This is a genomic window from Paenibacillus sp. J31TS4 (assembly GCF_018403265.1).
Lineage (GTDB): Bacteria > Bacillota > Bacilli > Paenibacillales > NBRC-103111 > J31TS4.
The window spans coordinates 916,735-1,030,923 of the sequence record NZ_BOSI01000001.1; the positions used below are offsets into that span (position 1 = coordinate 916,735).

109 protein-coding genes, 1 tRNA gene and 1 pseudogene (2 of these 111 cut by a window edge) are annotated in these 114,189 nt (G+C 59.4%); 33 read left to right on the top strand and 78 right to left on the bottom strand.

All coding sequences use genetic code 11. From position 1 onward, the window contains the following. The 10 genes from KJS47_RS04185 to KJS47_RS04230 form a co-directional block, all read left to right on the top strand. Positions 1-407, top strand: partial view of an IclR family transcriptional regulator gene (locus KJS47_RS04185; protein WP_213523036.1) — the 3' portion only. It extends 364 nt beyond the left edge of the window; 407 of the gene's 771 nt are visible here — the last part of the coding sequence; its start codon lies off the left edge, out of view; the stop codon is at positions 405-407. A gap of 183 nt (positions 408-590) precedes the next feature. Next, the gene (locus tag KJS47_RS04190; protein ID WP_249716094.1) at positions 591-2,042 is read left to right on the top strand and encodes an ABC transporter substrate-binding protein; all 1,452 of its coding nucleotides are present in this window, start codon (positions 591-593) and stop codon (positions 2,040-2,042) included. A 47-nt stretch (positions 2,043-2,089) separates the two neighbouring features. Beyond that, the gene (locus KJS47_RS04195) at positions 2,090-3,037 is read left to right on the top strand and encodes a carbohydrate ABC transporter permease (RefSeq protein ID WP_213523037.1); all 948 of its coding nucleotides are present in this window, start codon (positions 2,090-2,092) and stop codon (positions 3,035-3,037) included. A 30-nt stretch (positions 3,038-3,067) separates the two neighbouring features. Then, on the top strand, positions 3,068-3,904 hold the full coding sequence (locus tag KJS47_RS04200) for a carbohydrate ABC transporter permease (RefSeq protein WP_213523038.1): 837 nt from the start codon (positions 3,068-3,070) through the stop codon (positions 3,902-3,904). 76 nt (positions 3,905-3,980) lie between these two features. After that, positions 3,981-4,727, top strand: coding sequence for an SDR family NAD(P)-dependent oxidoreductase (locus KJS47_RS04205; RefSeq protein ID WP_213523039.1), 747 nt, complete (start codon positions 3,981-3,983; stop codon positions 4,725-4,727). Beyond that, positions 4,724-5,503 carry a creatininase family protein gene (locus KJS47_RS04210; RefSeq protein WP_213523042.1) on the top strand — a complete coding sequence of 260 codons (780 nt, stop codon included), beginning with the start codon at positions 4,724-4,726 and terminating at the stop codon, positions 5,501-5,503. Before KJS47_RS04205 ends, KJS47_RS04210 begins: the two co-directional genes overlap by 4 nt. Beyond that, complete coding sequence (locus tag KJS47_RS04215) at positions 5,500-6,669, top strand: hypothetical protein (RefSeq protein ID WP_213523044.1); 1,170 nt, start codon at positions 5,500-5,502, stop codon at positions 6,667-6,669. The genes KJS47_RS04210 and KJS47_RS04215 overlap by 4 nt, the downstream gene beginning before the upstream one ends. Then, positions 6,666-7,088: a RidA family protein gene (locus KJS47_RS04220; RefSeq protein WP_213523046.1), complete on the top strand. Its 423-nt coding sequence runs from the start codon at positions 6,666-6,668 to the stop codon at positions 7,086-7,088. The genes KJS47_RS04215 and KJS47_RS04220 overlap by 4 nt, the downstream gene beginning before the upstream one ends. Further along, the gene (locus KJS47_RS04225; protein WP_213523049.1) at positions 7,085-7,705 is read left to right on the top strand and encodes a carbohydrate-binding family 9-like protein; all 621 of its coding nucleotides are present in this window, start codon (positions 7,085-7,087) and stop codon (positions 7,703-7,705) included. Before KJS47_RS04220 ends, KJS47_RS04225 begins: the two co-directional genes overlap by 4 nt. Before the next feature lie 140 nt (positions 7,706-7,845). Then, the gene (locus KJS47_RS04230) at positions 7,846-9,054 is read left to right on the top strand and encodes a glycoside hydrolase family protein (RefSeq protein WP_213523051.1); all 1,209 of its coding nucleotides are present in this window, start codon (positions 7,846-7,848) and stop codon (positions 9,052-9,054) included. A 392-nt stretch (positions 9,055-9,446) separates the two neighbouring features. Here the strand turns inward: KJS47_RS04230 and KJS47_RS04235 are convergent, their stop codons facing one another. The 3 genes from KJS47_RS04235 to KJS47_RS04245 form a co-directional block, all read right to left on the bottom strand. Continuing rightward, the gene (locus KJS47_RS04235; protein ID WP_213523053.1) at positions 9,447-11,825 is read right to left on the bottom strand and encodes a helix-turn-helix domain-containing protein; all 2,379 of its coding nucleotides are present in this window, start codon (positions 11,823-11,825) and stop codon (positions 9,447-9,449) included. Positions 11,826-11,965: 140 nt separating this feature from the next. Beyond that, positions 11,966-13,552 carry an extracellular solute-binding protein gene (locus tag KJS47_RS04240; RefSeq protein ID WP_213523055.1) on the bottom strand — a complete coding sequence of 529 codons (1,587 nt, stop codon included), beginning with the start codon at positions 13,550-13,552 and terminating at the stop codon, positions 11,966-11,968. 399 nt (positions 13,553-13,951) lie between these two features. Further along, positions 13,952-14,548 (bottom strand): NAD(P)H-dependent oxidoreductase, encoded by a 597-nt coding sequence (locus KJS47_RS04245; RefSeq protein ID WP_213523057.1) that lies wholly within the window; start codon positions 14,546-14,548, stop codon positions 13,952-13,954. A gap of 276 nt (positions 14,549-14,824) precedes the next feature. On the opposite strand from KJS47_RS04245, the gene KJS47_RS04250 reads away from it, so the two are divergent. Next, complete coding sequence (locus KJS47_RS04250) at positions 14,825-15,253, top strand: VOC family protein (RefSeq protein WP_213523059.1); 429 nt, start codon at positions 14,825-14,827, stop codon at positions 15,251-15,253. Positions 15,254-15,466: 213 nt separating this feature from the next. Here KJS47_RS04250 and spo0A read toward each other — a convergent pair whose 3' ends face one another. The 29 genes from spo0A to KJS47_RS04395 form a co-directional block, all read right to left on the bottom strand. Next, positions 15,467-16,267 (bottom strand): sporulation transcription factor Spo0A, encoded by an 801-nt coding sequence (spo0A, locus tag KJS47_RS04255; protein WP_213523061.1) that lies wholly within the window; start codon positions 16,265-16,267, stop codon positions 15,467-15,469. 224 nt (positions 16,268-16,491) lie between these two features. Continuing rightward, positions 16,492-17,820: a SpoIVB peptidase gene (gene spoIVB, locus KJS47_RS04260; protein WP_213524959.1), complete on the bottom strand. Its 1,329-nt coding sequence runs from the start codon at positions 17,818-17,820 to the stop codon at positions 16,492-16,494. A gap of 130 nt (positions 17,821-17,950) precedes the next feature. Next, positions 17,951-19,678 carry a DNA repair protein RecN gene (gene recN / locus KJS47_RS04265; RefSeq protein WP_213523063.1) on the bottom strand — a complete coding sequence of 576 codons (1,728 nt, stop codon included), beginning with the start codon at positions 19,676-19,678 and terminating at the stop codon, positions 17,951-17,953. A 27-nt stretch (positions 19,679-19,705) separates the two neighbouring features. Next, positions 19,706-20,155 carry a transcriptional regulator AhrC/ArgR gene (ahrC, locus tag KJS47_RS04270; protein WP_213523065.1) on the bottom strand — a complete coding sequence of 150 codons (450 nt, stop codon included), beginning with the start codon at positions 20,153-20,155 and terminating at the stop codon, positions 19,706-19,708. An 11-nt stretch (positions 20,156-20,166) separates the two neighbouring features. Beyond that, on the bottom strand, positions 20,167-20,619 hold the full coding sequence (locus KJS47_RS04275; RefSeq protein WP_213523067.1) for a hypothetical protein: 453 nt from the start codon (positions 20,617-20,619) through the stop codon (positions 20,167-20,169). A gap of 176 nt (positions 20,620-20,795) precedes the next feature. Beyond that, positions 20,796-21,629 carry a TlyA family RNA methyltransferase gene (locus tag KJS47_RS04280; RefSeq protein ID WP_213523069.1) on the bottom strand — a complete coding sequence of 278 codons (834 nt, stop codon included), beginning with the start codon at positions 21,627-21,629 and terminating at the stop codon, positions 20,796-20,798. A 12-nt stretch (positions 21,630-21,641) separates the two neighbouring features. Further along, complete coding sequence (dxs, locus tag KJS47_RS04285) at positions 21,642-23,525, bottom strand: 1-deoxy-D-xylulose-5-phosphate synthase (protein WP_213523071.1); 1,884 nt, start codon at positions 23,523-23,525, stop codon at positions 21,642-21,644. Positions 23,526-24,066: 541 nt separating this feature from the next. Then, a complete protein-coding gene (locus tag KJS47_RS04290) occupies positions 24,067-24,825 on the bottom strand; it encodes an iron ABC transporter ATP-binding protein (RefSeq protein ID WP_213523073.1) in 759 nt (252 codons plus the stop codon). Next, a complete protein-coding gene (locus tag KJS47_RS04295) occupies positions 24,822-25,763 on the bottom strand; it encodes an iron chelate uptake ABC transporter family permease subunit (RefSeq protein ID WP_213523075.1) in 942 nt (313 codons plus the stop codon). Before KJS47_RS04295 ends, KJS47_RS04290 begins: the two co-directional genes overlap by 4 nt. Next, positions 25,760-26,713: an ABC transporter permease gene (locus tag KJS47_RS04300; protein ID WP_213523077.1), complete on the bottom strand. Its 954-nt coding sequence runs from the start codon at positions 26,711-26,713 to the stop codon at positions 25,760-25,762. The genes KJS47_RS04295 and KJS47_RS04300 overlap by 4 nt, the downstream gene beginning before the upstream one ends. A gap of 263 nt (positions 26,714-26,976) precedes the next feature. Next, complete coding sequence (locus KJS47_RS04305; protein ID WP_213523079.1) at positions 26,977-27,882, bottom strand: polyprenyl synthetase family protein; 906 nt, start codon at positions 27,880-27,882, stop codon at positions 26,977-26,979. Further along, positions 27,879-28,133: an exodeoxyribonuclease VII small subunit gene (gene xseB, locus KJS47_RS04310; RefSeq protein ID WP_213523082.1), complete on the bottom strand. Its 255-nt coding sequence runs from the start codon at positions 28,131-28,133 to the stop codon at positions 27,879-27,881. Before xseB ends, KJS47_RS04305 begins: the two co-directional genes overlap by 4 nt. Further along, positions 28,120-29,481 (bottom strand): exodeoxyribonuclease VII large subunit, encoded by a 1,362-nt coding sequence (gene xseA, locus KJS47_RS04315; RefSeq protein WP_213523084.1) that lies wholly within the window; start codon positions 29,479-29,481, stop codon positions 28,120-28,122. Before xseA ends, xseB begins: the two co-directional genes overlap by 14 nt. A gap of 84 nt (positions 29,482-29,565) precedes the next feature. After that, entirely contained in the window at positions 29,566-30,435 is an 870-nt protein-coding gene (gene folD / locus KJS47_RS04320; protein ID WP_213523086.1) for a bifunctional methylenetetrahydrofolate dehydrogenase/methenyltetrahydrofolate cyclohydrolase FolD, read from the bottom strand. A 114-nt stretch (positions 30,436-30,549) separates the two neighbouring features. Next, a complete protein-coding gene (gene nusB, locus KJS47_RS04325) occupies positions 30,550-30,996 on the bottom strand; it encodes a transcription antitermination factor NusB (protein ID WP_213523089.1) in 447 nt (148 codons plus the stop codon). 113 nt (positions 30,997-31,109) lie between these two features. Next, entirely contained in the window at positions 31,110-31,337 is a 228-nt protein-coding gene (locus KJS47_RS04330; RefSeq protein WP_213523091.1) for a DUF2273 domain-containing protein, read from the bottom strand. A 15-nt stretch (positions 31,338-31,352) separates the two neighbouring features. Beyond that, complete coding sequence (gene amaP / locus KJS47_RS04335; RefSeq protein ID WP_213523093.1) at positions 31,353-31,913, bottom strand: alkaline shock response membrane anchor protein AmaP; 561 nt, start codon at positions 31,911-31,913, stop codon at positions 31,353-31,355. Between the two features lie 176 nt (positions 31,914-32,089). Further along, positions 32,090-32,500, bottom strand: coding sequence for an Asp23/Gls24 family envelope stress response protein (locus KJS47_RS04340; protein WP_213523095.1), 411 nt, complete (start codon positions 32,498-32,500; stop codon positions 32,090-32,092). Positions 32,501-32,596: 96 nt separating this feature from the next. After that, the gene (gene accC, locus KJS47_RS04345) at positions 32,597-33,955 is read right to left on the bottom strand and encodes an acetyl-CoA carboxylase biotin carboxylase subunit (RefSeq protein WP_213523097.1); all 1,359 of its coding nucleotides are present in this window, start codon (positions 33,953-33,955) and stop codon (positions 32,597-32,599) included. Positions 33,956-33,977: 22 nt separating this feature from the next. After that, positions 33,978-34,469, bottom strand: coding sequence for an acetyl-CoA carboxylase biotin carboxyl carrier protein (gene accB, locus KJS47_RS04350; protein WP_213523099.1), 492 nt, complete (start codon positions 34,467-34,469; stop codon positions 33,978-33,980). 217 nt (positions 34,470-34,686) lie between these two features. Further along, positions 34,687-35,472: a SpoIIIAH-like family protein gene (locus KJS47_RS04355; protein WP_213523101.1), complete on the bottom strand. Its 786-nt coding sequence runs from the start codon at positions 35,470-35,472 to the stop codon at positions 34,687-34,689. 124 nt (positions 35,473-35,596) lie between these two features. Then, a complete protein-coding gene (gene spoIIIAG / locus KJS47_RS04360) occupies positions 35,597-36,235 on the bottom strand; it encodes a stage III sporulation protein AG (protein ID WP_213523103.1) in 639 nt (212 codons plus the stop codon). A gap of 81 nt (positions 36,236-36,316) precedes the next feature. After that, complete coding sequence (gene spoIIIAF, locus KJS47_RS04365) at positions 36,317-37,081, bottom strand: stage III sporulation protein AF (RefSeq protein ID WP_213523105.1); 765 nt, start codon at positions 37,079-37,081, stop codon at positions 36,317-36,319. A gap of 63 nt (positions 37,082-37,144) precedes the next feature. Further along, positions 37,145-38,374: a stage III sporulation protein AE gene (gene spoIIIAE, locus KJS47_RS04370; protein WP_213523106.1), complete on the bottom strand. Its 1,230-nt coding sequence runs from the start codon at positions 38,372-38,374 to the stop codon at positions 37,145-37,147. 20 nt (positions 38,375-38,394) lie between these two features. After that, positions 38,395-38,784 carry a stage III sporulation protein AD gene (gene spoIIIAD, locus KJS47_RS04375; RefSeq protein WP_213523107.1) on the bottom strand — a complete coding sequence of 130 codons (390 nt, stop codon included), beginning with the start codon at positions 38,782-38,784 and terminating at the stop codon, positions 38,395-38,397. A gap of 11 nt (positions 38,785-38,795) precedes the next feature. Beyond that, complete coding sequence (gene spoIIIAC / locus KJS47_RS04380; protein WP_144935690.1) at positions 38,796-38,999, bottom strand: stage III sporulation protein AC; 204 nt, start codon at positions 38,997-38,999, stop codon at positions 38,796-38,798. 48 nt (positions 39,000-39,047) lie between these two features. Further along, positions 39,048-39,566, bottom strand: a complete 519-nt coding sequence (spoIIIAB, locus tag KJS47_RS04385) for a stage III sporulation protein SpoIIIAB (RefSeq protein WP_213523108.1) — start codon at positions 39,564-39,566, stop codon at positions 39,048-39,050. Further along, positions 39,560-40,588 (bottom strand): stage III sporulation protein AA, encoded by a 1,029-nt coding sequence (spoIIIAA, locus tag KJS47_RS04390; RefSeq protein ID WP_213523109.1) that lies wholly within the window; start codon positions 40,586-40,588, stop codon positions 39,560-39,562. The genes spoIIIAB and spoIIIAA overlap by 7 nt, the downstream gene beginning before the upstream one ends. Before the next feature lie 67 nt (positions 40,589-40,655). After that, on the bottom strand, positions 40,656-40,922 hold the full coding sequence (locus tag KJS47_RS04395) for a YqhV family protein (protein WP_213523110.1): 267 nt from the start codon (positions 40,920-40,922) through the stop codon (positions 40,656-40,658). A 165-nt stretch (positions 40,923-41,087) separates the two neighbouring features. On the opposite strand from KJS47_RS04395, the gene comA reads away from it, so the two are divergent. The 3 genes from comA to KJS47_RS04410 all read left to right on the top strand — a co-directional run bounded on the left by comA (position 41,088) and on the right by KJS47_RS04410 (position 43,472). Next, positions 41,088-41,963, top strand: coding sequence for a phosphosulfolactate synthase (comA, locus tag KJS47_RS04400; protein ID WP_213523112.1), 876 nt, complete (start codon positions 41,088-41,090; stop codon positions 41,961-41,963). Between the two features lie 102 nt (positions 41,964-42,065). Next, positions 42,066-42,779 (top strand): 2-phosphosulfolactate phosphatase, encoded by a 714-nt coding sequence (locus KJS47_RS04405; protein ID WP_213523115.1) that lies wholly within the window; start codon positions 42,066-42,068, stop codon positions 42,777-42,779. A gap of 228 nt (positions 42,780-43,007) precedes the next feature. Next, positions 43,008-43,472, top strand: coding sequence for a DUF441 domain-containing protein (locus KJS47_RS04410; protein ID WP_213523117.1), 465 nt, complete (start codon positions 43,008-43,010; stop codon positions 43,470-43,472). A gap of 4 nt (positions 43,473-43,476) precedes the next feature. On the opposite strand, the gene KJS47_RS04415 is transcribed toward KJS47_RS04410, so the two are convergent. The 4 genes from KJS47_RS04415 to aroQ all read right to left on the bottom strand — a co-directional run bounded on the left by KJS47_RS04415 (position 43,477) and on the right by aroQ (position 47,109). After that, positions 43,477-44,733, bottom strand: coding sequence for an aspartate kinase (locus tag KJS47_RS04415; RefSeq protein ID WP_213523119.1), 1,257 nt, complete (start codon positions 44,731-44,733; stop codon positions 43,477-43,479). Between the two features lie 241 nt (positions 44,734-44,974). Beyond that, the gene (efp, locus tag KJS47_RS04420) at positions 44,975-45,532 is read right to left on the bottom strand and encodes an elongation factor P (RefSeq protein WP_213523121.1); all 558 of its coding nucleotides are present in this window, start codon (positions 45,530-45,532) and stop codon (positions 44,975-44,977) included. 54 nt (positions 45,533-45,586) lie between these two features. Further along, positions 45,587-46,660 carry a M24 family metallopeptidase gene (locus KJS47_RS04425; protein WP_213523123.1) on the bottom strand — a complete coding sequence of 358 codons (1,074 nt, stop codon included), beginning with the start codon at positions 46,658-46,660 and terminating at the stop codon, positions 45,587-45,589. Continuing rightward, positions 46,657-47,109: a type II 3-dehydroquinate dehydratase gene (gene aroQ, locus KJS47_RS04430; protein ID WP_213523125.1), complete on the bottom strand. Its 453-nt coding sequence runs from the start codon at positions 47,107-47,109 to the stop codon at positions 46,657-46,659. Before aroQ ends, KJS47_RS04425 begins: the two co-directional genes overlap by 4 nt. A gap of 272 nt (positions 47,110-47,381) precedes the next feature. On the opposite strand from aroQ, the gene KJS47_RS04435 reads away from it, so the two are divergent. Beyond that, entirely contained in the window at positions 47,382-48,311 is a 930-nt protein-coding gene (locus KJS47_RS04435; protein ID WP_374707016.1) for a DUF1385 domain-containing protein, read from the top strand. A 17-nt stretch (positions 48,312-48,328) separates the two neighbouring features. Continuing rightward, positions 48,329-48,619 carry a hypothetical protein gene (locus KJS47_RS04440; protein WP_249716100.1) on the top strand — a complete coding sequence of 97 codons (291 nt, stop codon included), beginning with the start codon at positions 48,329-48,331 and terminating at the stop codon, positions 48,617-48,619. Positions 48,620-48,796: 177 nt separating this feature from the next. Here KJS47_RS04440 and mntR read toward each other — a convergent pair whose 3' ends face one another. Further along, on the bottom strand, positions 48,797-49,219 hold the full coding sequence (gene mntR / locus KJS47_RS04445; RefSeq protein ID WP_213523129.1) for a transcriptional regulator MntR: 423 nt from the start codon (positions 49,217-49,219) through the stop codon (positions 48,797-48,799). A 232-nt stretch (positions 49,220-49,451) separates the two neighbouring features. Between mntR and splB the strand changes: the two genes are divergently transcribed. Then, on the top strand, positions 49,452-50,513 hold the full coding sequence (gene splB / locus KJS47_RS04450; RefSeq protein WP_213523131.1) for a spore photoproduct lyase: 1,062 nt from the start codon (positions 49,452-49,454) through the stop codon (positions 50,511-50,513). Here splB and KJS47_RS04455 read toward each other — a convergent pair. From KJS47_RS04455 to KJS47_RS04470, 4 genes are read right to left on the bottom strand one after another with little or no spacing between them, the layout of a single operon-like run. Further along, positions 50,510-51,223, bottom strand: a complete 714-nt coding sequence (locus KJS47_RS04455; protein WP_213523133.1) for a cytochrome c biogenesis CcdA family protein — start codon at positions 51,221-51,223, stop codon at positions 50,510-50,512. The two genes, splB and KJS47_RS04455, sit on opposite strands and share 4 nt — an antisense overlap. Positions 51,224-51,236: 13 nt before the next feature. Continuing rightward, complete coding sequence (locus KJS47_RS04460) at positions 51,237-52,040, bottom strand: metal ABC transporter permease (RefSeq protein ID WP_213523135.1); 804 nt, start codon at positions 52,038-52,040, stop codon at positions 51,237-51,239. Between the two features lie 15 nt (positions 52,041-52,055). After that, positions 52,056-52,847 carry a metal ABC transporter ATP-binding protein gene (locus KJS47_RS04465; RefSeq protein WP_213523137.1) on the bottom strand — a complete coding sequence of 264 codons (792 nt, stop codon included), beginning with the start codon at positions 52,845-52,847 and terminating at the stop codon, positions 52,056-52,058. A gap of 52 nt (positions 52,848-52,899) precedes the next feature. Next, positions 52,900-53,874, bottom strand: a complete 975-nt coding sequence (locus tag KJS47_RS04470) for a metal ABC transporter substrate-binding protein (RefSeq protein WP_213523139.1) — start codon at positions 53,872-53,874, stop codon at positions 52,900-52,902. 274 nt (positions 53,875-54,148) lie between these two features. Here KJS47_RS04470 and KJS47_RS04475 point away from each other — a divergent pair, with 274 nt between their 5' ends. Further along, positions 54,149-54,277, top strand: a complete 129-nt coding sequence (locus tag KJS47_RS04475; RefSeq protein ID WP_213523141.1) for a YjcZ family sporulation protein — start codon at positions 54,149-54,151, stop codon at positions 54,275-54,277. Between the two features lie 479 nt (positions 54,278-54,756). Here the strand turns inward: KJS47_RS04475 and KJS47_RS04480 are convergent, their stop codons facing one another. Then, positions 54,757-54,855 (bottom strand): YjcZ family sporulation protein, encoded by a 99-nt coding sequence (locus tag KJS47_RS04480; RefSeq protein ID WP_213523143.1) that lies wholly within the window; start codon positions 54,853-54,855, stop codon positions 54,757-54,759. Positions 54,856-55,011: 156 nt separating this feature from the next. Between KJS47_RS04480 and KJS47_RS04485 the strand changes: the two genes are divergently transcribed. Then, a complete protein-coding gene (locus KJS47_RS04485; RefSeq protein WP_249716104.1) occupies positions 55,012-55,737 on the top strand; it encodes a class I SAM-dependent methyltransferase in 726 nt (241 codons plus the stop codon). Between the two features lie 210 nt (positions 55,738-55,947). Here the strand turns inward: KJS47_RS04485 and metG are convergent, their stop codons facing one another. The 5 genes and pseudogenes from metG to KJS47_RS04510 form a co-directional block, all read right to left on the bottom strand. Beyond that, positions 55,948-57,963, bottom strand: a complete 2,016-nt coding sequence (gene metG / locus KJS47_RS04490; RefSeq protein ID WP_213523145.1) for a methionine--tRNA ligase — start codon at positions 57,961-57,963, stop codon at positions 55,948-55,950. Positions 57,964-58,528: 565 nt separating this feature from the next. Continuing rightward, positions 58,529-58,795, bottom strand: a pseudogene (yidD, locus tag KJS47_RS04495) (membrane protein insertion efficiency factor YidD); the annotation flags it as partial. Continuing rightward, positions 58,788-59,207: a Fur family transcriptional regulator gene (locus KJS47_RS04500; RefSeq protein ID WP_213523149.1), complete on the bottom strand. Its 420-nt coding sequence runs from the start codon at positions 59,205-59,207 to the stop codon at positions 58,788-58,790. The pseudogene yidD and the gene KJS47_RS04500, both read right to left, overlap by 8 nt. 154 nt (positions 59,208-59,361) lie before the next feature. Beyond that, positions 59,362-62,673 carry a DEAD/DEAH box helicase gene (locus KJS47_RS04505; protein ID WP_213523151.1) on the bottom strand — a complete coding sequence of 1,104 codons (3,312 nt, stop codon included), beginning with the start codon at positions 62,671-62,673 and terminating at the stop codon, positions 59,362-59,364. A 143-nt stretch (positions 62,674-62,816) separates the two neighbouring features. Next, a complete protein-coding gene (locus KJS47_RS04510; RefSeq protein ID WP_213523153.1) occupies positions 62,817-63,818 on the bottom strand; it encodes an ABC transporter substrate-binding protein in 1,002 nt (333 codons plus the stop codon). A 406-nt stretch (positions 63,819-64,224) separates the two neighbouring features. Here KJS47_RS04510 and KJS47_RS04515 point away from each other — a divergent pair, with 406 nt between their 5' ends. The 5 genes from KJS47_RS04515 (at position 64,225) to KJS47_RS04535 (ending at position 68,440) form a co-directional block, all read left to right on the top strand. Then, on the top strand, positions 64,225-65,235 hold the full coding sequence (locus tag KJS47_RS04515) for a FecCD family ABC transporter permease (RefSeq protein WP_213523155.1): 1,011 nt from the start codon (positions 64,225-64,227) through the stop codon (positions 65,233-65,235). Continuing rightward, positions 65,232-66,269: a FecCD family ABC transporter permease gene (locus KJS47_RS04520; RefSeq protein ID WP_249716106.1), complete on the top strand. Its 1,038-nt coding sequence runs from the start codon at positions 65,232-65,234 to the stop codon at positions 66,267-66,269. Before KJS47_RS04515 ends, KJS47_RS04520 begins: the two co-directional genes overlap by 4 nt. Positions 66,270-66,338: 69 nt before the next feature. Further along, the gene (locus KJS47_RS04525; RefSeq protein WP_213523157.1) at positions 66,339-67,160 is read left to right on the top strand and encodes an ABC transporter ATP-binding protein; all 822 of its coding nucleotides are present in this window, start codon (positions 66,339-66,341) and stop codon (positions 67,158-67,160) included. Further along, a complete protein-coding gene (locus KJS47_RS04530; RefSeq protein ID WP_213523159.1) occupies positions 67,147-68,190 on the top strand; it encodes an IucA/IucC family C-terminal-domain containing protein in 1,044 nt (347 codons plus the stop codon). Before KJS47_RS04525 ends, KJS47_RS04530 begins: the two co-directional genes overlap by 14 nt. A 58-nt stretch (positions 68,191-68,248) precedes the next feature. Continuing rightward, positions 68,249-68,440: a hypothetical protein gene (locus KJS47_RS04535; RefSeq protein ID WP_213523161.1), complete on the top strand. Its 192-nt coding sequence runs from the start codon at positions 68,249-68,251 to the stop codon at positions 68,438-68,440. Between the two features lie 211 nt (positions 68,441-68,651). Here KJS47_RS04535 and KJS47_RS04540 read toward each other — a convergent pair whose 3' ends face one another. The 3 genes from KJS47_RS04540 to KJS47_RS04550 form a co-directional block, all read right to left on the bottom strand. Then, positions 68,652-69,665 carry a Gfo/Idh/MocA family protein gene (locus KJS47_RS04540; RefSeq protein WP_213523163.1) on the bottom strand — a complete coding sequence of 338 codons (1,014 nt, stop codon included), beginning with the start codon at positions 69,663-69,665 and terminating at the stop codon, positions 68,652-68,654. Positions 69,666-69,738: 73 nt separating this feature from the next. Beyond that, the gene (locus tag KJS47_RS04545) at positions 69,739-70,317 is read right to left on the bottom strand and encodes a GNAT family N-acetyltransferase (RefSeq protein ID WP_213523165.1); all 579 of its coding nucleotides are present in this window, start codon (positions 70,315-70,317) and stop codon (positions 69,739-69,741) included. Between the two features lie 82 nt (positions 70,318-70,399). After that, entirely contained in the window at positions 70,400-70,975 is a 576-nt protein-coding gene (locus KJS47_RS04550; protein ID WP_213523167.1) for a GNAT family N-acetyltransferase, read from the bottom strand. Positions 70,976-71,114: 139 nt separating this feature from the next. Between KJS47_RS04550 and KJS47_RS04555 the strand changes: the two genes are divergently transcribed. Then, positions 71,115-71,804, top strand: a complete 690-nt coding sequence (locus KJS47_RS04555; protein WP_213523169.1) for a phosphatase PAP2 family protein — start codon at positions 71,115-71,117, stop codon at positions 71,802-71,804. Between the two features lie 123 nt (positions 71,805-71,927). On the opposite strand, the gene KJS47_RS04560 is transcribed toward KJS47_RS04555, so the two are convergent. The 5 genes from KJS47_RS04560 to KJS47_RS04580 all read right to left on the bottom strand — a co-directional run bounded on the left by KJS47_RS04560 (position 71,928) and on the right by KJS47_RS04580 (position 75,965). Next, on the bottom strand, positions 71,928-72,548 hold the full coding sequence (locus KJS47_RS04560) for a rhomboid family intramembrane serine protease (RefSeq protein WP_213523171.1): 621 nt from the start codon (positions 72,546-72,548) through the stop codon (positions 71,928-71,930). Between the two features lie 66 nt (positions 72,549-72,614). Next, positions 72,615-73,508 (bottom strand): DNA polymerase domain-containing protein, encoded by an 894-nt coding sequence (locus KJS47_RS04565; RefSeq protein ID WP_213523173.1) that lies wholly within the window; start codon positions 73,506-73,508, stop codon positions 72,615-72,617. Further along, positions 73,505-74,416 (bottom strand): ATP-dependent DNA ligase, encoded by a 912-nt coding sequence (locus KJS47_RS04570; RefSeq protein ID WP_213523175.1) that lies wholly within the window; start codon positions 74,414-74,416, stop codon positions 73,505-73,507. Before KJS47_RS04570 ends, KJS47_RS04565 begins: the two co-directional genes overlap by 4 nt. A 3-nt stretch (positions 74,417-74,419) precedes the next feature. Beyond that, positions 74,420-75,322 (bottom strand): non-homologous end joining protein Ku, encoded by a 903-nt coding sequence (ku, locus tag KJS47_RS04575; protein ID WP_213523177.1) that lies wholly within the window; start codon positions 75,320-75,322, stop codon positions 74,420-74,422. Between the two features lie 43 nt (positions 75,323-75,365). Further along, positions 75,366-75,965, bottom strand: coding sequence for a D-glycero-alpha-D-manno-heptose-1,7-bisphosphate 7-phosphatase (locus KJS47_RS04580; RefSeq protein WP_213523180.1), 600 nt, complete (start codon positions 75,963-75,965; stop codon positions 75,366-75,368). A 159-nt stretch (positions 75,966-76,124) separates the two neighbouring features. On the opposite strand from KJS47_RS04580, the gene KJS47_RS04585 reads away from it, so the two are divergent. Then, positions 76,125-76,544 (top strand): universal stress protein, encoded by a 420-nt coding sequence (locus KJS47_RS04585; protein WP_213523182.1) that lies wholly within the window; start codon positions 76,125-76,127, stop codon positions 76,542-76,544. Positions 76,545-76,657: 113 nt separating this feature from the next. Here KJS47_RS04585 and KJS47_RS04590 read toward each other — a convergent pair whose 3' ends face one another. From KJS47_RS04590 to thrC, 7 genes are all read right to left on the bottom strand, one after another. Further along, positions 76,658-77,527 carry an ATP-binding cassette domain-containing protein gene (locus KJS47_RS04590; protein WP_213523184.1) on the bottom strand — a complete coding sequence of 290 codons (870 nt, stop codon included), beginning with the start codon at positions 77,525-77,527 and terminating at the stop codon, positions 76,658-76,660. A gap of 1 nt (position 77,528) precedes the next feature. Next, positions 77,529-80,405 (bottom strand): ABC transporter permease, encoded by a 2,877-nt coding sequence (locus KJS47_RS04595; RefSeq protein WP_213523186.1) that lies wholly within the window; start codon positions 80,403-80,405, stop codon positions 77,529-77,531. Between the two features lie 123 nt (positions 80,406-80,528). Further along, a complete protein-coding gene (locus tag KJS47_RS04600) occupies positions 80,529-81,548 on the bottom strand; it encodes an efflux RND transporter periplasmic adaptor subunit (RefSeq protein WP_213523188.1) in 1,020 nt (339 codons plus the stop codon). Next, positions 81,538-82,272, bottom strand: a complete 735-nt coding sequence (locus tag KJS47_RS04605; protein ID WP_213523190.1) for an ABC transporter ATP-binding protein — start codon at positions 82,270-82,272, stop codon at positions 81,538-81,540. Before KJS47_RS04605 ends, KJS47_RS04600 begins: the two co-directional genes overlap by 11 nt. 233 nt (positions 82,273-82,505) lie before the next feature. Beyond that, positions 82,506-83,333, bottom strand: coding sequence for an inositol monophosphatase family protein (locus KJS47_RS04610; protein WP_213523192.1), 828 nt, complete (start codon positions 83,331-83,333; stop codon positions 82,506-82,508). A gap of 176 nt (positions 83,334-83,509) precedes the next feature. Next, a complete protein-coding gene (locus KJS47_RS04615; RefSeq protein WP_213523194.1) occupies positions 83,510-83,989 on the bottom strand; it encodes an NUDIX hydrolase in 480 nt (159 codons plus the stop codon). A gap of 77 nt (positions 83,990-84,066) precedes the next feature. Then, the gene (gene thrC, locus KJS47_RS04620; RefSeq protein ID WP_249716108.1) at positions 84,067-85,347 is read right to left on the bottom strand and encodes a threonine synthase; all 1,281 of its coding nucleotides are present in this window, start codon (positions 85,345-85,347) and stop codon (positions 84,067-84,069) included. Positions 85,348-85,480: 133 nt separating this feature from the next. Here thrC and KJS47_RS04625 point away from each other — a divergent pair, with 133 nt between their 5' ends. Next, positions 85,481-86,386: a LysR family transcriptional regulator gene (locus KJS47_RS04625; RefSeq protein WP_213523196.1), complete on the top strand. Its 906-nt coding sequence runs from the start codon at positions 85,481-85,483 to the stop codon at positions 86,384-86,386. Positions 86,387-86,545: 159 nt separating this feature from the next. Here the strand turns inward: KJS47_RS04625 and KJS47_RS04630 are convergent, their stop codons facing one another. The 7 genes from KJS47_RS04630 to KJS47_RS04660 all read right to left on the bottom strand — a co-directional run bounded on the left by KJS47_RS04630 (position 86,546) and on the right by KJS47_RS04660 (position 90,329). Then, the gene (locus tag KJS47_RS04630; RefSeq protein WP_213523198.1) at positions 86,546-86,758 is read right to left on the bottom strand and encodes a hypothetical protein; all 213 of its coding nucleotides are present in this window, start codon (positions 86,756-86,758) and stop codon (positions 86,546-86,548) included. A gap of 110 nt (positions 86,759-86,868) precedes the next feature. Further along, the gene (locus KJS47_RS04635; RefSeq protein ID WP_213523200.1) at positions 86,869-87,567 is read right to left on the bottom strand and encodes an MOSC domain-containing protein; all 699 of its coding nucleotides are present in this window, start codon (positions 87,565-87,567) and stop codon (positions 86,869-86,871) included. 134 nt (positions 87,568-87,701) lie between these two features. Further along, positions 87,702-88,424: a nucleotidyltransferase domain-containing protein gene (locus tag KJS47_RS04640; protein ID WP_213523202.1), complete on the bottom strand. Its 723-nt coding sequence runs from the start codon at positions 88,422-88,424 to the stop codon at positions 87,702-87,704. Positions 88,425-88,611: 187 nt separating this feature from the next. Beyond that, positions 88,612-88,950, bottom strand: a complete 339-nt coding sequence (gene ymzB, locus KJS47_RS04645; protein WP_213523204.1) for a protein YmzB — start codon at positions 88,948-88,950, stop codon at positions 88,612-88,614. Positions 88,951-89,134: 184 nt separating this feature from the next. Further along, positions 89,135-89,207 (bottom strand) — tRNA-Thr (locus tag KJS47_RS04650). 87 nt (positions 89,208-89,294) lie between these two features. Further along, positions 89,295-89,666, bottom strand: coding sequence for a VOC family protein (locus KJS47_RS04655; RefSeq protein ID WP_213523206.1), 372 nt, complete (start codon positions 89,664-89,666; stop codon positions 89,295-89,297). Between the two features lie 297 nt (positions 89,667-89,963). Beyond that, positions 89,964-90,329 (bottom strand): cytochrome-c oxidase, encoded by a 366-nt coding sequence (locus KJS47_RS04660; RefSeq protein ID WP_213523208.1) that lies wholly within the window; start codon positions 90,327-90,329, stop codon positions 89,964-89,966. A gap of 238 nt (positions 90,330-90,567) precedes the next feature. Here KJS47_RS04660 and mgrA point away from each other — a divergent pair, with 238 nt between their 5' ends. From mgrA to KJS47_RS04685, 5 genes are all read left to right on the top strand, one after another. Beyond that, positions 90,568-91,560, top strand: coding sequence for an L-glyceraldehyde 3-phosphate reductase (gene mgrA, locus KJS47_RS04665; RefSeq protein ID WP_213523210.1), 993 nt, complete (start codon positions 90,568-90,570; stop codon positions 91,558-91,560). A gap of 139 nt (positions 91,561-91,699) precedes the next feature. Further along, positions 91,700-92,563 (top strand): endonuclease/exonuclease/phosphatase family protein, encoded by an 864-nt coding sequence (locus KJS47_RS04670; protein WP_249716110.1) that lies wholly within the window; start codon positions 91,700-91,702, stop codon positions 92,561-92,563. A 460-nt stretch (positions 92,564-93,023) separates the two neighbouring features. After that, complete coding sequence (locus KJS47_RS04675; protein WP_213523211.1) at positions 93,024-95,021, top strand: LTA synthase family protein; 1,998 nt, start codon at positions 93,024-93,026, stop codon at positions 95,019-95,021. A gap of 314 nt (positions 95,022-95,335) precedes the next feature. Beyond that, on the top strand, positions 95,336-95,965 hold the full coding sequence (locus KJS47_RS04680; protein WP_213523213.1) for a CAP domain-containing protein: 630 nt from the start codon (positions 95,336-95,338) through the stop codon (positions 95,963-95,965). A 436-nt stretch (positions 95,966-96,401) separates the two neighbouring features. After that, a complete protein-coding gene (locus tag KJS47_RS04685; protein WP_213523215.1) occupies positions 96,402-99,626 on the top strand; it encodes a family 10 glycosylhydrolase in 3,225 nt (1,074 codons plus the stop codon). A 425-nt stretch (positions 99,627-100,051) separates the two neighbouring features. On the opposite strand, the gene KJS47_RS04690 is transcribed toward KJS47_RS04685, so the two are convergent. The 6 genes from KJS47_RS04690 to KJS47_RS04715 all read right to left on the bottom strand — a co-directional run bounded on the left by KJS47_RS04690 (position 100,052) and on the right by KJS47_RS04715 (position 108,914). Next, positions 100,052-101,548 (bottom strand): extracellular solute-binding protein, encoded by a 1,497-nt coding sequence (locus KJS47_RS04690; RefSeq protein WP_213523216.1) that lies wholly within the window; start codon positions 101,546-101,548, stop codon positions 100,052-100,054. Positions 101,549-101,699: 151 nt separating this feature from the next. Then, positions 101,700-102,629, bottom strand: a complete 930-nt coding sequence (locus KJS47_RS04695; RefSeq protein WP_213523217.1) for a carbohydrate ABC transporter permease — start codon at positions 102,627-102,629, stop codon at positions 101,700-101,702. Positions 102,630-102,673: 44 nt separating this feature from the next. Further along, the gene (locus tag KJS47_RS04700) at positions 102,674-103,579 is read right to left on the bottom strand and encodes an ABC transporter permease (RefSeq protein WP_213524965.1); all 906 of its coding nucleotides are present in this window, start codon (positions 103,577-103,579) and stop codon (positions 102,674-102,676) included. 365 nt (positions 103,580-103,944) lie between these two features. Beyond that, positions 103,945-105,543 carry a response regulator transcription factor gene (locus KJS47_RS04705; RefSeq protein WP_213523218.1) on the bottom strand — a complete coding sequence of 533 codons (1,599 nt, stop codon included), beginning with the start codon at positions 105,541-105,543 and terminating at the stop codon, positions 103,945-103,947. After that, complete coding sequence (locus tag KJS47_RS04710; RefSeq protein ID WP_213523220.1) at positions 105,540-107,387, bottom strand: cache domain-containing sensor histidine kinase; 1,848 nt, start codon at positions 107,385-107,387, stop codon at positions 105,540-105,542. Before KJS47_RS04710 ends, KJS47_RS04705 begins: the two co-directional genes overlap by 4 nt. 12 nt (positions 107,388-107,399) lie before the next feature. Next, a complete protein-coding gene (locus tag KJS47_RS04715; RefSeq protein ID WP_213523222.1) occupies positions 107,400-108,914 on the bottom strand; it encodes an extracellular solute-binding protein in 1,515 nt (504 codons plus the stop codon). 287 nt (positions 108,915-109,201) lie between these two features. On the opposite strand from KJS47_RS04715, the gene KJS47_RS04720 reads away from it, so the two are divergent. Beyond that, on the top strand, positions 109,202-110,602 hold the full coding sequence (locus KJS47_RS04720) for a M23 family metallopeptidase (protein ID WP_213523224.1): 1,401 nt from the start codon (positions 109,202-109,204) through the stop codon (positions 110,600-110,602). Between the two features lie 76 nt (positions 110,603-110,678). Here KJS47_RS04720 and KJS47_RS04725 read toward each other — a convergent pair whose 3' ends face one another. The 3 genes from KJS47_RS04725 to KJS47_RS04735 all read right to left on the bottom strand — a co-directional run. Next, on the bottom strand, positions 110,679-111,812 hold the full coding sequence (locus KJS47_RS04725) for a PQQ-binding-like beta-propeller repeat protein (protein ID WP_213523226.1): 1,134 nt from the start codon (positions 111,810-111,812) through the stop codon (positions 110,679-110,681). 426 nt (positions 111,813-112,238) lie between these two features. Continuing rightward, positions 112,239-113,336, bottom strand: coding sequence for a YheC/YheD family endospore coat-associated protein (locus KJS47_RS04730; RefSeq protein WP_213523228.1), 1,098 nt, complete (start codon positions 113,334-113,336; stop codon positions 112,239-112,241). 199 nt (positions 113,337-113,535) lie between these two features. After that, positions 113,536-114,189, bottom strand: partial view of an NAD(P)/FAD-dependent oxidoreductase gene (locus KJS47_RS04735; protein ID WP_213523230.1) — the final stretch only. The gene runs 780 nt beyond the window's last position; 654 of the gene's 1,434 nt are visible here — the last part of the coding sequence; its start codon lies beyond the right edge, outside the window; the stop codon is at positions 113,536-113,538.

Sequence of the window (114,189 nt, forward strand, 5' to 3'; positions counted from 1 at the left end):
TCTCCCAGCCGCTTCGGTTCGGCAGCCATCTCGGCACCTCGCTCCCTCTCTACGCGACCGCCTCCGGCAAAATTTTGCTCTGCAACTACACCGACGAGGAGATCCGCGCCATGTACCCGAGCGGCATTCTCGAAACCTTCACGCCGAATACGCTTTCGTCCGTAGACCGGCTGCTTGAGCAGCTCCGGGAAGTTCGCGAAACCGGGCTCGGGTACAATTACGGCGAGACAGTCGACGGCGTGCAGTGCATCGGCGGACCGATCTACGATGCGGAAGGCCGGATCGTCGCTTCCATCAGCATCTCGATTCCGGTCATTCGGGTCACCCCTGCCATCTGGGAAAAGGCCGAGCATTGGGTCCAGACAACGTGCAGGGAGCTCAGCTACAAAGTATTCGTCCAGCAGTAATTTTCTGTATGTGAAATTTATTTTTGTTTATAAATTATTGTTGCATTCCTTCCCTGGAATGATGTACCATAAACTCAAAATCAGCACAGAGCCTTTCGACCGGTCTGCATAGCAGCACTTCCAGGTTGAAAGGCTCTGTGCTCGTTTGCTCTTATCCCATTCCAGTTTGAAAGGGAGATAGCCATGAAACCGTTTGTGAAACCGCTTGCATGTTTGACAATGGCCGGCTTGCTCGCTTCCTTCGCCGCCGGCTGTACCGGGACCGACTCGGATCCCCCCGCGCCGGCCGGAGCCGAAGGGTCCGCGAATGTGTATCCCGAGAATGGATTGCCGAAGGATCAGAAGGTGACGCTCACCTTCGCCTTTTGGGAGAACGGCTACGGCCGGGAGTGGATTGATTTTGCCATCGAGCAGTTCACCAAGAAATACCCCAACGTGAAGTTCGACGTCACGTATTCCCCCAAAATCAACAGCATCATCAGCACTAGGATTGCCGCAAACAATGACGCCGACATGTTCGACATCGTCTCCCCGTCGTTCTCCGGCGGAGATACCGAGAGAGTGACGCTGATCAACAGTGGCAAGTTCGAATCGCTGGAGGACTTGTGGGACCGGGAGGTGCCGGACACGCCGGGCAAGAAGCTGAAGGACCTTGTGCTCGACGGCCTCTACACAACTCATAAGCGGTTCGACGGACAGACCTACAACCTCCCGATGGGCGGCTATACATCCGGTCTATTCTTCGACAAGACGTTTTTCGAGAAGAACGGCTGGAACCAGAACCCGCAGACCTGGGACGAATTTCAGAAGCTGATGGAGGATATCAAGAGCAAAGGCATCGTCCCGATCACCTTTCCGGGCATCTACCCGACGTATATCAACTACGCCTTCTCCACCAAGCCGTTCGAGCTCGCGGAGATCAACGGCACACTTGACAAGTTCATGGCCGATTACCGGTCGTACACCATGCCGCAATATCTGGCGCCCGAGTCGGTCGAGTCCTGGAACCGGCTTTACGAGCTCGGCAAGAAAGGCTACTTCCCCGAAGGCGTCGCCGCCCTCACGCACACCCAGTCGCAGATGCAGATGCTCCAGCACAAGGCGGCCATGGTCTCGACCGGGGATTGGGTCCAGAACGAGATGAAGGACTCCATTCCGGACGGATTCAAATGGGGCTTCATGGTCATTCCGTTCGGCACGAAGCCCGAGCAGACCAAGTGGATCCTGAACGGCACAAGTTCCGGCTCCATGATGATCTGGAAGAACCGGCCCGAGCTGAACAAAAAATGGGCGAAGGAATTCAATCTCTGGCTGTTCACCAACGATGTCCAGACGTTCATCGCCGAGCACGCCGGCATCTTCCCGATCCGCAAAGATTTTGCGGATGATCCCGCCCGTCTGGCCAAGGTGCAGGAAGCACCCAAAGCGGTCATGGATTACGCCAAGGCGAACAAGACGCGTTATGAGTCGACCATCCGGGATGTGACGCTCACCCATCCGTCGCTTGCCCAGGCGACCAAGACGCTTAACGAAGCCATAACCGCCATCGCAACCGGCAAAAAGGATCCCAAGCCCATCCTGGAGCAGGTGGAGAAATTGACCAAGGAAGCCGTGGACGCTCAGGCGAAGAAGTGAAGCTTTCTTCACCAGCCCTCCCCCGCTTCCCGAAAGGAAGGATTCCCGTGGCCAAACCGGAAACGGCGCCAAGGCCCCTCCCCGCCATTCGAACGTCTTGGCTCCGCAAGGAAAAAACGCAAAAACGGCTGTTCGTTCTGCTCGCCGTCGGTCCCTGTCTGTTCGGATATTTGCTGTTCACGCTCTATCCCAACATCCTGTCCGTTTACTATGCCTTTCTGAACTGGGACGGTCTTACGGAACCGCAGTTCGTCGGGCTGGATAATTTTTTGCGGCTGTTTCAGGATCCTTTCGTCTGGCGGGCGCTGTCCCACAACCTGCTGCTCATGCTCACTATTCCCGCTCTGACGGTCGGTATCTCCCTGTTCCTTGCGTATGTGCTGATCAACAAAGGCTACCGGGAAGCCCCTTTCTACAAGGTGCTGTTCTTCTTCCCGAACGTGCTGGCGACGGTCGTCATCGCGCTCCTATGGGCGTTCGTCTACGACGGCAGCTACGGCATGCTGAACGGGCTCCTCAAGCTGGTCGGCATCGACAACGGTGAATTTTACTGGCTCGGCGATTCGCGTACCGCGCTATGGGCGCTCTTGCCGCCCGCCATCTGGGGAGGCGTCGGCTTCTACGTCATCATCTTCATGAACGCGATGAAGGCGATCCCCCCCTCGCTGTACGAATCCGCCATATTGGACGGAGCCAGCCACATGACCCGGTTCGTCCGCATCACCGTGCCGCTCATCCAGCCGATCGTCCGTGTAGGCATGCTGTTCCTGGTGCTCGGCTCGCTCAAGGGCTTTGAGATGATGCTCATTCTTACGAACGGCGGCCCGTCCGGCGCGACCGACGTCATCGGTCTGTACATGTTCAACCTGGCGTTCGGCGCGGAGATGCACAACTACGGCTACGCGTCCGCGATCGGCATGCTGCTCTTCGTCATTCTGGTCGGCGCCAAGCTGCTCGTCGACCGGCTGTCGCCGAACGAGCAGATCGAATATTGACACCGGCCCGCCCGGAAAGGAGGACGACCGATGGGAACCAAACGGACGACGGTCGACGTATTTTGGCGTCTGCTGCTTCTCTTGTGGGCCATCACCATCGTGTTTCCGATACTGTGGATTCTGTACGAATCGCTGAAAACGAACAAAGAGTTCTTCGCCGACATCTGGGCGCTGCCCCAGTCGCTTCACTGGGAGAACTACACGAAGGCATGGACGTCCTACAAGCTGGGCTCCGCCTTCCTGAACACGCTCTATTATGTCGGTGCAAGCTTGCTGCTCGGCACGTTCCTCGTCACGTTGAACGCGTACGCGCTCACCCGGCTGCAGTTCCGGGGACGCAAGCTCATCTGGTCGGTCATCATGCTGTCGCTGTTCCTGCCCGGCATCAACGCTCTCATTCCCCAATATGTCCTCATGCGGGAGCTACATTTGACGAATAGCCTGACGGGTCTCATTATTCTGGACAGCTTCGGAGAGAGTGTGTTTTTCCTTCTGCTGCTCGGCGGCTTCCTGCAGTCGCTTCCCAAGGAGCTGGAGGAGAGCGCCTTCATGGACGGTGCCTCGCTCTTCCAGGTGTTCTGGCGGATCATCGTTCCGCTCTCTACCCCGGGCATCGTTACGGTCGCCATCTTCAAATTTTTGAACCTGTACAACAACTTCCTGCAGCCGTTCATCTACCTGAGCGATCCCAAGAAGCATACGATCGGGGTCAATATGTATCACGCGAACCAGAAGATGCAGTACAGCACCGACTGGGTGACGTTGTTCGCAGGCGTGACGATCGCCATGATCCCTTCCATTCTGATTTACATTGTCTTTCAAAAACGGATAGCCGAAGGTGCGACGCTGGGCACGGTAAAGGGCTGACCGACTCGCCAGCGCTTGGTCATTCGCATGCTTCATCCTCGTTCATTCCAGTCAGGGAAGGAAAGGTGCAGCGGTCATGCTGGAGGAAAAAATCATTCTCATAACGGGGGCGCTCGGCCAGGCGGGACGCTCGGCCGCCCGGCTGTTTCTGGAGAAGGGCGCGCGGCTCGCCTTGTGCGATCGCCGCCCGCTCGCTGATGCGCCGGAGGTGGAGCGTCTGCGGGAACAGGTCGGAGACCGGCGCTTCCTGTTCATCGAAGCGGACGTCTGTACGGAGGAAGGCGCCGCCGCGTTGATAGCCCGAGTGGAGGAGCACTACGGGCGTTTGGACGGATTGTATCACAATGTGTACACGAACGTATGGAAACCGCTTCTCGACCTTTCACTGACGGAGTGGGAGGAGACGCTCAAGGGAACGATGACAAGCGCGTACCTCGTCTGCCGGGAGGCAGTGCCGCTCATGATCCGCTCCGGGGGAGGCTCGATCGTCAACACATCCTCCATCCTCGGCCAGGTCCCCAAAAAAGGGTGCCTCGCCTACGGCGCCGGCAAAGCCGGACTCAACCAGTTCACGCGCGTCCTCGCCGTCGATTATGCGGCATCCGGCATCCGGGCGAACGTCGTCGTGCCCGGCGATTTCAAGTCCGACGAGGTACTCGCGAGACAATCGGAGAAGAGCCGGCAGGCCATGCGGGAGGAGACACTTGCAGGCCGAAGCGGCCGGGCTGACGAAATTAATGAGGTCGCCGCCTTTTTGCTGTCGGACGCCGCCTCGTATGTGACGGCGTCCTTATATACGGTAGACGGAGGGTACCGCCTATGAAAGATCTTCGCTTCCACGCCCATACCCGGGAAGAATTGACGGCGCTGGCGTTGGCAGGCGCCATGGCGGTCGTTCCGCTCGCCGCGACGGAGCAGCATGGCCCGCACCTCCCGGTCTATACGGACACGCTGATCGCCGAGCACGTGATCATGCAGGCGGCAGAGCGAGCGTCTGCCGGCGCTTCCCTGCTTGTTTGTCCAGTGCTCCCGATCGGATGCTCGGATCATCATCTGGCGTACGGGGGGACGCTTTCCTTCTCCTCGTCCACTTACCTGAGCATGCTTCGGGAGATCGGAGAGAGCCTCGTGCAGGACGGTTTTCGCCGTATCGTCTTCTTGAACGCGCACGGCGGCAACGAGCCGATGATGACCCAGGCCGCGAGCGATCTGGCTGTCCGCCATCCGATCTGGACCGCCTCGGCCTCTTACTGGAGCATCGCGCGTGAGGCGCTCCACGGAGAGAATGCCGGCGAGATGGGGCTTGTGCCTGGCCATGCGGGAGGCTTCGAGACGTCGGCCGTACTGGCGCTGCGGCCGGACTGGGTGCGGACGGACCATATCCAGCCCGAGCATCCGCGCCGGGAATGGATCGGTGCCGGTCCGTCCGGCACCTTCCTCGGCCGGCATCTCGAATTGACCGGGTACGAAGGCTTTACCGATTCCGCGGCCCCCGCATCAGCTGTCCACGGAGAGCGGTATCTGGCAGCTATCTCCGGTGCCGTCGCTGCCTGGCTGTCGTCCGTCTACGCTGCTATGGAGAAGGGAGATCGCGTATGAATAAGCATCCATTGCCCACGGGCGATACGATCAAAATTGCTGCCATCGTCACCGAGTACCGATGGAATTCCCATGCCGACGTCATCGTCGGCCGGCTGCTCGGGGATTTCGACTACCAACCGCAGGTGGAGGTCGTCTCGCTGTACACCGATCAGGTGCCCGCTAACAATATGAGCCGGGCCGAGGCTGCGCGCTGCGGCATCCCCATCTACCCGACAATCCGGGAAGCGGTGCTGGCCCCTCACTCGCCCCGGCCGGTTGACGGCGTTGTCATTATCGGGGAGCATGGGGATTATCCGATGAACGACCGGAGGCAAAAGGAGTACCCTCGGCGCCGGCTGCTCGAGGAAACGCTGCTCGCTCTCGAAGAACGCGGGCTGACGGTTCCGATTTTCTGCGACAAGCACCTCGCTTACCGGATGGAGGATGCCACCTGGATGTACCGCCAGCTGAAGGAGCGCGGCATTCCCTTCATGGGCGGCTCCTCCATACCGTTCGCCGATCCCGTTCCGGCATTCGGTCCTTCTCTGCTCAAGTCGGCACGCGACTTCGTCGTTGTCAGCTTCTCCTCCGCACTCGAAGCGTACGGCTATCACGGCATGGAGGTGCTGCAGGCGTTGGCCGAACAGCGGGAAGGCGGAGAAACCGGAATCGCCACGGTACTCGGCATGGAGGGAGAGGACGTCTGGCGGTACGTCCGGGAGGCCGGCTGGATGGAGGAGCTCCTGCAGGCGGCACTGTCCCAATATCCGGCGTATGCCGGCGGGCATCCCTCCGTCCACGATCCCTCGCCTGCCCTGTTCGTGATCACGTATGAGGATGGAACGAGGGGTGCGGTCTTTCAGTTCGAAACTCTTGTGAACCAGTGGGGATGGGCGTTCCGAACGGATGGCGGCTCTATCGTCTCCGCCCGCATCCACAGCGATACTGCTAGGCCCTTCTCCCACTTCGAGCGGCTGACCCGCCAAATCGAGCGGTTCCTTCTCACCCGCCGCCCTCCCTTTCCGATGGAGCGGACCTACTTCACGACCGGCATGATCGCTTACGGGATGGAATCTCTGTACCAGGGAAGGCCTCTCGCAACGCCTGAGCTGCGGATGAGCTACTCGGCTTCGATTGCTCCGCCCGTCTTATCCTCCACCGAGCTCGAAGGAGGAAGCGAATGAACGCTGAGCAAGCGGCCAAGGCAGTCTCCCCCGCCTTGCCGTTCTCGATGGCGGTCCAGTCGGGTCCCTATGTCTTCGTCTCTGGACAGGGAGGGATTGATCCGGATACCGGTAAACCGGCGGGTGACTCCCTGGAGGAGCAAACCGCGCTCACGATGGAGAATGTGCGCCGCGTACTAGCGATGGCCCGGCTGGAGCTTAAGGACATCGTCAAGGTAACCGCCTATCTGTCCGACCCGGACGATTACCCGGCCTTCAATGCCCTCTATCGGACGTATTTTCCGGAAGGATACCCGGCGCGGACCTTGGTCTACTGCTCGTTAAACTACGACCTGCGGGTCGAGCTGGACGTCATAGCCGCCATCGGGCCGGACGCCGGCACCCGCATTTACTATCCGAAGGAGGAACCTCGACCATGAATCAGCTCCCTATTGAGACTGGCACCCGCTACCTCTGCCGCCGTGCAGACCAGGAGGACATCGACTGGAGCCGCTATCCCGAAGTCCTTCTGTCTGATACGGTTACCGGCTCCGCTCCCCGGCAGCGGACCGCCGTCCAGGCTTGCTGGGCACCCGGATGGCTGTTCGTCCGGTTTGTCTGCGAGGACGACCACATTGTGTCGACCATGACCCAGAGGGACGACCCCCTCTACTTGGAGGATGTGGTCGAAGTGTTCGTGGACCCGGAGGGGGCCGGCTTGCGTTATGCGGAATTTGAATTCAGTCCCCGTAACGTGCAGTTCGACGCCTGGATCACAAACGACGGAGAAGGACGCATCGACGTCGATGTCAGCTGGGATGCCGACGGTCTGCGTTCCTCGGTCATGCGGGATTCGGAGAACCGGCTCGTCTATGAGCTCGCTTTGCCGCTCGGCGGCTGGGCGCCTTCGATCCGCCCGGGAGAGGGGTGGCGAGTCAATCTGTACCGGATCGATTACAGTCCGGACGGCACCCGCGAGCTTCAAGCCTGGTCGCCGACAGGCAAGCCGAATTTCCACCTCCCCTGTGCGTTTGGTCAATTCGAATTCGCGGATTGAAACCGCCTGCTGCAGATGCGTAAAGCCCGCTTCCCACTGAGGCCCTCAACTTCCTCTAGAGACTCCTGCCGGCATTCCGGCTATAATGGACGGACAGAGTAAGCGCGTGCAGAAGCGCCTTAAGGGGGATAAGCGAAGCAATGGAAACGTGGAAGAGCGGCTCGAATGCCGTATGGCTATATCTTGGGAAGGAAGAATGGACAGAGGAGCGTATCGCCGGCCTGACAACCTGGTGCCGCGAGCAGCGGGTGAAGCGTGTCATCGTTTATATCACCATCGTTCCCTATCCGGACGAGGCGGCACTTCGCCGCCTGCAGACCGTCGCGGATGCCTGCCGGGAGGCGGGACTCGAGGCGCACGGGATGGTAAGCACGCTGCAGCAGCGGACCGAGCATCCGGGGAATCTTCCCTTTGCCGACCGCGACGCATACGGCGTCGATGCGCACGGCATCAGCACCTGGGACGAACCGCTCCAGGGCAAAGGCTATTTTCTGGATCCTACTTCTCCTGAGGTCGCCGATTGGCTGGCCGGCACGCTTGGGAGGCTGCTGCGGGACTTGCCTGCTTTATCCGGCATTCATCTCGATTTTATTCGGTATTACTATTACGAGAGCGAGCTTAGAATCGATACGAAAAATGCCGGACACTGGCTCTACCAGCCGCAGCCCGGCCAGACGCTCCGGATCGGTGTGCCCGACGGCAGCGAGACGACGTTCTTCGTTGCCTCCAAGACCAATGCTTACAACGACCCCCCTATCGGTCGAGAGCTTGTGCTGAGACGATCGTTTCGCTATTGCTACTGCAGCCGCTGCATCCGGTCGTTCGAGGAAGCGAGCGGCGTCCGGCTGCCGGCGGGGCTGGAAACGGCAGAGCGGGCCGCCTGGATAGACGAGCACGCCGCATCCGCCTGGTCGGCGTTCCGGGCCGAAGCAGTCACCTCCGTCGTTAGACAGATCCGCAGCGAGCTTCGCACCGGCCATCCCGGCAAGCAGCTGTCCGCGGCCGTCTGGTACAACGCGCCGTACGGCAACGAGCTGCGGGAGGAGCCGTTGACGCCGGACAGCGAGATCGACCGATTCGGCCAGGACTGGGCAGCTTGGGCGCGCGAAGGGCTGCTCGACTTCGTGTGCCCGATGGATTACTGGCTGACGCCCGCCAGCTTTGGCAGCATAGTAGCCAAGCAGACGGCCAAGGCAGGCGGAGCCATTCCGGTCTATGCGGGACTGCTGACGTCAGGCGATTATCCGTTCGATGCCGAGCGGCTTGAATCGTATCGGGCCGAGGCGCTCGCTTCGGGTGCCGAAGGGCTCTGCTTCTTCCACTACGGTGCCTGGAGCCAGATTCTGTAGCAGTGTCGGGAGGAGAGCGCCGGAACGGCGTCGCGCTTTGGCGAGGGTGCAGCTTGGCGGGGTGCAATTTAGCAGGCTCTTGCTAAGCCGACTCCTACTTGGCGGGATGCTCCATACAAGGCAGCAAAAGTGCGTAGCGTCGGCGCGCCCCTGTTCCCTCTCGGCCGAGACAACAGAGACAGCCAGCTTCCTCGGAAGCTGGCTGTCTCTGTTTGTCTATTCGCTGACCGGCGCACGGTCGCCTCTCATTGTCGTCACCAGTCTGAGATTCGACGGCTCTGCCCTGCCGAACGTCGGCAGCTCGGCGACAGGACCGCGGCTTGCTCCGTTCGGCTGGCTTCAAGCCGCCGTCTCCTGTACCTAACGATAGGAACAGGAACGCCCAACCGCAACTATTCCCCGGACACTTGGGAAGGGCCTTCCCTGCGGATATCGGTCGTCGTTCGCGTCAGATTGCGGTACTGAATCGGCGTGACGCCCTCGGCTTTTTTGAACTTGCGGATAAAGTTGGTCGAATCGGTCTCGCCGATCGCCTCCACTATGTCCCGCACGGTCAGCTCCGTCGTTCGAAGCAGCTCCTTGGCCTCCCCGACCCGCAGCAGATCGACATAACGCATGAGCGGTACGCCTGAATGATCCTTGAAGTAGCGGGTCAAATAAGAAGGCGACAGGCCGAACTCGTCGGCCATCCGCTTTAGACTAAGCGTCGGGTCCCGGTAATGCTCGTGCACGTAAGGCAATAGCTTGTCCGGTAGCGCTCCGCTCTTGCCGCTGTTCTGCTTGGCGGCATAAGCGCACACCTGCCGGCAAAAATCGGCCATCTGCTGCTCCAGCTCCTCAAGCGTCTCACAATGCGAAACGAAGATCCTCTCGAGCGTCCGATCCGCATACCCGCTCAGCCCGATGCCGAGCTCCGCCAGCATCTTCATCACCGTATTGATGAGATCGAATGAGACGCATTCGATCTCTTCAATCGTCCGCGGCTGCCGGACAATCGCCTCGAACGTTTCACGGAGCAGTCTTTGCGCCTCCTCCTCATCGCCCTGCTTGATCGCTTTGACCAGCTCGGCCTCCAGCTCGACCGGATACCAGATCGTTTCGGAGGCCGCCGTCTCCACCTCGGAGTGGTGGATCACATGTCCCGCCCCCTTTACGAACCGGTAGCGGATGGCCTGCTCCGCCTGCTGGTACGATACAGGGACAAGTCCGACCTCGCTGCAGAGGCCTCCGATCCCGGCCGTCAACGACAGCCCATACCTTCCGGCGCATGCCTGCTGGATCCCTCGGGCACAGGAAACCAGTGACTCCTCCTCGTACGTTTCCGGCAAGTTGAGCAGCAGCACCAGCCTGCTCTCGTCTGGGCATTCCGCCGCCCATCCCGCTCCTGTCTCACCGGCCCGGGACTCCATCTCGCGCAAGAGAGCACCCTTGATCCGTTCTCTCTCCTGCTCGTTGAAGCGAGCCCGAAAGCCGGCGTATTCGTCGATCGCGAATGCGAGCACGGCGAAGCAGGGCTTGTCCAGACGCCAGGCGGAGAAGCGCAGCATCTCGTCAAGCTGGGCCCGCGTGCGAATCTTCCCTTGAAGGAAGGCCAAAACGTATTTTTCCTTGAGCACGCCGGCCTGGCTGGTCAGCTCGCTGCGGAGCCCCTCGTTCTCTCGGGTAACCTGTCCGATCGCCTCTCCGATCAGCGTGACCTCGTCCCTTCGTGCCGGCCAGGAATCCCTCGTCTTCAGCGGCAAGCCCTCAGCCAGACTGCGAATCGGCCGGTAATTGCGCACAGACAGAACGACCGCCAGCGAAAGCCCCAGCAGGAAGACGACAGCCATGCCGAGCAAAAAGACCCGCTGGGTTTCCTTCACCTGAAGCAAAAACTGGGACGTCGGCATGAGCTTCAAATAAGACCAGCCGTTAAACTCCGACGTGACGCGGACGACCGCATAGCTTCCCGCCTCGCCCTTCCAGGTCTGCACCTGCTTCCCGGTCGTCATGGCTGGCAGGTCCTTCTGCAGAGAGGCTAGCTCGCTCTCGCTGAGAGAGCCCGAGGCCGCGATAGCGAGGGGGGTGCCGTATTCGTTGACCAGCACCTGCATCCCCTCGTTCTCCGTCAGCCCGGTCGACAGAATCGTCTTCCAAGCCGATGCCCGGATCAAGAACAGAACGGTTTTGTCCTGGGCTCCCGTCTGGGGGCGCACGAGGTACATCGACAGATCGATGGGGGCTTTCTCCCCCTGCCGTCCCTCGACGGGCCGGAGTACCGGATGCTTCATGAAGGCGACGGTTTCCCGAAAGACGGGGAGCTCAAAAGCAGGCGCATTGTAAACGGATTCAAAAAAAGTGTCCCATCGGTAGGTTCCCGAAGCGGCGAACAGCTGGTCGGTGTCCGCTCCGTCGTAAGCGAGCACGAGATCCTCCATGAATTCGTTCGAGGACCGGTATTTAGCCAGCTCGCCTACCGCCTTCCATTGATCGTAGCCGCTGCCGGACACGAGATACCGGGCCAAGAGGGGGTTCGCCGCTACCTGCTGGGCGACGCGGTTCATCTCCCGGACGCGCGTTTCGACCGTCTCCTGCACTTGGCCCAGCGACATGACGGCGGCATCCTCCGCCGCTCTCTGCAGGCTTCGCACGAAAGTCCCGTAGACTACCGCGCTTACGACCGCGAGCAGCAGGAGCACCAGCAGCAGATAGGAGAGTAAATACCGGTGCAGCCGGGTAAAGTGGAATCCGCCTGCCGGGCGACGGAACGATTTGGGCAGCCAAGCGGTCATAGTCCCCCTCCTTTCTACAAATTCGCGCTTTATACGTAACTTAGTGCATTCGACAGGACAGCTTCCTTATCCTGCCGAATCAGGAAAAAACCGTCCAGCGGGTCCTCATTGACCCGCCGGACGGTTCGGTTCTGCGGCGATCAGTTCGACTTGTAGCGCTCGTATGCCGCCTTGTAGACCTTCATATACTTGTCGAGACCCATCTTGTTAATTTGCTCGACGTACTTGTCCCACTCCGAGAACGACGTCTTTCCTGTAATGAACTTGGCCTGCGCTTCCAGCACATAGGTCTCGATATCCGACGAAACCTCCCGCATGGTCGCATTCTCCTCTTCCGTGAAGGTGAAGAGCGGCCAAGCGTCTTTGATAAAGTACGGCTTGATCTTCTTCACCGAATCGATCGAGATCGGCATGCTCTCGGCACCCTGGAAGAATTCTTGCTTCACAATGGACGGATACCCGCCGCCAGGCCAGGTGAGGTAAGTGTTTGTCTTCCCTTTAAACTCCTCCATATAGGCATAGGAGCCGTCCGGCTGTTTTTCGTAGGTGACGCCTTCCTTACCCATAAAGAACATTTTCACGCCTTCGTCGCCGTAGAAGTAGTCGATCCAGCGTACGGTTGCTTCGGGATATTTGTTCTTGCTCGTGATGGCGAACGAGCCGATCTGGTTGATCGACGAGCGGACGAGCGTATGCAGCTGATCCCCGTACGGTCCTTTCATCGGCGGCAGAATCTCGTACTCCTTCTGATCGTGGGAAACCTGCGGCAGAATTGTCACTACGGAACCGAACTGCCCCTTCTTCCCTTGCGCGGTAAATTCCGTTCCGTTGATCGTATAGATGTTCTTGTCGATGAGGCCTTCGGTATACAGCTTGTTCACATATTGCAGCATCTCTTTGTATTTCGGGTCGGTCGGGATGAAGCGAGGCGCGTTCGTCTTCGGATCCAGATCGACGTGCTGATGCAGCTCGCCCGCGTTGCCGAGTCCCCACGAACCCCGCAAGTACCAGATAATATCCGAGATTTTGGGCGCCGCGAACGGGATGACCGTGCTTCCGTCCCCGTTCAGGTCCTTGCCTTTCATCGACTTGAGCAATTCATAGAATTCGTCAGTCGTCTGCGGCATCTTGGCGTTCAAGGCGGTCATCCAGTCCTTCTTGATCCACGCTTTGTGGGCAAGCACCGAGTCGAAGTCAGGAGCATACAGCGTCGGGAAGCTGTAGATTTTGCCGTTCGGCATCGTGATGCCCTTCTTGATCGCCGGATACTTCTCGAAGAGAGCCTTCAGGTTCGGCGCATACTGATTGATCAGGTCGTTCAGCGGGATAAAGACGCCTTCCTCTCCATATTTTAGAAGATCGGCCGGCGGAATCTTGGCGGTATGGAACGCATCCGGATAATCGCCGCTTGTGATGGTGAGATTCCGCTTCTCGTCGAGAATGTCGTTGGAGACCATCTGCCATTTTACGTTGATGTTCGTCATGCTTTTGTAGTCCTGGTACAGCGGAACCTCGTTCCAATCCGGATGGGAGTCTGCGTGACGACCCGCAAAGAAATTCAACGTAATGGGTTCCTTCACGATCGGCATGCCTTGCTGGTTAACATTCTCATCTTTTTGTTTGTTCGCTTGCGCTTCCCCGTCATCCTTGCTGCAGGCAGGCAGGACCAGTACGCTTCCCATGGCGAGCGTGAGGCCCAGGGCGGCCCATCGTTTTGTTTGGTTCATCTTGGTGCGTTCCCCCTTCTAGTCGGAAATGGCAGGCTTGCTTCCGGATGTAGCCGCTTCCATTTATTCAGCTGGGTTCTTCGCGTTCGAAGGAGAGCAGAGCTTCGTCCCCTGCTGTTGCTTCCCCGCAAGCGATTCTCCCCCGCTTCTCTGTTGGCGGTTCGGCGATCCGGCAGACCATGCATGTCCCTAACTTTAAAAAATCGCAGCCTCCCTTGTCTATCGGCAGATTTTTTGGCATCGGCAAATCTTGTTGGACCGCACGAAAAACCCAGTTACAGCAAGGCTTTGACGGAACTCACTCCCAATTTGTTGACCGGCGGTTAGACACCAGCGTGCCAACAAAGCGATCACGCCGCTCAGTCTGCCACCTACTAAACATGGGCAGAAACAAACTCCTTAAGCTTGCTTCGGAAAGAATTGGCCGGTCGTTTCTCTCACTTCCTGCAGCCAGCCCCGCCTTTCTTCGAGCGTGCTGTTCACGATGGTGCTGAACATCCTTCGATGGAACGTTTTCACTCCGCAATAATCGAAGATGCAGTGCTTCCACAAGATCTGCAGAGGATCGCCGAACACTTCTTTTTCCCTCTGCTTGGGAGTATTCGATGTGTTGAAGATAAGGACACGCTTGTCCGAAAACAGTCCGATCGGAACGCCTCCTCCTTCATCCTCATCCGGAAACAGGTAGGCTACGCGCTCGCTTATGTACCGATCGACCCATCCTTTCACAATGGCAGGCGGCTGCCCCCACCAATTAGGATGGACGATAATCAACCCGTCCGACATCGTGAGCTCTTGGCGCATAGGATCGGAGCCAGGCGGGGCCACCGCTCCCTTTGCATCTGCTCCCCAGAGGATCGGATCGAACCCCTCCTCGTATAAATCATGATAAAAGACGCGATGGCCGTTTTCTTGCAGCGCGGCAACCGCCTCTCGCGCGATCGCATGATTGAAGCTTTGCAAGCTGGGGTGTCCCAAAATAACCGAGATATTCATAAAGCGATCTCTCTTCCTTTCCAATTCAATAGGTAAGCACCACAATGCACATCCTTAAGTTTACCATATATGCCCATATACGGAACAAAAACCTATATCGTTTGTTACAGCTTCCTGTTGGGAATCTCCGATCACCGGCATGTGTCGCGAGCGCCGCGCTGGAGCTTCATGCGGTGCAGAGGCTTTTGTTTGCGGGTAAGGAAGGGTTTTCCATTAGGTTCTCGAATTGCTCAATCATGCCAGTCAAAAATTCCTTCAGGAAAGGAAGCGTGGAAGATGAACAAGCTGGAGCTGAAAAAGGAGTTGGAAGGCAAATACGCTCATACGGAGGCTCGGTTGAAACGAATCGAATGCGTCTATCTTCCCGTGACCAATGCCTCCGTCACCAAGCAATTCTTCATGAAGTACGGGCTGGTCACGCTGACCCGACAGGGCAATGCGAGTCTTGCCTCGGGACAATGTCTGTTCTTCTTGGAGACCAAGGAAAAGCAGACCTCCAATTTCGTGACGCATGATTGGGACGAGACGGATCCCGAGTACTTGATGGAAGCGATCTGCTTTGAAGTATCGGGGCTTGACGAGCTTCATCGGGAGATGAAGGACGGAGGAGCGACGGTTTCCGAGATCAAGGACAACGGCGGCTGCGGAAGGACCTTCACATTCCTCGATCCGGACGGCAACAAATATGCCGCTTGGCAAGGTTAAGCGGATCGACACTGCAGTAGCCGCAAGAGCATACATAATAAAAACCGCCCTTATTGAGCAGCCGCTCCAAAGTTAGCGCGTGTTAGCGCGTGTCTAACATTGGGCGTGCTGCCCCCGTGGGGGCGGTTTTTCTTTGAATGATCAAATACGGGCATGGCAATGTCGGGAAAACTGGATTTCTCTTCTTGATCCGCTGCCCTAGTCCTTACCCTTTCACGAAACCTTATGCTCAATCCGCAGCTTATCCGCAACCATCGCGATAAACTCGCTGTTGGTCGGCTTCGCTTTACTGATGTTGATTGTGTAGCCGAACAGGTGGCTGATGGAGTCGATGTTGCCACGCGTCCAAGCGACCTCAATCGCGTGCCGGATGGCACGCTCGACTCGGGACGGTGTCGTCTTGTAACGCTCCGCAATCGCGGGATAGAGCGTTTTGGTGATCGCTCCGAGGATCTCGATGTTGTTGTAGACCATCGTAATCGCTTCGCGCAGATACTGATATCCTTTAATATGCGCAGGGACGCCGATTTCATGTATGATGCTCGTGATGTTCGCATCCAGATTCCGGCCTTTGGACATCGGCACGACATTGCTGCGGACGGCACTGCTCCCGCTCATGGTCGTGGCCGTTCCTCCAGTCGTCAGCTGGCGAATGCGGTTCGTCAGCACTTCCATGTCAAACGGTTTCAAAATGTAGTACGAAGCACCAAGCTGCACGGCCTTCTGCGTAATGGCTTCCTGGCCGAAGGCGGTCAACATAATGATTTTAGGTTGAGGGGACAGATTCATCTCGCGAAGTTTTTCCAGGACGCCGAGTCCGTCCAGATGGGGCATAATAATATCCAGGATGAGCACATCCGGTATCTTCTTCTGCTGCTCGATCAAGCGCAGCACTTCATTCCCATTGTACGCGACACCGGTTACTTCCATATCGTCCTGGCTATCGATAAATTCAGATAACAAGTTCGTAAATTCCCGGTTGTCGTCTGCTAACAGAATTTCAATCTTCTGCAAGTGCTTATCCTCCTTCAATGGTATGGATGCTTGTACTGTTCGTTTGTCTTAGTTTACTGTTTCGACAGGCCGCTAGAAATTCCTTCTGTCGAAAAATATTTTTTCTTTTCTTTTTTTTGCGAATGCTATATAATTTAAAATTTGCGCTAATTTCTTTTCTTTTTCAACAAAATTAGACAGGACACCCCCGTTCCGCCAGACAAACGGGGGTGTCCTGTCTTTAATCAACTTGCCAGGGTTTGCTGCTGGTCCGTCTCCTCCAAGGAGATTCCGGCATCCCGCAGCATCCATTCAATAAAGCAGCCGTAGCCGGAGCTTGGATCGTTGACGAACACATGCGTGACCGCTCCGACCATCTTGCCATCCTGGATTATAGGGCTTCCGCTCATACCTTGGACGATTCCCCCTGTCTTTTCGAGGAGCCGGGGATCAGTAATCTTAATGACGAGGCCTTTGGTGGCAGGCACATCCTGTTTGGCGACGTGGGTGATCTCGATATCGAATTTCTCGACCTTTTGCCCACTCAGGACCGTATAAATCTTGGCTGGCCCTTCCTTCACTTCTTCGGAGAAGGCAACCGGGATTGGTTCCGTCTCGATTCCATGATCCGGGGTATGAAACATCTTGCCGAAAATGCCGAAAGCGGTATTCCTCTCGATATTACCCAGCACCTTGTTGTCGAGGTGCGCCCGCTTCTCTCCAGGCTCTCCTGTCTGGCTCTTGGCGATGGAGGTCACGTTGGAGTGGGTGATCTCCCCCGCCCCCACCTCGATCGGTGTCTGGGTATCCATGTCGGTGATGACGTGGCCTAACGCTCCGTACACCCCTTGGTCAGGTGCGTAAAAGGTCAGGGTCCCGACGCCCGCTGCGGAGTCTCGAATGTACAGACCAAGCCGGTAGGCTTTGTCCATCACATCGTAAGCCGGATTCAGGGAGATCTTGATCTGCTCCTGCTGCCGCTTGACGATTAATTCGAGCGGCCGCTTCGCTTCGCCGGACTTCGCGACCAGATCGGATACTTTGGATACGTCGTTGATCGAGGCTCCGTTGATGCTGACGATGAGGTCGCCTACCCGCAGCTTGGCTTCTTCTCCAGGAGATACTTTGCGGTTCGGCGCCACGGAAACCAGATGATGGCCAACGACCAGGACGCCGGACGACTTCAGCTTGACGCCGATCGTCTGTCCTCCCGGGATCACCTTGAGATCCGGAACGACCCGGACTTTGACCGTTTTGAACGGGATCTTGCCAAACAGCTTCAGACGCATCTCCGTCTGCCCAGCCTGCTCGGATTGAAGAGTAATCGGATGCTTCAAATTGAGTTGAAAAGTAGGCCGGTTCGATCCATTGACCTTGAGGACGGCCGGATCGCTGACGCTTACCGAGGCGCTGACCGGAACGGAGAGGGCAATCTGCCGGTTTTGGCCCGGGAAGAGCCTGAGCTCCTGAGGAAAGGAGGCAAAGCTTTGGAAAGGGGTGGAGATACTGCCTAGCCATACAAGCAAAACAAGCAGGAATCCGATCCATCGTTTTCTGTTGCTGCTCGAGCCCAATCCTACCACACTCCCTTGCTTCTGCTGCCTGACGTGTTCGTCAAAAGCGTACCTATAAGGTAACCGCGGGCATTTCGTTTTATAACTGCAAATGATGCCACGGCAGGCAGCGAAGCGGCGGAGATTCCGGTTATCCGGCGGCTTTTTTGAGCTCTGCCAGCCGGATCATTTCTTGGGCGTGGTGCCGGGTCGTGGAGGTGACTTCCACCCCACCCAGCATGCGGGCCAGCTCCTGAATACGTCCTTCTTCGGTTAAATCCTCCACGCGGGTAAACGTACGCTCCCCCTCCACTTCCTTCTTAATGAGGAAATGAGCGTCGGCCATGCAGGCGACCTGGGGCAGATGGGTAATCGAGAAGACTTGGCAATCTTGGGACAATGCGGACAGCTTCTCGGCGATCGCCTGTGCGGCGCGCCCGCTGACTCCTGTATCCACTTCGTCGAAGACCAGCACCGGAATCCGGTCGACCTTGGCGAAGATGGCCTTCATCGCCAGCATAATTCTCGACATCTCGCCGCCCGATGCTATCTTGCTGAGCGGCCGGAGCGGCTCTCCCGGATTCGCGGAGATCAGAAACTCGACCTGGTCGATGCCTCCGGGGAGCAGGCGGACCGCTTGTCCCTCGATTTCCGGTCCCTCGGGATCCTTCGTTCGTTCGATCTGAACAGCAAAGCGTGTGCGCTCCATGTGCAGGTCCTTGAGCTCCCGTTCGATGGCTTCTCCCAGCCGGCCTGCGGCATCCCTGCGAAGCGCCGACAGCTTGAGCGCGTGTCCCTGCAGAACGGTCAGCTCCCGCTCCGCTTGCTCCTGGAGCTTGCGCAGCTCCTCGTCCTTGTTTTCGATGAGGGCCAGCTCCTTCTGGATCTTGTCCAGGTAAGCCAGAATTTCGGTTGTCGTAGCTCCGTATTTGCGGCGCAAACTCGAGATAAGATCCAGCCGGTTCTCGATCTCATCCAGCCGGGACGGATTGAACTCGATGCCTTCCCGGTAGTCCCTCAGCTGGAACGACACGTCCTCCAGCTGATAAAACGCCGTCTGCAGCTGCTCCAGCAGTGGCTCCAGCATCTTGCTGTCATAAGCCGCCACCTCCTGCAGACGCTGCGTCATCCGTCCGATCGCCTCCAGCCCCTGCCCGCCGCCGTAGAGCGTCTCATACGCTTCATTAATGTTGTCGAACAGCTTCTCCGCATTCCCTAGCTTGCGCTTTTCTTCCATTAACCATTCTTCTTCGCCGGCTTTTAGTCCGGCAGCCGCAATCTCTTCCGCCTGAAACCGATATAGATCCTGCATCTGCAGCGCTTGGCGGGCGGTCTCGAGCATTTCCTCCGCCTGTCTCTTGAGCTTGCGGTAAGCCGCGTATGATTCCGCATAGCGGGCTTTGGCCTCGGCGAGCGGCCGCCCGCCGAACAGGTCCAGCCATTCGATATGGCGTTCTGCCTTCATGAGGGACTGATGCTCATGCTGTCCGTGGATATTGACGAGCCATTCGCCGGTTTCCTTCAGCGTCGCCAGATTGACCAGCTGGCCGTTGATCCGGCTTACGCTCTTGCCCTGGGCAGAGATTTCCCGGCGGATGATGAGATGCTCGTCCGCCGACGCCGTTATACCGACTTTCTCCAACACCTGCCAAACGGGGTGGCCCGGCTCCATCTCGAACATCGCTTCGATCTCCGCCTTGTCGCAGCCATAGCGGACGAGCTCTGCCGAGCCTCTCCCTCCGGCGATCAGACTGAGGGCATCTATAATAATGGACTTGCCCGCCCCGGTCTCTCCCGTCAGCACATGAAACCCGTTGTGAAACGTGAGCCGTACCTGTTCCACGACAGCCAAATGGCGGATCGACAATTCCAGAAGCATGGATATTCCTCCTCAGATAAGCGATGGTCAGGAGATCATCGAAGTAATTTGCGCAACGAGCTTGCCGCTCTGGTCCTTGGAACGACAGATAATGAGAATCGTATCATCTCCGCAGATCGTACCCATTACCTGGGCCCATTCCAAATTGTCGATCATCGCTCCGATGGCGTTCGCGGTTCCCGGCATGCACTTCATCACCACGAGATTATCCGTATAGTCAATGGATATGAAGTGATCACTAAGAGCCCGCTTGAGCCGGGATACCGGATTATACGTCTTCTCCGGCGGCAGCGAGTACTTGTAGCGGCCGTCCTCGACGGGCGTCTTAATAAGGTGCAGCTCCTTGATGTCCCGGGACACGGTCGCCTGGGTGACCTGAAATCCCGCCTCCCGCAGCGCGTCCACGAGCTCATCCTGCGTTTCGATGATCTGACTGCCCAGTATTTCTCGAATTTTGATATGCCGTTGCGCCTTCATTGCATCACCTTTTATCCTTCTATATGAAATTGGATTTTTTGAATACTTCGTCTGGAGGGATCGACATACAGCACGCCCTCTGCTTCGCGGAAGAGAAGTGCGTAGACAAGCAGATGGTCCCGAATGCCGCTTCCCGTTCTGTCCATCGGCTTGCGCTCGCGTGCCAGCTTGACCACGAACAGCTTGCCGTCCTGCCTGGCGAAATGGTCGATGAACAGCCGGCTCTGCAGCTCCTCATCCTCGTTTACCGTAATGCCGACGTCGACCTTCCGCTTCATGGTCATGACCTCGTAACCGGCCTCCTCCAGCAGGCCGACCGCCTCGGTGACGGGAATCTCCTCATTGACCTCGATCTCCCACTCGTCGGCCGGCTTGTCCGCCATCCAGCTTCGAAAACTGCGCCAAGCCCAGTAGAGCAGCATGCCGATCAGAAGATACAACACTAGCCGATCGCCGTTATGCAATGCCCGATCCTCTCCTTATTTTGTCCTAACCCGTCCCGCGACAGACTGGAACGCCCTTCAGGGCCAGCTCTTCGCCGATTCACTAGAACATATATTCTCCCCTTTTTTGCAAAATCCTCTTTTCAAACGGGAGAAAAAAAGAAAAACTCATCCCGGAGGATGAGTTGATAGAGGGCTTAGGAGGAGCGGAAGGTGCCGGCTGCCTCCTCGACAACGGCACGAATCCGATCGGCTTCGGGCAGCACCGGTCCCCCGGGAGCCCGGTCCGCTCCCACCAGCCAGCAGGCGAGGAATTCGATGTTCCCTTCGCCTCCCGTGATGGGAGAGAAGGTCAGACCATCCAGCGACCAGCCAAGCTCCGCTGCAAACCCGAGAATCTTCGTCAGCACCGATTCGTGAACCGCCGGATCCCGGACGATGCCGGACTTGCCGACGGATTCGCGGCCCGCTTCGAATTGGGGCTTGATCAGTGCCACAACGGTTCCGCCCTCGGCCAGCAGTGCAGCGAGCGGCGGCAGAATCAGCTGGAGAGAGATGAACGAGACGTCGATCGAGGCGAAGGTCGGGACAGGCCCGTTCAGATCCTCGGGCTTGGTGTAACGGAAGTTCGTCCGCTCCATGACATGAACGCGCTCGTCCGAGCGGATCGCCCAATCCAGCTGGTTGTAGCCCACGTCGATCGCGTATACATACGAGGCTCCATGCTGGAGCGCGCAGTCCGTGAAGCCTCCCGTTGAAGCGCCGATATCCAGCATGACCGCTCCGTCCAGATCCAGGCCGAACGTGCGGATCGCCTTCTCAAGCTTCAGCCCTCCCCGGCTGACGTAAGGATGGACGGCTCCCTTCACGGACAGCTTGGACGTGCGGGGCAGCTTGGTCCCCGCTTTCTCCACCCGTTCCTCGGCACAGAACACAAGGCCAGCCATGATGGCCGCCTTTGCTTTTTCTCTTGTTGCAAAATATCCCTGCTCGACGAGCAGGACGTCGATGCGTTCTTTATCGGCGGACATGGTCAACTCCAATCAAGCTCTTGCTTTTTTGCGCTGCAGCATCGCCTGGATCTGCATCGCTACGTTTTCCGGCGTCAGGCCGACCTCGGCGCGCTGCTCCTGAATGCTGCCGTGCTCGACGAAATAATCGGGCACGCCCATCAGCTTTACCTGCATGCCGTAGATGCCCTGCAGGGAGTAGAACTCCAGCACAGCGCTGCCGAGCCCTCCCATAACCGCTCCCTCCTCGAGGGTAACCATCGAGCGGCCTTCCTGTGCCAGCTGCAGCAGCATTTCTTCATCAAGCGGCTTCAGGAAGCGGGTATTGACGATCCTGATCTGAATGCCCTGCGTCTTGAGCAGATCGGCCGCTTGCTCGGCCACCTGTACCATCGGTCCGGCGGCGAGCACGACCGTCCCGCTGCCCTCACGCACCACTTCCCACTTTCCGATAGGAAGAGGCGTCATCTCGGCATCGAACTCGACGCCTACGCCGTTGATCCGCGGATAGCGGACGGCAATCGGTCCCTTGTTGTAGTCAAGAGCCGTCTTCATCATGTTCCGCAGCTCGTTCTCGTCCTTCGGCATCATGATCGTCAGATTCGGAATGCTCCGCAGGAAGGCAATGTCGTATACACCTTGATGCGTCTCCCCATCGGGACCGACGAAGCCTGCCCGGTCAATGGCGAAGACGACGTTCAGATTCTGCCGGCAAATATCATGGACGACCTGGTCGTACGCGCGCTGAAGGAAAGTCGAGTAGACGGCAAACACCGGCTTCATGCCTTCATCTGCAAGAGCCCCGCACAGGGTGGCGGCATGCTGCTCGGCAATCCCGACGTCGATCATCCGCTTCGGGAAGCGGGCGGCGAACTTGAGCAGCCCCGAGCCGGCCGGCATCGCCGGCGTAACGGCCACGATGCGCGGATCCTTCTCCGCCAGCTCGATCAGCGCGTTGCCGAATACCTCGGTATACATCGGGTGCCCCGAGGACTTGATGATCGTGCCGGATTCAATCTTGTACGGACCAGCTCCGTGCCAAGTAACCGAGTCCGTCTCGGCCGGCTCGAAGCCCTTGCCCTTACGCGTCACGACATGGACGAGCACTGGACCTTCGATCTTGTCCGCCTGCCGGAACGTCTCGAGCAGCTGCGCCAGATTATGCCCATCCACCGGCCCGAAATATTTGAAGCCGAGCTCTTCGAACCAAAGCCCGTTCATCATCAGATACTTAAGCGAATCCTTGAACTTCTCGGCTGTCTTGGCAAGTCCTCCGCCGATGGCCGGAATCTTCTTAAGGAGGCCCTCCATCTCTTCCTTGGCCTTCTTATAGGTCTTGTCAGAACGAATGCGGCTCAGGTAGTTGTGAAGTGCTCCGACATTCGGCGCGATCGACATCTCGTTGTCGTTCAAGATCACCATCAGATTCTTCTTCTCGTGGCCGATATGGTTGAGCGCTTCGAGCGCCATCCCGCCCGTCATCGCTCCGTCGCCGATAATAGCGACGACCTTGTTCGTCTCGCCCTTCAAATCCCTGGCGGTCGCCATTCCCATCGCGGCCGACAGCGATGTGCTGCTGTGGCCCGCTTCCCAGACGTCGTGCTTGCTCTCCGCCTTCTTGATGAAGCCGCACAAGCCTTTGTACTTGCGAAGCGTATGGAACTGGTTCTTGCGTCCCGTCAAAATCTTGTGGACGTACGACTGGTGCCCAACGTCGAAGATGAATTTGTCCCGCGGGCTGTCGTACAGATAATGGAGCGCAATCGTCAGCTCCACCACGCCCAGATTCGGGGACAGGTGGCCCCCCGTCACCGACAGTTTATCAATAAGAAATTTGCGAATATCACCGGCCAGCACTTCCAGCTCCGCCAGCGAGAGCCGCTTCAGGTCACTTGGCTGATTGACTTGTTCGAGCACGTAAATTCCCCCGTTTTCCCTGAAGAGGCTTCGCTAAGCTTGCCGGCCTCCGCCTTGGCGGACGCACGAACGCTTCTTCAAGTAATTGAACGCTTATCTCTTCTATTCTTAGCTCGATCCGGACGGAGGCGCTTGCGGCACCGGTCCGCGGAATCGAGCAGCCTTCCTTAAGGTTCGCCAAACCTGCCTTCGGCATGCCGTTCTTCCGTTCCTTATCCCTCTCTCTTGGCAGGACACGGGTGAATGCCTTAACAAGGCTTGCAGGCGGCCGGAGCGGAGTCCGCTCCTTCGGGCTCGGACTGTCTCAGGCCGTGCTATCGCCTATCCGCCCAAAACGTAAACGCCTCTATTATACCACAGTTGCCAAATTCGCTACAATGTTACGCTTTTTTTGCTGGGCTCTTTCTCCCAGTCCTTACCCCGATCGCCCCTAGCTGCCGCGCCTCCGTCATGCAAAAAAAGCGAATCTCCATTCGGCCGACGCACCAAAAAAACCGGCGGCCTCTCTCGCCGCCGGTTCACGCGGGAACGACTGCTGCGGCTATCGAAAATAGACGCATATCTTGCTCCCGCCGATCTCTTGGATCGGTATGTTCATCTCGTACACTTCATGCAGCAGCTGTTCGTCGATGATCTCATCGACGCTGCCTTCCTTGACAACGCGGCCATCCTTGAGAGCGACGATCGTATCGGAGTAGCAGGAGGCGAAATTGATGTCGTGAATGACGATCACGATCGTCTTGCCGAGTTCGTCCACAAGTCTTCTCAGCACCTTCATGATCTGAACGGAATGCTTCATGTCCAGGTTGTTCAGCGGCTCGTCGAGGAGAATGTACTCGGTGTCCTGCGCGAGCACCATGGCGATGAAGGCGCGCTGCCGCTGGCCGCCGCTCAGCTGGTCGATATATTTGTTCTCGATCTCTCCAAGCTCCATATACCGGATCGCTTCGTCGACATACCCCCAATCTTCTTTATTCAGCTTGCCCTGCGAATACGGGAACCGGCCGAAGCTGACGAGGTCGCGGACGGTTAGACGGATATTGATATGGTTCGTCTGCTTTAGGATGGAAATTTTCTTGGCGAGTTCCGGGCTCTTCCACTGCTTGAGCTCCCTGCCCTCGATATGCACCTCGCCCGCGTCTCTCGGTACGAGACGGCTGATCATGGAGAGCAAGGTGCTCTTGCCCGCGCCGTTCGGCCCGATGAACGAGGTGATTTTGCCTTTTTCGATCTGCAGCGACACGTTGTCCACGACCGGCCTGCCGCCGTACTGTTTGGAGACCTGCTTGACTTCGATCACGATTTATTCTCCTTTAACAGAAGGTAGATAAAGTAGACGCCCCCGACGAAGTTGATGATGACGCTGATCGTGGTGGAGAAAGTAAACACTCTCTCGACCAGCAGCTGCCCACCGACCAGCGCGATAATGCTGATCAGGACGGACCCCGCGATAAGCGGCGGATGCCGGTGCGTCCTCAGAAACTGGTAGGTGACGTTGGCGACCAGCAGGCCGAGGAACGTGATCGGACCGACCAAAGCGGTCGAGACCGAGATGAGAACAGCGACGATAATAAGAAGCCGGCGAACGACATACTCGTAGTCCACGCCCAGGTTGATTGCTTCCTCCCGGCCGAGCGACAGCACATCGAGATACTTGACGAACCGGAGAAAATAAACCGTCACTGCGCCGACGGCGATCGTCGACATAACGAGGATGTCGGTGTTGATGTTGTTGAAGCTGGCGAACATTTTCTTCTGCAGCACCAGAAACTCGGACGGATCGATTAGAATCTCCATGAAAGAAGACAGGCTGGAGAACAGGGTGCCGCAGATAATTCCGACCAGCAGCAGGAAGTATATATTCCGTCCTTCCCGCTGAAAGAGAAACCGGTACAGCAGTCCGGCGAACACGATCATCAGCCCGACGGAAATCAGGAAGTTCTTGTTTGGCCCCATGGCAAGCAGAGTGGTGGAGCCGAAAGCGAACACGACAACGGTCTGCAGAAGGAGGTAAAGAGAATCCAGCCCCAGCATGCTCGGCGTTAGAATCCGGTTGTTCGTAATCGTCTGGAAGACGATTGTCGAGAAGGCGATCGAGCCGCCGGTAAGGAGGATGGCCCATATTTTCCTGCCCCTTCGTTCCAGGACATAATCCCAATTGCCGCCGGCGTCGATGGTCATAAACAAAGCGAAAAGTACGATGGCGAACAGCGCGAGAACAATCAGCTTACCCTTCATGATTCATATGCCTTTCTTCTCAGGAGGAGATAGAGGAAAATGATGCTGCCGAGAATACCCACCATGAGTCCGATCGAAATCTCGTAAGGGAAAATGATGACCCGGCCCAGAATGTCGCAGAACAGAACAAATACGGCTCCGAGCACGGCGGTATGCGGCAGATTCTTCTTCAGATTGTCCCCCTGGTAGATGGTGACGATATTCGGGATGATAAGCCCGAGGAACGGAATCGACCCGACCGTCAGCAGCACGACGGAGGTGACGAGCGCCACGATCACAAGACCGAGATTGACGACCTGCTTGTACTTCAACCCCAAATTGACGGCGAAGTCCTCTCCCATGCCCGCGAGCGTAAACTTGTTAGCGAACAAGTACGATACGATGACGAGCGGGATGGAGAGATAGATCAGCTCGTACTGCCCCTTGATGACTGTCGAGAAGTCTCCCTGCAGCCAGGAGGAGATGCTCTGGATCAGGTCGTTCTTGTAAGCGAAAAACGTCGTGATCGAGCCGACGATGTTGCCGAACATGAGCCCGACCAGCGGAATGAAGATGGCGTCCTTGAACTTGACCCGGTCGAGAATCTTCATGAAGATCATCGTACCGAGCAGGGCGAAGACGAACGCAACCAGCATCTTCACTAGCGGCGACGCATTCGCGAACAGCATCATCGCGACCAGGATGCCGAACCGTGCGGAATCCATTGTCCCGGCCGTCGTCGGCGAGACGAATTTGTTGCGGGACAGCTGCTGCATGATAAGCCCCACGATGCTCATGCTCATACCCGCCACGATAATGCTGACGAGCCGTGGAAGCCGGCTTATGTACAGGACCTGTGTCTTGTCCTCCGACAGGTTGAACAGGTCGAGCGGAGAGATATTCTTCACTCCGATAAAGAGAGAAACAAACGATAGAACGATCAGCAAGCCTACCAGGTATCTTAGTTTCATGGCGATCCTTATTCTATAGGTATAGTAGTGAGACAACCGTTCGCTCCCGATCGGTCCCGGGCGCGCCGGAGTTTATGGGAGACGAGAAGCCGAACCAATAATGAGAATCATTCTCAATACGTTGATTATATCGAATCCCTTCCCATTGAGCAAGAGGTTCCGCGTATTTCTTTATCAATGATTCTCATTCTCACTCGCCAGATAAAAAAAGGAGAGCCGTGTTTGAACCGGCCTCTCCTTGTTCGCCGCCCGCTGGCAGCGGCTCAAAACTCCCGATGCACCAAATAATCCGCAATAGCAAGCAGCTTGTCCGGATGCGGCAGCCCCGCGTCCCGAATCGCTTGCTTCCCGGCCTCGGTTAGGTGCTCCACACGACGGATGGACTCCTCCAGACCGATCAGATACGGATAGGTTACCTTCTGCTGCTTGGCGTCACTGCCCTTGGGCTTGCCGGTCTTGGCCTCGTCTCCCGTCACATCCAGGATATCATCCTGGATCTGGAAGGCGAGACCGATCGAATAGCCAAACTCTTCGAGCGCTCTCAGCTGGACTTCAGTGGCACCCGCCGCGCGTCCCCCCGCCTTGAGCGAGAAGACGATCAAGTCCGCCGTCTTGTGGCGGTGTATGTACTCGAGCTCTTCCAGACTGGTCAGGCCCTGCTCTCCGAGAATATCCGCCACCTGCCCGCCGACCATTCCCTTCGCTCCCGCGTAGGTCGCCAGATCGGCGGTAATGGCGAGCACCTGCTCGGCGGGCACCCCATGCTTCAGTCCCGCCTGCGCCACCGCATGGAACGCATGCGTCAGCAGCGCGTCGCCTGCGAGAATCGCCATCGCCTCGCCGAATACTTTGTGATTCGTCGGCTTGCCTCGGCGAAAATCGTCGTTGTCCATAGCGGGCAGATCGTCATGGATCAGCGAGTAGGTATGCACCATCTCAATTGCGCAGGCGATCGGCATCGCAGCATCCTGGCTGCCCCCAAGCGATTCCGCCGCAGCCAGAACGAGAATGGGACGCAGCCGCTTTCCGCCGGCAAGAAGCGAATACATCATCGCCTCTCTGAGCTGCGGAGGCAGCGCCCAGTCTCCCGGCACCGCCTCGGTCAGCCGGTTCTCGACCAGTGCCGCTTGCGTTCTGAGATAATCCTTCATGTCGATCCCGGATGTCATCCCTGTTCCCCTTCCTCCAGCTGCTGCAGGAACGGCTTCCTGCTCAGGCTGCCGTTCTCATCGATGAGCATCTCGATTCTGCGCTCCACTTGGTCGAGCTTGAGCGTGCACAGCTGAGACAGCTCCATCCCTTGCTGAAACAGCTCGATCGCCTGTTCGAGCGGCACGTCTCCCGTCTCAAGCCGGCCGACGATCTCTTCCAGTTTATCCATCGCTTCCTCAAAGCTGAGTTCCGGTTTATCCGTTGTCATGCTTAGCCTCCTCCATCGACCAGACATGGCAGTCCAGCTGCCCGTCCGTCAGCCGGACCTTGACGATGTCGCCCGGCTGTACCTGGGATATCGATTTGATCAGCGCGTTCTGCTTCTCGTCATAGACGAGGCTGTACCCGCGCTGCATGATCTTGAGCGGACTGAGCGCGTCCAGCTGCCGCACCTGTCCGGCGAACTCCTGCCTCGCGCCTTGGAGCAGCCGGCGCATCGCCATGGCAAGCTGCTTGCCCGACGACTCGGCCCGGCGCCGGGCGTAGACCGCTTGCTGCCGGGGATCCTTGGCCGCCAGCCGGTGCGCCAGCTGAAGCCCGCGCTGCTTCTCCCCCGCGAGCCGGACGCGCATCCGGTAAGCGAGCTGCTCCTTGAGCCGGTCCAGCCGCTCGGCCGGCTGCTGCAGCTGGCGCCGCGGATTGGTGAGATACGGCGAGCGGGCGAGGCGGGACAGCCGCTCGCGCTGCTCCCGGTGCTGCTTGATCAGTCCGCGCTGCAGCCGGCTCGTGAAATAGCCCAGCTGCTGGCGCAGCTCCAGCTGGTGAGGGACAGCCAGCTCTGCAGCGGCCGTCGGAGTAGCCGCCCGCAAATCCGCCACGAAATCGGCTATAGTGAAGTCCGTTTCGTGGCCGACCGCGGAGATGATCGGAATGGCCGATGCGGAGATGCTGCGGGCCACGATTTCTTCGTTGAATGCCCAAAGCTCCTCGAGAGAGCCTCCGCCGCGGCCTACGATCAGCACATCGACCTCCTGCAGCCTGTTGAAGGCCTCGATCGCCCGTACAATCGACGGCGCGGCCTGACGTCCCTGAACGAGTGCGGGGTAGAGGAGCACCGGGACGGACGGGAATCTCCGCTGCAGCGTGATCATAATATCGCGCACAGCGGCTCCTGTCGGAGACGTCACAACCCCGATCGCCCGCGGAAACCGCGGCAGCGGGCGTTTGCGCTCCTGCGCGAACAGCCCTTCCGCCTCGAGCTTCCTCTTGAGCTCTTCGAACGCTTGGTACAGGTTCCCGATTCCGTCCGGCTGCATCTGATTCACATAGAACTGATACTGCCCGTCCCGCTCGTAGACCGAGATGCTGCCGCGTGCCATGACGCGCGTCCCTTCCTTGGGCAGGAACGACAGCCTCTGGTTGTAGGAAGCGAACATAATGCTCTTGAGCCGGCTTTGGGCGTCCTTCAGTGTAAAATACATGTGGCCGCTCGAGTGGTGGGTGAAGTTCGAGATTTCTCCTCTCACCCAGATATTTTGAAGCTGGCGGTCTCCCTCCAGCTTCAGCTTGATGAATTTGTTCAGTTCCTTTATGGAAAAAACGGATTCCTGCGTCATTAGTCATCCGCCTTTCTTGCGTGAAAGTAAAATCCGGCTGCCTCAGGGGAGTGCCCTGCGAGGCGCCGGACGAGCGAAACGCTTCTAGGCGCGGCTCTCTCCTGCCAGCTGCCCGGCCGCCATCAGCGTATTCGCCAGAAGCATCGTGATGGTCATCGGACCTACGCAGCCCGGCACGGGAGTCAGATAGCCGGCCACCTCGGCAACGTCGTCGTAATCGACGTCGCCAACCAGCTTGCCGGTCGATTCAAGCCGGTTCATGCCGACATCCACTACGACAGCTCCCGGCTTAACATGCTTGCGCGTAATCAAATGGGCCCGTCCAACGGCCACGACTAGAATGTCGGCTTGCTTGGTGATCTCTTCCATATTCGGAGTCCGGGAGTGACAGACGGTGACGGTCGCGTTCTCCTGAAGCAGCAGCATCGCCATCGGCTTGCCGACGATGTTGCTGCGTCCGACGACGACGGCATGCTTGCCCGCGATCTCGATGCCCGTACGCTTCAGAATCTGGATGACGCCGGCCGGCGTGCAAGGCAGGAAGCTCGGCTTGCCGATCATCAGGTTGCCGACATTGACAGGATGGAAGCAGTCGACGTCCTTGGCCGGGTCGACGGCGTCGATGACGGCGTTCTCGTCGATATGGGCTGGAGGCGGCGACTGTACTAGAATACCGTGTATGGTCGGCTTCGCATTCAGCTCGGCGATAAGTGCCAGCACGTCCTCCTGCGTCGTCTCCGCAGGAAGCTTGTGCACCTCGGAATAAAAGCCCACTTCCTCGCAAGCTTTGGCCTTGTTGCGGACATAGACGGCCGACGCCGGATCGTCGCCTACGAGGACGACGGCCAGTCCCGGTTTCACGCCTGTCCGTTCCTCAAGTTGTCTCGCCTCCTGGGCAATCTCTTCCCGAATGGAGCCGACTATCGCTTTCCCGTTGATTCTTACCGCTGTCATATCCGTTTCCTCCTCGGTCTCTTACAGTCTCGACTTTCAGTTTACCTGTTTGCGCAAAACATGTAAAGCCGAAATAAACCGAGGAGACACTCGATGAATGTTCGGATTTTGACTCTATTTTTGCTTCAACTTTTCGATGTCCTGGATCATTTTCCCCAAAACGCCATTGACGAATTTGCCCGACTCTTCCGTGCCGAAGTGCTTGGACAGCTCGATCGCTTCGTTCACGACAACTTTGGGCGGGACATCCTCGCGATAGACCATCTCGTACGCGGCGAGGCGCAATATTTCGCGGTCCACGCGGGACAGCCTGTCCAGCTTGTAGCCTTTGATATACCCCTCAAGCAAGCTGTCGATCGCCGAAACGTTCGTCCGTGTGCCGGTCACCAGCTCCTCGATATAGGAAGCGCTGATCTTGCCGTCCTTCACATCCAGTCCGGCTTCGTTCTCGCTTTCCGCCTCTTCTATGGCGATGGCGATCGCCTCCTTCGGCGTCACCTCGTTCATCTGCATCTGATATAAGCTTTGCAGCGCAATTTCTCTGGCCAATCGGCGTTTCATCCATTTTCCTCCTAGATTCTCAGGCATGCGGGCGTTTCTTTGGCTGATTTTCCCCAATAAAAAACCTGCGCAGGCAAGTCCCTCGACCGGAACCGTTGCCCTAGCAGGAGGATTTAGCGGAACATTCTCCATCTTTCCGTCAACCAACGCCATATTTGCTCGACATTCAGGCCGGGGTCCTGCAAATCGATCTTTTTTCCAACATAATACCCGATAAACGCGATAAAAGCAAAAATTAGCATGTCCCAGAACCCGAAGAACAAGTAAATAACTCCGAGTCCCAGGCCCATGGCCGTGCCGACCGTCTTACCCGGATGCCGTTCCCATAATTGTCGCCACATTCCGGAGCCTCCCCTCTACTCGACCCGGCTTTTGAACGTGGGAGAGGTTTGGACGATATTCGCTACGAAGACCGAAACGACAGCGACCGGAATGCCGGTAATCTCCTCCACGTGCGTCTTCACGGCCGTTTGGACCTCCTCCGTCAAATCGGGAATGGAGGTTTCCCCATCTATGATCGTCCGGATCTCGATCTCGATTCCGGCATTGCTGACACGGACGCGCGCCTTCAGGTCCCGCACGCCGCGCGACCGGCTGGCGGCCTTGAGGGCCAGGTTCTCCACCGTCTCCAGAGAAATGCGGATATCGCCGAATTCGGTCCGCTGGTCTATGGAGGCATGGTTCGTGCGCGTCGGACGCACAGCAATGACGAACAGGCGGATCGCAATCAGCAGCACAACCACCATCGTGACGATGAACGCCGCGGCAGGTACATTCTCGTGGTACACTCTAGCGACGAAGGCATTCGTCTCCTTCTCAGGGATCCAGTTGAAGGCGGCCACGAGCAGGACGGCCGAGGCGCCTATTGCGAACAAGCTAAAAAGAAATATGAGAAATCGGTCGATGATTTTGGCCACGGGGCTTGTCCCTCCTCGGATCTAGTTCGTCCCCAAGACGTCCGCTTCTGTCTCCGCCGCGCTGTCTGCCTGGAACATTCTTGGGACTTCTTCCCGACGGAAGAAGCGTCTCTTTCTATAGGAAACCCCCTGTGCGTGCCAGGGGGTTTGCCTCTTGCATGAACCTATAGGGCAGACTACTTGACCCGGAGAGCCGCCGTCTCGTCTTCCGGCGCCTTCTCGGCGGTCTTGAAATGAACGTCATGAATATGGACGTTCACTTCCACGACGTCGAGGCCGGTCATCGACTCGATAGCCTGCTTCACGTTGCGTTGAATTTCACTGGCAAGGTCGGGAATCTTGGTACCGTACACGACAATGATCGAGACGTCGATCGCTGCTTCCCGTTGCCCAACTTCCACCTTCACGCCCTTGGACAGATTCTTGCGTCCGAGAAGCTCCGCGATACCTCCGGCGAAGCCGCCGCTCATGCCGGCCACCCCTTCCACCTCGATCGTCGCGAGACCCGCGATAACCTCGATGACTTCGGGGGCGATTTGAATATGACCCAGATCGGTTTGCTCGTAATCCGGTGCAATTGTGTTCATCCCAACCTACCTCCTGATCGCATGCAGACCGGGCTGCGCCGGGTCTGTCTTATAGTAAATACTATACCACCCTGTCATTCTTATGACAAATAACGATCAGGACAGCGGGTCGTTCACATCGTGCTCCTCGAGAAACTTGATATCGAAGCTTCCGTCGAGGAAACGCCGGTGCTCGAGCAGCTTCAGATGGAAAGGAATGGTCGTCTTGATTCCGTCCACTGCGAATTCCGCTAGCGCACGCTTCATCCGGGCGATGGCCTCGTCCCGGGTCGGCGCCCAGACGATCAGCTTGGCGATCATCGAGTCGTAGTGGGGCGTAATCGTATAGCCGGGGTAAGCCGAGCTGTCCACACGGACGCCGAGGCCTCCGGGTGGCAAATAGAAGTCGATTCGGCCCGGCGACGGCATGAACCCGCGGTTCGGGTCCTCCGCGTTGATGCGGCACTCGATAGCCCATCCGTCGATCTCGACATCCTCCTGCCGGAACGACAGCGGCTCGCCCTCGGCGACCCGGATCATCTCCTTAATAAGATCGACGCCGGTGATCATCTCGGTCACCGGATGCTCGACCTGAATGCGCGTGTTCATCTCCATGAAGTAGAACTGGCCGTCAGGCCCGAGCAGGAATTCGAGCGTTCCCGCTCCCGAGTACTGAACCGCCTGGGCGGCGCGCACGGCGGCCGCGCCCATCCGCTCGCGGATCTCCGGCGTCAGAATCGGGCAGGGCGCCTCCTCCACTAGCTTCTGGCGGCGGCGCTGGACCGAGCAGTCGCGCTCGCCCAGATGGACGACGTTGCCATGCTTGTCCGCAATGATCTGGATTTCGACATGCTTCATGCCGGTCAAATATTTTTCGAGATAGACGCCGGCGTTGCCGAATGCCTTTTGGGCTTCCTGCTGGGCTGTCGTGATCTGGGACACGAGCGACTCCTCGTCCTCGGCGATCCGAATTCCCTTGCCGCCGCCGCCGGCCGTCGCCTTGATGATGATCGGATAGCCGATCTCTCGGGCAATGCGCACCGCGTCGTCGAGGTCCTCGACGAGGCCGTCCGAGCCCGGAATGACCGGGACGTCCGCGTCCTTCATCGTCTGCTTGGCGACGGACTTGTCGCCCATCTTGCTGATCGCTTCCGGCGAAGGGCCGATGAACGTAATATTGCAGCTCTCGCAGATCTCCGCAAAATCGGCGTTCTCGGCAAGAAAGCCGTAGCCCGGGTGGATGGCGTCAGCCTCGGTCAGCGTGGCGACGCTCATCAGATTCGTTAAGTTTAAGTAGCTGTCCTTGGACAGCGTCGGTCCAATGCAGTACGCCTCATCGGCGAGCTTGACATGCAGCGACTCGCGGTCCGCCTCGGAATATACGGCAACCGAATAGATGCCGAGCTCCCGGCAGGCGCGGATAATCCGCACCGCGATTTCGCCGCGGTTGGCAATAAGTACCTTCTGAAACTTCATGGTTTCCCTCCTGAAAGCTAGCTTATTCCGGCTTGACCAGGAACAGGGGTTGTCCGTACTCGACGAGCTGCCCGTTCTCTACCAGCACCTCGACGATCTCTCCGTTCACTTCCGCTTCGATCTCGTTCATCAGCTTCATCGCTTCCACGATGCAGACGACGGTTTTCTCTTTAACCCGGGAGCCTGCGCTGACATAAGGGGGCGCGTCCGGCGACGGAGCGTGGTAGAACGTTCCGACCATCGGCGAAGCGATTGTATGTAAATGGGATTTGTCGGCAGCCGGCGATTCCACGTTGACTTCGGAATGCACGGACACCTGCGGAGCCGCGGGCTGGGCCTGGGGAGCCGCATATGCAGCCGCAGGTACCGCCGGCTGGGCCGCCACGACGATCTGCTCCGGCTTGCCGGGCTTCCGGATCAGCAGCTTGCTGCCTTCGTTTTGAATTTCCAACTCTTCAAGAGAGGACTGATCGACGAGTTTAATCAGTTCCTTGATCTCGCTCAATTTGAACATTCGGTGTTCACTCCTTTAGTGTTTGTGAAGCAGGAGGAACAGGTCCCGGCCTGCCGTCACCGCAACGTTGCTATTATATCACAAACCCGTCAAATGGAAAGAGTCCAGCCTGGACCGGACTCTTTCGCGCTTTTGGCGAGCTTTGACGGGGATTGGCGGCGGGACAGGGACGCTGTCGAACGTTCCGAGAGACCGCGCCCCGAATGCTGTCGCCGGTTTACGGGATGTACTGCACCGTCACCTTCTCGGGCCCTACGTTCATCTCCTGCATGACGAGATCGACGATGCTCGTAGCCTGGCTCTTCTCCAGCTTGGCGGCCTGCACGGTCACCTTCCACTTGCTCGATTCCTCGGTCACGAGAACGTTTTGGAAGTCCTTGCCGAGCTTGGTCTCGATGTTGTCAACTTTGGCTTCGTTCTGCTCCATCAGCTGCAGCTGCTCCGTCGCCTTGCTGATCTCCTCGAGCGTCCGCTTGCTGTCGGTGTTGGAGACGATGGCGAGCAGGTCGCTCGCTTTTTTGGTGAGCTCTTCATGACGCTTCATTTCAAGGCTGGAGAAATAATCCTGGCCGGACTTCGCGCTCGTCTCAAGCGATTTGATCACCTCGGCGTCCGACTTTTTGCCGTCCTTTGCCGCGGTGGCCGACGACTTGGAGGCATCGGCAGATTTGGCTGCATCTGCCGATTTGGCTGCATCCGCCGATTTGGCCGCATCCGCCGACTTGGCTGCATCCGCTGATTTGGCGGCATCGCCCGTTTTTGCGGCGTCAGCCGACTTGGAGGCGTCTGCCTGCACATTGCCGGAGACGGCTTTGTCCGCCTGCTTGGAGGTATCGGCCGGCGCTCCGGCCTGCGTCGAATCCACCTTGATCTGCTCGAGCATCGATCCTTCCGCGTTCAGCTCCAGCTTGCTGACGTCCTCGGTGAAGAGGTAGTAGGCCGACAGGACGACCATCAGACTGAGCATGGAGACCAGCCAAATCGTTTGACGCTTCGTATTCATGCTTGTTTCCTCCCTTTTTTTGCTATGAGATCTATGAGCTTCCGCGGTCCGGACTCCCGTCTATCGGCGGAAGATCCAGCCTGGATCAGCTTCTTCCTTCAGACAGGCGCCATGGCGCCTCGGGTTACTGCTTTCGTGGAACGACCGAGATTTTCGTGACGGGAACGTCCAGTCCCCGCTCAACGGCCTCGGCAATCAGTTTTTTTACGGTAGCATTCTCGGCCCCCCGGGCTACGACAACGACGCCTCGGATTTTGGGCTTCGTCGTCTTCAGGATGAGAGGCCCCTCGCCCCCGCTTCCCTGCCCGCTCGCGACCGTACCGCTGCGGGAGACATTCGAGCTGACCCGGTTGCCGCCGTTCTGGTCCCGCTCGGTGATCGTCTGCTGATTCTCCGTCGTATTCTTCTCAACGGTCACCTCCTCCGTCGAATCTACGGTCACCATAACCTCGACCTCTCCGACTCCCACGATCTTCTGCAAAATGTCGCGCAGCTGGTTTTCGTAAGCTTCCTCGTACTGGCGAAAGCCCGTCTGCTCCTTGCCCGCCGCGCTCTGCGACGCCGCGGGCTGGCTTCCTCCGGGAGGAGAAGCGCGCCCCGTGCCGATCGGATCGACATCCTTGACCGTCAGGAACGAATTGAGAATCATGAGCGCCGCTCCCAGGAGACCGACCAAGAGCAGCCACCGGAAGGTGCGGATCCGCTTCGGACCGCCTTCTCCGCCGCCCAGCCGGCTCTCCAGCACCTTGAGCCAGTTCGCCATTTCGCTCCTCCCCTTTCGTTATCGAATCCCGACCGGCGGCGTTCAGACGCCTGCTGCCTGCCGATTTGCCGGGGCTGTGGCTTATCCGGCTTCAAAGATGACCGCCACCCGGTCAGCCGGGACAGCCCACTCGCGCTGCAGCAGACCGCGAATCCGCTCCCGCCGCTGCGCCTGCTCCTCCCGGTCGGCCGCTCCCGGCGTTGCCGATGCGGAGCTTGCGACCGTACCGGTGGCGCCCATCGAGCCGGTGGCGCCGCCGCCCAGCGTCACGTTCACCGGCGCCACCGGCTCGACCGTACGCCGGCCCGGGGGGACTCCCGACGGGGCGGGCGTTCCGACGGTCCCGCCAGCGGCGCCGGACGCCGGGGAGGCCGGCAGGCGGACCGCGACGCTCGCTACCTCCGCCCGCTGGCGGTCGTCGAATCGAAGCGCTACGGTCACGTCCCGCGCCGCCTCGCCCTCCGCCCGCAGCTGCTCGGCGATGCGCTCCGCCAGCTGCCGCTCGGCCAGCTCAGCCGCCTGCTTGCGGACCGATGCGCTGCGCTGCTCCGCCTCTCGAACAATCGTCTCGAGCGCGGGGATGGCGCGCGCTTCCTGCGCCGGACTGCCTGAGGCTGACCCTCTCCCTGCGTCGTTCTCGAGCGCCGCCCGGGTCAGCCGCTCCGCGTCCCATTTGCTCCCCACCAGCCGGAACACGGGCGTCAGCAGGACGACGAGCAGGAAGAGACTGATCACGGTCTTGACGTAGCGCTGCAGCGACTGGTTCGGCAGCAGCAGGTCGACGAAGGAGGCGAGGAGCAGCAGGACGATCAGCTCCTTCAGCCAGCTGGCGATCCACTGCATCATGCCGCTCCCCTCCTTTCTCCGCCTTGCCGGCCTCTGAATCTATCCCTGGCTCCTCGGTCCGGTTCAGCGCATCATAACCGATACGTTGCCCGCGGCGATCATGATCGTAATGGCCAGGAAAAACATGAGTCCGACTGCGGCCAAGGCCGCGAACACATAGATCATGCTTTTGCCGATCGTCTGCAGGCAGCCGATGATCGGGCTGTTCCCAAGCGGCTGCAGCACGGCCGCGCAGCCGTTGTAGATGAGCGACAGCGTCAAAATCTTGATCGCCGGGAAGGCGCACAGGATGATGATGATGACGACGCCCGCCAGGCCGACGGCGTTTTTGACAAGCAGCGACGCTCCGATCACCGTGTCCGAGGCATCCGAGAACATCCGCCCGACGACGGGGACGAAGTTGCCGGCGATGAACTTGGCCGTCCGCAGCGTCACGCCGTCCCGGATCCCGCCCGACATTCCCTGGACGGAGACGACGCCTAGGAAGACGGTGACGAACAGCCCGAGCAGGCCGATCGCGCCCGACCGCATCAGGTTGGCGAGCTGGGTGACCTTGTACCGCTCTGAGATCGAGCTGACGATGTGCAGGATGACCGAGAAGAACAGAAGTGGGAAAACGACGGTGTAGATGGCGGTCCCGAGCGTGTAGATCATGAAGATGATGAGCGGGTGGAGCACCGCTACTGTCGTGACGTTGCCCATGGAGGCCAGCAGCGTCAGGAGCAGCGGCACGACGGCGACCATGAACTGGATCATCTCGGTGATCGCTTCCTTCGCATAGCCGATGCCGATGGAGAAGCTGTTGACCGCGATGACGATCAGGACCAGATACGAGATGGCGAAGGCAACCTTGCTGACCGCCTGCTTCTCGAAGGCGCTTTGCAACGTTTCCAGAATCATGCTGAAGACGGTCAAGACGACAATAGTGCCGAGCAGCTTGCTGTTCACGATGATTTCGTGAAACAGATACTTGAGCAGTCCTTTGAGCAGCGCGCCGAGCGACAGGCTTCCGTTTCCGAGCAGAAGCTCGGCAAAGGACGGTGTCTTGGATTCCGGCAAGTAGCCCCCGTATTCCTTCATGAGCCGGTCCCAGTACTGCTCGACCTCGTCGGTGGGCAGACGTTCCGCCTGCTCTTGAACAAGCGTGTCGGCGGGTCCCGCCGTCCGGGATGCCGCTTCCGCCGCGAGGACGGCGGGCCCTGACGCCCCAAGTACAGAGGCGGTCAGCAGGAGCAGGAGCAGCAGAAAGGTTCGGCATATAGTCGGTTTCACAGGTCGATCGCTCCTTCGCATCCGGTGCCTTGCGGCCGGCATCAAGCGGGCATCAGCTTCACCACCGTTTCGATTATGACGCTGATGATCGGTATCGCCATGGCCAGGATGAGAATTTTGCCCGTCAGCTCGATCTTGGAGGCGATGGATTCTTGTCCGGCATCGCGCACGATTTGTGCGCCGAATTCCGCGATGTAGGCAACCCCGATGACTTTCAGAATCGTCTTCAGGAAGACGGGGCTCACCTCAGATTTCGTCGCCAGGTCCTGGAGCACGTGGATGACCGACGAGATTTTGCCGAGCAGGAAGAGGAAGATCGCAAGCCCCGTAAAGGCAGCGAGCAGAAACGCGAACAGCGGCGATTGTCCCTTCAGCACGAGGATAAGAATGGTGGCAATGAGCCCGATCCCGACCACCTGGATGATTTCCATAGCCGTTCCTCCTATTGAAAGAGGAAGATCGTTTTGATTTCGCGGAACAAGTCGTTCAGCATGCTCACCACCATGAACAGCACGACGACAAACCCGATCACGGTCACCCAATGCGCCATGTCCTCTTTGCCCATCTGCTTCAGCACCGTGTGGATCATGGCGATGATGATGCCGATGCCCGCTATTTGAAAGATGGCGTTAACGTCGACATTCATAGGCGGCACCTCATTTGTGTTTCCCACATCCTTTGCTCCGGCGGGCTTCTAGTACATCAGGACGACGAGCAGCGCGCCGGCCAGCACCCCCAGGCTTTTCCACATGCTGCCGAAGCGGCGGTTCTGCTCCGCCGCTTCGGTCTCCTCCGCCTGCAGCTGCGCCACGGCCAGCTTGAGATGCTGGCGCTGGTCCTCGCGGTCGGAGACGCCGAGCGAGTAGGCGAGCTGCCGGAGCACCTCCCGCTCCGCCTCGCGCAGCGCGGTCCCCGCCCAGCTCTCCTCGACCGCCTGCTGCCAGCAAGCCTCGGCCGTCAGCTGGCCCGGCCCGAGGAGCCGGTCCGCCGCGCCGCGGAAGATGCGGGCGACCGGCTCCGAGAGCGGGCGGCCGGCGGAGGCGAGCGCCTCGGCGAGCGGCGTCATGCCGTAGGCGATCTCCGTTTCGAGCCGCTGAAGCGCCTGGATCAGCTCGCGGATCTGCCGCGGGCGGCGGGCCAGAGCGAGCGACTGGGCGAAGCCCGCCATCGTGCCGGCAAAGAGGAGAAGCGCCGCACCGATGAGCTTCAGCACCTCGCCCCACCTCCTCCCGCTGCGCCGGACATGCCGGCGGGACTTGCCGCGCCCGCCGGGTCGAGCCGGCGCCCGTCGCGGCCGTAAATGGCGGCGGCGGTCGGAGCACCGCGGGTCCGGCGAAGCAGAAGCGTCCGGGCGAACGCGCCGTCCTCGAGCAGCCGGCGGAGCACCGGACGGCGCTTCGCATCCTCAAGCGAGCCCGCGTGCGCCGTCAGCACGACGCGGATGCCGGCATGCGCGGCCTCCAGCACCGCTTCGGCGTCCTCCGGCCGTCCGATCTCGTCGGCGATCAGCACGTGGGGCGAGAGAGAGCGGATCATCATCATCATCCCCTCCGCCTTCGGACAGCCGTCCAGCACGTCCGTCCTCGGGCCGACGTCGAAGGTCGGCACGCCTCGGACGCAGGCGGCGATCTCGGACCGCTCGTCGACGACTGCGACCTTAAGAGGCGCAAGCCGTCTGGACACTCCTGCCGGTCCCCCGCCGCTGCTGAGCAGCCGAGCGAGGTCCCGGATCACGGTGGTCTTGCCCTGCTGCGGCGGCGAGAGCAGGAGCGTGGAATGGACACCGGCTCCGCCTTCCTCGAGCAGATAAGGCAGGATTGCCTCCGCGGCCCCTTTCCATTCGCGTGCGATTCGCAAATTGAAGCCTGCGATGTCGCGCAGCAGCTTGACCTTGCCCTGTTCCACGACGGCTCGGCCGGCGAGGCCGACCCGGTGCCCACCGGCCATCGCCAAATACCCTTTCTTCAATTCCTCTTCTCTCGTGTACACCGAATGCTCGGTCAGCAGGTCGAGCAGTATCCGGCAGTCATCTCTCGTCGGCCGGTAGGCAGCCTCGGCCGAGGACGTCAAGACGCCCGTCGGCGTAACGAAAGACGAATCTTCCGCCAGATAGATCTCGAGAGGCCGGCCTTCGCGGATTCTCACTTCCTCCACCAGTGCCGCCGTCTGCGCGGGCAGCCGGGTCAGGGCGGAGCGCAGAGGCGGCGGCAGGACGGCGGTGATGGATTCTAGCATATGGCTCCCCCCAAGTTGTCCGGTTCTCTACAACATTCATATGAGTCCGGACAGGCGGATAGACCGTCTACTTTTTGAGAATGCCGACAAAGATGCAGCAGACGCCTGCAAAAATCCAGACCAGCTTGCCTATCGACAGCTTCTCGGCTATCCCTATCAATCCGATACTCGTGGTAGTTAATAGAACCAGCGGGCCGACGACCGCGAGAGACGAGTTGACCAGGAGCGCCTTGTCCACCTGGTTCAGCCTCAGCATGAGGAGCGCTGCCGCAATTTCCAGAGAGCCCGACAACAGCCGCAGCGAGGCCATGCTCATAACGATTTTATTCAGCAACGCAACGTACCTCCCGATTCCGTTCTCAGCTAGGCGGAGGGTGTCTCCGCGAGCTTGTTCTACTATATGCGGGCTCGTCAGCAATTAGGATGGTGGGCACACCCCTATTTGGAGACGCATATGATGCGGCATAGCTATTGAATCCTTGAAGCGAGGAGTATGGATATGGACGCAACCTCTCATGCCGTCTGGCCGGACGCCCTGCTCGATCCGACGGGTCGGCGTTCCCGGAAGCCCCGCACCAGCGGACGCACGATGGTAATCGACAAAGGACTCGGCCTGTTCGCCCTGCGCGATCTGCTCGATACGGCTGCCGCCTACATGGATATGATCAAATTCGGCTTCGGTACGCCCTCCCTGTACACCCCCGCCCTTCTTCGCGACAAAATCCGGCTGTGCAAGGAACGCGGCCTGATCGTGTTTCCCGGCGGCACCTTCCTGGAGGTGGCCGTGGCAAACGGTTTGGAAGCCGACTATTTCCGCACGATTCGGAAGCTCGGCTTTACGGCGGTTGAGGTGTCCGACGGCACGATCGATCTGGACCGCCGGACGCGCACCGAGCTGATCGAGCGCGGCCTCAATGCCGGACTGACCGTCTATACGGAATACGGCAAAAAATGCTGGGGCTCGACGATTGAGGTCGATGCGCTCATCGAGACGGTTAAGGAGGACATTCGCATCGGCGCCGAGCTGGTGACCATCGAAGGAAGAGAATCGGGCACCGGCGTCGGCATCTTCGATGAAAATGGGGCCTGCAAGGACGACGAAATCCGCAGCGTGCTCGCACGGATCCCGAGTCCGGGCCTCCTCCTGTGGGAAGCTCCCCAAAAGAGCCAGCAGGTGCATCTGCTCAACATGCTCGGTCCCGATCTCAATCTGGGCAACGTGGCCCCGCAGGAGGTGCTCGCGCTAGAAGCGCTGCGCCGCGGCCTGCGGTCCGATACGTTCCATTACGGCGTCGACCGGAGGGAGCGCAAGCCCGAAGCGGAAGAGCACAAGGCTTACATCGCCGGAATGAAGGAACCGCCGATCAGCTTATAGCCAACCTTTCCTCTCTCTTTTGCACACAATGCAAGAGGACGTCTGCACACAAAAACCCCCTTTGGCGGCTATCACCAAAGGGGGCTTGGAGGGAAATCAGACATGCGTCTCACTGTTCTGGGCACGCTGCAGGAAGCGTTGCCCGCCGTCTGCCAGGAGCGCACCGTCATCGTGCTCGATGTGTTGCGCGCCACGACGAATATGGTGACGGCGCTTGAAGCCGGCGCCCTGTCGGTGCTGCCGGTCCGCCATCCGGCGGAAGCAATCGGCCGGCGCCGGGAAGGCTGCCTGCTCGCCGGGGAACGGGAATGCGTGCGGATTGAAGGCTTCGACCTCGGGAATTCGCCCCTCGAATTCCGCGAGGAAACCGTGGCCGGCAAGCACATCATTATGACGACGACGAATGGTACGGAAGCTGTCCGGCTCACCGGGCCCGAAGCCGCCGCCGTCCTCGTCGGCTGCCTGCGCAACGCGACCGCCTGCGCGGAAACCGCTGCGGGGTTTGGCCGGGACATCGTCCTTGTCTGTGCCGGCACCAAAGGGCACTACTCCTTCGAGGACGGCATAGGCGCCGGACTGATCGCAGACCGGCTTGTCCGGCTGCTCGGCGGGGAGGCGGAGCCCGACGACCTGGCCGTCACGCTGATGGAGGCATGGCGGCAGACGGCGCCTCGTCTTACGGAGCGGCTGCTCGCCTGCGAGAACGGCCGCCGGCTGACCCGGCTCGGTTTCGCGGAAGACGTTCGCTTCTGTGCAACGACCGATGCGACGCGCGTCGTTCCGCTGCTCGCCGGCAGCGAGCTGATTGCCTGGTAGTCCCGCCGCGATTGTCCGGCATCATTTCCCTTTTGCCCGTTCTCGACGGGATGTCAGGAGACGGGCATTGGGCTGCGAGCCGGACTCCGGCCGATTCCAACCCGCATCGCTGTAGTGCACCTCTTTTGCGAGGCGCGTTCCGGGAGCCGGACAGGCGGATGGTCTAATCGGGGGCATTTCCTTCATAAGATGAGTAGAGAATCCATCGGACAAGGGGAAATGCCCATCATGAACGGTACGATCGTACTCGTCGCTCTCATCCTCATCGGCCTGCTCGGCCGCTCGCCGATTATTGCGACCGCCTCCTGCATCCTGCTCGTCGTCAAGCTGGTCAGTCTCGACCGCTACTTGCCCGGCATCGAACGGCGGGGCCTGGAATTCGGTCTCCTGTTCCTGACTATGGGCGTGCTCGTCCCGTTCGCGAACGAACGGATTCAGATGAAGGAAGTCGCCGCGGTGTTCACCTCGTGGCCCGGCATCCTCGCCCTTATAGGAGGCGCCGTCGCCACGTACATGAACGGAAAAGGGCTCGCGCTATTAAAAATAGACCCACAGCTCATTGTGGGTCTCGTCATCGGTTCGATCTTCGGGATTGTGTTCCTGCGGGGCATCCCGGTCGGCCCTCTCATGGCCGCCGGGATCACCGCACTACTGATGAAGGTATTCCAGTTCCTGTTCGACCGGTTCTCCTGAACGGTTAGCGTCGTTCGGACGGGCCTCCGACGAACGCCTGCTCCTGCGTATCCAGGCCGTACGCAGTATGGAGCGCCTGCACCACATCGTTCAGACGGGAGCCTTCGATGACGCACGATACCTTGATCTCGGACGTGCTGACCATGTTGATGCTGACGCCGAGCGACGAGATGGAGTCGAACATCTTAGCGGCCACACCCGGATTGCTGACCATGCCCGCTCCGACAACGGAAACCTTGACGAGGTTGCCCTCCGGGATCGCTTCGCGGTAGCCCATCTCCGGCTTCAGCCGGTCGATGACCGTCATCGCCTTGTCGCAGTCGTTCGAGGAGACGCTGAACGAGAAGTCGGCCAGTCCGCTCGTTACCCCGCTCTGGACGATAATATCCACGTCGATTTGCTCGGCTGCCAGGGCGTTGAACACCTTAGCCAGCTGCCCCACCTTCTCCGGAACTCCGAGAATGCTGATTCGGGACACATTTTTGTCAAAGGCAATGCCCCGTACGACAACCCCTTGTTCCATGACCGCTTCCTCCTTCACATATGTACCTTCATGATTGGTAAAGCTCGACCGCACGACGAGCGGCACCTGGTTATGCTTGGCGTATTCGACCGCGCGCGGGTGCAGCACCGCCGCCCCGAGGTGGGCCAGCTCGAGCATCTCGTCGTAAGAAATTTCCTTTAGCTTGCGCGCGACCTTGACGACGCGGGGATCGGTCGAATAAACGCCGTCCACGTCCGTATAGATCTCGCATAAATCGGCGTTGATCGCCGCCGCCAGCGCTACCGCCGTCGTATCGGAGCCGCCGCGTCCAAGCGTGGTGATCTGGCCGTCCTCCGTCATGCCCTGGAAGCCCGCCACGATGACGATCTTGCCTTCCTCGACCGCCTGCAGCACGCGAGACGGCTGGATGTCGGTAATGCGTGCCTTGCCGTGCACCGCTTCGGTCATCATGCCTGCCTGCCAGCCCGTGAAGGAGACCGCCTGCTTGCCGAGATTCTGAATGGCCATGGACAGCAGCGCAATGGATACCTGCTCGCCCGTCGACAGCAGCATGTCCATCTCGCGTGCCGGCGGCTGGCCGTCATAAAGTTGTTTGGACAGATCGATCAGATCGTCCGTCGTATCTCCCATCGCCGAGACGACAACCACGCAGCTATGTCCTTCTTCTTGTCTCGCTGCGATCCGTCCCGCGACGCGCTTCATGCGTTCGGCGTCGCCGACGGAGCTTCCCCCAAATTTCATAACGATAAGTGCCAAGCTGCTTCACTCCCACCCATGCTTTTAACAGTTCCTAATTATAGCACATGTTCCGGGAATTGTGGACGACAGACTTTGACATTGTACAGCGTTGCCGCCTCTCTCCGGTCTACTGCCTATCCTTCTGGAATCCCTGCTCCCGGATGCGGCTGACCAGGTCCGTCTCTCGCCCGGTCGCATACCAAACAGCCCTCCCGCCTGCAGCGGAAGGGCTGTCGTTTCGTGAAGCATCTGCGTCAAGTTATGCGCGGGAGATGTACTTGCCTTCGCGGGTGTCGATGAGCAGCACGTCGCCTTCGTTGATGAAGAGCGGCACCTGCACGGTCAGGCCGGTTTCCAGCGTGGCGTTCTTGGTAGCGCCAGTCGCCGTGTTGCCTTTGATGCCCGGTTCGGTTTCGGTTACCTTGAGCTCGACGCTGTTCGGCAGGTTGATGCCGAGAATCTCGCCCTGGTAGCTGATGATATGCACGTTCATGTTTTCCTTGAGGAACTTGAGCTCCCACTCCAGCTGCGACGACGGCAGCGTGAACTGGTCGTAGGTTTCCGTATCCATGAACGTATGCTCGGTGCCCGCGGAATACAGGTACTGCGTCTCGCGGTTCTCGATATGCGCTCTTACGACCGTCTCGCCGGCGCGGAACGTCTTTTCATTGATGTTGCCGTTGCGCATGTTCTTCAGCTTGGAGCGGACGAAGGCTGCGCCCTTGCCCGGCTTCACGTGCTGGAACTCGATGACGGAGAACAGGTCTCCATCCACTTCAATGGTCAAACCTGTACGAAAATCGTTAACTGAAATCACTTGTGATTCCTCCTTGGGTGTGGAAAGCTGTCTTGGTTTGCGGAGCCGGCCGGATCAGCCGAGCACCAAAAATTCCTTGGTGGCGAAGGTGAGGCGTTCGTTGCCCGACTCGGTCAGTACAACGTCGTCCTCGATCCGGACGCCTCCGAAGCCCGGCAGATAAATCCCGGGTTCGACCGTCATCGTCATCCCCGGCTCGAGCACGGTGTCGCACGAAGGAGACAGCCGAGGCGCTTCATGCACCTGCATCCCCAAGCTGTGTCCCGTTCCATGCCCGAAATGGTCTCCGTAGCCGTACTTGCGGATAATGTCCCGCGCCAGAGCGTCGCCTTCGCGGCCCGTCATTCCCGGCTTCAGGTTCTCAAGCACGTTCATCTGGGCTTCCAGCACGATCTTATAGATGTCCTTATGCTTGTCCGTGGGCTCTCCCAGACAGACCGTTCTCGTCAAATCCGAGCAATAGCCCTGGTAATAGGCTCCAAAGTCGAGCTTAACATATTCGTTGCTTCCCAGCAAACGGTCGCTGGCGACGCCGTGCGGCAGCGCCGATCTCTCGCCGGAGGCGACGATCGTATCGAAGGAGGACGACGTCGCCCCGTGGCTGCGCATATACATCTCCATCTCGAGGGCGATCGCCCGCTCCGAGACGCCTGGCTTCAGCTTCGTCAAGATGTAGGCGAACGTATCGTCCGCGAGCTTGGCCGCCTCCCGCATGATGCGCAGCTCCTCCGCGTCCTTGTACATTCTCAGACGCTCGACCACCTGCTCGGTAGGCACCAGCTCGATGCTTCCGAGGTCCGATTTGTACGCGACGTAGGTGCCGAAGGTCACATCGTTCTGCTCGAAGCCGACTCGGGAGATGCCGAGATCGGACAATAGCTCACGTACGGTCAGCATGACCTTCGCGTTATGCTCTACAATCTCGAAGCCGGCCGCCTGCTCGGCCGCCTGGGTCATATACCGGAAGTCGGTAAGCAGGAACGCGCGGTCCGCGGTTACCAATACATAGCCGGAGGACCCGGTAAAGCCGGTTATGTAACGCCGATTATGCGAGTTGGTCAGCACGATTGCTTCCAGTCCAAGCTCTGCGAGCGACTGCCGCAGCTTCGCTACTCTTGCCTGAGTCATGAATGGTCACCTGCTTTCCTGAAATGGCGGTGCAGGGCAAGGAGTCCCAGCTCATAGCCGTAGGCTCCGAAGCCAGCGATCTGCCCGATCACGACCGGAGCCGTCACCGAACGATGGCGGAACTCTTCCCTCTTGTGAATATTGGACAAATGGACTTCCACGGCCGGGAGCTGAACGGCGGCAAGAGCGTCCCGAATCGCATAGCTGTAATGAGTGAAGGCGCCGGGATTGATCAAAATACCGTCCTTCGTTCCGTAAGCCTCGTGAATCTTGTCGATCAGCGCGCCCTCGTGATTGGACTGAAACGATTCAAGCCCAATCGACAACCCGACGGCTGTCTTCTCCAGGTTCGTCGTAATGGCGGTGAGCGATTCGTTTCCGTATACGCCCGGCTCCCGGATTCCCAGCATGTTCAGGTTCGGACCGTGCAGCACCAATACATTGTACATCCGCTTCTCACCGGCCCTTTCTCGTCCTCATTTTTGACTAAGCTATTTTACCACAGGTGCCGGTTGTTTGAGAATCCTTTTTCTCCTGCAGAGGCCCCACTGCCGGGCTTTCGCGCCCGTTCCGCGGCGGTCGCGCCTTCCGTTCTTTCCGGTGGCAATCCCTGGCGGAATTCGTTACAATAGGTGAGAAGAAATCACGTTCGAGAAGGTGAATGAATTTGTCTCAACCCAATTTGAATATTTACGGCGGTCAGGCGGTCATCGAGGGCGTCATGTTCGCGGGGCGCAAGGTGCATGTCACCGCCGTCCGCCGCAAGGACAACGAGATAGCTTTCCTCGAGGTGCCCAAGGAGGAGAAGGCATGGGTTCAGAAGCTGAAGAAGATCCCCTTCCTGCGCGGCCTCGTCGGCATACTAGAATCGAGCGCCTACGGCACGCGCCACCTCAACTTCTCCGCCGAGATGTTCGCGGAGGATGAGGAGGAGGAAACCGGGAGCAAGCCTTCCGAAGGGCAGGCGAAGCCGGTCAAGGAAAAGGAAGAGCCGGGCCTCCTCGGCAAGATGTCCATGATGCTGGGCGTTGCGGTCATCGGCATCCTATCTTTCATTTTCGGCAAGCTCATCTTTACGCTTGTCCCCGCCTTTCTCGAGCAGGTGCTGCTCGGCGGCATCTTCGAGAACCGGGTGCTGCACAATTTAATAGAAGGAATCATCAAGATCGTTCTGCTCGTCGCATATATTTACTTTATCTCGCTGACCCCCATGATGAAGCGCCTGTTCCAATATCACGGCGCCGAGCACAAGGTGATCAGCGCCTACGAAGCGGGCCTCGAGCTGACGGTCCGCAACGTGCAGAAGTTCAGCACGCTGCATTACCGGTGCGGCAGCAGCTTCATTATTTTTACTGTGATCGTCGGCGTCATCGTCTACTCGTTCGTTCCCTATGACAATTTGTGGGAACGGCTCTATCAGCGGATTCTGCTTCTCCCTGTCGTCATCGGCATCTCCTACGAGGTGCTGCGCTGGACGAACTCGCTCCGCGACGTGCCGGTGCTCCGGTACCTCGGCTATCCGGGGCTGTGGCTCCAGCTGCTGACCACGAAGCAGCCCACGGACGATCAGGTCGAGGTTTCCATCGCCTCCTTCAATCGCATGAGGGAGCTCGATGCGGAGCTGCTCGCGCCGGTCCCCAAAGCATCCTGAGAAGGAGGAGCAATTTAATGAAGCGACGCTGGCCGCCCATGGCGCTCGTGATCGGTGGATTGTTCCTGATCGGCGTACTGCGCAATCTGTATTTAAATACGATGGATATGATTATACCGGTTCTGATCTTCGGCCTTGTGTTCCTGCTGTACAAATTCCCGCCCGACCGTTGGAGACGAGGCGGGGCCGCCCGTCCTCCGGCCGGAGGACGCAAACAGGCCGGCCGCAAGCATCCTCCGTTTCGCGTCATCCAGGGCAACAAACGGGACCAGGACGATCAGGACGAGAATCGGCCCCGGTATCATTAAAAGCAAGAAGAGGACCCATAGGGCCCTCTTCTTTTTTGTAGAAGTTCGCCGTCTGTCGGTCTCCTCATCTCCCTTTGTTTCGCAGCTTTGACCATCTATCGGGATCCGCACTCTTTGGGTTCCATGCAAAAAGCCGCCCATTGGCGGCTTTTTGTGTGTTCCATTCTCTCTTTTGTCCTAATCCCGTTCCAGTTCGCTTCGGATCGCTTTGAGCTTCTCGGAAGCTTCCGGATACCGGTGAAAATATTCGACGAGCGTCTCCAGGCAAGTGATCGAATCCCAGCTCAGGTGATGCTCGATCCCCTCCACGTCCGTATATATATTCTCCTCCTGGACTCCGATGACGGTCAGAAACTCCTCGAGAAGAGCGTGCCGGTCCACGAGCCGCTTGCCCATCTTCTTGCCCTTCGGCGTCAGGATGAGACCTCTGTATTTTTCATAGACAAGGTAATTGTCCTTGTCCAGCTTCTGGATCATCTTCGTCACAGATGAAGGATGTACCGCCAACCCTTCGGCGATATCGGATACCCGCGCATAGCCTTTTTCATCGATGAGCTTGTAAATCCGTTCCAAATAATCTTCCATACTAGGCGTAGCCATCCGAAAAACCCCTCCTAATCCAAACCAACCGACATGCCACCCGTTCTTGGATACTCTATGTATGATAAACCATTATCGTCAGCAAGTGCAAGCTCGCCGCCCCTCGGACAGGCTCCTCTCCTGCGTCGCCGGCCCACTCCCCACCGACCATTATTCCCATGTGTGGCCCGCCCTAACTCGGCGAACACTACCTTTATTCCACATTCCCGTCCATAAGGAGGAGCGCTCCCGCATGACTACTTCCACCATGGCCCGGCCGCCCCGCCAGACCGCTCTCTTCGTGCCCGAGCTCGTCTATTTTGAACCGGGCGCCTTGGAATATCCGAAGGGACAACGCATTCTCGAATGGGCCAAAGGCCAGGGCCTGCCGATTCATATGACGACCTCGCATAACCGAATCACGAACCTGCCCGGCGATTCGGATCTGGAGAAGTACCGGATCGCCAAGCGAACGCTTGTCGTCGGTGTTCGCAAGACGCTTAAATTCGATCAATCCAAGCCGTCGGCCGAATATGCGATTCCGATCGCGACCGGCTGCATGGCCCACTGCCATTACTGTTATTTGCAGACGACGCTTGGCGCCAAGCCGTACCTGCGCGTCTACGTGAACATGGACGAGATTCTAAAGCAGGCGAAGACGTATATCGACGAACGCGCCCCGGAGCTGACGCGCTTTGAGGCGGCGTGCACCTCGGACCCGCTGGGCCTTGAGCACATTAGCGGTTCTCTCGCCGAGCTCATAACGTTCATGGCGGACGAGGAATACGGCAGGCTGCGCTTTGTCAGCAAGTTTCACCATGTCGAGCCGCTTCTCGGCCTGAGGCACAACGGCCATACGCGCGTGCGATTCAGCGTCAATGCCGCCTACGTGATCAAGCATTTCGAGCCGGGCACTTCCTCGTTCGCCGAACGGATCGAAGCGGCAGGCAAGATCGCGCGGGCGGGATACCCGCTTGGCTTCCTCATCGCTCCGATCGTCTGGCACGAAGGCTGGGAGGACGGCTACCGCGAGCTGCTCGTGAAACTGAAAGAAGCGCTTCCGGACGAAGCGCTTCCCGAGCTGACGTTTGAACTGATCCAGCACCGATTCACCAAGACGGCCAAAAACGTCATTCTCCAGCGCTATCCGAAGACGAAACTGGAGATGGACGAAGCTAAACGCAAATACAAATGGGGACGCTGGGGCCAGGGCAAATACGTCTATCCGGACGAGCAGGCCCAGGCGCTGCGCGAGTTTATAACCGAACGCATCTTCGAGCAGTTTCCCCAGGCGACCATCGACTATTTTACCTAGAACTTCAGCCAGTCCGGCGTCTGCTGGTTGAACCAGATGGTGATAGCGGTCATCCGGTCGGTGTACAGCAGTACCGCGAGCACAACCATGAGGGCACCGCCGACCTTCATGAAGGCGTTCGAATAGCGCAGAATCCATTTGGTGGAGCCCAGGAAGAACGCCAGCAGCAGGAACGGAAGGGCGAATCCGAGCGAGTAGGCCGTCGTCATCGAGAACCACGTTCCCGGCTGGGACGCCGACAGGGCGAAGATGGCGGACAGGATCGGCCCGATGCAGGGCGACCAGCCGGCCGCGAAGCCCATGCCGATGAACAGCGAGCCGAGATAGCCGGCGGGCCGCCATTTGACCTGCAGCTTCCGCTCTCTCATGAGCCATTGCGGCTGGAAGACCCCCAGCATAAACAAGCCCATCACAAAAATAAGCAGCGCCGCCAGCTGGCGGATCAGTCCCTGATAGTCGCGGAACAGATCGGAGACGAGACCCGCGCTCAGCCCGAGCGCATAGAAAATGACGGAAAACCCGAGTACGAAAAAGAGAGAATGAAGGAGTGTCCGGAGCCGGATCTCCTTTTCTTCGTCTCCCCCGCTTTTGAGCTGGTTAACCGAAATTCCCGTCAGATAGGACAGGTAGGAAGGGTAGAGCGGGAGGCAGCAGGGCGAGATGAAGGAAGCGATGCCCGCGGCGAAGGCGATACCCAAGTTCAAATTCATAGCGACCCCTCCGTTATACTTTGAAGCGGCGCTTCCCGAGAAGCGTCCCCGCCAATAGGACGATCAGCAGCAGAACGACAGTCGATCCCGGCGGCATATCCCACAGTCCCGCTGTAATCAGACCCGCGATGACAGCAATCTCCGAGAACAGAACCGCAAGAATAACCGAATGCTTGAAGCTGCGGGCCAGCGCCAGGCTGGCGGCTACCGGAATGGTCAGCAGAGAAGAGACAAGCAAAGCCCCTACAATCTTGATCGAAACGCAAATAACAAGCGACGTCAGAATCGTCATGGCGATATTGTAGTACTTGATGGGGAGCCCGCTGATGCCCGCCGCCTCTTCATCGAAGACCATGAGGAACATTTCTTTGAAATGAAGGATGACGAATAAGAGCACGAGAACGGTCACGCCGAAAATAAGCCAGAGATCGGTCGTATCGAGCGTATAGATGCTACCGAACAGGTAGCTGGTGACGTTGACGCTGAAGCCCTGGCCCATCGAGAACAAAAAGGTCGCCAGGGCGATCCCGCCCGCCATTATGATAGCGATCGAGAGCTCGGCGTAGGTCTTGTACGTCTTGCGGAGCTTCTCGATCGCGAAAGAGGCGGCGATAGCGAAGAGGAGACCGATCGCCAGCGGATAGACATCAATTAGAAACCCGAGCGCGACACCGGCGATCGTCACATGGGAGAGCGTATCCCCGATCATGGACAACCGGCGCAAAACAAGGAAAATTCCCATCAGAGGAGCCGTGATGCCGATGAGCACTCCACCGATGAGAGAACGTTGGAAGAAATATTCTAGAAATATATCCACGAGGCAGTCCTCTCCCTACTGTATCTGTATCGCTTCCCTCAGATCGGACAGCGCATGGGTCAGTCCCGTCTCGCCGCAATCTTCCGGCACATGAGAATGCTTGACGTAAAAGCGGATCTTGCCCGCCTCCTGAACCGGTTCCGGTCCAAGATACGCCATCATCATATCGAGATCGTGCGATACCATCAGGAAGGTAATCGGGTGGTGGTGATGCATATGCCGAATGAGGTGAAAGAAGCTCTCCTGCGTCTCGGCATCTATGCCCACCGTCGGCTCGTCGAGGATGAGCAGCTCCGGGTTGTTCACGAGTGCACGAGCGAGAAACGCTCTCTGCTGCTGACCACCCGACAGCTGGCCGATTCTCCGGTCAGCCAGGTCGGCAATGTTGAGCACGTCAAGTGCGTCGAAGCACTTCTGCTGATCCGTCCGGCTCATCCGCTTGAACATGCTCTTGCGCCCATACAAGCCCGACAGGACAACCTCCTTCACGGTCGCCGGAAAGAGAGGGTTGAACGACTGCTTCTGCGGCACGTACCCGATCTTGTGCCAGTCGCGGAACTGGTCCATCGGCTCGCCGAACAAGCGGACCTTGCCGGCGGTTGGCTTGATCAGCCCCACGATGATCCGCATGAGTGTCGTCTTGCCGGCTCCGTTCGAGCCGACGATGCCGACGAAGTCGCGCTGACGGATGCAAAACGTCAGCCTGTCGATGACCGACTTGTTCTCATAGGCAAAGCTGACGTCCGACAGCTCGACGACGGGACGGTGGCAGGTTGGTTGGCTGTTGGCTGGCTGCGTCTGCGCCATAGAGCATGCTCCTTCTTGTCGGCAATTCCGATTCGTTCGTTAAAGAATACCCTTATTGTAATGCTTTCAATAGATTTTGCAAATTCTTGTTCATGACCGACAGGTAGTCGTCTCCATTGTTGACTTCTTGCTTGGTCAGTCCTTCGAGAGGATTGAGAACCAGCGTCTCGATTCCGGCGTCCTTGGCCAGCGTCTTGGCGAGCTTGTCGGAGACCAGCTCCTCGAAGAAGATATACTTGACCTGGTTCGCTTTGACGAACTGGTTGATTTCCTTCATGTCCTTGGCCGTCGGCTCGGCGTCAGGAGCGATCCCCATAATCGCCTTCTGCGTCAGACCGTAATCCCGGCACAGGTAACCGAAGGCGGCATGAGAGACGACGATCTCCTTCTTCTGCGTCTTGGCGAGAGCCTCCCTGTACGTGCGGTCGAGGTCGTCCAGCTGCCCCGAGAAGATAGCGAAGTTCTTCTCGTAGTCCGCCTTGTGGGCCGGATCCGCTTCCGCCAGGCCGTCCCTGATGTTGGCAGCCAGCTGCTTCGCTCCGGCGGGACTGAGCCAAATATGGGGATCGTACGCCGATTCCTTCCCGTGATCGTGCCCCGCATGATCCCCGTCCTCGTGCTCCTCGTGATTCTCCATCAGTGTCACGCCTTTGCTTGCTTCCACAAGCCGGGATTTGGCATTGCTCTTACGGCTCTTGGCGTAGTCGTCGACCCACGTTTCAAAACCTGAGCCTTGATAGACGAGGAGATCGGCTTCGTTCATCTGCCGGATATCCTTGCTCTTGGGCGACCAGTCATGAGGCTCGACGCCAGCTGGGACCAGGTTGATGACATGGACATGCTCCCCCCCGATTTTGGTAGCAAAGTCGTACAGCGGATAAAAGCTGGTCATGACATTGACCTTCCCTTCGACCAGCTCCCCCTTCGAGCTGCCGCAGCCCGACAGCGCGGCGACCAGGGCAGCCGCCAGCAAGAGCGTCAGCAGCTTCCCCCTTCTTCGCTTTCCATAATTCCTATTACGTTCCATTTGGTTCTGCTCCTTTTCCCCTTGTACCTATGTCTCGGATAATTGGTTACGAGGGCCAGTTCTTCCGGTTTCCTGTAAATCGTAATCCTGTCTATTTACAAATTAGATTATAGGGCGCGATCCTTTCCTTTGTCAATTGTTTATTCGAAATAATTACGATTTACTTTCGGATAAAAAGCCCCTATTTCTTCCCCTATCTGTGCAGATGTCCAATCGCCGGCGACCACAGCCTCATAGTATGGTATCAGATCTGGCAAGAAAGGAGGGACTGCTCATGGGTTTCGGTGGTTATGGTGGTTACGGTGGTTTCGGCGGTTGCGGTGGTTTCGGTTTCACCTCCACGGGAGCTATTCTTGTCCTGTTCATCCTGCTGGTTATCATCACCCGCTCATTCTTTATCTAACGAAAGCAGTATCCTAACTTAACTGTCAGCAAGCTTACCCGGTCCGTTGACCGGCTCCGGCGTTGTCCGTTTGCCGGCACGGCTTTCCACTGACAAAGCCTGCTGCTGTCCGCGTTCCCAATATGCGGCGGAGGCAGCCTTTTTCGCCGGGCATTCTTTCAATAAAGGCGGTGATCACATGAGCGCAGGGTTCGGCGGCCTCGGAACTTCTACGGGCGTTATTCTGGTCCTCTTCATCCTCCTGGTTATCATTTCCTGTACCTTCTGCATCTAAGGAGAACCTGGCTGAGACCATGACCTCCCGGACGCCAAGCGGCGCTTGCGTCCGGGAGGTTTCGATTGGCCCGGCTGCTTGCTGCGAAACAAGGCCTATTGGATGCACGTCACCGCGAATGGGACAAGCCTGGCTGCCGGAGTATCCGGCCAGCCGACAAAAAAACGGGACGGCGAACCGTCCCGGGATCGTCCCGTCGTATTGGTTAGATCCAGAAGGTTCTCAGGACGATGACCAGCAGGATGAACAGAACCAGGATCACCCCGGTCGAAGTGGCTAAGCCGAATCCTCCGCATGCGCTCATTTGAAGTCCTCCTTTCCAATAACCTGTTACTAGAATACGCAGGGCTCACCCCACTTGATTGGTCTATTGCCCCGATTCCCTTCTTCGCCATCCGCCCAATCCTTTCAGCTCCGGCGTTCATAGGTTAGAGAACAGACAGCAAGCCATTCGAAAGGGATGATTTCCATCAAATACATCGATATGCTGGCCAAGTTCGGGACGGGCAGCGCCCATCCCGGCGGCTTCCCTGCGACCATCCGGCAGCTCGAAGCCTATCCGCTCCCTCTCGGTTCCCGTATTCTCGAGGTCGGATGCGGCACGGGAAGGACCGCCTGTCACCTGGCCGCCCGCGGCCATTCCGTCACGGCCGTCGACCTCCACGCCGGCATGCTGGACAAAGCGAGGAAACGGTCGGAGGCGATGGGAACCTCCGTCTTGTTCTTGCAGGCGGACGCCTGCCGGCTGCCGTTCGAGGACCGAAGTTTTGACGTCCTACTGGTGGAATCGGTCACCAACTTTGCCGATATCCAGCAGGCGCTTGCGGAATACTGCCGCGTGCTCAAGCCGGGCGGAATGCTGTATGAACGGGAGCTGGTCGCGGCGAAGCCGACTCCGGACGAGAATCTGAAAGAGCTCACCAACTTTTTCGGCATGGCCCGGTTGTACCAGCGCGAAGAATGGCTGGACGCCATGACGACCGCCGGCTTCCCGCATGCGGAGATTCTCGAGTTCGACCGGCATTCGGATTGGATCGAAGGGGAAGCCCCGCCAGACGAACACGAGCTTGTGGACAGCGGCATCTTCCTCGATCCCGAGGTGATGGGCACCGCCATTCGCAATCTCGAGCTGATGGCTGCTAATAAGGACTACCTCGGGTTCGCGCTGATCCGGGCGTTCAAGTAGCCTTGCTGCAGCCCTCACTGGCACGGCGACCATTTTCGCGCGGCGACAACGCCAAAAAAGCTGCCCGATCCGGTTTTCCGGAAGGGCAGCTTTTTTATCGTTTTGGATTACGAACGGGTGGGCTTGGAAAACTCCGGCAATTCCGTTGGCTCAGAACAACCTAGGCCCGCTCCCAGGTAAAGAGCTCGCCGGCGAACGTTCCGGCGTGACTTACTTCACAATGGCGCCGTTCGGCATGTCGGCCGGCACCGTGGCCAGCGTCAGCTGGTCGCCTTTGGATGCCGCAAGGATCATCCCCTGCGACAGCTCGCCGCGCAGCTTGACCGGTTTGAGGTTTGTCACGCAGATGACCTTGCGTCCGACCAGCTCCTCAGGCGAGTAATACTTGGCAATGCCGGAGACGACCTGCCGGCGCTCGGTCCCTAGATCCAGCTGCAGCTTAAGCAGCTTGTCGGCCTTCTTGACCGGCTCGGCAGAGAGCACTTCGGCGACGCGAAGCTCCACCTTGGCGAAATCATCGATACTGATTTCGGGAAGGGCGGCTTCCTCGTCCGGAGCCGCCTCCGTGCCCGGCTGGCTGCCGCCGGCTGCAGAGCCATCGGCCGGTGCGGGCGCAGAAGCCTCCTCCGGCTCAGCCGGAGTTCCCCCGCTCATCTGGCTCGCGATATAAGCCGTCTCCGCCTCGACGTCGAGGCGGGGGAACAGCGGCTCGCCCTTGACGAGCTCCGTACCCTCCGGCAGAAGACCGAAGCGCGAGGCGCTGTCCCATGCCGTGAGCTCGCCCTGCTCAATGCCGAGCTGCCGCCAGATGCGGGCCGGCGTCTCGGTGAGGAACGGCTGGATGAGCACGGAGATGATGCGCAGCGACTCGGCCAGGTGGTACATCGCCGAAGCGAGTTCGCCCTTGCGGTTCTCATCCTTGGCGAGCACCCACGGCTGGGTCTCGTCAATGTATTTGTTCGTCCGGCTGACGAGCTGCCAGATGGAGGCGAGCGCAATGGAGAATTCCATCTTCTCCATCGCCTGCTCCGTTCTGGCTACCGCGTTCGCAGCGGCTTCCCGAAGCCCGGCGTCGAAGGCTGTCCCCCCATCCTCGGTAAAGGCCGGGACCTTGCCTCCGAAATACTTGTCGATCATCGCGACCGTCCGATTCAGCAGGTTGCCCAGATCGTTCGCCAGGTCGGAGTTGACCCGCTGGGTAAAGCTCTCCGGCGTGAAGGTACCGTCTGCGCCAAACGGTACCTCGCGCAGCAGGTAGTAGCGGAGCGCGTCGAGGCCGTAGCGGTCGATCAGCGTAAGCGGGTCGACGACGTTGCCCTTGGATTTGGACATTTTGCCGTCCTTCATAAGCAGCCAGCCGTGGCTGAAGATCTTCTTGGGCAGCGGCTCCCCGAGCGCCATCAGCATGATCGGCCAGTAGATCGTATGGAAGCGGACGATCTCCTTGCTCATGAGATGCACGTCCGCCGGCCAATATTTGCGGTACTTACTGTCGTCCTCCGAGCCGTAGCCGAGCGCCGTAATGTAGTTGGACAGCGCGTCGATCCAGACGTAGATGACGTGCTTCGGATCGCCGGGCACCGGAATGCCCCATTCGAACGTGCTTCGGGAGACGGCCAGGTCCTCAAGCCCCGGCTTGATGAAGTTGTTGATCATTTCGTTGCGGCGGGATTCCGGCTGGATGAAATCGGGATGCTCCTCGTAATACTTGAGCAGCCGGTCCGCGTATTTGTTCATCCGGAAGAAGTAGCTCTTCTCCTTGACTTTGTGCACCGGCCGTCCGCAGTCCGGACAATTCCCGTCGACGAGCTGCCGCTCCAGAATATACGATTCGCAGGGCGTACAGTACCAGCCTTCGTACTCCCCGAGGTAAATGTCGCCTTGATCGAGCAGCTGCTGAAAGATACGGCTCACCGCTTCCTTATGTCGCGGCTCGGTTGTGCGGATGTAATCGTCATACGAGATATCAAGCCGCTTCCAGAGCGCTTGGATGCCCTCTACGATCGTGTCGACGAATTGCTGCGGCGGAACGCCTTTGGCTTCGGCTTTCTCTTGAATTTTCTGGCCGTGCTCGTCCGTTCCGGTCAAGAACATGACGTCGTAGCCGCGCAGCCGCTTATAACGGGCCATCGCATCCGCGGTCACTGTCGAATAGGCATGGCCGATGTGGAGCTTGTCGCTCGGATAATAGATCGGGGTTGTGATGTAGAATGTTTTTTTGTCCATAGCTGTCTCCTCCTATGGGCACGGCGGACGGCTGAAGCACGTCTCACGCCGGACCGGGATTAAATCTAACCAAATACAAAAAGCCCCCGTCCATCTTGGGACGAGAGCATGGCTCACGCGGTACCACCCAGGTTCCCCCGGCACTTTGCGGGCACGGGGCTCAGCAGTCTGATCGACTATCCGTTAACGCCGGACGAACGTCATCCCCTTGCCGCATCGGCTCGAGGACAAGCTCTCCAGGACCATCTTCCGCGCCTTCTCCATACCGGTTCTCAGCTTCCCCCGGCTCTCTGCGATGGGTTGTCCGCGTACTCATCCCTTCATAGAACATGTTGGTATACGATCAACATATACCGGAACCGAACGTCTGTCAAGTCTGCGCCTGCATCCGCCCGATCCGTCTGTGAACCAGCATGCCCCGGATTCAGCTCCGCTAAACGTGACCGCCTCCCGGGAAGGAGCCCGGGTCTCCGGTTTCCTCCCGCTCCGGTTCGCTTTCCCTGCCCTCCGCACCGTTTAGATCATGCCCGTGACCGCATCCGCACGCGGGATCACCGGTGACGCGCTTGTCCCGGCGCGGCGGAACATAGTCGATGCCTCCCGGATGAAACGGATGGCATTTGACAATCCGCCGGACCGCCAAATACAAGCCTTTGAGCACGCCGTGCACTTCAATGCTCTCCAGCGCATATTGCGAGCAGGTCGGGTAGAAGCGGCACGTAGGAGGCTTCAGCGGAGAGAGGAACCGGCGGTAGAAGCGGATCGGGGCTTGGGCCGCGCGCTTCCTCAGACTGGAGCGACCGGCCGCTGACCCGGCGCGCCGGCTATCCATCCTGCTTGCAGTCCTTGCAATAGCCAAAGATCTCGAATTTATGCTTAACCGCCTGGAACCCCTCCGGCATGCCCGGAATCTCCTGCATCGGGCAGTAGACCACCGGATAGGTGCGCTCGCAGTTGAGGCAGATGACATGATGGTGATGGTGATTCTCCTGGCAGTGCAGCCGGAATTTGATCCCGTCTTCGAACACGAACTGCTCAAGCACGCCCATCTCGTGCATCAGACGCAGATTCCGGTAGACCGTATCGAAGCTCAGTCCCGGATAGGTCTTGTTCATGGAATCGTAAACATCCTTGGGAGTCAAATAGCCTGCAGCGCCTGCGAACAGCTCGGCCAGCGTGCGGCGCTGGTCGGTAATCCGCATTCCCTGCTTCCCCATCATCCGGACAATCTCATCGGCTGTCATCGGCTTCCCCCCATTTCCTACTCTGTTCCTATCATAATGCTACAAACGAATCAGCCCGTCAAATGGGGTGCAGCCGGCGTCCTGCCTTCATCTGACATGCCGAACGTCCGACCCTCTGCTGCCATGGCGCCGTACCGCTTTTCTACCGCACGGCTCAATCCGCCAGAAGCTGCCGGATGTCCGCCTCCGTAATGCCCGCGCCTTCCCCGTCCGCCTGCACCACTTCCTCGAACAGCGTCTGCTTATGCCGCTGGAGCTCGACCATCTTCTCCTCCACCGTCCCTTGGGCGACGAGGCGGACGACCTGGACGACCTTCTTCTGTCCCAGCCGGTGCGCGCGGTCCTGCGCCTGCTGCTCGACCGCTGGATTCCACCACAGGTCATACAGAATGACCGTGTCCGCTCCCGTCAGGTTGAGCCCCGTTCCCCCGGCCTTGAGCGAGAGGAGGAACAGGTCCTTCTCTCCTTCATTGAACCGCGAGCACAGGTTCACTCTCTCCGCCGCAGGAGTCGACCCGTCCAAATAGAAGAACGGAATGCCGCGTGCTGCTAGCTCCCGCGAAATGATCCCGAGCATCGAGGTAAACTGGGAAAAGACGAGAATCCGTCTCCCTGACGCCCGGCAATCGTCCACGAGCTCCAGCAGCTGCTCGAGCTTGGCCGAGCTTCCGGCATAGCCGTCCACGAACAAGGCCGGATGGCAGCACAGCTGGCGCAGCCGCGTCAGACCAGCCAGAATCCGGATCTTGCTCTTTTCAAAGCCTTTTTCGCTAAGATGCTTGAACGTCTCCTCCTTGAAATGCGCCAGATAGGCCGCATACAGCGTCTTCTGCTCCGGGAACAGCTCGGAGGCCTGCTCCGATTCGATCTTGCCCGGCAGCTCCTTGAGCACGTCGGCCTTGAGGCGTCTGAGCAGAAACGGCTTCACCTTTCCGGCTACCGATTCGCGGGTCATCTCCCGGAACGTCAGCCGGTCCGGCAGCAGGCCGGGAAACACGGCGTCAAACAGCGTCCGCAGCTCCTCCAGCGAATTCTCGATCGGCGTGCCAGTGAGGGCAAAGCGGTGGCGGGCCGCAAGCCGCATAACCGCCCGGGCCGTCTGGGTCGTGCGGTTCTTGAACGCCTGCGCCTCGTCGAGCAGCAGGGTATGGAATGGCTGCGCCGCATACAGCTCCTCATCCATGCGCAGCAGCGGATACGAGGTAATGACGACATCCGCGCCGCTGCCGGCAGCGAGGAGCCGATGCCGGTCCGGCCGGTCTCCGTCTGCAATCACGGTCCGAATCTCCGGCGCGAAACGCCTCAGCTCGTTGCGCCAGTTGTACAAAAGAGACGAGGGGCAGACGATCAGAGCCGGCTCCCCCGTGCGGCGAATATCCGGAAGAACAGACTGAAGGAACGCGATGGCCTGCACCGTCTTGCCGAGCCCCATCTCGTCGGCCAGGATGCCGCCGAAGCCGTAATGGGCGAGCGTCTTCATCCATTGGTAGCCTTCCTTCTGATAGTCCCGCAGAACCGCCTCGATCCCGGCCGGCACCGGGAATGCCAGCCGCTCCGGGTCGCGGAGATCGTCCAGCAGACGGCGCAGCGACTTCCCGAGCCGCACTGCGCCGCCCGGATCCGGATCGGCGGCGAGCGAAAGCCCCCGAATGAGGGGCACCTGAGCCTCGGCCCCGTACACATCCGAGGCACGGACTCCCGTTTCGTTCATATAGCGCAAAATCTGCTGAAACGCCTCCCCTTCGAGCGGCTGCAGCGACCCGTCCGAGAGACGGTGATACCGGCGCTTCTCCTCCAGCGACCTCAGCACCTCCCGGATCTCGGAATCCCGGATGCCGTCCAGCTCGAAGCGGAAGGCGAGCCAATCGGTCCTCTCCCCCCGCTCAATCTCAAGCTTGGGCGCGGCCGTGCCGGTCACGAGACGCTCCTTGACCGCAGTCGTCGCATAGACGGTGACGAGCCGCTGCAGCCGAGGCACGATATGATACAAAAACTCGTACTCCGCCTCCTCTCCCTCCAGGAAAAACCCGCTGTCCGTATGGGCGAATGCGCCCTGCTCCATCAGCTCGAGAATCCGGCGCTCCCGCTCTCCGTCCCTGAGCAGCACCACCCGGGAATCCGGCGCTTCTCCCGCTTCCTCCAGCGGATTGATCACAAGGTCCCCGTAATGGAATTCGAGCGCGGCCAGGAGCCGGTCTCTCACCCGGTCGAGGAACAGCTTGGCCTTGAGCGGATGCTGCACGAGCTTGTCGGACACCTCGCGGGTCATCTCGACGGTTCCGAGCTGCCTGAGGCCTGGCAGCGCCTGCTCGAGGAACCGCTCCATCCGGCCGCCGGGAATCGGGACCGCCGCTTCGTCCCCGACAGGGAGCAGCTTCTTGAGCTCCGCAAGACGCCTCAGCGGCTCCGTCTTCACCCTCGTGAGCCTGCCGTCCGCGAGGGCGAGTCCATAGGGCGCGAGGACGACCACGTCATCCAGCCCTTGCACGACGAGCCGCACGTCCTCCTTCACCCTCTCGAACCGGAACCGGACCGGCAGCGGATCCTCCGTCAGTACGATGCCCATGGCCGTCACGCTCCCGTGCTCGACCTGGACCGAAGGCACCTGCTGAAGCAGGGGGAGCAGCTCGTCCCACGCATCGGGAGGAAGCGGGAGCACGCGCTCCGTCTTTCCCTTCCCGGAGGCTGCCGCTGCCGGCAAATCCCGGAGCAGCTCGTCGCTGCGCGCGATCCAGATCAGCTGCCGGATCACCGTGTCCGCTTCCGGAGGAAAGCAGTGCAGGTCCGGGTCATAGACGAACTGCCTCGTGAACGAACAGCCTTCCCCCCGGTCCACCCGGTCCAGGAAATCGCGGATCCGGGGCACGACGTAAAGCCGCTTCGGCCCCAGCTTGAGCTCAATGCCCAGTAGCGACCTGCCGCCCCCCGCCGGGACGGGCCGGAGAAGGAACTGCACCTCGAGTCGGTCTCGCGTATCGAACAGCGGCCGGGCTCCGCTCGCCCGTCTCGGACGCTCGCGAAACAGCTCCAGCATGCCGTCGAACAGCTGCTCGTCCGGCAGCGTCTCCTTTCTCGCTCTCCGCCCGCTCGTTCCGATTGGCCTGACGTCCTCTCTCCACTCGCCCTCCATCTCTTGAGGATCAAGCAGATGGGCGTACGAGACGCCTCTCACCGGCTCCCCTCCTTCTCCTCGCCCCGCCGCGAGCAGCGCTGCTGCAGCGTGAGCGCAGCGCGAGGATGAGATCGTCTCACCACTGCATGGGCAAATCGCCTCCGCGGCTTCCCCGTCCCACGTGACGACGACCCGCCAGCCGCCGGCTCCGCCGACCCGAGCTTCGCCTCTTCCAGTTTCGTCGTTCCACGCGAGCACCTCCACTTCGCCCGCTCCCACCATTGCCTTTCCCTGCTCATAAGCGTCCCGTCCACACAGCTGCATGGCGATGCGCTCGTTCCATCTCATTCCCATCTTTCCGTCCTCCCGTTTCCCTCAGCCGGGCCCTATCTGCTCCCCTCATCCTACCAGAATCCGCGCACAAAAAAAACGCATCCCTCGCGGCCGCCTCGGCTCCGAATACGGAACCGCAGCCTGCTAAGATGCGTTCGTTCTGCTTATTTTTTGATATCGAGATACTGATAGAGCTCCTGGATGACCTGGTTCGCCGACAGAACGCCTCCCGAGGTGTTCCAGATCGTGTCGTCCACCTTGAACGCCTTGTTGTTCTTGACGACCGGCAGGTTCTTCCAGAGCGGATCGTTCAGAAGTTCCTGTTCGACCTGCTTGCCCTTGCCGTCGCCCAGATCATAGGTGAAGTAGAACAGGACGTCGCCGTCCATCTCCGGTACGCGCTCCTTGGATACCTCCGCTGCGAACTCCTCTTTGTCCTGCGAAGCCGGACGCTTAAGTCCCAGTTCCTTGAACAGAACTCCCGTGAACGTATCCTTGTAATAGATCCGGATTTTGCCCGGCATGAACCGTACGACGGATACCTTCGTGTTCAGCTTGTCGCCTGCTTTTTCTTTGAAGGCATTGACGTTCGCCGTGAAGTCGGCCATCACCTTATCCCCTTCGGCCTTGCGGTTGAGCGCTTCGGCATACAGCTTGAAGTTCTCCTTCCAATCTCCGCGCAGCGTCTCTGAGAACACGGTCGGCGCGATCGCCGACAGCTGTTCGTAAACCTTTTCTTGGCGCATCTTGTTGCCGATGATAAGATCGGGCTGAAGCGCCGCAATAGCCTCCAGATTCGGCTGGTCCTCCTTGCCGAGCGGAGTGACATCCTTCATCTTATCCTTGATGTGCGGATACCAAGGATCGCCCACGTACGAATTGACCGCACCGACCGGCTTAATTCCCATGGCCAGGAGCGCCTCGGTTCCTTCGTTCGTCAGGATGACGACCTTCTTGGGCGTCGCCGGAATCTTCGTTGTCCCCATCGCATGCTTCACCGTGTAAGGACCGCTGGACTCGCTGCCGCCGGTCGTTCCCGACGCGCCTGGTGCCGCCTCTTCCTTGGCTCCGCAGCCGACCGCCGTCAGCGCGAGCACCAATACCATCAGGACGGCCATCAGCCGGATCCCGCCTTTTCCTATTCCATTTCCTTGTCCTTGCCTCATGAATCCTTCTCTCCCCTTGTCTGCAAGTTGGCCGCAGGAACGGCATATCCTCTGAGAAAAGAGTGCCGCTTGCTTATATGGTTTCGTTGGCCTTTATTAATGAGAATCATTCTCAGTCCCTCCCTTAATGTACCCGCTCGGCCGCCCTCTGTCAATGGTTAATTGAAAATGATTCTCATAATCATTGACAGAGACTTTCGGTTCCCCTAAACTGAACACCGTACAGGGTCCTTTTTCGGAAACCGACAGTTCTCTATGCTAAGGAACCTTCTCCGTAGGAGAAGTAGCTGTTTTCTCATAAGCTGAGCTGCTTCCTACTTATAGGTATAAACACGTGTTAACCCCAGGGCGCCGCCAATCCGCCGCGCGTCCGGTTAGTCCAGAACGAGTAAGGATGATCCCGCCCATGAGTCCCTTGTTATCCGGCCGCCCGAGCCGCCTGATCGGCGTCGCCGTTGGCCTTGCGCTCATTGCGCTCGCCGTCTATGCCAGCATTACGCTCGGGATGGTCACCATCAGCTGGCAGTCGCTGACGGATGCCTACAGCCGCTTCGACGGCTCGAACCAGCAGCTCGTCATCCGCGACGTCCGCGTCCCTCGTGCGCTGATTGCAGCAGCCGTGGGTACGAGCCTTGGGATGAGCGGCGCCCTTATTCAGGCGCTCACCCGCAATCCGCTCGCCGACGTCGGCATTCTCGGCATCAACAACGGCGCCTCGCTGTTCGTGGTGGCGGCCGTGTCTCTCCTGTCCGTGTCCTCCCTGAGCCAGTACGTCTGGTTCGCGTTCGCGGGAGCGGCGGTCAGCGGGATCTTCGTCTATTGGCTCGGCTCCATCGGCCGCAACGGCCTCACACCGGTCAAGATCACACTGGCCGGGGCGGCGATCGGCGCTTTGGCGTCGTCGTTCACCCACACGCTGCTTCTGCTGAACGAACGCACGATGCAGGAGGTGCTGTTTTGGCTCGCGGGATCGGTGGAAGGCCGCAAGCTTGAGCTGCTTGTTCAGGTGCTTCCCTATCTCGCGATCGGCTGGGTCGTCGCTCTGATCGTGGCGGGGCCGCTTCACACGTTGACGCTCGGCGAGGATGTCGCCACCGGACTCGGCCAGCGGACCGTGCTGGTCAAGCTGGTCACCGGGCTCGTGATCGTCGTGCTGGCGGGCAGCTCCGTCTCGGTTGCGGGACCGATCCTGTTCGTCGGGCTGGTTACGCCTCATATTGCCCGCCATCTCGTCGGCTCGAATACGCGGTGGGTCGTCCTCTACAGCGCGATGCTCGGAGCGATTCTGCTTCTCGCCGCCGATCTGGCCGCCCGTTTCGTGGCGATGCCCAAAGAGGTTCCGATCGGCGTCATGACTGCGCTGATCGGAACGCCGTTCTTTCTGTATACCGCACGAAAGGGGAATTTCCGCAAGTGAAGAAGTACATTCCTTTCCGAATGACCCGCTTCCCCCTCTCGTTTCTGTTAGATAGGCGCACGGCGGTCGTCACCGGCATTTTGCTTCTCCTGACGTTTGCCGCCATGGTCATCAGTCTCGGCAGCGGGACCAAGGTGATCTCTCCATGGAACGTGATCAAGGTGCTGTTCGGCTTCGGCTCCGGCGCCGACGAGCTGATCGTGAACAAGCTGCGCATGCCGCGGATTCTGGTCGGCGTAATGGTAGGCTCCTCGCTCGCCGTCGCCGGTGCGATTCTGCAGGGCATGATCCGCAATCCGCTCGCTTCCCCGGACATTATCGGGATCACGGGAGGCGCCTCCGTGACCGCCGTCGTGTTCCTCTCGACCTTTACGGGCGCCAGCATCCATCTGCTGCCGCTTGCAGCGTTCTGCGGCGCGTTCGTCGTCACTCTCGGCATTTATCTGCTCGCTTGGAAGAGCGGCGTCTCCCCGGTCCGGCTCGTGCTGATCGGGGTCGGGATCGGAACGACGATGAGCGCCCTGACGACGCTGTCGATCACGACCATGTCCGAGTTCGTGACGAACAAAGCGTTGATCTGGATGACCGGCAGCATTTACGGAGCGAGCTGGAAGAATGTGCTGGCGCTGCTGCCGTGGACCGTGCTGTTCCTGCCGCTCTCCCTTATCTTCGCTCGGAACATCAATTTGCAGATGCTTGGGGACGACGTGGCTGCGGGAGCCGGGAGCCGCGTTCAGCGGGACCGTCTCTTGCTGCTCTTCATCTGTGTCGCGCTCGCCGGCTCGGCCGTTGCATTCGGCGGGGCGATCGGCTTCGTCGGCCTTATCGCGCCTCACATGGCGCGCAAGCTCGTCGGTCCCTCCTTTGGCGGCCTGCTGCCTGTGACGGCGCTGCTCGGCTCGTTTATCGTTGTCGTTGCCGACTGGCTGGGCCGGACGGCCTTCCCGCCACTCGATTTGCCCGTCGGCTTGTTCACCTCGCTCATCGGAGCGCCGTTTTTCATCTATCTGCTCGTCAAGGAACGCAACCAATAATGCCGGCTTCGCAGCCGACTGGCCGTCTGCTTCTCAGACAGAGCCGATCACCAGCAAGGAGGATCTTCCATGAAAGCGCTCGAAACCCGCAATTTGACGCTGGCCTACGGGGATACCGTCATCATCGACCAATTGAACCTCGCCATTCCCAAGGGCAAAATTACCGTCTTCGTCGGCAGCAACGGCTCCGGCAAGTCGACGCTGCTTCGCTCACTCGCCCGGCTGCTGAAGCCGCAGCACGGCTCCATCCTGCTCGACGGGCAGGAAATGAGCAAGCTGTCTTCGCGTGAGATCGCCAAGCGGCTCGCCATCCTGCCGCAGGGCCCTGCCGCACCCGAGGGATTGACTGTGCTTCAGCTCGTCAAGCAAGGCCGCTACCCGTATCAAAGCTGGCTGCAGCAGTGGTCCCGGGAGGACGAGGACATGGTCCGTAAAGCGCTGCGGCAGACGCACATGGAAGACTTCGCGGAGCGGCCGGTCGACTCTCTCTCTGGAGGCCAGAGACAGCGGGCCTGGATCGCCATGACGCTCGCACAGGGAACGCCTACCATTCTCCTCGACGAGCCGACAACCTACCTCGACCTGACACATCAGATCGAGGTGCTGGATCTGCTGTTCGATCTGAACCGCATGGAAAGGCGGACGATCGTCATGGTGCTACACGACATCAACCTGTCGTGTAGGTACGCCGATCATATTGTCGCGGTGAAGGACCGTACAGTTTACGATCAGGGCGCGCCGGAGGACGTCGTGCATCCCGGCATGATCCGGGACGTCTTCAACCTCGCGTGCCAGATCGTGCCCGACCCGCTGTTCGGCACCCCGTCCTGCATTCCGGTCAGCAAAGGACGGTATATCAAGTCGCAGGTGGATGTCCATGGCGTCAGCTAATTCGGTTAGGGAGTACCTCGCCTCTTCCCTTCTGCTCGTTCTGGAGGAGCCTGCTTCCCCGGCCGGGGGAACAGAGAGCGTTGGGGAGGGAGCGGATGACCAAGCGGCCGCCGGCCGTTCGGATCGCCGCACAGCCGATTTTGTCCGATTCGAAGGGGCTTCCCTCCTGGACCGCCAAGTGGTGAACCGGCTGCTAGATACAGTCGGCCGTTCGCTCGGGACTGACAAGCGTGCCGTCGCGGCCTCGCTGTTTTTCAAGCATTACTGCCGCGCGCTGAGCGGAGCGTTCTATGCCTGGATCCAGGCGGGTGTTGCCCTGGATCTGTCGCTAGCCGGCCTCGAGCTCCGCTGGCACGAAGCGTGCCGGCTCGAGGTTGTCGTGCGGCAGCCGCAAGGCTGGCTGCTGAGCGGGACGGCGGCGGCCGGCTGCTCTTTGCCGGAGGAGTCTGCCGATGCGGCGGACTCCTCGCCGGCGGCTCACCCCGGCATCGAGAGCACGGGCCCCCGCGTCGGAGACGCAGGCCGCGCCCTGCTGCCGGACCGGTCGCTGCTGCCCATCCCGTCCCCCGGCGGCTCCGAAGCCTCTGAGCCGTCTTCGCTTGATGTACGAGAGACGTTTGCCCGCCGCTTGTACGCTGAGCATCTGGGACCGCTGATCGGCCTGCTGTCCGAGGTGACCCGTCTGAAGAAAGCGATTCTGTGGGAAAACGCGCTTATCTATCTGCTCGCGGCCTTCAACACGCTGGAGACTCAAGCGTCCACAGCCGAGGAGTGTGCCTGTGTGCGAGAGGAGCGCCGCTTCTGGACGGAGCAAGCGCCCGCTTCCTGGTTTGGAACCGAGGAGACCGTCAACCCGCTCTGCAGGCCGGGCTGCCTCGTGCCGCACCCGCTCGGGGAGGAAGACCCGATACGCGTCCGGGAGAGATGCTGCCTCAAGGTGCTGCTGCCCGGAGGAACCAACTGCACCTCCTGCTGCCGCATCGACGAAGACGAGAGACGTCGCTTGTTTGAGAAGAAGAAGGGCGTTTAAACCCGCCGGCGACGGGCCATGCTAGAATCCATCCTTTGTCGATGGAGGAGAGATGCTCATGGACCCGATTCGCCGGCGCCGGCATATCGCCGCCTTACGGGACGAACTGCCGCGCGTCAGCTTTTACCGGATGGTGAGAAGCCCCGAGTTCGAGGAGCTGTGCCGGCTGTACGAGCAAGGCATCGGCATTCGCTCTGCGGATCAGTTCGCAGAGCGGGCACAGCGGCTCGAGCGCCTCTTCCAGCCGTGAAGCCGCATCCGCGGCTGGTCTCGCCGTGCAGCGGAACGCCCGCCGGCCCGAGCGCCATCGCGCTGCCGCCCATGACCCGGACTCCCAGGTCCTTCTCGCCGCCCGCAAGCTGAATGCCTGTACCGCCTCAAGGCGGTGCCCAGACGAAAGCCCCTGTGTATATCCGCTAGTGGATATGCGCAGGGGCTTTCGTTTTGATATTGGATCGCCTTCACTCGCTTCGGGGCCGCTGGATGCGGCTCACATTGCGATCGCAAGCGAGTACAAGCTCGGACGCCCGGAGAATGTCCTCATGTCCCAGAACGGACGGTTTCCCTGCCAGCCGGTTCACAAAATCCTCCGAGATGCCGACCGGCGGCTCCTCCGGCTGAATGCGCCGAAGCGGCTCCCGGTCGGTCACGACCAGCAGCAGGTCCTCGTCCGCCACCAGCGGGTCTCCCTCCAGCCGCAGCTCGGCGCTGCCCTTCGTCCCGGCGACGAAGATCCGGCAGTCTCCCCAAGTCCAGCTCTTCTCCGGCGTATACCAGTCCGCATAGAGCTGCGCCGTAACTCCACTGCCCGTCACGGTTTGAACCGAGGCGGAATCGTAGAAATCGGGATACTCGGGATACCCCGTCTTGGTCGCGAACCCGTCCATCGAAGCGAGCTCCTCTCCCGTCAGCCAGCGGACGAGATCCACATCGTGGATGAGCAGATCGATGACGATGCCGCCGTTCTCTTCCTTGGGAAAATGCCACTTCGGGCGCTTGCCGGGATTCAGCCGATGCGGCTTGCGCATCGCCACATGGACGAGATCGCCGAGCTCGCCGCGGTCGATGCATGCCTTGAGCGCCTGCACGGACGGGCGGAACCGCTCGGTCAGCAGCATGCCGACCTGAATGCGGCCCCGCTCCACAACGGCCTTCAGCCGCTCGAGAGCCCCTGTCGTCGTGACGGCCGGCTTGTCGACCATCACGTGCTTGCCGGCCTCCTCGCACCGTTCGATGACCTCGATCTTCTCCAGGTTGATCGCAGCGCAGCCGACGATCTCGACATCCGGCCCGAGCAGTTCCTCCATCGTATCGGCCAGCCGAATGCCGTGCTGGGCCGCCATCGCCTCCGCCAGCTCCTTGTTGTCCGGCTCGTACAGGCCGGCACAGCGGTACCCGAGTGCCAGCATTTCCCCTATGAAGATGCCGATGTGTGCATGCTGGCATCCGATAATGGCAAAGCTTCCTCTGTTCATTCCTGAATCCTCCTCGCCTGGGACGGTTCCCCGCCGCATATGTGGTCGGTCCTAACCGGTTCGGATGCCTGCCCTACAAGCATTTGCTCATGACGCAATTCGGCAGCTCCACGCCATGCCGGACGACAAGCTGCCTCTGCACGACCATATAGCCCCGCCGGCGAAAAAAAGCCTCCGCCGTCAAGCTCGCCTCCGTCGTGACGACGGCTGCGCCTCCTTGCCTCGCTTCCTGCTCCAAGACGGCGAGCAGCGCGGTCGCGATCCCCTCGCCCTGCCGCAGGCGGTGAACGTAGAGCCGGTCCAGATACGCTGTTGGCCCGCCGCGCTGCTCCCGCCTGCTTATGGACAGCAGGCGTCGGTCCGAGGCCGAAGCCACGCCGTTCGCAGCCGATGCGCCCGGTCGTTTCCTGCCCGGCAGCTCGAGATCGCCGAAGCCCGCCAGTCGGCCATTCACCTCGGCGACATAGGCGATTCTGCCCGGCAGCTGACGGCCCCACGCTTCCATCCGAGCCTCCATTTGCTCCTGAGGCGCCCAGGCCTGCAGCTGCTCCAGCGAGTAGTCACGCGCGTTCACGGTATGCACCGTCTCCTGAAACAGCAGAACGAGCTCAGCCAAGTCTCTCTCATTATAACGCCGGATGCGAATGCTCATGCCGTCTTCCTCCCCGGCACCCCGACCTCCATGGGAGCGGGAGGCACGGCTAGATTCCGGCTGCCCGGCTCGGTGAGTGCCATCATGCCGGTTCGTCCGCCGACGGCGGCAGGTCGAGCGTCATCGTCCGGTTCAGCGTCCGCAGCCCCACCGCCTCGTAGAAGGATCTGGCGCCTTCGTTGAATTCCCATACCTTCAGCTCTAACTGCTGCGCACCATGGCCGGCGGCCCATTCGCGGCACGCTTCGAATAGCGCCGTGCCGATGCCCTGGCGATGCCTCTCTTCGTCAACGGCGAACTCGCTGATGTGTGCGTATCTCCTTTTGGTCAACGCGGGAAAATGGGCCGCATCGTGCCACTCCAGCATGGCAAAGCCGACAACGGCTTCCGCCTGCTCGGCCACCAATATGCATCGCGTCGCCCGCCCGAAAAAACTGAGATACCAGGCCTGCGGCAGCACATGATCCGTGGCGGCGAACCGGTCCGGCAGCGCCTCGGCGTGATCGCGCTGCGCCTGGCGCATCAGCCCGGCGACGGCATCGTAATCGTCCTGCCGGGCTTCGCGAATGGCGACGCCTGGAATGCCGCCGGTGCTTGGCGTTCCCGCCTCCTTCGAACCGGCGCTTTGCTTCTCTTGCTGTCGGGCTATCCCCTCCATCTGTCTGTCCTCCTCCGATGCCCGGAAGCGACCGGCGTCACATAACGGCCGGAAGCGAAAAGCCGGACAACTTGGTATAATAAGGGGCGCATGGCCTGCCCAAGCAAGACCAATCCCAAACGATAAAGGAGCTGCCCCTATGCCCCGTTCCCCATATGCCCGTCGAGAGGCGGCGGCGCGTTCCCGCCTTTACGCCATAGCCGCCATCGCCCTTACCGTCCTTTCCCTCCTGGTGTTCATCAAGTTCGCCAACGAGCTGGAGAAGAAAGAGCTGGACGCCTTCGACGAGACGGTCGGCGGCTGGATCCTTCCTTTGGTCCATCCCGCCCTGACCTTGATCATGAAGGCACTCACGTTTTGGGGCTCCTCCCTCGGACTCAGCCTTGTAACGGCGGTCGCCGGGCTGCTGCTGCTCTTCCGCCGCCATCGTTGGGAAGCCTTGTTTTTCGTCCTGAGCGCAGGGGGAGCGGGGCTGTTCAACCTGCTGCTCAAAAATATATTCAAGCGGGAGCGCCCGACGCTGCATCGCCTGATCGAGCAAGCCGGCTACAGCTTCCCGAGCGGACATTCGATGGGCTCAATGGCAACCTACGGCATGCTGGCGGTCATTCTCTGTCTCTTCTTCCCGAACAAGCTTGCCCGGGTACTGCTGCTGACGGCTGCCGCTCTAGTTATTGTCCTGATCGGCGTGAGCCGAATCTACCTCGGCGTGCATTATCCGAGCGACGTCGCGGCCGGGTTTGCGGCGGGTGCCGCCTGGCTGCTTATCTGCCTGCTGGCGCTCCAAGCCGTCCGGCAGGCCCGCCGCTCCCGTCGCTCCCGCCGTTAAGCCCTCCACTAGCCTGCAAGGCAGGTGATTGGCTGAGCAAAGGCTTCCCGCTTGGCTACCGCGCGAGACCTGCTTAGCGGAATGCCGCTTGGCTGAAACTCTGCCGGCCTGGCTGGCCGCCTGCTATGCGCCCCCCTCGCCCCCCCGGTGCTGCCGCCGGGGCGTCAGCATGGCGAACGCGAAGCCGGCCAGGAAGCCGCCTAGATGCGCGTACAGATTGATTTGAGGCGTCACGAGAGAATAGATAAGTCCGACCACGAGAATCGTCACCACCGTCTGCTTCGACTGCCGGTCGAACAGCTCTTTGCGGAACAGGCCAAGGAACAGATAGGCGCCAAAGACCCCATAGATCGCTCCCGACGCGCCGGCCGAGAGGGAGTCGTCGCTCGTCAGCCAGTAGCTGAGCGCGTTGCCCAGCACACCGGTGATCAGGAAGAAGAATAGATACCCGATATGACCGAGCAGCCGCTCGAGCGGCGGTGCGAATACGTAGAGCGAGAACAGGTTGAACAATAGGTGGCTCCACCCGATATGTAAGAAGACGGCCGTAATATATCGCCACCATTCCGGCTCCAGCCCCTGCACCTTGAACATGGCCCCGAACCGAAGCAGCGTCTCCTGATCGGTCGTCGAGCCCACGGCCTCCATGACGAGGAAGACGATAAGCATGCCGATCACGAGCAGCGCGTTGACCGGGTACCACCTCAAGTATTGTTTGATCGTTTCATTGCGCAAAAAAACCATGAAGCCTCCCCTTTCCCATCCGCCTGCCTCTAGTATACCAAGCGGAGGAACGAAAGGAAAAAACATTCATGGCAATCGTGCGGCTGTCTCGAGCACCGCGTCCAGTGACTGGGGAGGCACCTGCTGCAGCAGGTCCCCCTTGTCCCGCAGCCTTTCCTCAATCGACAGCAGGTGAAACTCGCGCGGGTCGACGCCTGCGCGCACCTCCTCCCACGTAAGCGGAGTGGACACAGTCGCTTCCTTCCGCCCCCGCGGCGTATAGGGGGCCGAGAGGCTTTTGCCGGCCCAATGCTGAACATAGTCGATATAGATTCTCTTCCCCCGCTCCTGGAGCGGACGGGCGATTGTGAACAGCCTGGGATGCTTCTCCGACAGATAGGTACCGACCAGCTTGCCGACCGAGCGCAGCTGGGTGAACGTATAGCCCCGTTCGATCGGGACGACGATCTGGACGCCTGTAGCGCCCGACGTCTTGGGAACGGAGGCGATGCCGAGCCCCTCCAGCACCTCCCCGATCCGTGCCACCGCTTCCATGAGACGCGGATCTCCTTCGACGCTCGGATCGATGTCGAGCACCCATTCGGCAGGCTCCTCGCCGCCGATGTACTGAAAAGACGGATGGAATTCGAGGCTGCCGAGATTGCCCAGCCAGAGAAGTGTCGGCAGCGAATCCAGATTGACGTATGTCACGCCGTCCAGCTCGGCCGTGCGGACAAAGTCCGGCGTAGGCTTCGGCGCGTTCTTCTGATAGAACGACTTCCCGCCCACCCCGCCCGGATACCGGATCGTCGTCAAGTACCGATTCCGGCAGTACCGGAGCAAGTAGGGAGAGAGAGCGATCAGCTTTTGCAGATAGACCGCCTTGGTGATGCCCGGATCGGGCCACAGCATCTTGTCCGGATGCGTGATCGCAAGCTCGTGTCCCTCTACCTTCAGGACGCCGCTCGTTGCCTCGCTCATGGCGCTTCGCCTCCTATCGTCAGCAGCTTGGGGTGACGCAGCAGATGCCGTTCGGTCGTCTCCTGCCCAGTCACCAGGCAGGGAATGGGCTCCTTCAGCCAGCGTACGGTCACAGGTCGCAGCTCGACCGGCAGCTCGGCAAAGTAGGGCGACTTCGCGCCGGGAGCAGAGAGAGGAAGCGCTAGGAGACGTTCTTTGAGCCGCCCGTTTAGTCCGGACGATACTTTGCCGAAGAAGCGGCCCTCCCTGCTCATGACGAGGCTGGCCAGCCGTCCTTCCCGAATGGTCACGCCAACCGCCTCCACCTCGAAGCGCTGCACCGTTTTGCGCTTGTACCAGTCGTTATGCTCCTTGCCTTCCGTGTACAGACTGTCCCGCCGCTTGGCGATCACGCCTTCCCAGCCGTTGGCTTCCACCCACGTCCACAGTGCCTGCCCGTCCTCGAACCGGTCCGCCAGCCAGATGGACTCTTCACGTTCGGGGAACAGCCCCCTCAGAAGTGCGTCCCGTTCTTCGTAGCCCGTTGTCCAGAGGCTGCGGGACTCCCATTCCAGCACATCGAACAGCACGTACTGAACCGGACTGCGTTCGGCCGCTCTCGCGATCGCGGACCGCTGCTTCAGCTTGTCCCGCTGCTGCATGCGCTGGAAGCTGGGCCTCCCCGTCTCCGGATCCAGCAGGACGGCCTCCCCGTCTAGCACGAAGCTCCCCCTGCACCGGGAAAGCGCCGCCGCAAGCTCGGGGTAGGTATCGGTCTTGGGCTGCATCGCTTTGGAGAACAGCCGGACCGTGCCGTCTTGGACGCAGGCGATGATGCGGAACCCGTCCCACTTCAGCTGATACGTCCACTCGTCCCCTTCGGGAAGCGTATCGGTCAGAATCGGAGACATCGGGAGAAACGGCTTCATCCGCTACGCTCCCGTGCGCTTCGCGTTCGTTCCGGTCTTCTTCCGCTTCGCGGGCGCGTCGGCGCTTTTGCTTCGCTTGGCAGCCGAATAGGCAGCTCCCCTGCCGCGGCCCGCCGCCGGCTTGTCGTTCCCCGCCTTTCCTCTCACCTGCTCGAGACTCGCCTGAAGCGCGTCCATCAGATCGATGACGTTTGTCTTCTTCTCCTCCGGAGCCGCCTTGACCTCCCGGCCCTCCACTTTGGCGTCGATGGCGGCCTGCAGCCGCTCCTTGTATTCATCCTCATAGTTGTCCGGCTCGAATGACGAGGTCAGCTGCTCGATCAGGAGCTTGGCCATCTCCAGCTCGCGCTCGCTCGCTTTCTTCTGCTTCGGGAGATTGGGGACCTGCTCCACGGGCCGGATTTCCTCGGCATAGAACATCGTCGACATCGCGAGGCAGTCGTCCATCGGCCGAATGGCGGCCAGGCTGCTTTTGGACCGGATCGTGATATTGGCAATGCCGATCTTGCTCGTCTCCTTGAGTGCCTGCAGCAGCAAATTATAGGCGCTGGAACCGGTTTGGTCCGGGGCCAGGTAATACGTCTTCTGGTAGTAGATCGGATCGATCTCCTCCAACTCCACAAAGTCCAGAATCCGGATTTCCTTGGTGTCCTCGGATGCCAGCTCCTTCAGCTCCTCCTTGTCGAACGTAACGAAATGTCCCGGCTCGTATTCGAAGCCCTTCACAATGTCGCTCCAGTCCACATCACCCTCGCATTTCGGACAGGTTCTCGTGTACTGGATCGGCACGTTGAGCGTCTTGTGCATCATCTTCATCGGAATGTCGTTGTCCTGGGTGGCGGTGAACAGCTTGACGGGCACATTGACGAGCCCGAAGCTGATGGCTCCTTTCCATACCGTCTGCATGCGGCTTGCCCCCTTCGTTATGTCTTCTCAGGCCGTTGTTGGACTAATGCGGCGTTCCTCCCGCTTCCTCGGAAGAAGCCGGCTGCTCGCCAGCTTCCTCGGGAGCGGCCGGCGCCTCGCCCTCTCCAAGAACGCCCGCTTCCCTAAGCCCCTGAACGGCGGCCAGCAGGCTCGGGTACTGGTAGTCCGCACGGCAGCCGGGCGGCTGCTTGTCGCCGATAAAGATCGTCCGGAGCCCGGCCCCCTCTCCGGCCCGGATGTCCACGTCCCGGTCGCCAATCATGAAGCTCTGCGACGGATCTACGCCATAGCGCTCGATCAGCTCCAGCAGCATGCCCGGCTCGGGCTTCCGGCAGGCGCAGCCTTCGCCCGGCTTGTGGATGCATGCACTGACGTCAGTAATGCGGCCGCCGGCCTGTTCGATATCCCGGACCATTCTCTCGTGAATGTCCCGCAGCGCCTCCTCGGTCATATACCCGAGTCCGACGCCGCCCTGATTGGTTACGACGAACGCCTCGTAGCCGAGCTCGTTCCAGAGCCGGACCGCTTCGCGTGCCCCCTCCAGAAACCGAAAGTCGCGGTAATGGTTCAGCGAGTGGCTCCGGTTCAGCACCCCGTCCCGGTCTAGAAAAACAGCTTGCATGGCAGAACCTCCTGAATGAATGGTTATTACCCCAAAATGGGGCGGTTGCCAACCTGCGGCGGAAATTGGCAGCGCCTATCGATCCCGCTGTCTTGTATTGACAAAGGACAGGCTGCGATGCCATTCTTAGGAAGATCATGCGCCAATCAGGAGGAACCTATGTACAAACGTATTTTACTGGCCGCCGACGGCTCCCCGCATGCCATCCGCGCCGCGGAGCAAGCCGCCCGTCTTGCCGGGCTGCGGCCGGACGCCGAGCTGACGGTCCTCTACGTCATTGACAGCACCCGCTCCAAATCGGATCAGCTGCGCAGCCTGGATCTCGAAGCGCTGGCGGAGCAGCGGGCGGACCGTCTCCTCCCGATCGAGGAGGTTCTGAAGGAAGCCGGCGTGACCGGCCGGACCGTCGTTCTGGAAGGTGACCCCGGCACGGCGATCGTGTCCTATGCCAAGGAGCACAAGATGGAAGTCGTGCTGATCGGCAGCCGCGGCCTGAACCCCTTCCAGGAATTCGTGCTCGGCAGCGTCAGCCACAAGGTAGCCAGCCGGGCCGCCTGCCCGGTCCTTATTGTCAAATAGGGCGACATTGCCTGGAACGAACATGAACGCACAAAAAGCCGGGCAGCCTGTTCCGAAGAACCGACTGCCCGGCGCGCCACCCTGTTGGGTGGCTTTTTTCATGTCCTTGCCTTTTATTCGGGAGGCAGCAGCACGATCCGGCCTTCCTCCATCGTCACGCGAAGCTTGTTCTTGTCCTTGACGCCCAGCGCTTCGAGATAACCGGCCGGAATCTGGAGACGCCCCGCCTTGTCCACGACCGCGTACTCGACGTGGGTCTCCTCCTCGGCCTCTCTCTCCAGCTCGGCCAGCTCCTCCGCATAGGAGACGCGCCGGATCATCTCCGAGGACGTCTTGCCGTCGCGAATGGCAACGACGCGGTCTACCTTGCGGGCGAGCAGCGGATCGTGCGTGACGATGACGACCGTCAGCCCCATCGTCCGGTTCAGCTCACGGAACAGGTCGAGGATTTGATTGGCCATACGCGTGTCGACCGAGCCTGTCGGCTCGTCGGCGAGGAGCAGCTTGGGCTGATTCGCCAGCGCAATGGCGATCGCCACGCGCTGCTGCTCACCCCCGGACAGCTCGTTCAGCCGGTTGTTCCGGCGGTGGCTAAGCCCGACGGCGTCGAGCAGCGCGAGCGCCCGCTGCCGCTTGCGCTTGCCGTGCAGCAGAATCGGCAGCTCCACATTCTCCTGCGCGGTGAGATACGGAATCAGATTGCGCGCGTTGTTCTGCCAGACGAAGCCGACCGTCTCGCGCTTATACTGCACAAGGTCCTTTTCCGACATCTTGAGCAGGTCGCTGCCGCCCACGGTGAGACTTCCGGCGGACGGACGGTCAAGCCCGCCCAGCATGTTCAGCAGCGTCGATTTGCCGCTGCCGCTGTTGCCGATGATCGCCATCAGCTCGCCGGGGGCGACCTGCAGATCGAGGCCTTGGAGCGCGACGACCTCGAGATCGGCAACCTTGTAAATTTTGACCAAATTCTCGCAATGTATCATGTTAATCCTCCCCGAGCTTGACCGCCTGATGAATCTTGACCCGCGAGAGGAGCGAGCCCAGAATGGCGAGGCCGAGTACAATCATGACGACGACGACAACCGTCAGCTGAAGCGTGTCTCTTGGATCGAACGCCACCCGGAACGGCGGTACCTGCGTCTGCGGGTTGAAGGTAATCTGGAACAGCGGCACGAACAGGCGGCTGCCGATCTGCCCGGCGGCAAGCCCCATGAGGACGGCGGCGGCCGAGGTGAGCAGCTGTTCGGCCGTCAGCATGCCGATAAGCTGCCGGAACGTAATGCCCATTGCCCGCATGATGCCGAACTGGAGCAGCCGTCCTTGCAGCGACAGCACCCAATAGAGCAGGAAACCGCAGAAGCTGATTGCTGCGGCAAGCAGGAAGCCGAGCGTCATGACGCCGTTGATCGCCAGCTGGAACGGATCGTTTTTGGCGGTCGTCAGCTTTTGTCTCGTATCCGTCAGCTTCGTCAGCTCCATCTTCTGCTCCTGGATGGCCGCGTACAGCTTCTCGCGGGACGCATCCGGTTCCAGCTTGAGCCACACCTCATAAGGCTCCAACGCCAGATGGTTCTGGATATAGGAGAGGTGTCCGACGACGAGCTTGGGCAGCGCTGGCTTCGTCTTGCTCGTCGTCGACCCGGGAGGCGGATTGGGATTGAAGGTCGGAAAGTAGTCAATCACGCCGTATACCGAGAACGCTTTGTATTCGGTCCCGTTCCAGCCTGCGAAGATCGTGTCTCCCGGCTTCAGCCCCGCTTCGTCCGCGAGCGTGCGGGAGACGAGCACGGCGGAAGGATCGGAGGCGATCAAGTTCAAATAATCGTTCAGATGGTGGCCCAGGAGACCGTCCCGCATCCACGCCGTCCGGCCGAACTCGTCGGTATCTATGCCCATCAGCTTGATGGACCCTTTCTCCTTGTCGAAGCTGTAAGAAGCATCTTGCCGGATGAAGACCTTGGCCGCCTGCTTCACGCCGGGCAGCTCGGTGAACGGCTGAAACGGAGGCTCGATGTATTGAATCTTGCCGCTTCGGCCTGCCTCGAGCGGCGCGGGAGGCGGCGGCGCTTCCCCGGGTGACGGCGGCGGCGGGGCGTTGTCAGGCCACTTCACCTGCAGGACGAAGTCCGCTCCGCTGGCGTACCGGATCTGGTCCTCGGTGTTGCGGTTGATCGTCCGCGCAGCGCTCGCTCCGAACATCCCGGTAGCGATGGTCAGAATAAGGAACAGCATGAGAAATTGATACTGCGAGCCCGAGCGTCCCACCTGGATGAGCGTCGCATACAGGTAGGGAGGCCAGAAGCGGCGTCCCAGCCAATAGACAAGACGGATAAAGTAAGGATACACCCGCAGGAGCAGGAGACCGGCGCCGAGCATGAACAGCGACGGCACCAGAAACAGGAGCGGGTCAATCCGGATATCGGTCGCCTCCAGTCCGTTCAGTGTCAAATCCTCCAGTCTCCCGCGGAACGAACGAAGCTCGTAGATAGAGACCGCGATAAGGATGACGTCCAGAAACAGACGATGCCAGATGAGCGGCTTGTGCTGGCGGGCGGACTGCCGCTTCTGGTCGACGATCGAGGCGCGGGTAGCGAGAAAGGCCGGGATGAGCGTCATCCCGATGGAGCACGCGACCGCGTACGCCGCGTACCGCAGGCTGGCGGCGTTGATCGAGGCGTTGAGCGACGCGCGCTGGACGAACGAGAGGAAGCCGTCGGAGGCGCCCAGCACCTTGGTCAGCAGCAGCCCCGCCGGCGGTCCCGCCGCGAATGCGATGATTCCGAGGAGCAAGCCCTCGATCGCGTAGCCGGCCAGAATCTGCAGCCGGCTCGCTCCCCGGCTGCGAAGGACGGCAATTTCAGTTTTTTGCCGCTCGATAATCAAATTCGAGACCATGTACAGATAGAAAGCAAGCACGATCACCACAGGAACAACGAGCGACCAGAGCATCGTGCGCAGCCGCTCTTCTTTGAGATGGTAATCGGCCAGCAGTTTATGGGCCGGCGCTTTCAAGCTCGTGAAGTTCGTCGACCAGTTGCGGAAATACGACTCGGTTCGGTCGTAGACCGACTTGTAGTTGGCTACGGAGGCCATGTCCATCGGCGTATAATCGTAAACGCCGTACCAGGAGGACGAGCGGAGAGGCAGCGTCTTGCCGGTGGAGATCTCCTTCTCGAACAAGTCGAAGTCGATCAGGAACGTGCGGTCGAAGATCGACAAATCCGGATTGTACCAGTAGAGATCCTGCTCGCTCTTGCGGTCGATGACGCCGACCGGGACAATCTTGACCGGCTTGTCTCCCGGCGTCTTCTCCAGCAGGAATTCGTTGCCGAGCACCATCTTGAGCGAAGTCAGGGCTTTGTCGACGACGAGCGCTTCGTACACGCCGTTCACCGGCTCCTTCGCCGGCATCCGCCCATCGATCAGCTTGACATGCCCTTCCATCCCCTCCAGCGCTCCGATATAGGCGCCGCGGTTGACGGATGCGTCGACCTTGTCCGGCTGCACCGGCACGAGGCCGTAGCTGTCGGTCCGTCGTTCGCGCACCTGCTGCAGAAGAGGCAGCTTAAGCTCCTTGAGCCGGTTCGTCCAGAACTCGTCCGTCTGTCGGATCATGTCCGCCTTCTCCTGCGGCTTCGTATCGTCGGTCAGCGTCACGGAGGTGAACCACGTCCCCGGATAGCTGCCGCTATCCGTTTGCATATTTTGCAGGTCCTTGAACAGCATCCGCTGCAGGATCGCATCGGTATAGATGGGCAGACTGCTCATCAGCCCGACCGACAGGATCAGGCCGAGCAGGAGCGAGAGCTCCAGCCATTTGGTTTTGACCATTTTGCGCACAATCATGACAAGCAGTGCCAAGTCTTGCTTCCTCCTTTGGGTCGCCGGTCGTGGCCCGGACCAGCCGGTCAACCGGCGTCTGGTGCATAAGGAAACAAGGAAGCCGGCAGTCCGCTCGGCTTCCTGCTCCCGGGGGCTGCACGGCTACTGAAGAATGATCGTCTGCCCTTCCTTCAGCCCCTTGACGATCTCGACCTCGGAGCCAGTTTCGAGCCCTTTCTCGACGTCGACTTCCTTGCGGCTCTCTCCGTCGAGCACCTGCACATAAAACCGGTTGAAATAGGAGCGCAGCCCTCGCGCCGGGATGACGATCGTGTCCTCCTTCTGCTTGGTCGTGATGAGGATATCGACGTTCTCGCCCATCTTGACGTCATCCGGCTTATCGACGGGCTCCACATAGACAGTCTTGGCGTTCTTTTCCTGCTCCTGCTTGTCTTCCGTACGCGGAGCGGACGATGGCGTTTGGACGACGACGCCCTTGTAGGTCACATTGCCTTTCTTAAGAGTCGCCTCCATGCCGACGCTCAGATCGGCCGCTTCGTTCGGATTGGACAGCGACATGGATAAACGGACGACATGAGGATCGGCTACGATGACGATCGGCTTGTAGGCGGTTGCCAGATCGCCCGGCTGCAGCTTGTCGACGAAGGTCACCTGTCCGGCGATGGTCGCCCTCAGCGTCCGGTTCTCGATCTTTTTGCGGGTCTGCTCAACCTGCATCTGCTTGATGTCGTATTCCATCGCTTTCAGCTTGGCGTCCTGGCTGTCACCCGAGGCTTTGGCTTGATCGGCCGCCAGCTTCGCTTTCTCCAGCTCAAGCTGCCGCTGCTTCAGCTGAACGTCCAATTCGTCGAGATCGAGCTGGACGAGGATGTCGCCCGGCTTGACTTCATCGCCGGCCTTCACCAGCACGCTGCGCACCCGCGCGCCGTTCTCGGTAAACTGATGATAAGCGAGCTTGGTGGATTCATAAGTCCCCGAGCCACGAACCTGCTTCGCAATAGTCCCCCTTTTGACCTCGTACGTATCCAGACTTTCCTTCACCGGCTTCACCAGCGGCGGCTGGAGCGGCTCCTCCTCCAGGGGCAGCAGCGAGCATCCGCTCGTCAGCAGGAGAGCTGCGGCCATTCCGGCCGCGAGAAGCGTCTTGCAGCTAGCCTTCATCGACAATTTGTCCATCCTCCAGTGCATAAACTCGGTCCACCACTTCCATAATGGCCGGATCGTGGGTCGTTAGGACGATCGTCATCCTCTCCGTCTCCACTAGATCTTTGAATACTTTGAGCACCTGCAGCCCCATCCGGCTGTCCAGCTCCGCCGTCGGCTCGTCTGCCAGAACGAGCTTCGGCCGATGCGCGATCGCCCGGGCTATCGCCACCCTCTGCTGCTCGCCTCCGGACAGCTCGTACGGCCGGTGCTTCATCCTCGGCTTCAGGCCGACATAGTCGAGAGCCCGCTCGGTCAGCTCCTGATGCTCGCGGACGGGGACGCCCGCGATCCGCAGGCCGAACTCGACATTCTCGTAAGCCGTCATGAGCGGGAGCAGCGCGAAGGATTGGAAGATAAGACCGATCTCCCGGCGCCGGATCTCTCCGCGCTCGCGCTCGTTCATGCCGGACGTGCTGCGCCCTCCGAACAGAACCTCGCCTTCCGTCGGCAGATCGAGCGCCGCCAGCATATTCAGCAGCGTCGTCTTGCCGGAACCCGATCGCCCGCGCAGGGCGACCAGCTGTCCCTTGCGTATCTCCAGATTCGCCCCCTTGAGCGCATGGACGGCGCCGCTGCCGCGCCCGAACTGCTTGTGGACTTGAACCGCTTTCAACAGAGCCGGTTCTTCACCGCTCCGCTCTTCCTTCCCGGCGTTCCGGGATGTTTGGAGTCCATTCATCCTGCGGCCCCCTTCTTGCTCCTGTTAATAGATTATGTAGATATTTCCATTTTCTTACCATATGGGATGCCAGAGGCTGTGTCAATCTCAGACGGAAATCCTGTTTAGATCTAGAGACGAAGCCCGGCTGCGTCCATCCCATGTGAGCCTGTCGCGCTTTTTTCTTGTGCCCCGCTTGCTTCTCTTGCAGAAGGTTCGCTTGCGGAGGCCTGTCCGCTGTGGTGCTGGCCGGCCTAACTTTCCTCCAGCCCGGCTGCCACCTCCGCCTGGAGCTCCTCCCAGCGCTCCGGTCGGCAAGCGATGAGATACGGCTCCGGGCTCATTCCCTCGAACGGAGAGCCGTCGAACCAGGAAACCCGCATGCCCGCCTCCTTGGCCAGCAGCACCCCTGCATACAGATCGTCTCCCTCGGAGTTGAACAGGACGATTCCGTCCAGGTCGTTCCTTGCCAGCATCGCCCACAGCAGCGACGGCGCCCAGAGCCGGAGGACCCGCTTGCACACGCTATCCAGGTGATGTTTCAGCCCCATGGCGCGGGTGTCTCCCTGGACAACATGTCCCTGTATCCAGCCCAGCGTCGGCCTACCGCCGGGCCGACGGGCCGCTGCCCGCAGCGGTTCTCCGTTGCGCCAGGCCCCTCGGCCGGCCTGCGCCGTGTAAACATGCCGCATGGCCGAATCGCAAATGACTCCGAGCACCGGCTCCTTGCGGTACAGGAGCGTGATCGCGACCCCGTACACCGGCAGGCCGACCGCGTAGTTGTTCGTCCCGTCCAGCGGGTCGACGAGCCACAGCCAGTCTCCCTCCACACCGGCCCAGCCGGATTCCTCGCTGCGAATTTGATCGTCCGGGAAAGCTTCCTTCAGCTTCTTCAGAATGATCGCTTCGGCCATCAGATCGACGGCGGTGACGAGATCCCCGAACTCTCCCTTTTCCCGGACGTCCTTCTCGTTCTCGAACCGGCTTCTCGCCAGCTCCGCCGCCTCGCGGGCCGCCTCCTCAGCTATGATACGCGCCTTCGGCAGCCTCTTCTCCCATTGCCTTGCTGCAGCATCCGCCATGTCTGACCTCCCCTATCGCGATCCAGTCTTCCTGTGTCCCGTCGCTTGCGGCTGGTGAGGACAAGTTTACTTGCCTTTCCATAAAAAAGGAAGCTTTTTTCTCGCATGCCAAAAACCCCCGCCGCTGCATGCGGCGGGGGTGTCTCCCGATTCCCGGTATCGGCGTCCGACTCCGCTTAGGAGCGCTTGCGCTGGACGAGGTGGATCGTCTGGCGTTTTTTGGACTTCAGGTATGCCAATATGCCGTGGGGGTAAAAGGGGCGCTCCTGCAGCTTCTCAAACGGGCGCCACACAAGCTTGACCGTAGGGTGCTCGTTGTGCCAGCGCACATGCTCGAGCTGCATGTCCGATTCGTGAGCGAGCCGGCACCAGTGCAGCAAGGTAAAATCGTGACGCCGACGTCCTTCGTATTCGAATATATTCTCGCTGACCGCAGCCAGCTCCTCCGGCTTGACCTCCAGATCGAATTCCTCAACGAGCTCCCGGGATATCGCCATCGCCGCCGTCTCCCCGAATTCCACCGTTCCTCCCGGGAACCGGTAGAACGACTCGGATTGGTCGCATTGCACGAGCACGTAGGTGCGCGGCGCCCCCCCTTCCTCTGGCGATTCCTGTTCGCGCACGATGATGCCTTCCGCTCTTAGTCTTGGTTTCATCCGCTTTTCCTCCTAACGTATGCCCTGCGTTCAAGCTTTGCCGTTATCGGAAAGAATAATCGTTTTTGCCGGCGGAATCAAGCGAGCGGGCCGGTTAGCCATGCTGCAAACGCCTCTGCCAAGAGGGGGACCGGTGAGTCGGGGATTGGCGAGGCGGCCTCACCGGCGGAAGCGGGCAAGGCTGCAAGCGCATCCGTGTCCTTGAGAAGACCGCCGGTCAGCAGGCAGACGGCCGTCTCATCCGGATGGATGACGCCGAGCCGAACCAGCTTCGCGAGACCCGCAAGCGAAGCGGCGGAGGCGGGCTCGCAGCCGATCCCCGCCCGGTCGATCGCCCGCTTCTCGGCGAGAATCGCCTCGTCCGTCACCGCTGTCGTCACTCCGTTCGTACCCTGGATCGCGTAGGCTAGCGCTTTGCGCCAGTTCGGCGGGTCGCCGATCCGCAGCGCGGACGCCCGCGTTAAGGGCGCCGTCACCGACGTGAGCTCTCGTTCCCCAGCCTCGACCATTCGGTGAAACGGGCTCGCTCCTTCGGCCTGCACGATCGCGATGCGGGGCAGCTTGCGGATAAACCCGAGCGTATGCAGCTCGGCGAGCGCTTTGCCGGCGGCCGTCGCGTTGCTGAGTGCGCCGCCCGGGAGCACGAGCCAATCCGGCATCTCCCAGTTCAACTGGTGCGCCAGCTCGTAGACGATGCTTTTTTGCCCCTCGATCCGCCATGGATTGACGGAGTTGCACAGATAGACCCCCATCGGCTCGGCATGGTCTGTCAAAAAGCGGATCCCGGCGTCGTAGCCGCCCTCCACCGGAATGACGGTCCCTCCATAGGCAAGTGTCTGCAGCAGCTTGTTCGCAGCCACCTCGCCTGGGGAGACGAGAATCCAGCCCGCGGCTCCTGCCCAGGATGCATACATGGCCAGAGAAGCGGCCGTATTGCCCGTGGAGGCGCATATGAATCGGCTCTTGCCGATCGCCGTTCCGTGGGAGACCGCCGCAGTCATGCCATGGTCCTTGAACGAACCGCTCGGATTCTCGCCCAGCGCCTTGATCCACAGCTTCCGGACGCCCGCCCGCCGGCGCAAAGACTCCGCCTCATAGAGTCCTGTATTCCCTTCCCCTCTCGTGATCACCGCTTCTTCCGGCAGCTCCGGAGCGATCAATTCCTTATACCGCCATACTCCGCTCGCATACACCCCTGTCCGGTGCCGCAGCCTCTCGTCGAACAACCGCTTCAGCCGTTCGGCGTCGTCCCTATGCAGAGTCTGCCGGATGTCGAAAGTTCCGCCGCAAGCGCAGCGGAAGCGGGACGAGTTCCATGCTTCCTCTTGCCCGCAATCCATGCAAAATAGTGTCGCCATCTCTTTTACTCCTCGCTTTCGCTAAGCTTTTTCATATGCCTTGCTGTTAGCGTAGGGGAACTTCCGTTATAATTCCAATATATGATTTTGATTTTTACATAAGCTCAATTGATGAATGGAAGGGGACGGGAAGATGAATTTGCATGCTCTGCGCATCTTTCACATGGTGGCGCTGCACGGCAGCGTGACCCGGGCAGCCGAAGCTCTGCTGATCAGTCAGCCGGCCGTGACGATGCAGCTCAAGCAGCTTGAGCAAGAGCTGGGGGTGACGCTTCTGCTCCCCAAGGGGCGCGGAATAGCTCTCAGCGAAGCCGGGCAGCTCCTCGCCCGGGAAGCGGCCCGGCTGTTCCAGCTGGAGGAAGCGGCGGCCCGCAAGCTTGAGGAGTATAAGTCCGGTAGGACAGGCTCTTTAACGATCGCGGCCACTTATCTGCCGGCTACCCGCCTCCTGCCCGGCGTGCTGGCGGCCTTCAAGAGCCGGAACACCGGCATCCGGGTGACGCTGCTCACCGGCCACGCCGAAGAGGCCGTTCGGCTCGTGTCCGAGCGCCGCGCCGATCTCGCGATAGTGGGAGGACGGAGGCTTGCGGACGAGAGCCTCGACCGTGAGCTGCTGCTCCACGACGAGCTGTGGTTCGTCGTGCCCGGCGGCCACCCCCTGGCCGGGCAGCCGGCTGGGCTATTCGACCTGATGCAGGAGCCGTTCGTCCTCCAGGAGCCAGGCAGCTCGACGCGGGAGCAGCTGCTCGCCCTCTGCCGGGCGCATCAGGTGCCGATGATCCGGACCGGCATCGAGTGCAGCGGCATGAGCGAAGCGATCCAGATTGTCGCGGCCGGCTACGGCGCCGCCCTGGTCTCGGCGCTCGAGGTCCAGGAGCTGGTCACGCGGGGAACGCTCGCCCGGGTGTTCGTCCGGGAGGACGCCGGCCGCAATCCGATCGCGCTCTATCGCCGGCGGGACGAAGAGCCGTCTCCCGCCGCCGGGCCGTTCGTCCGTCTGCTCAGAGAGGCGGCGATCGCAGCTGACATCGGCAGCTAACGGCGGCGATTCCTTTGCTCGCCTATGGAATACACTGTGGTAGGGGAGGAACCGGCGCCGTGAGCGTTCCGGCCGGCTCGCCATCGATGCAGGCCCGAATGACGGCGTGGAACGGCAAACGAAAAAGACCGCCCTTAGGCGGCCGGCTTGTCTAACCTTTCATTCCTGTTTCATCGATCTGCTCTTCCAGCTGCCAAGGAAGGAGCCTGCAAGCGAACCGAGCGGCACAAAAACAAGCAGCCCGATTGTCAGATTGTCCGCCAGCATGCCCACAATGCAGCCGAGGACGATGCCGATGACCAAGCCCCAGCCGAGGATGACGTTTTTCATGCGAATGACCGGATCCACTGGATCGTTCTGGCGGCGTCCCATACGGATAGCCTCCCTTCTCCCGGCCGCCGTCCGGCCGCCGGGCTATTCTCGCGACCAGGCGCGTCCCAGGCGCGGCTCTCGTCAAGACTTGTAAGACGAAGCCAACCTTTCTACTGCCGATTCTGTTCGAGCTTCGAGCTAACACCGGCGTCCAGGCTGGCCAGCAGGCTCTCGAACGTCGTTCTCCAGGTGGCCGACAGCGCGTCCACGGCGAGCACCCGGAGGATCCCGTTCCGATCGGACTTGTCGCGGTACCGGATCCGGTTCGCTTCCGCCACTGTCACGCCCAGCGGGTCGCGGTCCAGTCTTTCCAGTCCGCTGTCCGGGCGGACCATGCCTTCCTCCAGCACACGCCAGTAAAAGCCAGTATAGCCGGTCTGCTGCAGGCGGATCGGCAGGTCTGGAATACCATGACGGGCGGCCAGCTTGAAGCAGGGCTGCCGCGGCTGGTTAACTTGCACGACGGCCGTGCCGATCCGGAATGTATCTCCTATGTACACGTCCTCTTCCAGCAGGCCTCTCGTCGAGACATTCTCGCCGAACGCGCCGAGCCCGAAGCCTGCCTTGAGCTCGTCGTTCCAAAGGTCGTACCGTTCCGAAGGGTAGACGCAAACCGCCTTGCCCTCGCCGCCGTGATGGACGCGGTCCGCCTGCTCGTCCCCTTCGAAGCCGAGGAAACCCAGCGCAAGCGGTCCTGCGGCCGCTTCCTTGACGATGGCGCTGGGGATCGCCTTTCCGTTATGGAGAAGCGGGGCCGTGCGGCCGGTCCTAAGCGAGACGAGGCCGATTGTCTGTTCGGTAGCGGGCATTTCTTTTATCTCCTTTGTCTTCCGTTGGTCTCCTCCTATTGTAGCGCGCAGCGCGTCCGCTGGAAAGCAGAATGCCGCAGCTGCGCCTTGCCCGTCACTGGGACGCAGCTGTTCGCCTCCGATGCGCTCTCCGGTCAGTCCTCCTCCCCGAACGAAACCTCCTCCCAAAAGCCTTCACGCAGGAAGCCACCGGAGGGAGCCAGAATGCGCTCCGCGAGCGCTACAAGTGGTTTTGCGGCGTCAGTGCGATAATACTCTTCAGAGGCGGATATAAGCTTCTCATGGAGGTCGGCGTCACATGCCCGAACCGCCCTCGAGCACCATTTGCCCTCACCGAGCCAGCTCCCCTGCGTGCGCAAAATGAATTCACTCAGCCGGCCAAGCAGCTGCTGCATGGTGAAGATCCCTTCTGCCCGGCTGCGGGCGGCCAGCAGATCGTCCGCGTACTCGGTAATCCGGTAACGCGCATACTCGCGTTCCTCATCCGACCAGGGGAACGGACCGCAGGCCAGGTCCGCCTCCGCCTCCGCTCGCAGGACCGCTGCGGTCCCATCGTCCCGGATGACGATCCCCTGCGCGATCATTCGCTGCAGCGATGGCAGCGCCTCTTGCAGCGAACGGATGCTGTAGGCCCGGTATGCCTCCGTCGACAGTACGAACGCCTCGACGAGCCACTCGTTTTCCCGGAACGTCCGTCGATATGCGGACCGGGCACTGTCGTCGAGGATAACCAGATCCAAATCCGAATACGCTCCGTGTGTTCCTTCTGCCGCACTGCCCCCGAGGATAGCAATCCGGCATGACGTGAAGTGCCGCTCTACCGCCAGAGCCGCTGCCTCTACCGCTCCCTGCTTCATAGCAATTTCCTCCCGTCCGAATCGTTCTCCTCTCCACTATATTCGGCCGTCGTGGGTCCCCATTCCTCCTGTTCCCCCAGCACCCGGGTTGCGCTAGCGAAAGACGCGACAAAAACGCCTGCACAATGGCAGGCGTTCGAAAAGCGAAACCTTTCCCACTCAGGGATAGCCTCCGCCCGGTTAGGGACTAAAGCACGTTAATCGCGTAGGAGGCGCGGTTCGTTTGCAGATGGATGCCGTTCCCGTCGCTCTTCCACCGGATCGAATCGTCGAACGGGACTTCGTATAGATTGTTCGGCAGCGGCTCCGGCTCGTCCTCTCCGCGAATCTGGCCTTCTCCGTTTAAGATAATCGACTGCCGAGCCTCATAATCGTCCGGATGCGTCTCGTTCCGAACCGCAAGGACTACCTTGTCGAGCTTGAGCTCCACTTCGTCCACATCTCCCTGTTCTTCCTTACGGATTTGAAGCGTCCGATTCACTTTCGATTCCAACCAGACGATTATTTGTTGAACTGTCGATTCCATACCTGCTTCCTCCTTCGGTTGGGTCGTAAGAGAATGTGTTTCCCTCGTACTACATTACCCAAAGGCCAGAACGGCTAATCAAGCAGTACGTTCCGTTGCGAAGCGGCCAGTCGAGCGGAGTTCCCATCGGCAAAATGCCATGAAAAAAGCCCCCCTAACGGGAGGCAGTTCGTTCTATTAACTATGCCGTTGAGAGGACTTGAACCCCCAACCTACTGATTACGATTCAGTTGCTCTACCGATTGAGCTACAACGGCGCGACGAATTTTGCTTTTTTTATTATAGCATCCTCCGGCGCAAATGCAAATACCTTTTTTGTTCTATAGGAACGGTAAATAATTCCGTCAGGCGAGACGCTGCAAAAATTCGATCCGGTTGCCGAACGGATCGCGAACAAAAAACCGGATGGCACCCGGCAAAGCGTCGTCCTCTATCAGATCGACGCCGGCTTGGCGCAGTGCTTCGCGGACTGCCGGCAGGTCTCTTACGGCGAAGGCCGGATGGGCCTTGTCTGCCGGGCGGAAGTCTCCTTGAACGCCGATATGCAGCTCTTGGGCTCCACAGCGGAACCACACGCCGCCTCTCCCCCGCAGCGTCTCCGGCTTCTCCAGCTCGGGAAGACCAAGGACGCCTCCGTAGAATGTTCTCGCCGCTTCCTCGCAGCCGGGCGGAGCCGCCAGCTGTACGTGATCCAATCCGAGAATCGCATCGTGCATCGTCTCTTCTCCTCTCAATTGTTTCATTTGGTGAAACTTTGTATCACATAGAGAAATCACCTCCAGTATACACCAGCCATTCTATAAAAAGCTATCCCGTTCGTCGATTTCTTCCATCCGGTTTGGTTCACCTACTGCGGCATGCATGGAACGGTCCCTCGCCGGGTCAAACTAGAAGAACAGGAACGCACTATTCTCGTCTGGCAAGCAAAAAAAGCCGGCCTGCAGAGCCGGCCGGCGAGATCTAGAACTCGGCTGATTCCTATTTAATGCTTCACTTCGTAAGTCCGGCCGCCGTTATTTCAGCCTAGTCCAGACGTTCCAGGTAAAGGCGAGGACGCCGAGGACAACCAGTATGCCGCCCACGCTCGCCAGTGTGGCGCCAAGCGCTGCCTCGCCTAGCACGGCCGCCACGATGCCTGCGATCATAATCGGCAAGCCGATATTGTGCAGCCAGACGTGCACCCTGGCCAGTGATGAAGCGGCCAACGACGGGTAGAGCCGGTACAGGATGCCCGTCACGCCAAGTGAAAGCCAGCCAAGCAGATTAATATGGGCGTGAGCCGAGGTTAAGGCAAAGTCGTGGCTGATGCCCATGCCGATGCCGAGCAGCACGCCGATCGAAAAATAAAGCGCGGACAGCTTGATCATTTGATTCCCCATGGAAGTTCCCTCCTTCCTTCGCGCACCGCTTGTCAAACAGAAGATGCCGGCGCGCTTTCCTTCTACCATATTCTCGCGCTTCTCAGGGGATGCGGCGACCGCCTGTCCTCCCTGCCTCTTTTTTTGCCAGTCTGGATCCAAGCGAGAGGCTGCGTGTGTCAGTGAATATGGTAAACTGGAAGAACCTTGCGGTAAGTGTGCAAGCGCTTTCCCAACTCTCTAGAAGGAGGAGAATGACTTGACGTATTCCCCCAATTCCGCCCGCTATGAAACGATGACGTACAACCGGTGCGGACGCTCCGGCCTCAAGCTGCCGGCCATCTCTCTCGGCCTGTGGCATAATTTCGGCGGCGTCGACCTGTACGAGAACGGACGCGAGATGGTCCGGCGCGCCTTCGATCTCGGCATCACGCATTTCGATCTTGCGAACAATTACGGCCCTCCTCCGGGCTCGGCCGAAGAAACCTTCGGGCGCATTCTGCGCACGGACCTGCACGGGTACCGGGATGAGCTCGTCATCTCGACCAAGGCCGGTTTCTTGATGTGGCCTGGTCCTTACGGCGAGTGGGGATCCAAGAAATATCTCGTCTCGAGCCTTGATCAAAGTCTGAAGCGGATGGGTGTCGAGTACGTGGACATCTTTTATCACCATCGCCCGGACCCCGATACGCCGCTCGAGGAAACAATGGCGGCGCTCGATCTGATCGTCCGCCAGGGCAAAGCGCTCTATGTCGGCATCTCCAACTATTCGGCCGAACAGACGGAGCAGGCGGTGGCCATCCTTCGGGAGCTCGGGACTCCTCTATTGATCCATCAAGCGAGCTATTCCATGCTGAACCGCTGGTCCGAGAACGGCCTGCAGCAGGTGCTGAAGGAGAACGGTGCCGGCTGCATCGCCTTCTGCCCTCTTGCCCAAGGCTTGTTGACCAGTAAATACCTAAGCGGGATCCCCGAGAATTCCCGCGCCTCCCGGCCGACCGGCTTCCTGAAGGAGAAGGACGTCACCGAGGACAAGCTCGCGCGGATAGCCAAGCTGAATGGGCTTGCGCAGGAGCGCGGCCAATCGCTTGCCCAGATGGCGCTCGCTTGGGTGCTGAGAGAAGGCCGCATGACCTCCGCCTTGATCGGAGCCAGCCGGGCTTCCCAGATCGACGAAAACGTAGGCGCGCTCGCCAACCTTGCTTTCACGCAGGAAGAGCTTGCCGCTATCGACCGGATTCTCGCCGAGTAGCTCTTTCGGCCTGTTTTTGGTCCCGGCCCTCCCTCCCCTCCAGTGATTGTTCGTATACTAAGCATTGGCACATCGGGAGAGAAGGGAGGCTTCTGTGTCCATCCCGCCTACATAACCTTATTGAAGGAGAGATGATGACATGTGGAAGAAAAGCACCGCCATTCTGGCAATGGCCGCTTTGGCGCTCACCGTCGCATTTCCGTCCATCCGTGCGTCCGCCAATGGCGGTCCAGTGGAAGGGCCGAGGGGGAATGAGGTAACCGTGAAGGTAATGTCCTACAACATTCATCATGGAGAAGGCACAGATAAAGTTCTCGATCTCGAGCGGATCGCCGGTGTGATCAAGGAAGCGGGAGCCGATATCGTCGGCCTCCAGGAAGTAGACAATCATTACTCAAGCCGCAGCGGCCTCGAGGACCAGGCGGCCCGGCTGTCCGAGCTGACGGGGATGCGCTACGTCTATGCGGCCAACCTTGATCTCGATCCGCCGGAGCCAGGCAAGCCCCGTCGGCAATACGGGACGGCCGTCCTGAGCAAGTATCCGATTCTCGCCTCGGAGAATCATCTGCTGAGCAGCTTCGGACAGGAGCAGAGGGGCCTTTTGGAGACCGTCATCAACGTGAAGGGCAACCAGATCCGCTTCTATAATACCCATCTCGGCCTGACCGTTCAGCAGCGCCTCGCCCAGATCGAGGAGATCAAAGCGATTGCCTCGCAGCACGGCGGAACCAAGATCCTGACCGGGGATCTAAACGCGAAGCCGGACAGCGCTGAACTGGCCAGCCTGCAGGAGGATTTCCACGACACTTACGCCGACCGGAATGAAGATTACACATTCCCCTCAACCGGACCGACTTCGCGTATCGACTATATTCTCACATCGGCCGATACGGGGATCGGGGAGCGGCAGGTTCTCCAGACGCCGGCCTCCGATCACCTGCCGATTACGACGGAGCTGATCCTCAAGCGGACCGCTCCGTTCGAGAACGGAGCCGGCAAGTAGCAGGCATTGAGACCTAGTCTGACCATTAGAGCCTTCGCTCACGCGAAGGCTCTTTTTCGTTGGCCTCGTTCTCGTCTGACGCTATCCCCTTCTCCGAGAGCTCTCCTGCACTCTATCGTCCAACGGTTAGCCGATGAGCTTGTAAGCGATTGCCCCTCTCTTTGCATAAAACTTTCCTTAAGCTTTCCTTAACATCAAAAAATAACTGTGGCATCTGCCTGTCCAAAGGCCTATAATCTTCTTTGGCGGTATTATTTACAAGATATTAACAAGAATCTCCTCGTAAGGACCCCATGCAACCGCTGCGACTTCATGCAAAAGGAGACTGAAAGAAATCAAAACCTCATCTATTCTGCGTTCTCTTCTTTCCTTGATCAAGACACGAGGGATTCTTATTCTGTTACCGCTCGCGCTGACCCTTCTGACGGAATTTAACAACCGCGGGCATATCCGCTCGGTGTTGAGCTGGGTTAAACATCATCCGAACGAGTTTTTCCTTAACTATATTTTCTACTTTGCCCTGTTCTTCCTGTTCATCTCTCTGATCGGCCGCACGCGCTGGTCCTATTGGATCCTGTCCGTATTCTTCTTGATCGTCTCGCTGATCAGCGGCATCAAATTCAAGCTGCTGGGCCTTCCCCTGCTGCCCTGGGACATCGTCCTCAGCAGCGAAGGCACGGACGTTGCCCAATATCTCGGCGATATTGTTCAGTTCGAGATGATTGCCGGCCTTCTGCTGTTCCTTCTGTGCAGCTACGTGGTCGTTCACCGGCTTCCTTTCCTGCAAAGCAAGTTCCGCTGGCCGGAGCGCATCTTCCTGTTCGTTCTGTCCGGCGTTCTGCTGGCCAGCCTGTATTCGAACAAACCGCTAAATTTGAAGAACGCCATGAACATTTCGACCATTCCGTGGGACCAGGCGGCGAACTATACGCAGAACGGCTTCCTGCTGTCGTCTCTTTACAACATGGATCTGATCTTCATCAAGGAGCCGGAAGGCTACAGCAAGGAGACGATCCAGCAGCTGATCGACGGAATCCAACGGAAGAACGTGGCCGATAACGGAGTGAAGCCGAACGTCATCGTCATGCTGAGCGAAGCGTTCTGGGATCCTACCCAAATCAAGAGCATCAAGTTCGACAAGGACCCGCTCGAATACCTGCACAGCTTGCAGAAGGACTTTACCCACGGAACCCTGCTGTCCCCCCAATTCGGAGGAGGCACGGCGAACGTAGAATACGAAGTACTGTCGGGGCATTCAAACCGGTTCCTGCCGCAGGGCTCGCTCGCCTATATCCAATATGTTAACCATCGGGTCGATTCCCTGGCCGGTATCCTCGGCCGCCAGAATTATCATACGGCAGCGGTCAACCCGCTGGATAACTGGTTCTTTGACAGCAACAAAGTTTATCGCAACTTTGGATTCTCCAAGTTCATCAGCAGCGAATTTTTCCCGAGTACGCCGGACAGCATGTTCATTCCGGACACCGAGGTATCCAAGATCATCATCTCCGAAGCCGAGAAATCCCAAGGACCTGACTTCATCTTCGCCAATACGATGGAGAACCACTGGCCGTACTACGCAGGCAAGTTCCCGGAGAACGAGTTCAAGGTGGAGAGCTTGGACGGCTCGCTGTCCACCGATACCAAAGCTATGCTGGAGACGCTCGCACAGGGCGTGCACAACGCAGAGAAGTCGCTGAAATTGATGATCGACCACTTCAGCACCACGAAGGAGCCGACCATTATTGTTTTCTTCGGCGATCACCTGCCTCTTCTCGGCAATGATTACCAGGCGTACCGGGAAACGAAGTTCCTTCAGGACAACGATCCGGATGTGCTGAACAAACTGTACAGCACGCCGTTCCTGATTTGGAACAATTATCTGCCAAAGGAACAAAAAGAAGAGCTGCACATGAGCCCTTCGTTCCTGAGCCCTTATGTGCTCAACATGGCCAATTTGAAAGGCACTTATTATACCGATTACCTGTTCGATCTTTATAAGAAGATTCCGGTTATTCCGCCGGAGAACTACTTGGCCGGCATGAACATAGCGGACAGTGACCTGAGAACTTACAAGCTGCTTCAGCATGACAGCATGTTCGGAGAGCAGTACGGGTACTCCGGCATCGGCGGCGACATCATTGACCATGCTTTCGTACTCGGCTTCGGGCCGATCGAGGTTAATGGAGTGGAAGAGACCCAGACGGTCACAGCAGCCGCCGGAGCCGGCGTTGGGAGCGGAGAACGTACTTTGGCCGTTAAAGGCAACAACTTCGTTCCGAAGAGCGTCGTCTATCTGAATGGCAAGCCGCTCCCAACCACGTACTACGATGAGCATACGCTGCACGCCATTCTGCCAAAGGATGCCAAGCCCGGAAAGCAGCGGATCGATGTCCGGGTTCTGGACTCCAAGAAAATCGTGTTAAACAAGTCAAATTCCTTTGACCGCAGTCAATAATTGGATTCGGATTTCGGAAAAGCGGGACAGCTGGCAGCTGTCCCGCTTTTTTGTCGTTTGTCGGACTATCCGCTTCTCTCGTCGCCAGCAGAATCCGGCTTAAAGTCTAGCTTTTTGACCAGTCTTATCGGCTTAGGGGAATCATCCCCTTGTTGCCGTTCGCCTGCGCCGATTGTCCCGCTATTTTCCACCCCGCCCGTTTTCTACCCGTTTCCATGAAGCCGTTTCCAAATTTTGCGGGATGAATCCCTGCCGAGAATCCGTTAGGGTGGAAATTAGCCGCAAGGCAAACAACCGAAGGGAGAATGTGACACATGAAACTTTGGAAAACTGCCGCTTTGGCCGGCGTCCTGCTGGTCGGACCGGTCCTTGGAGCGAGTGCGGCTTCGGCGGCTTCTTATACGGTGCAGCCGAACGACACGATGTATGCTATCGCCATGAACAATGGCTTCTCTTTGCAAAGCCTGATTGACGCCAACCCGCAAGTGGCGAACCCGAACATCATCTGGGAGGGTATGAGCCTGCAACTCCCGTCGAACGGCTCCGCTCCTGCGGACAGCCAGCCGGCAGCCAGCTCCTCGTATGCCCAACAGGTGGTGGATTTGGTTAACCAGGAAAGAGCGAAAGCCGGCCTCCAGCCGCTGCAGGCCGACGGACCTTTGTCCAATATGGCACTGGAAAAAGCCAAGGATATGGACAACAATCATTACTTTGATCATAACTCACCGACCTACGGTTCTCCATTCGATATGATGACCCGCTTCGGCATTTCCTATTCCTACGCAGGCGAGAACATCGCCATGGGCCAGCGCGACCCCCAAGAGGTCATGAAGGCTTGGATGAATAGCGAAGGCCACCGCCAGAACATTATGAACCCTAACTTCACGATCATCGGCACCGCCTATTACAATGGGCAATGGGTCCAGGAATTCGTCGGCCGTTAAGGCAGACGTCCCTTCCTGCCGGGATTCGGACAAGCAAGCGTCAGGCTTCCTCAGCCGTCAACTGGGGTGCTGGCGCTTTTTTGCGTGCAAGGAAGCGATGAGAATGCCAGAAAAAGTAATGGTTCTCCCTATTCGTTATGAAAGCCCTTCCATTACAATGGATTTAACCTATGCTCACCGCCGAAGCGGCGGCATGGGAACAGCAGGGAAGGAGGAGTACGAGGGATATCCAAAGGCAGCTGGCCTATCCGGGGGAGCTTCTCCGCACGAGTTCAACCGCGGCGGAGAAACGGAAGAACCGGCAAGCCCAACGTGCGGCAGATAGCTGCAGCCGTCGTCGGACGAAGATCTGTGGCTATGCCCGCAGGCAGCAGGGAGCATGCCGCGCCGATTGAGCAAGGAAAGGCAGGAACTTGAACGAAAGGATGAGAGAAGAATGAAGGTAAGCCGCTTGCTTCGCCATCTTCCTCTGCTGTTGATGGCAGCCCTATTTTGTTCGTTATTTCCAACACCCGGCTTTGCAGCCACCCGCTCCCTCACCTCCCCATCGGTGACGGGAACCGTCTACGGCGATAACGCCGTCACCCTGACTACATACGGCGGAGGAGATCTGATTGAGGTGGAGGCCGCTCCGATCGATATTACCGTCGACGTGACCGGCCCCCGCAAACCGATCAATTATATCGACCAGGACGTGACGGGCATCACGGATTTCCTCGCCCTGTTCACAACCGAATTCTCCGCCCAGGTAACCGTTCCCCGGACGGCCGTCGCCGTGCAGGTCGACAGCGCGAGCCGGGTTACCCAGGTAATCAACCCTTCGGTGAACGGAGCGCCGCCCGTTTGGACGGGCCCGACCGAGCTGCCTGTCCTGCCCGGCGGTTATGTACTGCTCGCCAATGATGACAGCTGGGCGAACAAAACCTTCAAGCAGTATTTGGCCAAAAACTTCAAAGTAGGAGACACCATCAAGCTCCGCAGGAATGGCACCGTCGTTCCGGTCACTGACCTCATGACGGGCCGGGGGCCGGTTCCCCGTCTCGCACTTGAGGGAAGCACAATTCTGACCGTGACGGAGCCGTCCGTCCCCGTGAAAGGCAAGGTCGTCAATTATACGGCCGGAGAATCGTACGAGCTGACCATGAACGGACAGCCGGCTGCTCTGGCGGCCGACGGTTCCTTCCAGACGAATGTCCCGCTTGCGTCCGGTCCCAATTACATTGATGTGGCGATTAAGAAGAACGGCGTAGAGGAAGACAAGCAATCGATCGTCGTCTTCTACAAGAAGCCGGATACCGCGCCCAAAGAAGTCATCCTGTGGATAGACCAGGGCACGAATATTTTCCGCCTCCAGACGGCTGAGAACGTTCGCGACATGATGGCACAAGCTAAGGATGCCGGCGTGACAGGCGTCGCCCTTGACGTGAAGGGCGTAGAGGGGTTCGCCGCATACAAGAAGAACGACCTGACGGGCCGGCCGCACATCAGCGAGATGACGGCGCCGACCCGCAAAGGAGCCAGCCCGCACATCGATTTGCTGGAGGAGTTCATCAAGGCGGGACATGAAGTAGGCATCAAGGTGCATGCCGCCTTCAACATCTTCGCCGAAGGCTCCATCGTCAACAACGAATTCGGCCTGTTGAACCGGCACCTCGATTGGGAGGAGCGCGTCTATCGGCCGGAGGACGGCGGTAAGATCCTGCGGCTTCGCGACAGCAGCATCGCGAGAACCGCTCTACTCGCCTTCGTCAACCCGGCGAACGACGACGTCCGGGCGTTCGAGCTGCTGAACATCGAGGAAGTGCTGAAGAACTACGATGTGGACGGCATCGTCCTGGACCGGGCGCGCTACGACAACGAATACGCTGATTTCAGCGATGTCAGCCGCGCCAAATTCGAAGCTTTCCTGGCCGCCAAGGGCAAGCAGCTGCGCCAATGGCCGCAGGATGTTTACTCCTTCTCGGGCAGCACACGTGTGAACGGCCCGCTCCTCAACGACTGGTGGGAGTTCCGTTCCCAGACCATCAAGACGTTCACCGACGAGGTGCGCGCGCTGGTTGACCGGTATAAAGCCGTGAAGAGCAAGCCGATCCAGGCTTCCGCCTACGTCGGCTCTTGGTTCGAGACGTACTATCTCAACGGCGTCAACTGGGGGAGCCCAAACTTCCGGTACGATCCGCGCCTTGGATTCCCGGAACAGAGCCTCTATACCCCGGACTATGCGAAAACTGGCTATACCGACAATCTCGACTTCCTCATGATCGGCACGTACCAAACGACGATCGAGGAAATCGAGCAGCATATCACGTACGGCAACATTGTGACGAACGGCGAGCTCCCGATGTACGCGGGCATTTCGCTTGCGAACATTCAGAGCCCGCCTCTGCAGCGGACCGTCTTCCAGACCGGTCTCAAAAACTCGAGCGGCCTCATGCTGTTCGACTATTCGCAGGTGAACTGGCCGATCGTCAAAGCGTCCATTCAGGACAAGGATTATGTGAAGGACTATCAGCTCGGCATGTCCGTCCCGGCGAACCGGGAGCAATTTATCGAGGGCGACGAGTATAACGTCAGCCGTAACGAGAACCAAATCAACGTCTTCACCCCGGCATATGGAAACACAACGGCAACAAGCACCTTCGGCGTCGAGGCGATTGTCGACGGCAGCGGCAAGGTGACCACGGTCGTCAACCAGAAGCCGGCGCTCACCTGGAACTGGAACGTGAAGGATCCGAACAACAGCGTCATTCCGGCGGGCGGATTCGTCATCTCGGCACTCGACGAGTCGGGCGTCCGAACGAAGCGTCAGCTGGTGGCACGTACCTACAATGCCGGCGACGACGCGAGAGCGGCCGTGCTGAGCGGGTACTCCGTCTACAACGGCTCGTCGACTCCCGCTGCCACTCTTGACCTGAAGGGCCGCGTGGAAGTGCTCGGCAAAGGCACAGCCGAGGTTCGACTGAACGGACAGCCGGCCGCCGTGCTGGCAACCGGGGAATTCAAGGGCAGCGTTCCCCTTGCATTAGGGGCGAATCCCATCGAAATCTCCGTCTATGTGGACGGCTGGAAGACGAACAGCAAGACGATTACGGTCACACGCACACAAAACGTGTTGACCGCCATTGAAGCGGACGCCTCCTCCTATCGCCTGAAGGCCGGAGAACGTCGCAAGCTGGCGCTGAACGCGGTTTATGAGGACGGCAGCCGCCTGCCGATAGCAGACGGTGCATCCTTCCAGTCCGCAGCCAGCAATGTGGCGAACGTGGAGGCGGACGGCACGATCGTCGCCCGTAACGTTGGAGAAACGACCGTAACGGCTGTCTACCAAGGCAAATCCGTCACCGTCCAGGTAAAGGTTGTGCAGCTGAAGTCGCTATCGACCGCAGTCGAGCTGGACCTCAAGGCCGGCGATTCCAAGCAGATCGAGCTGCTAGGCGTTTATACGGACGGAGTGACCGAGCGCATTCGGAATGCCTCTTACACCTCGTCCAAGCCGAAGACGGCTACGGTAGACGAATCCGGAACGATTCGGGCGCTCAAGCCCGGCGTTACGTGGGTAACGGCCGAAGCACAGGGCAAGTCGATCGAGATCAAGGTCAAGGTTTTCAACAAAAACAGCAACGCCGATATAAGCTCCTATGAGGATGAGGACGAGCAATAACCCTCAGTTCCTCCTACATTGGTTGAAGCAAAGAGCGGACCGCTAAGGTCCGCTCTTTGTTGTGCCTTGTCTGCGTTTGATGCCTCCAGGTCACATGGCGGCCTAACCCGCTTCCGAACAGGCACCCGCGCTCGGTTTCCTGTATCCTCTTTCTTCTCCGTGTCCTCTGGACCTTTAGGACCTTCTGTCCACTCATTGACCTGACGTATTCTCCGATTCTTCGTATTCTCTCTATCTTCGGCTCCATATCCACTGTCCCTTCCAAATCTACCGCGTGTCCTACTCCCCCTTCCTCCTGCCCCATCAGCTCAATTCCCTGTCTCCAGAGGCCGCGGTAAGCCTCCTGCATGCCTTCTCGGGCACAAAAACAACAATCCCGCCAACGCTTAGCGCCGGCGGGATTGTTGTTTCGATCTTCTTGCTTCTTACTTCTTGTTTGCCTTGTACCAGTCGTTGGCTTCCTTGGTCATTTCGTCTCCGCCTTGTGCTTTCCAGTTGGCGACGAAGGCGTCATAGTTGCTCATCGGCTCCGAGCCGCTGATGAACTTGAGGAACGAATCCTCAACCAGTTTGGCCAGCTTCTGGGAGTTTTTGCTGATATTGTCGAGCGGCGGCGCGAACGTAAGCGGGTCGATAACGAGCGCCGGCTTCGCGTTCTCCTGGATCGTCTCGAAGTAGCTCTGGACGTACGGATCTTTCCGCACGCGTGCTTGCCAGTAGGTCGGATAAACGTTCTGGTCGACCCCGGTCACGAACGCGCTTGCATTGGCCCATTCGTCGGCAAACTTCGGCTGGATCGGATAGTATTTGCCGTCCTTCACCTCGTGGTGAACGCCTTCCTGTCCGATAGCCAATCCCTTGAACGTGTCCTTCTCCAGCTTCGCGTCGATCAGCTTGAGCGCATCATCCTTGTGCGGCGCGAATTTCGGGATCGAGATGAACCAGCTGACGCCGGTCGTCGCCACAACCTTGTTTTTGCCGTTCGCGTCTTTCAGGAACGGAATGAGCGTCATTTTGGCGTTCGGGAAGTTTTTGAGCAGCGCATTGTTCAGGTTGCCGCCGTCATAGTAAGCGACCCGGTACATGGCAGCCTTACCGCTCGAGAGCTTCTCGATCGCTTTGGCGCCCGTATTGATGCCCCACTCGGGATCCATCAGGCCTTCCTTGTACAGCTTGTTCATGAAGGTGAGGTATTCCTTCATCGCCGGGTTTTCGACATAGTTGCGCAGCGTGCCGCCGTTGTCTTCCCACTGGGTGGAAAGGCCGAAGGTGGACGCGATATCGCCGATGAACGGATCCTTGCCGCCGGTAAGCGGGATGATGCCCTTCTTCTCCTTGATCGTCTTCAGGACGGTGTACAGCTCATCCCGTGTCGTCGGTACCTTAAGGCCGAGCTCATCGAGGATATCCTGCCGGACCGCCAGTTCGAAGTTGACCAGGTTGCCGGAGCTTGCTTCCGGAATCGCATAGATTTTGCCGTTCACCTTGACGGCCTCCCACGATTCCGGAGCGATGGCCTGCTTCAGGTTTTTGCCATACTTCGCGATCAGGTCGTCCAGCGGCTCGAGCGCCCCAGAGCTGACCAGCTTCGAGAACTGGTTCTTGTTCAGCTTCATCAGGTCGTACGGCTCTTTGTTCGCCATAAGCAGGTTCAGCTTCTCGTCGGCGTTCTCGGCCGGCAGCAGATCGTACTTGACGGTGTAGCCGGTCCGTTCGGTAATCCACTTGGCCGGCGCTTCCTTGGTCGCGTCGTAGCGGTCGAATTGGTTCAGCTGGCGAAGCTCAGGCTTCGGTCCCGAAGTAGCGGCCGTCGCGCTGCTCGGTGCGGGCGACGAAGAGCTGCCGGCATCGGAGCCGCCTCCACAGCCGGCGGCGGTCGCTGCCAGTGCAGCGATGGAGAGAACGGTTACAGTTTTTTTCATGTTCAGATTGCCTCCCTTTTTGTATAGAACACTAAGTAAGCCTGTCAAGAAAGTAAGCCTCTCAAGCGATGAAGCAAAAGCAACAGTCACCGGTTCTTGCCGCTTCTTTCCGCGGCCCGGCATCACCGCCTTTCGCGGGACCGGCGGTCCGTTATTCTTTGACCGAGCCGACGAGAACGCCCTTCACGAAGTACTTCTGAAGGAACGGGTAGACGACGACAATCGGGATGGTAGCGAGCAGAATGGATGCTGCTTGAATCGACTGCGGCGTTGCGTTCAGCGCCGAATCGGGATTCTTGTTCTCCTGGAGGAAGCTGTCGCTCGACGAGACGAGCAGCTCCTTGAGATACAGCTGCATCGGCTTGAGCTTCGGGTCGTTGATGTAAATCATCGAGGTGAAGAAGTCATTCCAGAAGTGGACCGCATAAAAGAGCGCGATGGTAGCGAATACCGGCATGGACAGCGGAACGGTAATCCGGAACAGGATCGCCAGGTTGCTGGCGCCGTCAAGCTTGGCCGATTCCTCGAGGCTGTCCGGCAGACTCTCGAAATAGTTCTTGATAATCAGCATGTTGAATACGCTGATCATCGCCGGCAGGAACAGGACCGGCATCTTGTTGACGAGATGAAGATTCTGCATGAGCAGGTAGGTCGGGACGAGGCCGCCGCTGAACAGCATCGTGAAGATATACATCAGGATGAAACCCTTGCGCCCTCTCAGCCGCGGCTTTGACAGCGGATAGGCGGCAAGCGCCGTCATGAACAAGGCGAGCGCCGTCCCGATGACGGTGACCATCACCGACACCTTCAGCGAGTTCAGGAACATGTCGTCCTTCATGACATACAGGTAAGTGCCCAGCTGAAAATCAATCGGATACAGCGTCACCTTTCCCGAGACGACGGCGGCCTCGCCGGACATCGACTTGGCCAGCAGGTTCAAGAACGGGAAGATGGTGATTAGAGCCAGAAAAACAAACAATGTATAGTTTAGAAACGAGAAAATCTTCTCGCCGAGCGATGTCCGGATGCCAGACGGCCTAGCACTTGCAGGCGGCCGGGTTACGCTTTCGGTTTGAGCCATTGTTGGAACCTCCCCCAGTTATGTTTGCGTCCGAGCGGCTCCGCCTACCAGATTCCTCTCTTCAGGAACCGGCGGCTCAAGTAGTTCCCCGTGACGACGAGAAAGAAGGCAATGATCGATTCGAACAGGCCGACGGCGGTGGAGAAGCTGTAGTCCTGCTCGCCGAGACCGATCCGGAACACATAGGTGCCGATGACGTCCCCGACGTTATAGACAGTCGGATTGTACATGACGAGGATTTGCTCGGTGCCGGCCTCCAAGATGGAACCGAGGCGCAGGATGAACATGAGCAGAATGGTCGGGATGAGACCCGGAAGAGTAATATGCCAGATTTGCCGGAACTTGCTCGCTCCGTCCATCTTGGCCGCCTCATAGAGCTGCGGATCGATGCTGCTCAGCGCCGCCAGATAGACGATTGTGTTCCAGCCAAATTCCTTCCAGCCCGCCGTGGAAACCACGAGACTGCGGAAGTAGCTGGGATTCATGAAGAACGAAATCGGTTCTCCGCCCATGGCGACGATCATCTTGTTGATCAGGCCTCCGTTGACCGTCAAGAGGTCGATGAACAGACCGCTGATGATAACCCAGGACAGGAAGTGCGGGAGATAGACGATCGTCTGCACCGTCCGCTTGAACATCATGTTTTTCAGCTCGTTCATTAGGATGGCGATGACGATCGGAATTGGGAACAGGAAGCCGATCTTGTAAAGAGAGATGATCAGCGTATTCTTGAATACCTTGACGAAATCGGGGGTCGTGAACAGGCGTTCAAAATTGTGGAGGCCAACCCAAGGGCTTGCCTGCATCCCCTCGAAAATGTTGAAGTCCTTGAACGCGATCAGAATGCCGTACATCGGCGTGTACTTGAACAACAGCAAGAACAAAATGCCGGGAATCAATGCCACGTACAGATCCCAGTCCTTGCGGATATCCGCCATCAGCTTGCGCATATAGGTCTTGCGCGGGGGGCTGGCGGGCGGATTCAGTGGCGCTGTCTTCAATCCAATTCCTCCTTCGGGAAAGTTTGCTGCCTTGCGCGGCAATGAAGTGGTGTCCCTGCCCGGGAGGCTGCTGTTCTTTTATTGTAAAGCCGGGCCTTTTGGCCCGGTACAGGAGAGCGATGACCTTTTTTGGTAGTTTTATAGCTTCTTGCCGGAGACCCGTCTTCCGTGCCGGTGACCCTTCCCCACACGGGATTCGTCGCTTCCGGCCGCGTGCCGTCCTGCCGATGCCAATCCGCTCTCGACAACACAAAAAAGAGGATCCGTCTTTCGACGGATCCTCCCTATCTTCCCTGCCGGAAACGCATCCCGGATCAGGGCTTGCACTCGCCGGGGGTAATGCCCCAATATTTACGAAACACCTTGGTGAAGTAGCTCACGTCGCGGTAGCCGACCACGTTCGCCGCGTCATATACTTTGGCTCCGGACAGAAGGACGGCCTTGGCCCGCTCCATCTTGCGCTCCAGCACATATTGCGAGAACGGCTTGCCGGTCTCCTGCTTGAACAGCCGGCTGAGGTACGAGGAGTTGACGTACAGCCGGTCGGCCGCCGTGTGCAGCGTAATTTCCTTATCCATCTCCTCGTCCACCATCGTCAGAATCGCCTTGACGATCTGATGGCTCGACGACTTGCGCTGGTTCCGGTTATGTGCCGCGATTTGCCGGACCATGCGCTGCAGCCAGGCATAGATCTGCTCCTTGGTCGCGAGCTGCTGCAGCTGCAGGAATGTACCCGCCTCCTCCCCGGCCACCTCGCGAATCGGCCAGCCCCCCCGCTGCACGATTCCGAGCAGGATCGAGCTTAAGTAGAGCAGATGATCATAGGCGGCCTCCATCGTCTTGGCCTGCGCCATGCCGCTGTTCCACAGCTCGTCCAGCGCTTCCATCGCCCTGGCTTCCTCACCCGTCTCGAGCGCAATCTCCAGCTGCTTCTCCAGATTCGGCTGGGAGACCGGCCTCTCCTCCTCGCCCGTTTCCTCGCGATACGGGATGGCCAGGTTATGCCCGTAGACGACCCGGTCTTGGAGAGCGCGCATTGCCTGCTGATACAGGCGGCCAACCTCTTCCGGTCCTCCAAGGGAGCCGCAGATCCCCGCGCTGGCCGTCAGCTTGAGGCATTCCCGGATTTGCGACAGCAGACGGTCGACGGTTACATGCAGCCGGAGCAGGCCCTCGTTCGGCTCTTCCTCTTCGTACCCCCAGCAGAGCAGGGCGGTCATGCCCTCGTCGGTCCCGCTCACCCAGCAGGAGTCGCCCTCCAGCAGCTCCTGGGCGAGCAGCTGCAGGGAATAGCGGAGGAGCCCCGCATCGTTCGGGCCGAAGCGCGTCTCCGCTTCTCCGATCGGATCCATATCCAGCACCGCGACAGCGAACCGCTGCCCTTCGCGCACCGGCAGCTGAAGCTCGGCGCTTTTAGCGACAATTTGGGACAGATCGAACTGCCCCGTCAGCCAGCGGCGGAGAAAGTCGTTACGGAGGCCCGGCAGATGCTGCTCCCACCTCACCTGCATCGCCAGCCGGTCTCTCCGTTCGTCCAGTTCACGCCTCAGCTGGTCGGCGGCGTCCACCACCGCCTGCAGAATTTCCGTGTCTCCTGCCGGCTTAAGCAAGTATCGGTAGATGCCCATCTCGAGTGCGCTCTGCGCGTATTCAAAATTGTCGTGGCCCGACAGAATGATCATCTTCACATTTCGGTCGAGGCCCGACACATGTCTGGCCAGAGCAAGCCCGTCCATCTCCGGAATTTGAATGTCCAGGAGCAGCAGGTCGGGCTTTTTGCGCTGGAACAGCTGCACCGCCTCCGAGCCTGTCGCCGCAAGGCCCACCACTTCGATCCCGTGCTCCTCCCATGGAATATTGTTGGCCAGGCTGTTACGCAGCCTGTGCTCATCCTCTACGATCAGCAAGTTCATGATGCCGTATCCTCCTCTATCACCCGCACGTCACCGGGCTGCTCGAACCGGAATTCGTTCACGCAGCGGTCAAGCGGCAGCCGGACGGTAACCGTCGTGCCGCTCCCCTCCGTGCTCTCGAGCAGCAGCTCGGCGTTCGTCCCGTAAAACATCAGCATGCGCGACAGAACGTTGCGCATGCCGTACAGATCCTTGATCTCCTCCTCCATGAACGACAGCCTCTTAGTGCCGTTCCCTCGGAGCCGCGCCAGCTCGCGGCGGATATGGGCGAGACGGTCCTCCGGGATGCCCGAGCCGTTGTCCCGGACCGTCAGCTGCAGATAGCCGCCGGCTATCTCCGCACCGATCCGGAGCCGGCCGTCGCTCTGCTTGTTCTCCAGGCCGTGCAGAATCGCATTCTCCACGAGCGGCTGGAGAAGCAGCTTAAGAACCGGTACCCCCTTCGCATCGTCCGCGATCGAGTAGGACGCCTCAAAGCTGTCCAGAAACCTCAGCTGCTGGACGCGGACGTAATACTGCAGATGCGACACCGTCTCCTCGACTGTGAACGCATCTCTTCCCTTGTTCAGGCTGAGCCGGAAAAACCGCGACAGGTTCAGCACCATCTCGCTGATCTCGTCTGCCTCGTAGTTTTTGGCTGTCCAGTAGATGGAATCGAGCGTGTTGTACAGAAAATGGGGATTGATCTGCGATTGCAGAAACTTCAGCTCGGTTTGGGCCAGCCGGAGCTGCTGCTCGTAAAAGCCCTCGATCAAATGCTTCTGCTCTTCCGCCATCTGGTTGAAGGCGTTCATCAGGTAGCCGAACTCGTCCTTGCGTGTCGATTCTAGCCGGACGCCGAAGAATCCCCCGCCCAGCCTCTTCATCGCATAGGACAGCTTCTGAAGAGGAGAGGCAATATTGCTATAGACGGTCCAGGAGATCCACAGCGCGAGCAGGACGCTCACGGCGATAATGATGTACGTATAATTGCGCATCCGGTCCGTTTCGCCATACAGCTCAGCCTTGGGCTGGACCATCCTGAGCGACCATTTGTACTCCTTGGAGTCGACCTGAATCGTCATGCGGTCGTCCGGCTCAGCTCCGGCCGCAGGCGCTTCGTCCTTGGAAGCGGCGGTGCCGGCGACCTGCCGGCCATCCTGCATCACCAGCTCGATGCTCGCCTGCTCGGAGGGAAGGAGCGAACGAATTAGCGACTTGAGCTTCGCCTGGTTCATCGTCAGGATGAGGACGTCATCCCCCCGCTCGCGATTGTACAGGTCCATCGGACGAACGAGCGAGACGCCGTCCGCGCCGACCAGCTCGCCGAACGTCTCGCCGACCTTGACGGGATCCCCGGGGAGCTTGTACACCAATCCGGTGCCCGCCTGCTTGGCCGCCCGCTTCAGCCAGTCCCGCAGCTCGGGCTGCGGCACGTTGCGGCCCCCGTATCCGGTGGAGACGAGCATCCCCGACTTGGCGTGGTAGATCGAGATTTGGGAAAACATGTGGTTGATGGAGGCAACATTGGCCAGCTGCCTCAGCACCTCGGAGAAGTTGACGACCGCCTGCGGGGTGAGCTCCTTGTCTGACTCGCTTAGCAGCCGGATCAGGTTGCTGTCCGTCGCGATCATCGTCGACGTCTCCTCCGCGTTCTGCAAGATGAGGTCGATGTAATCCATTGAGGAAGCGAGCGCTCCCTTGGTCCGGTCGGTTGTCTGTTCGAGAAGCACCTGCTGGGAGCGGACGTTCGCAAACAGGCTCACCACGACAAGAGGCAGCAGGATGAGCAAAAAATAACAGGTTAAGCGGAGCTGGATGTTGCCGGTAAAGCGGCCGGTCAGCCATCGGATCAGTCTAGCCATCGTCTATGTCCCTCATTTGTCCGCCTTCCGGTACCATTCGTTGACTTCCTTCGTTATTTGGTCTCCGCCCTCGGCCTTCCATCGCTCGACATACGTATCGAATGCAGTGATCGGGACGGCGCCAACGACAATCTTGGTGAACACGTCCTGAAGCGCTAGGAGCTTTGCATTGTACCGGCTCATGGACGGGGTTGGCAATCCCTGGAACGCGTCGGTGATCAGGTTGGCGTCGATCCGCTGGGTGTTCTCGTACAGGTGGAACCGCTCACCCAGCGAATCCAGCCGCTCGCGGCTCATCTCCGGCTCCTCCAGGTCCATCAGCGCGGAGTACATGCCCCGGTACAGCTGGCGGTCATGCTCCTCAAAATTCGTGACCATCTTGCCGTCAACCCGCTTCCAGATCTCGTTCTCGAAGCCTAGCTTAACCGTCCGGTGTCCTTCTCCCGCGAGGAAGTTAAGCAGGCGCACCACCTGCTCCCCCCGCCTGCTCGACGCTGGCACCACCTGGAAGGCGCGGGCAAGCGGCACGCTGTAGACGCCCTTCTCTCCCCGGGGGCCGACCGGAAATTCGAGCGGAATCCATTCCGCCTTGGGGTCGAGCTTGCGGTTCTCCTCGATCGGTCCCCGCGTGTCGAACCAGGCGGCGGAGAACAATCCCGCCTTGCCGGAGACAATCTTCTCTTCCATATACTTCTTCTTGTTGAGCGGGAATTCGGGATCTAGCAGCTTCTCCCGGTACAACCGGTTCATGAACTGCAGCGCCTCCCGCATCTCGGGCAGGATATTGGCATAAACCAGCTTGCCGTCCCGCTCGACCCACTGGTTGAGCTGAACGCCGAACGCGCCGAAGAACGGAGCGGACCGGCCCAAATTCTCTGTCATAACGAGGCCGACCGTATCCTGCTTGCCATTGCCGTCCGGATCGTCCTGAGCAAAGGCTCGGATTACCTGGTAATACTCGTCCAGCGTCCGAGGGGGTTTCAGGCCGAGCCGGTCCAGCCAATCCTTGCGGGCGTACATCAGCTCGATCCCTTTGATCTCGTTCATGCTGGGAATGGCGTAAATTTTGCCGTCGTACGTGACGCTTTCCCAGGCCTCTTTCGGAATTTTCTTCTTCAGATCGGGTCCGAACTTGTCGATCAACTCGTCCAAAGGCAAAAGCGCGTTCTGCCGGGCATAGTTAGCGACCCAGGCGTCGTCGAAGGCGCTGATCATATCCGGAGTGTTGCCCGAGCTCATGATCATGTTCAGCTTCTCGCCATACCCCTCCAGAGGAGGGAGAATGACCTTGACGTCAAGTCCCGCTCCCTTCTCTATATAATCCAGATACGGATTATTATTCTCGTCCAGTCCGTTAGGAAAGGTTAAGCCCAAGCTGTTGATCAGAATGGTCACCGTGTCGGTCTTGCCGGCGGCGGTGCCCGCATCGCCCGAAGGAGAGGAGGGCGCCGGCGAGAGGCATCCGGCGGAGAGGAAGGCGGCCGCGGCCGAGACGGCCGCCCAGGCCGTCCTGTTTCTAACGTTCATTCTCGTACTTCCTTTCCGCGAATAGCGAAGCCATTCCAAGAAAACGGTTACAGTCATACAGATGAATAAAGTTTATCAAATTTTGCAGAAAAATTGAATATCCAGCCGGCGCTAATCCAGGGAGATTCCGTTAACATACCGCCTCGGTAGACTCTGCCTCCCCCCCTCCCCTGCCCTCCCGCACGTCCCGTACTCTTCTCTAGCCATCTGTCCGCTCATCCCTTATGATGGGGACAAGACAACAACGGAGCGGCGTAGGCCGCGAGGCAAGAAGGGAGCTGAAGGAGATGGAACCGCTTTACGAGCGGCCGGAACGTCGGCCGCGGCCCTCCCGGGCACGCCTGATCTGGCTGATGGGGACCGCTGTCGTCCTTGCGGCGGCGGCTTATGCAGCCGGAATGGGGGAGAAATGGGGGCTCCGCCCGAAGGTAACCCCCGACAGCCCTGGGACGACAGCTGCCATCTCGGCACCGGCGCGTCCGGAGCCGGAGGCGTTCCATATGGCGGATCTGGACAACGGCTGGATGCTGTATCCCGATCGGCTGCTGATAACCGGAGACGGCGGTGAGACCTGGCTGGAGGCGCCGGCGGGAGTGGAACCATCCGCCTCCCCCTCTGCCGACGAACAGCCGGTCATCGTTCAGCCCGTCCTGACGACGGCAGCGGCGGATGGCAAAACCTATCCGGTCAAGCAGTCCCAGTTTGTGACGCCGAAGCTCGGCTGGGCGCTGGTGGGAGACGCCGCGGAGCTGCCTCAGCCTATTCTGGTAACGGCGGACGGCGGAGCCACCTGGCACAGCCGTTTCACGCCTGAGCTGCGTGAGGCAATGCAGCAGGAAAAGCGGCGATTGGAATTAACGGCTATGGAACGGGCTCTGTATGCATCGCCGGACGCCGCCCTGCGGATGATGGAAGCGTCCTGGTCGCTGCTGCCGGCCGCAGCGTCTCCCGGCGACGTCGTACTCATTCGCAGCCGGGAGAGCGGCGAGCTGCAGTGGCAGGGCAGGACGTACAAGCTGCAGCCTTACGGAGACGGCTTCTTCACCTATCTGCCGGTCCCCATGCAGACAAAGCCGGGCCGATATCCGGTTGGAGACGCCGAGCTGACTATCAAAGCCAAGACGTTCGATACCCAGCATCTCCAGGTTACCAAGCAAATGGAGAGCATGAAGCAGGATACTCAGCGGATCCAGGCCGACCAGAAGCGGATCGACCAGGCTCGCAGCGTGTCCCGTCCCGAGTTTGTACCCGGGTCCGCTCCGTTCGTACAGCCGATCGAGGGAATTCTGACGACCCCGTTCGGCCATACGCGGTACGTCAACGGCAAGTACGACAGCTCGCACATGGCGATCGATCTCGCCGCCAAGGAGGGAACGCCGATCCAGGCGACCAACGACGGAGTCGTCGCACTGGCCGATTCGCTGTACTTGACCGGCAATACGATCTATCTTGACCATGGCATGGGCCTGTTCTCCCAGTACGCCCATCTGTCGGAGCTGCGCGTGAAGACCGGAGATTCCGTCAAACGGGGCGACATCATCGGTCTAGTCGGGACGACCGGCTTCTCGACCGGCCCCCACCTCCACTTTGCCTTCTGGGCCCACAACATTCCGGTGAACCCAAATTTATTTTTTCAGACGACGCCGTTTCATTGGGGTACACCGGCAGCCCCGACCAAGACCGAATAGCAGAGGGTCCATAAGACATCAAAAAAGCCGCTGTTCATTAACGAACAGCGGCTTTTTGATGCACCCGAACGGCTGCCTATTGCTTGCTGAACCAGTAGACCTCGTCCAGCGGGAACGAGCCGTTCCGGTACTTCTCCGCCCCGGATTCGAACAGGATGCCGAGCTGCTTGTCGCGCGCGACGATTCCTTCCGTCATCGGAGGCACGATGATCGCTTCCTTCTTATTCTTGCCGTCAAACATGTGAACCGGCACCTGAACCGAGCCGATGGTCACCTCCGTAAACGGCTTGTCCTTCAGCGGGTTGGGATAGGTGATGAGCAGGCTGTCGTTCGACCGCCCTCCGGACTGGCTGAGCACGAACTCGCCCTGGAACAGCTCCATTCCCTGGATCTTGTCCGGCGTCGACAGAATCACGTCGGGGATGAGCTTGCCGTCCGACCCTTTCTGCTGGGTCTGGGCGATCGAATCCGTGGCCGAGTCCAGCTTGTAGCCGGCCGCCCACGCCTTGTTCGTCTTATTCTCGGAGTTCTTGAGGTAATGGGTCTCGCTGGTCGGATAATCCGTTCCGTCCGCATATTCTCCTACCCACAGAATGCCATCGGCATAGACGACATAAGACGCCTTGGCTTCGGTCGGGAAGATGTTCTTGAAGACGAGCTTGCCCCCGTCCTGCGCTTTCTCGAGATCGGCCAGGTCGATTTGGTACACCTTGCTGTCCGAGCCGACCCACAGATGCTTGCCGCTTACTGTCACGCCCCCGGCATGTCCGGTATAAGGGGTGGAATCGGTACTGTAGAGCTTAAGAGTTTTTATGAGCTTGCCCGTGTTCAGATCCGTCACCGACACCAGGCTGGGCTGTTTATCGTCGCGGTAGTACGAAATGATCAGCCAATTCTTCTCCTTCAGGTAGGTCATCCCCTGCGGAATGATCCCTTGCTGCAGGCCGGGTACGAGCGGACCCGCTTCCGAAGCGGCGAAGAATTTTTTGTAAGTCGAAGGGACGATATACTCCTTCGTAATCACTTTCTCCTGCGTAAAGTCCCCGACCGTTACCTTCTCGTACGTCTTGGGCGTTGCAGAAGGCGATGGGGCGGCAGATGCAGGCGGCTGGACGGAAGGCGCGGTTTGCGCGGTTTTGCTTCCGTCTGTGTTGGAGCAGGCTGCCAGCACGGATACCGCCAGCAATCCCGTTAAAACTTTTGCTTTCAAAACGACTTCACTCCTTGGGTCATGAATAACTAGGCTGTAAAAATTACCATTCATTATCCCCCGCCCAGCTTCCCCCGTCAATACCGGCGCCCCAATCGTTCTCCGGCACACCCGGGAAGGATCAGCTGCAGACGAGCTTTTCCACGGCTCGGCATCCATAAGGCGGCTGGCAAGCCGGGGCGTGGGAACGTCGGTCCCCTACCACCGGCTTGCTTGTGCCGCAGCGTGCTTGCGCGCCGATCGGGCTTCCGTGCCTCCGCGCTAGCCTGAGCCGTCGCCCGAGCTTCCGTTCCTCTGCTTAGCCCGAGCCGTCGCCTGAGCTTCCGCGAGCGCTGTTAGCCTAAGCCGCCGTCAAGCTCCCCGCCGTTCTGTAAACCGGCGCTCCCGGCTTGCCGCCCTCGGCTCACGCCGGTTCGAGCCTTGCCGCTACTCGTTCCGCTTGGAGGAGCGAGCCAGGTGAACGGCGTACTGGAGCGGCCGGCGGATCGATTTGCGATAGATATCGTCGTCCCCCGACTTGAGGAACGTATCGTGCGCCGGCTTCGGATTCACCTCGATCAGCCAGACATCGCCGTTCACGTCGACCCCGAGATCAAGCCCGAACTCCAACATCGAGCCGAACTTGCTCTCGATCACCCGTACGATCTCATGGCCGAGCGCCTCGCATTCCTCCCGGATCTCGGCGGCCTTCGACCGGCCGAACCTCTCGGTCATGAAAGAATCGAAGTTATACACCTTGCCGCCGTTGTTGAAGATCTGATTGCTTGTAGGGCTGTTCTTGCCCCCCGCTCTTAAGGCGAGACCGGTAACGTCCCATTTGCCCTGTCCGGTCTTCTGGATGAGCAGGCGTACATCGGACACGCGGTCCGGGATCAGAGCGAGATCGAGACCCTGCTGCGCCATGAAATGGCAGCCGCGGATGCTCTGGCTGTTCACCCACCGGTCCAGCCAGCGGATGACGTCCCCCTGGGTAGAGAACCGGTGAACCGTCACCGTCTTCATGCTGCGCGTCCGTGCCGCGATCCGGTAGCCTTCGCTCTCCCGGGACACCCGTACGACTCCGCTGCCTCCCGTTCCGTTGCCCGGCTTGACGTACACAATCGGGAATTCCCCGATCAGCGAGCGGAACGCTTCGGGCGAATACGTCTTCGTCTTGGGAATCCACTTTTTGAGGCTCGGCTCGGAAGCGAACAGCTCCATCGCCTTCCATTTCCTCGTAAATTTATGGCTCGTATAGGGAAAATACGGCTTGCGCCTCATCTCCGTAAATCCCGGCGACCATTTCCGGCACCGGTCGATGACCACATCCGGCCAGGGAAACAGCTTGGGCTCGAAGCCTCCCCCTTTGACGGGGACGAAGCCGCGGATCAGCTTTTTCTTCGGCATCACATCGTTGTGGGCAAACAAAAATACGGTTATCCCTAGGTCCTGGCCTTCTTTGACGAAATCGCGGAACAGTCTTGGCTCGTTGAACCGGTTCCCGTTGCGATAGGTCAGGATGCCGACGACCGGCTGGTTCTTCATTGAGGCAACTTCCCTTCCATTCCGACATAGGCTACATCCTATTCATCCGGAAGGAAGGCGGTGCCGGTCCGTTCTTCTTAGGCGAGGCTGGGCCATTCGCTTCGCCCCAACCGCACGGAAATTGACCGGTAGAGGGCCATACCGCGCAGCGTGCCGCGCCTTCGGCTGGTTCGGCGCCCCACCTGCTGCCATTACGGCGCTACAAACGCTCGATGACCTGGCGAGCGACCCAGACGCCCGCGGCCCCCGCCTGGGCAAGCCCGCGCGTAATGCCGGCGCCGTCTCCTCCGCAGTACAGGCCCGCAATCTCCGTCTCGAACGACTCGGTCAGCTTGGGCCGGGCGGAATAGAACTTGGCCTCCACGCCGTAGAACAGCGTATGCTCCGAAGCGATGCCGGGCGTCACGTGATCCAGCGCTTCCACCATCTCTATGAGACTCTTCATCGTGTTGTAAGGAAGCACCAGGCCGAGATCGCCCGGGACAGCTTCCTTCAGCGTCGGCTCCAGGAAGCCTTCCTTGATCCGCGCTGGCGTGGACCGGCGTCCCCGCTGGATGTCTCCGTACTTCTGCACAATAACGCCCCCGCTCGACAGATCGTTCGCCCGCTTGCACAGCTCTCGCGCGTACTCGTTCGGCTTGTCGAACGGCTCGGTGAATTTGTGAGAGACGAGCAGAGCGAAATTCGTGTTGCTGGAGCCGAGCGCTGGGTCTTTGTACGAGTGTCCGTTCGCCGCCATGACGCCGCTGTGATTCTCGACCACCACGTGCCCGGACGGATTGCTGCAGAACGTCCTTACCCGGGTGCCGACCGACGTATTGAAGATGAATTTGCCCTCGTACAGATGCTCGTT

Bases quoted from the DNA above. Each gene is read 5' to 3' on its own strand.
- KJS47_RS04355 (WP_213523101.1), bottom strand. From the start codon at position 35,472: ATGAATACGAAGCGTCAAACGATTTGGCTGGTCTCCATGCTCAGTCTG.
- KJS47_RS04695 (WP_213523217.1), bottom strand. From the start codon at position 102,629: ATGGCTCAAACCGAAAGCGTAACCCGGCCGCCTGCAAGTGCTAGGCCG.
- KJS47_RS04295 (WP_213523075.1), bottom strand. From the start codon at position 25,763: ATGAAGGGTAAGCTGATTGTTCTCGCGCTGTTCGCCATCGTACTTTTC.
- KJS47_RS04205 (WP_213523039.1), top strand. From the start codon at position 3,981: ATGCTGGAGGAAAAAATCATTCTCATAACGGGGGCGCTCGGCCAGGCG.
- KJS47_RS04475 (WP_213523141.1), top strand. From the start codon at position 54,149: ATGGGTTTCGGTGGTTATGGTGGTTACGGTGGTTTCGGCGGTTGCGGT.
- KJS47_RS04305 (WP_213523079.1), bottom strand. From the start codon at position 27,882: ATGACATCCGGGATCGACATGAAGGATTATCTCAGAACGCAAGCGGCA.
- KJS47_RS04435 (WP_374707016.1), top strand. From the start codon at position 47,382: ATGTTCGCGGGGCGCAAGGTGCATGTCACCGCCGTCCGCCGCAAGGAC.
- KJS47_RS04715 (WP_213523222.1), bottom strand. From the start codon at position 108,914: ATGAACGTTAGAAACAGGACGGCCTGGGCGGCCGTCTCGGCCGCGGCC.
- ymzB (WP_213523204.1), bottom strand. From the start codon at position 88,950: ATGGAATCGACAGTTCAACAAATAATCGTCTGGTTGGAATCGAAAGTG.
- metG (WP_213523145.1), bottom strand. From the start codon at position 57,963: ATGGACAAAAAAACATTCTACATCACAACCCCGATCTATTATCCGAGC.
- spoIIIAE (WP_213523106.1), bottom strand. From the start codon at position 38,374: ATGCGAAGGAGCGATCGACCTGTGAAACCGACTATATGCCGAACCTTT.
- KJS47_RS04615 (WP_213523194.1), bottom strand. From the start codon at position 83,989: ATGAAACCAAGACTAAGAGCGGAAGGCATCATCGTGCGCGAACAGGAA.
- spoIIIAG (WP_213523103.1), bottom strand. From the start codon at position 36,235: ATGGCGAACTGGCTCAAGGTGCTGGAGAGCCGGCTGGGCGGCGGAGAA.
- KJS47_RS04510 (WP_213523153.1), bottom strand. From the start codon at position 63,818: ATGAGGCAAGGACAAGGAAATGGAATAGGAAAAGGCGGGATCCGGCTG.
- KJS47_RS04410 (WP_213523117.1), top strand. From the start codon at position 43,008: ATGAACGGTACGATCGTACTCGTCGCTCTCATCCTCATCGGCCTGCTC.
- KJS47_RS04730 (WP_213523228.1), bottom strand. From the start codon at position 113,336: ATGAAGAACCAGCCGGTCGTCGGCATCCTGACCTATCGCAACGGGAAC.
- KJS47_RS04545 (WP_213523165.1), bottom strand. From the start codon at position 70,317: ATGAGCATTCGCATCCGGCGTTATAATGAGAGAGACTTGGCTGAGCTC.
- KJS47_RS04250 (WP_213523059.1), top strand. From the start codon at position 14,825: ATGAACAAGCTGGAGCTGAAAAAGGAGTTGGAAGGCAAATACGCTCAT.
- KJS47_RS04300 (WP_213523077.1), bottom strand. From the start codon at position 26,713: ATGAAACTAAGATACCTGGTAGGCTTGCTGATCGTTCTATCGTTTGTT.
- KJS47_RS04630 (WP_213523198.1), bottom strand. From the start codon at position 86,758: ATGGGACGCCGCCAGAACGATCCAGTGGATCCGGTCATTCGCATGAAA.
- KJS47_RS04425 (WP_213523123.1), bottom strand. From the start codon at position 46,660: ATGACTCAGGCAAGAGTAGCGAAGCTGCGGCAGTCGCTCGCAGAGCTT.
- KJS47_RS04190 (WP_249716094.1), top strand. From the start codon at position 591: ATGAAACCGTTTGTGAAACCGCTTGCATGTTTGACAATGGCCGGCTTG.
- accC (WP_213523097.1), bottom strand. From the start codon at position 33,955: ATGAAGTTTCAGAAGGTACTTATTGCCAACCGCGGCGAAATCGCGGTG.
- accB (WP_213523099.1), bottom strand. From the start codon at position 34,469: ATGTTCAAATTGAGCGAGATCAAGGAACTGATTAAACTCGTCGATCAG.
- spoIIIAC (WP_144935690.1), bottom strand. From the start codon at position 38,999: ATGAATGTCGACGTTAACGCCATCTTTCAAATAGCGGGCATCGGCATC.
- KJS47_RS04670 (WP_249716110.1), top strand. From the start codon at position 91,700: ATGTGGAAGAAAAGCACCGCCATTCTGGCAATGGCCGCTTTGGCGCTC.
- KJS47_RS04535 (WP_213523161.1), top strand. From the start codon at position 68,249: ATGGACCCGATTCGCCGGCGCCGGCATATCGCCGCCTTACGGGACGAA.
- KJS47_RS04705 (WP_213523218.1), bottom strand. From the start codon at position 105,543: ATGAACTTGCTGATCGTAGAGGATGAGCACAGGCTGCGTAACAGCCTG.
- KJS47_RS04610 (WP_213523192.1), bottom strand. From the start codon at position 83,333: ATGGCGGATGCTGCAGCAAGGCAATGGGAGAAGAGGCTGCCGAAGGCG.
- KJS47_RS04660 (WP_213523208.1), bottom strand. From the start codon at position 90,329: ATGGGGAATCAAATGATCAAGCTGTCCGCGCTTTATTTTTCGATCGGC.
- KJS47_RS04690 (WP_213523216.1), bottom strand. From the start codon at position 101,548: ATGAAAAAAACTGTAACCGTTCTCTCCATCGCTGCACTGGCAGCGACC.
- KJS47_RS04530 (WP_213523159.1), top strand. From the start codon at position 67,147: ATGGCGTCAGCTAATTCGGTTAGGGAGTACCTCGCCTCTTCCCTTCTG.
- KJS47_RS04570 (WP_213523175.1), bottom strand. From the start codon at position 74,416: ATGAAGCCGTTTCTCCCGATGTCTCCGATTCTGACCGATACGCTTCCC.
- KJS47_RS04505 (WP_213523151.1), bottom strand. From the start codon at position 62,673: ATGGGAATGAGATGGAACGAGCGCATCGCCATGCAGCTGTGTGGACGG.
- KJS47_RS04640 (WP_213523202.1), bottom strand. From the start codon at position 88,424: ATGAAGCAGGGAGCGGTAGAGGCAGCGGCTCTGGCGGTAGAGCGGCAC.
- KJS47_RS04485 (WP_249716104.1), top strand. From the start codon at position 55,012: ATGATTTCCATCAAATACATCGATATGCTGGCCAAGTTCGGGACGGGC.
- KJS47_RS04540 (WP_213523163.1), bottom strand. From the start codon at position 69,665: ATGAACAGAGGAAGCTTTGCCATTATCGGATGCCAGCATGCACACATC.
- nusB (WP_213523089.1), bottom strand. From the start codon at position 30,996: ATGAAACGCCGATTGGCCAGAGAAATTGCGCTGCAAAGCTTATATCAG.
- splB (WP_213523131.1), top strand. From the start codon at position 49,452: ATGACTACTTCCACCATGGCCCGGCCGCCCCGCCAGACCGCTCTCTTC.
- KJS47_RS04685 (WP_213523215.1), top strand. From the start codon at position 96,402: ATGAAGGTAAGCCGCTTGCTTCGCCATCTTCCTCTGCTGTTGATGGCA.
- KJS47_RS04225 (WP_213523049.1), top strand. From the start codon at position 7,085: ATGAATCAGCTCCCTATTGAGACTGGCACCCGCTACCTCTGCCGCCGT.
- KJS47_RS04680 (WP_213523213.1), top strand. From the start codon at position 95,336: ATGAAACTTTGGAAAACTGCCGCTTTGGCCGGCGTCCTGCTGGTCGGA.
- KJS47_RS04500 (WP_213523149.1), bottom strand. From the start codon at position 59,207: ATGACAGCCGATGAGATTGTCCGGATGATGGGGAAGCAGGGAATGCGG.
- xseA (WP_213523084.1), bottom strand. From the start codon at position 29,481: ATGACGCAGGAATCCGTTTTTTCCATAAAGGAACTGAACAAATTCATC.
- KJS47_RS04230 (WP_213523051.1), top strand. From the start codon at position 7,846: ATGGAAACGTGGAAGAGCGGCTCGAATGCCGTATGGCTATATCTTGGG.
- KJS47_RS04330 (WP_213523091.1), bottom strand. From the start codon at position 31,337: ATGTGGCGACAATTATGGGAACGGCATCCGGGTAAGACGGTCGGCACG.
- KJS47_RS04405 (WP_213523115.1), top strand. From the start codon at position 42,066: ATGCGTCTCACTGTTCTGGGCACGCTGCAGGAAGCGTTGCCCGCCGTC.
- KJS47_RS04655 (WP_213523206.1), bottom strand. From the start codon at position 89,666: ATGCACGATGCGATTCTCGGATTGGATCACGTACAGCTGGCGGCTCCG.
- KJS47_RS04515 (WP_213523155.1), top strand. From the start codon at position 64,225: ATGAGTCCCTTGTTATCCGGCCGCCCGAGCCGCCTGATCGGCGTCGCC.
- KJS47_RS04605 (WP_213523190.1), bottom strand. From the start codon at position 82,272: ATGAATGGACTCCAAACATCCCGGAACGCCGGGAAGGAAGAGCGGAGC.
- KJS47_RS04455 (WP_213523133.1), bottom strand. From the start codon at position 51,223: ATGAATTTGAACTTGGGTATCGCCTTCGCCGCGGGCATCGCTTCCTTC.
- KJS47_RS04200 (WP_213523038.1), top strand. From the start codon at position 3,068: ATGGGAACCAAACGGACGACGGTCGACGTATTTTGGCGTCTGCTGCTT.
- KJS47_RS04240 (WP_213523055.1), bottom strand. From the start codon at position 13,552: ATGAACCAAACAAAACGATGGGCCGCCCTGGGCCTCACGCTCGCCATG.
- KJS47_RS04210 (WP_213523042.1), top strand. From the start codon at position 4,724: ATGAAAGATCTTCGCTTCCACGCCCATACCCGGGAAGAATTGACGGCG.
- KJS47_RS04635 (WP_213523200.1), bottom strand. From the start codon at position 87,567: ATGCCCGCTACCGAACAGACAATCGGCCTCGTCTCGCTTAGGACCGGC.
- xseB (WP_213523082.1), bottom strand. From the start codon at position 28,133: ATGACAACGGATAAACCGGAACTCAGCTTTGAGGAAGCGATGGATAAA.
- KJS47_RS04710 (WP_213523220.1), bottom strand. From the start codon at position 107,387: ATGGCTAGACTGATCCGATGGCTGACCGGCCGCTTTACCGGCAACATC.
- spoIIIAF (WP_213523105.1), bottom strand. From the start codon at position 37,081: ATGATGCAGTGGATCGCCAGCTGGCTGAAGGAGCTGATCGTCCTGCTG.
- KJS47_RS04555 (WP_213523169.1), top strand. From the start codon at position 71,115: ATGCCCCGTTCCCCATATGCCCGTCGAGAGGCGGCGGCGCGTTCCCGC.
- KJS47_RS04720 (WP_213523224.1), top strand. From the start codon at position 109,202: ATGGAACCGCTTTACGAGCGGCCGGAACGTCGGCCGCGGCCCTCCCGG.
- folD (WP_213523086.1), bottom strand. From the start codon at position 30,435: ATGACAGCGGTAAGAATCAACGGGAAAGCGATAGTCGGCTCCATTCGG.
- KJS47_RS04245 (WP_213523057.1), bottom strand. From the start codon at position 14,548: ATGAATATCTCGGTTATTTTGGGACACCCCAGCTTGCAAAGCTTCAAT.
- KJS47_RS04470 (WP_213523139.1), bottom strand. From the start codon at position 53,874: ATGGAACGTAATAGGAATTATGGAAAGCGAAGAAGGGGGAAGCTGCTG.
- KJS47_RS04340 (WP_213523095.1), bottom strand. From the start codon at position 32,500: ATGAACACAATTGCACCGGATTACGAGCAAACCGATCTGGGTCATATT.
- KJS47_RS04625 (WP_213523196.1), top strand. From the start codon at position 85,481: ATGAATTTGCATGCTCTGCGCATCTTTCACATGGTGGCGCTGCACGGC.
- KJS47_RS04700 (WP_213524965.1), bottom strand. From the start codon at position 103,579: ATGCGCAAGCTGATGGCGGATATCCGCAAGGACTGGGATCTGTACGTG.
- recN (WP_213523063.1), bottom strand. From the start codon at position 19,678: ATGCTTCTGGAATTGTCGATCCGCCATTTGGCTGTCGTGGAACAGGTA.
- spoIIIAD (WP_213523107.1), bottom strand. From the start codon at position 38,784: ATGGAAATCATCCAGGTGGTCGGGATCGGGCTCATTGCCACCATTCTT.
- comA (WP_213523112.1), top strand. From the start codon at position 41,088: ATGGACGCAACCTCTCATGCCGTCTGGCCGGACGCCCTGCTCGATCCG.
- KJS47_RS04600 (WP_213523188.1), bottom strand. From the start codon at position 81,548: ATGAAGGCTAGCTGCAAGACGCTTCTCGCGGCCGGAATGGCCGCAGCT.
- mntR (WP_213523129.1), bottom strand. From the start codon at position 49,219: ATGGCTACGCCTAGTATGGAAGATTATTTGGAACGGATTTACAAGCTC.
- KJS47_RS04465 (WP_213523137.1), bottom strand. From the start codon at position 52,847: ATGGCGCAGACGCAGCCAGCCAACAGCCAACCAACCTGCCACCGTCCC.
- ku (WP_213523177.1), bottom strand. From the start codon at position 75,322: ATGCAGACGGTATGGAAAGGAGCCATCAGCTTCGGGCTCGTCAATGTG.
- KJS47_RS04580 (WP_213523180.1), bottom strand. From the start codon at position 75,965: ATGCAAGCTGTTTTTCTAGACCGGGACGGGGTGCTGAACCGGAGCCAC.
- KJS47_RS04235 (WP_213523053.1), bottom strand. From the start codon at position 11,825: ATGACCGCTTGGCTGCCCAAATCGTTCCGTCGCCCGGCAGGCGGATTC.
- KJS47_RS04590 (WP_213523184.1), bottom strand. From the start codon at position 77,527: ATGATACATTGCGAGAATTTGGTCAAAATTTACAAGGTTGCCGATCTC.
- KJS47_RS04565 (WP_213523173.1), bottom strand. From the start codon at position 73,508: ATGAGCGAGGCAACGAGCGGCGTCCTGAAGGTAGAGGGACACGAGCTT.
- aroQ (WP_213523125.1), bottom strand. From the start codon at position 47,109: ATGTACAATGTATTGGTGCTGCACGGTCCGAACCTGAACATGCTGGGA.
- KJS47_RS04550 (WP_213523167.1), bottom strand. From the start codon at position 70,975: ATGGAGGGGATAGCCCGACAGCAAGAGAAGCAAAGCGCCGGTTCGAAG.
- spoIIIAA (WP_213523109.1), bottom strand. From the start codon at position 40,588: ATGCTAGAATCCATCACCGCCGTCCTGCCGCCGCCTCTGCGCTCCGCC.
- KJS47_RS04560 (WP_213523171.1), bottom strand. From the start codon at position 72,548: ATGGTTTTTTTGCGCAATGAAACGATCAAACAATACTTGAGGTGGTAC.
- ahrC (WP_213523065.1), bottom strand. From the start codon at position 20,155: ATGAAGGCGCAACGGCATATCAAAATTCGAGAAATACTGGGCAGTCAG.
- KJS47_RS04280 (WP_213523069.1), bottom strand. From the start codon at position 21,629: ATGTCCGCCGATAAAGAACGCATCGACGTCCTGCTCGTCGAGCAGGGA.
- KJS47_RS04480 (WP_213523143.1), bottom strand. From the start codon at position 54,855: ATGAGCGCATGCGGAGGATTCGGCTTAGCCACTTCGACCGGGGTGATC.
- KJS47_RS04585 (WP_213523182.1), top strand. From the start codon at position 76,125: ATGTACAAACGTATTTTACTGGCCGCCGACGGCTCCCCGCATGCCATC.
- KJS47_RS04525 (WP_213523157.1), top strand. From the start codon at position 66,339: ATGAAAGCGCTCGAAACCCGCAATTTGACGCTGGCCTACGGGGATACC.
- thrC (WP_249716108.1), bottom strand. From the start codon at position 85,347: ATGGCGACACTATTTTGCATGGATTGCGGGCAAGAGGAAGCATGGAAC.
- KJS47_RS04220 (WP_213523046.1), top strand. From the start codon at position 6,666: ATGAACGCTGAGCAAGCGGCCAAGGCAGTCTCCCCCGCCTTGCCGTTC.
- KJS47_RS04440 (WP_249716100.1), top strand. From the start codon at position 48,329: ATGAAGCGACGCTGGCCGCCCATGGCGCTCGTGATCGGTGGATTGTTC.
- KJS47_RS04215 (WP_213523044.1), top strand. From the start codon at position 5,500: ATGAATAAGCATCCATTGCCCACGGGCGATACGATCAAAATTGCTGCC.